This window comes from Streptomyces litmocidini (assembly GCF_014649755.1).
Classification (GTDB): domain Bacteria; phylum Actinomycetota; class Actinomycetes; order Streptomycetales; family Streptomycetaceae; genus Streptomyces; species Streptomyces litmocidini.
In genome coordinates this window covers 1-114092 of sequence record NZ_BMTQ01000017.1, presented here as the reverse complement: position 1 = coordinate 114092, position 114092 = coordinate 1, and the positions used below count along the sequence as shown (strand labels likewise).

At 72.6% G+C, this 114092-nt stretch carries 104 protein-coding genes, 5 tRNA genes and 1 riboswitch (1 of these 110 running past the window's edge); of the genes, 24 read left to right on the top strand and 85 right to left on the bottom strand.

Annotated elements, in window-relative coordinates; all coding sequences use genetic code 11:
- On the bottom strand, positions 1-1105 hold the 5' portion of the coding sequence (locus tag IE180_RS29415) for a C39 family peptidase (protein ID WP_190159988.1). 299 nt of this gene lie to the left of the window's left edge; only the first 1105 of its 1404 coding nucleotides appear in the window; the start codon lies at positions 1103-1105; the stop codon falls past the left edge of the window.
- A 225-nt stretch (positions 1106-1330) separates the two neighbouring features.
- Between IE180_RS29415 and IE180_RS29410 the strand changes: the two genes are divergently transcribed.
- The gene (locus IE180_RS29410) at positions 1331-1960 is read left to right on the top strand and encodes a uridine kinase family protein (RefSeq protein WP_190159987.1); all 630 of its coding nucleotides are present in this window, start codon (positions 1331-1333) and stop codon (positions 1958-1960) included.
- 320 nt (positions 1961-2280) lie between these two features.
- Positions 2281-4188: an AAA family ATPase gene (locus tag IE180_RS29405; RefSeq protein WP_190160033.1), complete on the top strand. Its 1908-nt coding sequence runs from the start codon at positions 2281-2283 to the stop codon at positions 4186-4188.
- 150 nt (positions 4189-4338) lie between these two features.
- Here the strand turns inward: IE180_RS29405 and IE180_RS29400 are convergent, their stop codons facing one another.
- From IE180_RS29400 to ribD, 10 genes are all read right to left on the bottom strand, one after another.
- The gene (locus IE180_RS29400) at positions 4339-5391 is read right to left on the bottom strand and encodes a hemolysin family protein (protein WP_190159986.1); all 1053 of its coding nucleotides are present in this window, start codon (positions 5389-5391) and stop codon (positions 4339-4341) included.
- The gene (locus IE180_RS29395; RefSeq protein ID WP_229861002.1) at positions 5388-6881 is read right to left on the bottom strand and encodes a hemolysin family protein; all 1494 of its coding nucleotides are present in this window, start codon (positions 6879-6881) and stop codon (positions 5388-5390) included. Before IE180_RS29395 ends, IE180_RS29400 begins: the two co-directional genes overlap by 4 nt.
- A gap of 241 nt (positions 6882-7122) precedes the next feature.
- Positions 7123-7575 carry a PH domain-containing protein gene (locus IE180_RS29390; protein ID WP_190159985.1) on the bottom strand — a complete coding sequence of 151 codons (453 nt, stop codon included), beginning with the start codon at positions 7573-7575 and terminating at the stop codon, positions 7123-7125.
- A gap of 55 nt (positions 7576-7630) precedes the next feature.
- Positions 7631-8479 carry an ATP phosphoribosyltransferase gene (hisG, locus tag IE180_RS29385; RefSeq protein WP_190159984.1) on the bottom strand — a complete coding sequence of 283 codons (849 nt, stop codon included), beginning with the start codon at positions 8477-8479 and terminating at the stop codon, positions 7631-7633.
- Positions 8480-8539: 60 nt separating this feature from the next.
- Entirely contained in the window at positions 8540-8812 is a 273-nt protein-coding gene (locus tag IE180_RS29380) for a phosphoribosyl-ATP diphosphatase (RefSeq protein WP_030551960.1), read from the bottom strand.
- Between the two features lie 35 nt (positions 8813-8847).
- Positions 8848-9333, bottom strand: a complete 486-nt coding sequence (gene ribH / locus IE180_RS29375; protein ID WP_024760819.1) for a 6,7-dimethyl-8-ribityllumazine synthase — start codon at positions 9331-9333, stop codon at positions 8848-8850.
- Positions 9334-9364: 31 nt separating this feature from the next.
- Complete coding sequence (locus tag IE180_RS29370; protein ID WP_190159983.1) at positions 9365-10642, bottom strand: bifunctional 3,4-dihydroxy-2-butanone-4-phosphate synthase/GTP cyclohydrolase II; 1278 nt, start codon at positions 10640-10642, stop codon at positions 9365-9367.
- On the bottom strand, positions 10639-11229 hold the full coding sequence (locus IE180_RS29365; RefSeq protein WP_190160032.1) for a nicotinamide mononucleotide transporter family protein: 591 nt from the start codon (positions 11227-11229) through the stop codon (positions 10639-10641). The genes IE180_RS29370 and IE180_RS29365 overlap by 4 nt, the downstream gene beginning before the upstream one ends.
- A gap of 44 nt (positions 11230-11273) precedes the next feature.
- Positions 11274-11882 (bottom strand): riboflavin synthase, encoded by a 609-nt coding sequence (locus tag IE180_RS29360; protein ID WP_190159982.1) that lies wholly within the window; start codon positions 11880-11882, stop codon positions 11274-11276.
- Positions 11883-11884: 2 nt separating this feature from the next.
- The gene (gene ribD, locus IE180_RS29355) at positions 11885-12964 is read right to left on the bottom strand and encodes a bifunctional diaminohydroxyphosphoribosylaminopyrimidine deaminase/5-amino-6-(5-phosphoribosylamino)uracil reductase RibD (RefSeq protein WP_190159981.1); all 1080 of its coding nucleotides are present in this window, start codon (positions 12962-12964) and stop codon (positions 11885-11887) included.
- 172 nt (positions 12965-13136) lie between these two features.
- Positions 13137-13267, bottom strand: a riboswitch (FMN riboswitch).
- A 246-nt stretch (positions 13268-13513) separates the two neighbouring features.
- Between ribD and IE180_RS29350 the strand changes: the two genes are divergently transcribed.
- Positions 13514-15877, top strand: coding sequence for a chitinase C-terminal domain-containing protein (locus IE180_RS29350; RefSeq protein WP_190159980.1), 2364 nt, complete (start codon positions 13514-13516; stop codon positions 15875-15877).
- A gap of 268 nt (positions 15878-16145) precedes the next feature.
- Here the strand turns inward: IE180_RS29350 and IE180_RS29345 are convergent, their stop codons facing one another.
- Positions 16146-17270, bottom strand: a complete 1125-nt coding sequence (locus IE180_RS29345) for an ROK family transcriptional regulator (RefSeq protein WP_190159979.1) — start codon at positions 17268-17270, stop codon at positions 16146-16148.
- A gap of 151 nt (positions 17271-17421) precedes the next feature.
- Here IE180_RS29345 and IE180_RS29340 point away from each other — a divergent pair, with 151 nt between their 5' ends.
- From IE180_RS29340 to IE180_RS29330, 3 genes are all read left to right on the top strand, one after another.
- Positions 17422-18636: an MFS transporter gene (locus IE180_RS29340; RefSeq protein WP_190159978.1), complete on the top strand. Its 1215-nt coding sequence runs from the start codon at positions 17422-17424 to the stop codon at positions 18634-18636.
- 110 nt (positions 18637-18746) lie between these two features.
- The gene (locus IE180_RS29335) at positions 18747-20141 is read left to right on the top strand and encodes a uracil-xanthine permease family protein (RefSeq protein ID WP_190159977.1); all 1395 of its coding nucleotides are present in this window, start codon (positions 18747-18749) and stop codon (positions 20139-20141) included.
- Positions 20142-20214: 73 nt separating this feature from the next.
- A complete protein-coding gene (locus IE180_RS29330) occupies positions 20215-20934 on the top strand; it encodes a DUF5995 family protein (RefSeq protein WP_190159976.1) in 720 nt (239 codons plus the stop codon).
- 21 nt (positions 20935-20955) lie between these two features.
- Here IE180_RS29330 and IE180_RS29325 read toward each other — a convergent pair whose 3' ends face one another.
- Both IE180_RS29325 and IE180_RS29320 read right to left on the bottom strand, forming a co-directional pair.
- Positions 20956-22653 carry a flavin monoamine oxidase family protein gene (locus IE180_RS29325; protein ID WP_190159975.1) on the bottom strand — a complete coding sequence of 566 codons (1698 nt, stop codon included), beginning with the start codon at positions 22651-22653 and terminating at the stop codon, positions 20956-20958.
- A 58-nt stretch (positions 22654-22711) separates the two neighbouring features.
- Complete coding sequence (locus IE180_RS29320) at positions 22712-23518, bottom strand: carbon-nitrogen hydrolase family protein (protein ID WP_190159974.1); 807 nt, start codon at positions 23516-23518, stop codon at positions 22712-22714.
- Between the two features lie 287 nt (positions 23519-23805).
- Here IE180_RS29320 and IE180_RS29315 point away from each other — a divergent pair, with 287 nt between their 5' ends.
- Positions 23806-24363 carry a Repetin gene (locus IE180_RS29315; RefSeq protein WP_190159973.1) on the top strand — a complete coding sequence of 186 codons (558 nt, stop codon included), beginning with the start codon at positions 23806-23808 and terminating at the stop codon, positions 24361-24363.
- Between the two features lie 75 nt (positions 24364-24438).
- On the opposite strand, the gene IE180_RS29310 is transcribed toward IE180_RS29315, so the two are convergent.
- A complete protein-coding gene (locus tag IE180_RS29310; RefSeq protein ID WP_030691274.1) occupies positions 24439-24894 on the bottom strand; it encodes an Lrp/AsnC family transcriptional regulator in 456 nt (151 codons plus the stop codon).
- A gap of 10 nt (positions 24895-24904) precedes the next feature.
- Positions 24905-26392: an amino acid permease gene (locus IE180_RS29305; RefSeq protein ID WP_190159972.1), complete on the bottom strand. Its 1488-nt coding sequence runs from the start codon at positions 26390-26392 to the stop codon at positions 24905-24907.
- Between the two features lie 289 nt (positions 26393-26681).
- Here IE180_RS29305 and IE180_RS29300 point away from each other — a divergent pair, with 289 nt between their 5' ends.
- Entirely contained in the window at positions 26682-27731 is a 1050-nt protein-coding gene (locus IE180_RS29300) for a GDSL-type esterase/lipase family protein (RefSeq protein ID WP_229861001.1), read from the top strand.
- An 893-nt stretch (positions 27732-28624) separates the two neighbouring features.
- Here the strand turns inward: IE180_RS29300 and IE180_RS29295 are convergent.
- The 7 genes from IE180_RS29295 to fmt form a co-directional block, all read right to left on the bottom strand.
- Complete coding sequence (locus IE180_RS29295; protein ID WP_190159971.1) at positions 28625-30067, bottom strand: GuaB1 family IMP dehydrogenase-related protein; 1443 nt, start codon at positions 30065-30067, stop codon at positions 28625-28627.
- Positions 30068-30132: 65 nt separating this feature from the next.
- Positions 30133-30501: a barstar family protein gene (locus IE180_RS29290; protein WP_190159970.1), complete on the bottom strand. Its 369-nt coding sequence runs from the start codon at positions 30499-30501 to the stop codon at positions 30133-30135.
- Positions 30488-30916, bottom strand: coding sequence for a guanyl-specific ribonuclease (locus tag IE180_RS29285; protein ID WP_190159969.1), 429 nt, complete (start codon positions 30914-30916; stop codon positions 30488-30490). Before IE180_RS29285 ends, IE180_RS29290 begins: the two co-directional genes overlap by 14 nt.
- 55 nt (positions 30917-30971) lie before the next feature.
- A complete protein-coding gene (locus IE180_RS29280; RefSeq protein WP_444545786.1) occupies positions 30972-31988 on the bottom strand; it encodes a sugar-binding transcriptional regulator in 1017 nt (338 codons plus the stop codon).
- Positions 31989-32155: 167 nt separating this feature from the next.
- The gene (rpe, locus tag IE180_RS29275) at positions 32156-32839 is read right to left on the bottom strand and encodes a ribulose-phosphate 3-epimerase (protein ID WP_041128223.1); all 684 of its coding nucleotides are present in this window, start codon (positions 32837-32839) and stop codon (positions 32156-32158) included.
- A gap of 150 nt (positions 32840-32989) precedes the next feature.
- Positions 32990-34402, bottom strand: a complete 1413-nt coding sequence (locus IE180_RS29270; protein WP_190159968.1) for an RsmB/NOP family class I SAM-dependent RNA methyltransferase — start codon at positions 34400-34402, stop codon at positions 32990-32992.
- Between the two features lie 78 nt (positions 34403-34480).
- Positions 34481-35413 (bottom strand): methionyl-tRNA formyltransferase, encoded by a 933-nt coding sequence (gene fmt / locus IE180_RS29265; RefSeq protein ID WP_190159967.1) that lies wholly within the window; start codon positions 35411-35413, stop codon positions 34481-34483.
- Between the two features lie 228 nt (positions 35414-35641).
- Between fmt and IE180_RS29260 the strand changes: the two genes are divergently transcribed.
- Positions 35642-36160 carry a hypothetical protein gene (locus IE180_RS29260; protein WP_190159966.1) on the top strand — a complete coding sequence of 173 codons (519 nt, stop codon included), beginning with the start codon at positions 35642-35644 and terminating at the stop codon, positions 36158-36160.
- 65 nt (positions 36161-36225) lie between these two features.
- Here IE180_RS29260 and IE180_RS29255 read toward each other — a convergent pair whose 3' ends face one another.
- The 14 genes from IE180_RS29255 to pyrR form a co-directional block, all read right to left on the bottom strand.
- Positions 36226-38355, bottom strand: coding sequence for a primosomal protein N' (locus IE180_RS29255; RefSeq protein ID WP_190159965.1), 2130 nt, complete (start codon positions 38353-38355; stop codon positions 36226-36228).
- A gap of 92 nt (positions 38356-38447) precedes the next feature.
- Positions 38448-39656 (bottom strand): methionine adenosyltransferase, encoded by a 1209-nt coding sequence (gene metK / locus IE180_RS29250; protein ID WP_190159964.1) that lies wholly within the window; start codon positions 39654-39656, stop codon positions 38448-38450.
- A gap of 288 nt (positions 39657-39944) precedes the next feature.
- A complete protein-coding gene (gene coaBC / locus IE180_RS29245) occupies positions 39945-41156 on the bottom strand; it encodes a bifunctional phosphopantothenoylcysteine decarboxylase/phosphopantothenate--cysteine ligase CoaBC (protein WP_190159963.1) in 1212 nt (403 codons plus the stop codon).
- Positions 41157-41280: 124 nt separating this feature from the next.
- Positions 41281-41553 (bottom strand): DNA-directed RNA polymerase subunit omega, encoded by a 273-nt coding sequence (gene rpoZ, locus IE180_RS29240; RefSeq protein WP_005319902.1) that lies wholly within the window; start codon positions 41551-41553, stop codon positions 41281-41283.
- A 28-nt stretch (positions 41554-41581) separates the two neighbouring features.
- On the bottom strand, positions 41582-42145 hold the full coding sequence (gene gmk, locus IE180_RS29235) for a guanylate kinase (protein ID WP_190159962.1): 564 nt from the start codon (positions 42143-42145) through the stop codon (positions 41582-41584).
- Positions 42146-42218: 73 nt separating this feature from the next.
- The gene (locus IE180_RS29230) at positions 42219-42542 is read right to left on the bottom strand and encodes an integration host factor (protein ID WP_030693098.1); all 324 of its coding nucleotides are present in this window, start codon (positions 42540-42542) and stop codon (positions 42219-42221) included.
- Positions 42543-42839: 297 nt separating this feature from the next.
- Entirely contained in the window at positions 42840-43715 is an 876-nt protein-coding gene (pyrF, locus tag IE180_RS29225; RefSeq protein ID WP_268255497.1) for an orotidine-5'-phosphate decarboxylase, read from the bottom strand.
- A complete protein-coding gene (locus IE180_RS29220; RefSeq protein WP_190159961.1) occupies positions 43712-44821 on the bottom strand; it encodes a quinone-dependent dihydroorotate dehydrogenase in 1110 nt (369 codons plus the stop codon). The genes pyrF and IE180_RS29220 overlap by 4 nt, the downstream gene beginning before the upstream one ends.
- 79 nt (positions 44822-44900) lie before the next feature.
- Positions 44901-48209 (bottom strand): carbamoyl-phosphate synthase large subunit, encoded by a 3309-nt coding sequence (carB, locus tag IE180_RS29215; protein ID WP_190159960.1) that lies wholly within the window; start codon positions 48207-48209, stop codon positions 44901-44903.
- Positions 48202-49344, bottom strand: a complete 1143-nt coding sequence (gene carA, locus IE180_RS29210; RefSeq protein WP_190159959.1) for a glutamine-hydrolyzing carbamoyl-phosphate synthase small subunit — start codon at positions 49342-49344, stop codon at positions 48202-48204. The genes carB and carA overlap by 8 nt, the downstream gene beginning before the upstream one ends.
- On the bottom strand, positions 49341-49922 hold the full coding sequence (locus tag IE180_RS29205) for a PH-like domain-containing protein (RefSeq protein ID WP_190159958.1): 582 nt from the start codon (positions 49920-49922) through the stop codon (positions 49341-49343). The genes carA and IE180_RS29205 overlap by 4 nt, the downstream gene beginning before the upstream one ends.
- Positions 49919-51205 carry a dihydroorotase gene (locus IE180_RS29200; protein ID WP_190159957.1) on the bottom strand — a complete coding sequence of 429 codons (1287 nt, stop codon included), beginning with the start codon at positions 51203-51205 and terminating at the stop codon, positions 49919-49921. The genes IE180_RS29205 and IE180_RS29200 overlap by 4 nt, the downstream gene beginning before the upstream one ends.
- A 2-nt stretch (positions 51206-51207) precedes the next feature.
- Positions 51208-52191, bottom strand: a complete 984-nt coding sequence (locus tag IE180_RS29195; RefSeq protein ID WP_190159956.1) for an aspartate carbamoyltransferase catalytic subunit — start codon at positions 52189-52191, stop codon at positions 51208-51210.
- 83 nt (positions 52192-52274) lie between these two features.
- Entirely contained in the window at positions 52275-52841 is a 567-nt protein-coding gene (gene pyrR, locus IE180_RS29190) for a bifunctional pyr operon transcriptional regulator/uracil phosphoribosyltransferase PyrR (protein WP_190159955.1), read from the bottom strand.
- A 246-nt stretch (positions 52842-53087) separates the two neighbouring features.
- Between pyrR and bldD the strand changes: the two genes are divergently transcribed.
- The gene (bldD, locus tag IE180_RS29185; RefSeq protein ID WP_005319862.1) at positions 53088-53588 is read left to right on the top strand and encodes a transcriptional regulator BldD; all 501 of its coding nucleotides are present in this window, start codon (positions 53088-53090) and stop codon (positions 53586-53588) included.
- Between the two features lie 149 nt (positions 53589-53737).
- On the opposite strand, the gene nusB is transcribed toward bldD, so the two are convergent.
- The 15 genes from nusB to IE180_RS29110 all read right to left on the bottom strand — a co-directional run bounded on the left by nusB (position 53738) and on the right by IE180_RS29110 (position 67486).
- A complete protein-coding gene (gene nusB / locus IE180_RS29180; protein WP_093877087.1) occupies positions 53738-54175 on the bottom strand; it encodes a transcription antitermination factor NusB in 438 nt (145 codons plus the stop codon).
- Between the two features lie 2 nt (positions 54176-54177).
- The gene (gene efp / locus IE180_RS29175) at positions 54178-54744 is read right to left on the bottom strand and encodes an elongation factor P (RefSeq protein ID WP_190159954.1); all 567 of its coding nucleotides are present in this window, start codon (positions 54742-54744) and stop codon (positions 54178-54180) included.
- Between the two features lie 49 nt (positions 54745-54793).
- Entirely contained in the window at positions 54794-55906 is a 1113-nt protein-coding gene (locus IE180_RS29170; RefSeq protein WP_190159953.1) for an aminopeptidase P family protein, read from the bottom strand.
- 61 nt (positions 55907-55967) lie between these two features.
- Positions 55968-57071, bottom strand: coding sequence for an AAA family ATPase (locus IE180_RS29165; RefSeq protein ID WP_190159952.1), 1104 nt, complete (start codon positions 57069-57071; stop codon positions 55968-55970).
- Between the two features lie 131 nt (positions 57072-57202).
- A complete protein-coding gene (locus tag IE180_RS29160; protein WP_190159951.1) occupies positions 57203-57658 on the bottom strand; it encodes a type II 3-dehydroquinate dehydratase in 456 nt (151 codons plus the stop codon).
- Positions 57655-58752 (bottom strand): 3-dehydroquinate synthase, encoded by a 1098-nt coding sequence (gene aroB / locus IE180_RS29155; RefSeq protein WP_190159950.1) that lies wholly within the window; start codon positions 58750-58752, stop codon positions 57655-57657. Before aroB ends, IE180_RS29160 begins: the two co-directional genes overlap by 4 nt.
- A complete protein-coding gene (locus IE180_RS29150) occupies positions 58749-59267 on the bottom strand; it encodes a shikimate kinase (RefSeq protein ID WP_093877082.1) in 519 nt (172 codons plus the stop codon). Before IE180_RS29150 ends, aroB begins: the two co-directional genes overlap by 4 nt.
- The gene (aroC, locus tag IE180_RS29145; RefSeq protein ID WP_229861000.1) at positions 59264-60448 is read right to left on the bottom strand and encodes a chorismate synthase; all 1185 of its coding nucleotides are present in this window, start codon (positions 60446-60448) and stop codon (positions 59264-59266) included. Before aroC ends, IE180_RS29150 begins: the two co-directional genes overlap by 4 nt.
- A gap of 113 nt (positions 60449-60561) precedes the next feature.
- Positions 60562-60816 (bottom strand): hypothetical protein, encoded by a 255-nt coding sequence (locus IE180_RS29140; protein WP_190159949.1) that lies wholly within the window; start codon positions 60814-60816, stop codon positions 60562-60564.
- 38 nt (positions 60817-60854) lie between these two features.
- Positions 60855-61682, bottom strand: coding sequence for a shikimate dehydrogenase (locus IE180_RS29135; protein WP_190159948.1), 828 nt, complete (start codon positions 61680-61682; stop codon positions 60855-60857).
- Positions 61682-63451, bottom strand: a complete 1770-nt coding sequence (gene mltG / locus IE180_RS29130; RefSeq protein ID WP_190159947.1) for an endolytic transglycosylase MltG — start codon at positions 63449-63451, stop codon at positions 61682-61684. The genes IE180_RS29135 and mltG overlap by 1 nt, the downstream gene beginning before the upstream one ends.
- A 101-nt stretch (positions 63452-63552) precedes the next feature.
- A complete protein-coding gene (gene ruvX, locus IE180_RS29125) occupies positions 63553-64017 on the bottom strand; it encodes a Holliday junction resolvase RuvX (protein ID WP_030693079.1) in 465 nt (154 codons plus the stop codon).
- Positions 64018-64019: 2 nt separating this feature from the next.
- Positions 64020-66689, bottom strand: a complete 2670-nt coding sequence (gene alaS / locus IE180_RS29120) for an alanine--tRNA ligase (RefSeq protein WP_190159946.1) — start codon at positions 66687-66689, stop codon at positions 64020-64022.
- Positions 66689-67042, bottom strand: a complete 354-nt coding sequence (locus IE180_RS29115; protein ID WP_190159945.1) for a DUF6167 family protein — start codon at positions 67040-67042, stop codon at positions 66689-66691. The genes alaS and IE180_RS29115 overlap by 1 nt, the downstream gene beginning before the upstream one ends.
- Before the next feature lie 6 nt (positions 67043-67048).
- On the bottom strand, positions 67049-67486 hold the full coding sequence (locus tag IE180_RS29110; RefSeq protein ID WP_190159944.1) for a DUF948 domain-containing protein: 438 nt from the start codon (positions 67484-67486) through the stop codon (positions 67049-67051).
- Between the two features lie 157 nt (positions 67487-67643).
- On the opposite strand from IE180_RS29110, the gene IE180_RS29105 reads away from it, so the two are divergent.
- Positions 67644-69962, top strand: coding sequence for an ATP-binding protein (locus IE180_RS29105; RefSeq protein ID WP_190159943.1), 2319 nt, complete (start codon positions 67644-67646; stop codon positions 69960-69962).
- A gap of 34 nt (positions 69963-69996) precedes the next feature.
- Here the strand turns inward: IE180_RS29105 and rpsD are convergent, their stop codons facing one another.
- The 5 genes from rpsD to IE180_RS29080 all read right to left on the bottom strand — a co-directional run bounded on the left by rpsD (position 69997) and on the right by IE180_RS29080 (position 75127).
- Positions 69997-70611, bottom strand: a complete 615-nt coding sequence (rpsD, locus tag IE180_RS29100) for a 30S ribosomal protein S4 (RefSeq protein ID WP_190159942.1) — start codon at positions 70609-70611, stop codon at positions 69997-69999.
- Positions 70612-70988: 377 nt separating this feature from the next.
- On the bottom strand, positions 70989-72344 hold the full coding sequence (locus tag IE180_RS29095; RefSeq protein ID WP_190159941.1) for a replication-associated recombination protein A: 1356 nt from the start codon (positions 72342-72344) through the stop codon (positions 70989-70991).
- A gap of 43 nt (positions 72345-72387) precedes the next feature.
- Complete coding sequence (locus tag IE180_RS29090; protein WP_190159940.1) at positions 72388-73014, bottom strand: vitamin K epoxide reductase family protein; 627 nt, start codon at positions 73012-73014, stop codon at positions 72388-72390.
- Positions 73015-73146: 132 nt separating this feature from the next.
- A complete protein-coding gene (gene hisS, locus IE180_RS29085) occupies positions 73147-74409 on the bottom strand; it encodes a histidine--tRNA ligase (protein WP_190159939.1) in 1263 nt (420 codons plus the stop codon).
- A 10-nt stretch (positions 74410-74419) separates the two neighbouring features.
- Positions 74420-75127, bottom strand: a complete 708-nt coding sequence (locus IE180_RS29080; RefSeq protein WP_190159938.1) for an MBL fold metallo-hydrolase — start codon at positions 75125-75127, stop codon at positions 74420-74422.
- A gap of 162 nt (positions 75128-75289) precedes the next feature.
- Between IE180_RS29080 and IE180_RS29075 the strand changes: the two genes are divergently transcribed.
- Both IE180_RS29075 and IE180_RS29070 read left to right on the top strand, forming a co-directional pair.
- Positions 75290-76087, top strand: coding sequence for a peptidylprolyl isomerase (locus IE180_RS29075; protein WP_190159937.1), 798 nt, complete (start codon positions 75290-75292; stop codon positions 76085-76087).
- Between the two features lie 224 nt (positions 76088-76311).
- A complete protein-coding gene (locus IE180_RS29070) occupies positions 76312-77541 on the top strand; it encodes a DUF349 domain-containing protein (protein ID WP_190159936.1) in 1230 nt (409 codons plus the stop codon).
- 69 nt (positions 77542-77610) lie between these two features.
- Here the strand turns inward: IE180_RS29070 and IE180_RS29065 are convergent, their stop codons facing one another.
- From IE180_RS29065 to pgsA, 15 genes are all read right to left on the bottom strand, one after another.
- Entirely contained in the window at positions 77611-80073 is a 2463-nt protein-coding gene (locus tag IE180_RS29065) for a RelA/SpoT family protein (protein WP_190159935.1), read from the bottom strand.
- A gap of 226 nt (positions 80074-80299) precedes the next feature.
- Complete coding sequence (locus IE180_RS29060) at positions 80300-80851, bottom strand: adenine phosphoribosyltransferase (RefSeq protein WP_190159934.1); 552 nt, start codon at positions 80849-80851, stop codon at positions 80300-80302.
- Positions 80848-81918, bottom strand: a complete 1071-nt coding sequence (secF, locus tag IE180_RS29055; protein WP_190159933.1) for a protein translocase subunit SecF — start codon at positions 81916-81918, stop codon at positions 80848-80850. The genes IE180_RS29060 and secF overlap by 4 nt, the downstream gene beginning before the upstream one ends.
- Position 81919: 1 nt before the next feature.
- The gene (secD, locus tag IE180_RS29050; RefSeq protein ID WP_190159932.1) at positions 81920-83680 is read right to left on the bottom strand and encodes a protein translocase subunit SecD; all 1761 of its coding nucleotides are present in this window, start codon (positions 83678-83680) and stop codon (positions 81920-81922) included.
- A 145-nt stretch (positions 83681-83825) separates the two neighbouring features.
- Positions 83826-84293, bottom strand: a complete 468-nt coding sequence (gene yajC, locus IE180_RS29045; RefSeq protein WP_190159931.1) for a preprotein translocase subunit YajC — start codon at positions 84291-84293, stop codon at positions 83826-83828.
- Positions 84294-84458: 165 nt separating this feature from the next.
- Positions 84459-85538, bottom strand: coding sequence for a Holliday junction branch migration DNA helicase RuvB (gene ruvB / locus IE180_RS29040; RefSeq protein ID WP_190159930.1), 1080 nt, complete (start codon positions 85536-85538; stop codon positions 84459-84461).
- Between the two features lie 29 nt (positions 85539-85567).
- On the bottom strand, positions 85568-86200 hold the full coding sequence (gene ruvA, locus IE180_RS29035; protein ID WP_190159929.1) for a Holliday junction branch migration protein RuvA: 633 nt from the start codon (positions 86198-86200) through the stop codon (positions 85568-85570).
- On the bottom strand, positions 86197-86760 hold the full coding sequence (ruvC, locus tag IE180_RS29030) for a crossover junction endodeoxyribonuclease RuvC (protein WP_190159928.1): 564 nt from the start codon (positions 86758-86760) through the stop codon (positions 86197-86199). The genes ruvA and ruvC overlap by 4 nt, the downstream gene beginning before the upstream one ends.
- A 109-nt stretch (positions 86761-86869) precedes the next feature.
- Complete coding sequence (locus IE180_RS29025) at positions 86870-87622, bottom strand: YebC/PmpR family DNA-binding transcriptional regulator (RefSeq protein WP_190159927.1); 753 nt, start codon at positions 87620-87622, stop codon at positions 86870-86872.
- Between the two features lie 63 nt (positions 87623-87685).
- On the bottom strand, positions 87686-88273 hold the full coding sequence (gene pdxT / locus IE180_RS29020; RefSeq protein WP_190159926.1) for a pyridoxal 5'-phosphate synthase glutaminase subunit PdxT: 588 nt from the start codon (positions 88271-88273) through the stop codon (positions 87686-87688).
- Positions 88274-88279: 6 nt separating this feature from the next.
- Entirely contained in the window at positions 88280-89194 is a 915-nt protein-coding gene (gene pdxS, locus IE180_RS29015) for a pyridoxal 5'-phosphate synthase lyase subunit PdxS (protein WP_184932491.1), read from the bottom strand.
- Between the two features lie 114 nt (positions 89195-89308).
- Entirely contained in the window at positions 89309-89851 is a 543-nt protein-coding gene (locus IE180_RS29010) for a hypothetical protein (protein WP_190159925.1), read from the bottom strand.
- Between the two features lie 610 nt (positions 89852-90461).
- Positions 90462-91616: a glycosyltransferase family 4 protein gene (locus tag IE180_RS29005; protein ID WP_190159924.1), complete on the bottom strand. Its 1155-nt coding sequence runs from the start codon at positions 91614-91616 to the stop codon at positions 90462-90464.
- Complete coding sequence (locus IE180_RS29000) at positions 91613-92527, bottom strand: phosphatidylinositol mannoside acyltransferase (RefSeq protein WP_190159923.1); 915 nt, start codon at positions 92525-92527, stop codon at positions 91613-91615. The genes IE180_RS29005 and IE180_RS29000 overlap by 4 nt, the downstream gene beginning before the upstream one ends.
- Positions 92524-93186: a phosphatidylinositol phosphate synthase gene (gene pgsA, locus IE180_RS28995; RefSeq protein WP_190159922.1), complete on the bottom strand. Its 663-nt coding sequence runs from the start codon at positions 93184-93186 to the stop codon at positions 92524-92526. The genes IE180_RS29000 and pgsA overlap by 4 nt, the downstream gene beginning before the upstream one ends.
- 281 nt (positions 93187-93467) lie before the next feature.
- On the opposite strand from pgsA, the gene IE180_RS28990 reads away from it, so the two are divergent.
- Together IE180_RS28990 and IE180_RS28985 are read left to right on the top strand one after the other, a co-directional pair.
- Positions 93468-95684, top strand: coding sequence for an elongation factor G-like protein EF-G2 (locus IE180_RS28990; protein ID WP_190159921.1), 2217 nt, complete (start codon positions 93468-93470; stop codon positions 95682-95684).
- 176 nt (positions 95685-95860) lie between these two features.
- Positions 95861-97516, top strand: a complete 1656-nt coding sequence (locus IE180_RS28985; protein WP_190159920.1) for an AbeC-like domain-containing protein — start codon at positions 95861-95863, stop codon at positions 97514-97516.
- Between the two features lie 27 nt (positions 97517-97543).
- Here the strand turns inward: IE180_RS28985 and IE180_RS28980 are convergent, their stop codons facing one another.
- Positions 97544-98107, bottom strand: a complete 564-nt coding sequence (locus tag IE180_RS28980; protein ID WP_190159919.1) for an HIT family protein — start codon at positions 98105-98107, stop codon at positions 97544-97546.
- Between the two features lie 65 nt (positions 98108-98172).
- Between IE180_RS28980 and IE180_RS28975 the strand changes: the two genes are divergently transcribed.
- Positions 98173-98859, top strand: coding sequence for a potassium channel family protein (locus IE180_RS28975; RefSeq protein ID WP_190159918.1), 687 nt, complete (start codon positions 98173-98175; stop codon positions 98857-98859).
- A gap of 29 nt (positions 98860-98888) precedes the next feature.
- On the opposite strand, the gene thrS is transcribed toward IE180_RS28975, so the two are convergent.
- The 3 genes from thrS to IE180_RS28960 form a co-directional block, all read right to left on the bottom strand.
- Complete coding sequence (thrS, locus tag IE180_RS28970; protein WP_190159917.1) at positions 98889-100865, bottom strand: threonine--tRNA ligase; 1977 nt, start codon at positions 100863-100865, stop codon at positions 98889-98891.
- Positions 100866-101039: 174 nt separating this feature from the next.
- Positions 101040-102353 carry a hypothetical protein gene (locus IE180_RS28965; protein WP_190159916.1) on the bottom strand — a complete coding sequence of 438 codons (1314 nt, stop codon included), beginning with the start codon at positions 102351-102353 and terminating at the stop codon, positions 101040-101042.
- On the bottom strand, positions 102353-102919 hold the full coding sequence (locus IE180_RS28960; RefSeq protein ID WP_190159915.1) for a DUF4365 domain-containing protein: 567 nt from the start codon (positions 102917-102919) through the stop codon (positions 102353-102355). Before IE180_RS28960 ends, IE180_RS28965 begins: the two co-directional genes overlap by 1 nt.
- A 121-nt stretch (positions 102920-103040) precedes the next feature.
- Between IE180_RS28960 and IE180_RS28955 the strand changes: the two genes are divergently transcribed.
- Positions 103041-103769: a 3'-5' exonuclease gene (locus IE180_RS28955; protein WP_190159914.1), complete on the top strand. Its 729-nt coding sequence runs from the start codon at positions 103041-103043 to the stop codon at positions 103767-103769.
- Between the two features lie 55 nt (positions 103770-103824).
- On the opposite strand, the gene IE180_RS28950 is transcribed toward IE180_RS28955, so the two are convergent.
- A tRNA-Val gene (locus IE180_RS28950) sits at positions 103825-103896 on the bottom strand.
- Positions 103897-103935: 39 nt separating this feature from the next.
- A complete protein-coding gene (locus IE180_RS28945; RefSeq protein WP_190159913.1) occupies positions 103936-104382 on the bottom strand; it encodes an SRPBCC family protein in 447 nt (148 codons plus the stop codon).
- 83 nt (positions 104383-104465) lie between these two features.
- Here IE180_RS28945 and IE180_RS28940 point away from each other — a divergent pair, with 83 nt between their 5' ends.
- Positions 104466-107153, top strand: coding sequence for an SCO7613 C-terminal domain-containing membrane protein (locus tag IE180_RS28940; protein WP_190159912.1), 2688 nt, complete (start codon positions 104466-104468; stop codon positions 107151-107153).
- Positions 107154-107203: 50 nt separating this feature from the next.
- Here the strand turns inward: IE180_RS28940 and IE180_RS28935 are convergent.
- Positions 107204-107278 (bottom strand) — tRNA-Val (locus tag IE180_RS28935).
- A gap of 54 nt (positions 107279-107332) precedes the next feature.
- On the bottom strand, positions 107333-107755 hold the full coding sequence (locus IE180_RS28930; RefSeq protein ID WP_190159911.1) for a TIGR02611 family protein: 423 nt from the start codon (positions 107753-107755) through the stop codon (positions 107333-107335).
- Positions 107756-107945: 190 nt separating this feature from the next.
- Between IE180_RS28930 and IE180_RS28925 the strand changes: the two genes are divergently transcribed.
- Positions 107946-108359 (top strand): SsgA family sporulation/cell division regulator, encoded by a 414-nt coding sequence (locus tag IE180_RS28925; protein ID WP_015032345.1) that lies wholly within the window; start codon positions 107946-107948, stop codon positions 108357-108359.
- Positions 108360-108550: 191 nt separating this feature from the next.
- Positions 108551-109108 (top strand): CGNR zinc finger domain-containing protein, encoded by a 558-nt coding sequence (locus tag IE180_RS28920; RefSeq protein ID WP_190159910.1) that lies wholly within the window; start codon positions 108551-108553, stop codon positions 109106-109108.
- A gap of 40 nt (positions 109109-109148) precedes the next feature.
- Here the strand turns inward: IE180_RS28920 and IE180_RS28915 are convergent, their stop codons facing one another.
- Positions 109149-109313 carry a hypothetical protein gene (locus tag IE180_RS28915; RefSeq protein ID WP_190159909.1) on the bottom strand — a complete coding sequence of 55 codons (165 nt, stop codon included), beginning with the start codon at positions 109311-109313 and terminating at the stop codon, positions 109149-109151.
- 122 nt (positions 109314-109435) lie between these two features.
- Entirely contained in the window at positions 109436-109849 is a 414-nt protein-coding gene (locus tag IE180_RS28910) for a hypothetical protein (protein WP_190159908.1), read from the bottom strand.
- Positions 109850-110016: 167 nt separating this feature from the next.
- Between IE180_RS28910 and IE180_RS28905 the strand changes: the two genes are divergently transcribed.
- Positions 110017-110532: a DsbA family protein gene (locus IE180_RS28905; RefSeq protein ID WP_190159907.1), complete on the top strand. Its 516-nt coding sequence runs from the start codon at positions 110017-110019 to the stop codon at positions 110530-110532.
- Between the two features lie 158 nt (positions 110533-110690).
- Here IE180_RS28905 and IE180_RS28900 read toward each other — a convergent pair whose 3' ends face one another.
- The 3 genes from IE180_RS28900 to IE180_RS28890 are packed head-to-tail and all read right to left on the bottom strand — an operon-like array spanning position 110691 to position 113467.
- Positions 110691-111530 carry a GNAT family N-acetyltransferase gene (locus IE180_RS28900; RefSeq protein ID WP_190159906.1) on the bottom strand — a complete coding sequence of 280 codons (840 nt, stop codon included), beginning with the start codon at positions 111528-111530 and terminating at the stop codon, positions 110691-110693.
- 42 nt (positions 111531-111572) lie between these two features.
- Complete coding sequence (locus tag IE180_RS28895) at positions 111573-112403, bottom strand: aminotransferase class IV (RefSeq protein WP_190159905.1); 831 nt, start codon at positions 112401-112403, stop codon at positions 111573-111575.
- Complete coding sequence (locus tag IE180_RS28890) at positions 112400-113467, bottom strand: chorismate-binding protein (protein WP_190159904.1); 1068 nt, start codon at positions 113465-113467, stop codon at positions 112400-112402. Before IE180_RS28890 ends, IE180_RS28895 begins: the two co-directional genes overlap by 4 nt.
- Before the next feature lie 276 nt (positions 113468-113743).
- On the opposite strand from IE180_RS28890, the gene IE180_RS28885 reads away from it, so the two are divergent.
- From IE180_RS28885 to IE180_RS28875, 3 genes are all read left to right on the top strand, one after another.
- Positions 113744-113816, top strand: a tRNA-Gly gene (locus IE180_RS28885).
- A 39-nt stretch (positions 113817-113855) separates the two neighbouring features.
- Positions 113856-113929 (top strand) — tRNA-Cys (locus tag IE180_RS28880).
- Between the two features lies 1 nt (position 113930).
- Positions 113931-114002, top strand: a tRNA-Val gene (locus IE180_RS28875).
- The last annotated feature ends 90 nt before the right edge of the window (positions 114003-114092 follow it).

Below are 114092 nucleotides of genomic sequence, written 5' to 3'. Positions count from 1 at the left end.
GGGACGTTATGGCCGGGATGCCGACGCGGACCAGCGATTCCAGTTCCGTGAGCGAGCGCAGCCGGGTGACCACGGCGTTCATGTCGGGGTAGGTGGCCGCGTAGGCGGCGTTGAAGGGCCAGTTGCCGCAGCCCTGGTACTGGTGGTCGTAGGTGAAGCGGGCGGCGTGGCAGACCTGCGGGTCGGCGAAGGCCGGGTTCACCCAGGCCAGCTGTTCGGCGGAGGGGTGGCGGCCCCAGTACTCGACGATCATCTGCGAGGAGGTCGGGCTGCACCAGGCCTCGCCGCCGTTGTCGTACTCGGGGTACTGGCCGACGTGGGTGTTCTGCGAGTAGCGCGGGACGTCCAGCTCGTGGTCGAGGCCCGGTTCGGTGGCCGGGACGGTGAAGCGGTCGGGGACGTCCGAGGCCATGGCGCCGATCCGCCGAACCGTCGGGGTGAGGTCGGTGCCGGGGGCGCGGTGGAGGGTGAGGCGCAGCCGGTACGAGCGCAGCCGCAGGCCGCTCGCGGCGTCGTCGATCGCGAAGGTGTCGGTCCAGACGGTGCTCCTGCCGTCGGTCTGGTCGTCGACCGAGGTGCGGCGGATGTCGCCGTCTCCGGAGGCCCAGCGGCCCATCACGTACCAGGGGGTGGTGGTGGCGTCGGAGTACGTGCCGGACAGTTCGACCTGGAGCCAGGTGCCGGGCGGGGTGGAGGCGTTCCAGGAGGCGATGACCTCGGTGGCGGGCACGGCCGGGGTGTGGACGGGCGAGGTCCAGCTCGCGTACTCCCAGGCGGAGGTGCGGCCGGTGTGCGGGTCGGTGTAGTCGACGAGCCCGGCGGGCGCGGCGAGGACCAGGCCGGGCCGGGGACCGGCGACCGCCTTCGTGCCGGCCGTCGTACCGCACCGCCAGTCCGTGTACGAGGACCAGAAGCGGTTGTCGACGAGCCCGGCGTCGGGGGCGTGGCCCCGCTCGGCGTCGTCGGCCGCGCGGTCGGGGGCGGTGCTGCCGGGGCCGGTGCCGGTCGCGGGGTCCGCGGCGGTGGCGGGAGCGGCGGCGGCCGTTCCCGCGGCGGCCGCGAGCGCCGCGGCGAGGACGGTTCTGCGTGGGGTGGAGCTGGTCATGGGCGGTGACCCCCAGTCGAGAACGGTGGGCGTACGAGCGTGCCGAGGCGTGGACGGACGGGCCTCGGCACCGGTGGAGGGGCGGGCTGCGCGGGCCCACTATCCCGGCTCCCGTGGGGCCTCCGCCAGCACTTCGGCTCGCGTCGCCGCACCAATATTGGTCTTCACCACTGGCGGCGGCGCCTCGCTGACCTGCGGCGGTCCCCGCTCCCCTACGCTGGGACCATGAACGACCTCGACCGCGCGGCCCACGCGCTGCTCCGGCTGCCGCCCTCCTGCGGACCGGTCCGGCTGGTGGCGGTCGACGGCCACGCGGGCTCCGGCAAGTCCACCCTGGCGGCCCGGCTGTCCGCCGCCCTCGGCGACGCCCCGGTCCTCCACCTCGACGACCTCGCCACCCACGAGGAGCTCTTCGCGTGGACCGGCCGGCTGCGGGAGCGGGTCCTGGAGCCGCTCTCCCGGGGCGGGACCGCCTCCTACCGCCCGTACGACTGGGCGCTGCGGCGCTTCGGGGAGGCGCGGGTGCTGCCCGCGGCCCCGGTGGTGCTCGTCGAGGGCGTCGGCGCCGGCCGGCGGGTGGTGCGGCCGTTCCTGGCGCGGCTGCTGTGGATGGAGCGCGCCGCCGAGGACTCCTGGGCGCGCGGGCGTCGGCGGGACGGTCCGGAGCAGGCCTCCTTCTGGGACGGCTGGACCGTGGCGGAGACTCGCCATTTCGCCGAGGACCCCTCCCGGCCCTTCGCCGACGCCCTGGTACGGGAGTGCGGGGAGGGGTACGACTGGCTTCCCGGGCCGGCCGTGACAGCGGGCGCGCACCAGATCATCACGCACGGTGACGGCTTCCCGTCGGTGATCTGAGGGGGTGGAAGTCCGCTTCCGCAAGTCCCCCAACTTCGCTTGACCGAGGGGCCGTACAGGTCTTACGTTCTGAATGTGCGGCTTTTCGGAGCCGCCGCGGATACGAAGCCCCCGGTTGTTCCCCCGTGATCGGGGGCTTCGTTCTGCCCTCGGGAGCCCCCTCCGAGCCCCCTTCCACTCCCTTCACGCCCCTTGACGCTCACCCAGGGTCACCGATTTCGGATCATGCGCTTCTCCTTAATCGCGCACCCCCTGCGCAGGTACGATGCCCCCAGGTGCGGTCAAATCCCGTCCATGCGATGACGGTTGTGGGGGACCCGATGGACATCGGCACGCAGGGCTCACAGGCCCCGGCCGAGCTCGCCTGGCTGCGCGGAGTCGACGCCTACACGATGGGCGCGTATCCGCAGGCGGAGGACGAGTTCCGGACGGCGGTACGGATCGACCCCGGGATGGCGGACGCCTGGCTCGGGCTGCACGCGCTCCGGGTCGACACCACGACCGCGCTGCTGCGCATGTACCGCAACCGCGACCGCTTCGGCGAGCAGCGGAACCGGTACCGCCGCCCCCTCAACTCCTGGTACTGGCTCGGCTGGTGGGTGCAGCCGGTCCTGGAGAGCCCCCGCGACCTGCTGCTCGCGCACGCCTCCCACTGGCTCGACGGCCGCCACGTGCCGGAGCTCGACCGGGCCCTCGCGGGTCTCCCCCCGGTCGACACGGACCCTCAGGTGCGTTTCCTGCACGCCTGCCGCGCCTATCTCGTCAAGGACTGGGACCAGCTCGTCCGGCACACCGAGACCCTCGTCGACGACCCGCTGCTCGGCATCGAGGCCGGGCTCTTCGGCGGCATGGCCCGGGTGCGCCTGGAGATGTACAGCCAGGCCGAGCCGCTCCTGTCGGCCTCGCTGATGCGGTGCCGCAGCGAGCAGCCGCAGCGCAAGGAGCTGCGCTACTGGCTCGCCCGCGCCCACGAGGGCACCGGGCGCAGCGCCGCCGCGCTGCCCCTCTACCGGGCCGTGCACCGGATCGATCCCGCGTTCATGGACACGGCCGCCCGGCTCGCGGCGATCGCCGAGTACGACGGCTTCGAGGGCTACGACGGGGTGGACGACCCGGCCGGGCTCGCGACCGTCGCGATGGGCACCCTCGGCGGGGGCCTCGGGCAGGACGCGGTGGACACCGTGCCGGGCACCGAGCCCGAGGCGGGTGGTCTCGGCGACGGACTGCGGCTCGCGCCCGAACCGGTGCCGCCGGCCGCCCCCGTCACACCGCCGGAGACCGTACGGCAGAAGGCCCCGCTGCCCGGGCAGCGCTTCCCGGCCGGGCCCACCGACCCGGTGCTCCTCGCGGAGGCGCTCGCCGAACTGGAGGGCATGGTCGGGCTCGAACCGGTCAAGCGCCAGGTCAAGGCGCTCTCGGCGCAGCTGGAGATGGCACGGCTCCGGGCCGGGCAGGGCCTTCCGGTCCAGCCTCCCAAGCGGCACTTCGTCTTCTCCGGCCCCTCGGGCACCGGGAAGACCACGGTCGCCCGGATCCTCGGCCGGGTGTTCTACGCACTCGGGCTGCTCGGCGGCGACCACCTCGTGGAGGCCCAACGGGCCGACATGGTCGGCGAGTTCCTGGGTCAGACCGCGGTCAAGGCCAATGAGCTGATCGACTCGGCGGTCGGCGGGGTGCTGTTCGTGGACGAGGCCTACGCGCTCTCCAACACCGGCTACAGCAAGGGCGACGCCTACGGGGACGAGGCCCTCCAGGTGCTCCTGAAGCGGGCCGAGGACAACCGCGACCACCTCGTGGTCATCCTGGCCGGCTACCCCGAGGGCATGGACCGGCTGCTCAGCACCAACCCCGGGCTGTCCTCCCGGTTCACCACCCGCGTCGACTTCCCCTCGTACCGCCCGCTGGAACTCACCGCCATCGGCGAGGTCCTCGCGGCGGCCAACGGGGACTGCTGGGACGGGGAGGCCCTCGACGAACTCCGCTCGATCAGCGGACACGTCGTCGACCAGGGCTGGATCGACGAGCTCGGCAACGGCCGCTTCCTGCGCACCCTGTACGAGAAGTCCTGCGCCTACCGGGACCTGCGGCTCTCCGGATACCCGGGGACCCCGAACCGGGAGGACCTCGCCACCCTCCGGCTCGCCGACCTCATGCAGGCGTACGGCGAGGTCCTGTCGGGCCGCGGTCCGGTCGACCGCGGCCCGCAGCAGGAGCCCCCGGGGTACTAGGGGGCACCGGGCCCCGGGCCCGGGTCGGCGGATCCCCGGCCTCGGGTCCGCCGACCCCCGGAGCGCCGACCCCCGGGGTCGGCGGACCCCGGAGCGCCGGAGCACCGGAGCACCGGAGCACCGGAGCACCGGGTCAGCCGACTCCCCCGGTCACCGGGCCGTGCGCGCCGGGGCCGGCTGGACGCGGTGCGCCGGGTCGCGGACCTCGCCCACCAGCATCTCCAGGACGTCCTCCAGGGCGACCAGGCCGAGGACCCGGCCCGAGCCGTCCGCGACCTGCGCCAGATGGGTGGCGGCGCGGCGCATCACGGTGAGGGCGTCGTCGAGCGGCAGCTCCGCGCGGAGCGTCGCCATCGGGCGCCACAGCCGCTGCGGCACCGCCCGCTCCCGCTCCTCCAGGTCCAGGACGTCCTTCACGTGCACGAAGCCCATGAAGGTCGTCCGGCCCTCGGCGCGGACCGGGAAGCGGGAGTACCCGGTCCGCACGGTCAGCTCCTCGATCTCGCGCGGGGTGACCGACGGCGGGACCGTGACGAGGGAGCCGTGGGCGATGAGGACGTCCGTCACCGGGCGGCTGCCCAGTTCGAGGGCGTCCTCCAGACGCTCCTGCTCGGCCGGGTCGAGCAGCCCCGCCTGGCCCGCGTCCTCCACGAGACGGCCGAGCTGGGCGCTGGTGAAGACCGCCTCCACCTCGTCCTTCGGCTCGACCTTGAACGCCCGCAGGACCAGCCGGGCGCAGGCCCCGAGCGCGGCCGTGACCGGCCGGCAGAGCCGGGCGAAGCCGACGAGGGCGGGGGCGAGCCAGAGGGCGGTGCGCTCGGGGTCCGCCATCGCCAGGTTCTTCGGGACCATCTCGCCGATGACGAGGTGGAGGAAGACGACCGCGGCGAGGGCGATGACGTAGCCGAGCGGATGGATCAGCCCCTCCGGGACGCCGACCGAGTGGAAGACCGGCTCGAGGAGCCGGGCGACGGTCGGCTCGGCGACGGCGCCGAGCGTCAGGGAGCAGACGGTGATGCCGAACTGGGCGGCGGCCATCATCTGCGGCAGGTTCTCCAGGCCGTGCAGGACCTGCTTGGCCCTGGCACCGCCGAGCGGCTCGATCTGACTGCGCCGGACGGAGACGAGGGCGAACTCGGCCCCGACGAAGAAGCCGTTGGCGAGGACCAGGAGGACGGCGAGGAGGAGTTGCAGGGTGCTCATCGGCCCGCCTCCGCGGGAACGGGCACCGGGGCCGCGCCCACCGCGTCCGAGCCCGGCCGGCAGGCCGGGGCCCTGGCCGACTCCGGGCCGGAGACCGACGCCCCCACCCGACTCGTGTCGAGGACCGGTGCCCCCACCGGGTCCGGGCCGGAGGCCGGTGTCCCGGTCGGGTTCGGGTCGGGCGCCGTACGGACGATCCGGACCCGCTCGGCGCGGTAGCGGTCGACCTGGCGGACCGAGAGGCGCCAGCCGGGCAGCTCGGCGCGGTCCCCGGGGGCCGGAATGCGCCCGAGGAGGTCGGCGACCAGTCCGGCGACGGTCTCGTACGGCCCGTCGGGCACGTCGAGGCCTATCCGGCGCAGGGTGTGGACCCGGCAGGAGCCGTCGGCCTCCCAGGCGGGGCGGCCGTCCTCGGCGGGCGCCGCGGCCAGCTCGGGCCGCCCGTCGGCGGCGGTGTCGTGCTCGTCGCGGACCTCGCCGACGAGCTCCTCCACGATGTCCTCCAGGGTGACGACCCCGGCCGTGCCGCCGTACTCGTCGACGACCACCGCGATCGGCTGCTCCCGGCGCAGCCGCTCCAGGAGCGTCTGGGCGGGCAGCGTCTCGGGGACGAGGAGCGGCGGGACCGCGATCCTTCCGACGGGGGTGCGCAGGCGCGCGTGCGGGGCGACGGCGAGCGCGTCCTTGAGGTGGACCATGCCGACGATCTCGTCGATGCGGTCCCGGTAGACCGGGAAGCGCGAGAGGCCGGTGGCCCGGGTGAGGTTGACGACGTCGGCCGCGGTGGCGTCCGACTGGAGGGCGCTCACCTTCACGCGCGGGGTCATGACCTGCTCGGCGGTGAGACCGCCGAGGGTCAGGGTCCGTACGAAGAGGTCGGCGGTGTCCTGTTCGAGCGCGCCGGCCTGGGCGGAGTGCCGGGCCAGCGAGACGAGCTCGCCGGGGGTGCGGACCGAGTCCAGCTCCTCGGTGGGCTCGACGCCCAGGAGCCGTACCAGCCGGTTGGCGACCCGGTTGAGCAGGGAGATCACCGGCCGGAACAGCGCCGAGAAGCGGCGCTGCGGGGTGGCGACGAAACGGGCGACCTGGAGCGGCCGGGAGACCGCCCAGTTCTTCGGGACCAGCTCGCCGACCACCATCTGGACGGCGGAGGCGAGCAGCATGCCGACCACCACCGAGATCCCGGAGACGACCCCTTCGGGCAGTCCGGTCGCGGTGAGGGGCCCGTGCAGCAGCCCGGCGAGCGCGGGCTCGGCGAGCATGCCGACGACCAGCGAGGTGATCGTGATGCCGAGCTGGGTGCCGGAGAGCTGGAAGGACAGCTCGCGTAGCGCGGTGACGACGGTGCGGGCACGCCGGTCGCCGTCGGCCGCCGCCCGCTCGGCCTCGGCGCGCTCGACGGTCACGAGACCGAACTCGGCGGCCACGAAGAAGCCGTTGGCGAGGATCAGGAGGAAGGCCGCGAAGAGCAGCAGAAGAGAGATGATCATGCCGCCGCCTCCGGGGAGGGGGCGGCGCGGGTACTACCGGACGATCCGTCCATTGCTGGAGGGAGTCACTCCTCGGGTCGAAGGGTGGTCTCGCGGGCCGCGGCAGCGGCCCTGCACACGCGAGACGGTGGTGCCGCTCGGCACCACCGTCTCCAGAGTAGTCATGGGAACGCCGCGAGGGGCAGGGGGTCGGCCCCGGATGGGGGACGGACCCGGGTTCGCCCCGGTCCGTCCCGGGGTCTCAGCGGGTTTCCGAGCCCGTCCCGTGACTGTCCGCGAGGGCCCGCAGGGCGCGGGCGTCGCGGATCGCCGCTTCCCTGGCGATGCCGGGCTGGATGCCGAGCGCCGGAAGGCTGGTGCCGTCGCTGAGGTCGAGGAAGACCCAGGGGTCGCCGGGGCGGAGGTTGACCTTGAGGATCTCCGCCCAGGCGAGGCGCCGGGTCCTGACGATGTTGACCACCGTGACGCCCTCGTCGTCGGCGACGACCTTGGGGCGGCTGAGCAGGACGAGGACCCCGGACAGCAGCGCGGCGGTGAAGACGAAGGTGGCGCGCTCCCCCGGCCCCAGCCGCTCCAGCATCATCGCGACGGCGGTGATGACCACGAAGATCGCGACGCTCATGGTCAGCAGGACGGCCCGGGTGCGCCCGGGCCGGAAGGTGACCGGGAGGGCGGGCGGTGCGGTCTGGGACATCGGGGGTTCCTCGGTGCCTGAAGGTGCCTGAAGGTGCGTGCGGGCCTGTCGGCCGTCAGAGGCGGCAGGCGTGGATGGCGGTGGTGAGGATGGCGCGGGCACCGATCTCGTACAGGTCGTCCATGATCCGCTGCGCCTCCTTGGCGGGGACCATCGCGCGGACGGCGACCCAGCCCTCGTTGTGCAGCGGGGAGACGGTCGGCGACTCCAGGCCGGGGGTGAGGGCGACGGCCTGCTCCAGGTGCTCGGCCCGGCAGTCGTAGTCCATCATCACGTACGAGCGGGCGACCAGGACGCCCTGGAGGCGGCGCATGAACTGCTGCACCTGCGAGTGGTCGTCCGAGGCGCCGTGGCGGCGGACGACGACGGCCTCGGAGGTCAGGATCGGCTCGCCGATGACCTCCAGGCCCGCGTTGCGCAGGCTGGTGCCGGTCTCCACGACGTCCGCGATGACCTGGGCGACGCCCAGCTGGATCGCGGTCTCGACGGCGCCGTCGAGGTGGACGACGGAGGCGTCGATGCCCTGGTCGGCGAGGTGCTTGGCGACGATGCCCTCGTAGGAGGTGGCGATCGTCATGCCGCCGAAGTCCTCGGGGCCGTTCGCGGTGCCCGGGCGGGTGGCGTAGCGGAAGGTGGAGCGGCCGAAGTTCAGCGCGAGGATCTCCTCGGCGCTGGCTCCGGAGTCCAGGAGCAGGTCACGGCCGGTGATGCCGATGTCCAGCTTCCCGGAGGCGACGTAGATCGCGATGTCCTTCGGCCGCAGGTAGAAGAACTCGACCTCGTTGTCGGGGTCGATGACCACGAGCTCCTTGGACTCCTTGCGCTGGCGGTAGCCGGCCTCATGGAGCATTGCCGACGCAGGTCCGGAGAGGGAACCCTTGTTGGGGACGGCGATGCGCAGCATGGGGTGGGCTTCCTTTGCCTGGGAGTTCTGGGGAGGGTGTGGAGCTTTTCCGGGTGGTGCTCAGAGGTGGGCGTAGACGTCGTCGAGCGAGATCCCGCGGGCGACCATCATCACCTGGACGTGGTACAGCAGCTGCGAGATCTCCTCGGCGGCCGCTTCCTTGCCCTCGTACTCGGCGGCCATCCAGACCTCTGCGGCCTCCTCGACGACCTTCTTGCCGATGGCATGGACGCCCTTGTCCACCAGTTCCGCGGTGCGGGAGGTGGCCGGGTCGCCGGTCTCTGCCTTGAGCTTGAGCTCCGCGAAGAGCTCTTCGAAGGTTTTGTTCGCCATGATGGTCCTAAGAGTACGGGGTGAGGGTCGCGTGACTAGCGCCAGGGTTCGCTGACCGTGCGCAGCGTGGTGGCGGTGGCGACGGCGGCGGTGACGGCCTCGTGGCCCTTGTCCTCGGAGGATCCTTCGAGGCCGGCCCGGTCGAGCGCCTGCTCCTCGTTGTCGACGGTGAGGACACCGAATCCGACGGGTACGCCGGTGTCGATCGAGACCTGGGTGAGGCCGTGGGTGACGCCCTGGCACACGTACTCGAAGTGCGGCGTTCCGCCGCGGATGACGACGCCGAGCGCCACGATGGCATCGTAGCCGCGTCCCGCGAGGACCTTCGCCACGACCGGGAGCTCGAAGCTGCCGGGGACGCGCAGCAGCGTCGGCTCGTCGATGCCGAGCTCGCTGAGGGCGCGCAGGGCGCCGTCGACGAGACCGTCCATGATCTTCTCGTGCCACTGCGCCGCGATGACCGCGACCCGGAGGTCGCCGCAGTTCTTCACGCTGAGGACGGGTGCGCCCTTGCCGCTCATGTCTCTCCTAGCCGATTTCGTACGTACGTGCTTACTGGTTGCCGCAGGTGGAGGCCGGGGAGCCGTCCAGCCAGGGCAGGTCGTGGCCCATCCGGTCCCGCTTGGTGCGCAGGTAGCGGAGGTTGTGCTCGCCGGCCTGGACCGGCATGGGCTCCCGGCCCTCGACCCGGAGGCCGTGCCGGGTGAGGGCGTCGATCTTGTCGGGGTTGTTGGTCAGCAGGCGGAGGCTGCGGACGCCGAGGTCCCCGAGGATCTGCGCGCCGGCCGCGTAGTCGCGGGCGTCGGCGGGCAGTCCGAGCTCCAGATTGGCGTCGAGGGTGTCGCGACCGCGTTCCTGGAGCTCGTACGCGCGCAGCTTGGACAGCAGGCCGATGCCGCGGCCCTCGTGGCCGCGCAGGTAGACGACGACGCCGCGCCCGGCCTCGGTGATCCGCTCCATGGAGGCCTGCAGCTGGGGGCCGCAGTCGCAGCGCTGCGACTGGAAGATGTCGCCGGTCAGGCACTCGGAGTGGACCCGGACGAGGACGTCCTCGCCGTCGCCGATCTCGCCGTGGACGAGGGCGACGTGCTCGACGCCGTCGACGGTGGAGCGGTAGCCGTACGCGGTGAACTCGCCGTGCGCGGTGGGGAGCTGGACCTCGGCCTCGCGGCGGACGGTCGGCTCGGCGGAGCGGCGGTAGGCGATCAGGTCCTCGATGGAGATGATCGTCAGGCCGTGCTTGCGGGCGAACGGGACGAGCTCGGGCAGCCGGAGCATGACGCCGTCCTCGCCGGCGATCTCGACGATCGCGCCGGCCGGGCGGAGGCCCGCGAGGCGGGCGAGGTCGACGGCGGCCTCGGTGTGTCCGTTGCGGGCGAGGACGCCGCCGGGCTTGGCCCGCAGCGGGAAGATGTGGCCGGGGCGGACGAAGTCGCCGGGCTCGTGGCGGCCGGAGGCCAGCATCCGCAGGGTGGTGGCGCGGTCGGCGGCGGAGATGCCGGTGGTGACGCCGTGGGCGGGGGACGCGTCCACGGAGACGGTGAAGGCCGTGCGCATCGACTCGGTGTTGTGCTCGACCATCTGCGGGAGTTCGAGGCGCCGCAGCTCCTCCTCCTCCATGGGGGCGCAGATCAGGCCGCGGCACTCGCTCATCATGAAGGCGACGATCTCGGGGGTGGCCTTCTCGGCGGCGATGACGAGGTCGCCCTCGTTCTCGCGGTCCTCGTCGTCGACGACGACGACGGGGCGGCCGGCGGCGATGTCGCGGACGGCCTGCTCGACGGGGTCGAGGGCCAGGTCGGTGGTGTCCCAGATCGGAAGCGCGCTCATGCCGTGGCTCCTTCCAGAGCGGAGGTCGTGCGCGTCCGGAGCCACCAGTCGCGCATGCCCCAGATGACGAGGGCGAAGTAGATGACGTAGACGAGGCCGGAGAAGGCGAGGCCGCTGTCGAAGGCGAGCGGGACGCCGACGAGGTCGACGAGGAGCCAGGCGAACCAGAACTCGACGAGGCCGCGGGCCTGGGCGACCATCGCGACGAGGGTGCCGACGAAGATGTACGCGTCGGCCCAGGGGCTCCAGGAGAGCGACGGGTAGAGGGTGAAGAGGCCGCCGACGGCGAGGGTGCCGAGGGCCGCGCCCGCCAGGAGCAGTCCGCGCTCCTTCCAGGTGGCGAAGCGGACGGCGATGGAGCCGTCCTGGGCCTGCTGCTTGCCGCGGTTCCACTGCCACCAGCCCCAGGCGGCGACGCCGATGACGAGGAGCTGCTTGCCGACGCCGCCGGAGAGGTGGGCGGAGGCGTAGGCGCCGACGAGGATGACGCCGGAGAGGAGCTGGGCGGGCCAGGTGAGGATGGAGCGGCGCCAGCCGAGCGCGAGGGCTATGAGGCCGATCGTGTTGCCGATCATGTCGGACCACATGATGTGCTGGCCGAGGACCGCGAACGCCTCGGAGTTGAGCCAGTTCACTTCTCGTTCTCCTTGGCGTCGGTGCCGAGCAGCCGCTCGACGTACTTGGCGATGACGTCCACTTCGAGGTTGACCGGGTCGCCGGACTGCTTGGTGCCGAGCGTGGTCAGGTCGAGGGTGGTCGGGATGAGGCTGATGGTGAACCAGTCGTCGGCGACCTCGACAACGGTGAGGCTGACGCCGTCGACCGTGATCGAGCCCTTCTCGACGACGTACCGGGAGAGGTGGGCGGGCAGCCCGACCTTGACCAGTTCCCAGTGCTCGGACGGGGTCCGCTCCAGGATGGTGCCGGTGCCGTCCACGTGGCCCTGGACGATGTGGCCGCCGAGGCGGCCGCCGACGGCCATGGGCCGCTCCAGGTTGACCCGGGAGCCGACTTCGAGGGCGCCGAGGCTGGACCGCTTGAGGGTCTCGGCCATGACGTCGGCGGTGAACTCGCCGTCGCCGAACTCGACGACCGTGAGACAGACCCCGTTGACGGCGATGGAGTCGCCGTGCTGGGCGCCTTCCGTGACCAGGGGGCCGCGCAGCCGGAAGCGGGAGGCGTCCTCCAGCTGCTCGACGGCGACGACCTCGCCCAGTTCTTCGACGATTCCGGTGAACACGGTCAGGCTCCCTTGAGGGTGGCGGTGATGCGGAGGTCGGATCCGATGCGCGCGGTCTCGGTGACGTCGAGCCGCAACGCCTCGGTGAGGGTGGAGATTCCGGCGTCGGCGAGGGCGGTGGGGCCCGCGCCGAGGAGGACCGGGGCGAGGTAGCCGACGACCTGGTCGACGGCTCCCGCGGCGACGAAGGCGCCCGCGAGGGTGGGGCCGCCTTCGAGGAGGACGGAGCGGACGTCGCGCGCGTGCAGCCGGGCGAGCAGCTCGTGCACGCCGACGCGACCGTCGTGCAGGGGCAGCCGGAGCAGTTCGACGTCGGGCAGGTGCCGGGTGTCGGCGTCCTCGCCGACGACCAGCAGGGTGGGCGCGGCGTCGTCGAGGATCCGGGCGGTGGGCAGGAGCTCGGCGCGGGTGTCGAGGGCGACCCGCAGCGGCTGGGTGGCGTTCTCGACGCCGCGGACGGCGAGGTGCGGGTCGTCCGTGCGCAGCGTCCCGCCGCCGACCAGGACGGCGTCGGCCTCGGCGCGCAGCCGGTGGACGTCGGCGCGGGACTCGGCGGAGCTGATCCAGCGGGAGGTGCCGTCGGCGGCGGCGATCCGGCCGTCGAGGGTGGCGGCGTACTTCCAGCGGACGAAGGGGCGGCCGCGGCGCACGGAGGTGAGCCAGGCGATGTTGCCGGCCTCGGCCTCGGCCTCCAGGAGGCCCTGCTCGACCTCGACCCCGGCGGCGCGGAGGGTGGCGGCGCCGCCCGCGGCCTGCGGGTTCGGGTCGCCGACGGCGTACACGACCCGGCTGATCCCGGCCTCGATCAGGGCCTGGGAGCAGGGGCCGGTGCGGCCGGTGTGGTCGCAGGGTTCGAGGGTGACGTACGCGGTGCCGCCGCGGGCCAGGACACCGGCCGCGCGCAGGGCGTGGACCTCGGCGTGGGGGCCGCCGGCGCCCTGGTGGAAGCCTTCGCCGACCTGGTGGCCGGAGGCGTCGGTGATGACGCACCCGACGACCGGGTTGGGGCTGGTGGCGCCGAGAGCGCGTGCGGCGAGCTCGACGGCGCGTCGCATGGCGGTGGTGTCGGCCTGCTGGGCCACCGGGTCCTCCTGCCTCTTCGGGCACGGACTCCGGGGCCTGTCGATGACGACAGAGAGCGGGTACGACGCTTCGCACGGGGTGCGCCGGTACGGCCGGAGGTCCACGGGTACGCCGACGAACTGCGGCGACCAGCGGACGTACGGCCGGCACACCCCTGGAAGGGGTCGCCCGCCGCGCACTGCCTCCCATCCGGACTTTCACCGTCGGTCCAGGAATCTCACCTGGTCAACCGGCCGCTGGCTTGCGGACGGGTCGCGGACTATACCGCCGGTTCGGAATTACACCGACCCCGGAGTGCGCTGCTGCTGATACAGGGCCAGTGTGCCACGGCCCGCGAGGGGCGAGCGGCCGGAACCCTGTGGGCTGGCTCACAGGCTCCCCTGAAGGGCCCTTGTGGTCCAGACCTATTGACGCACTGGTCTAGTCCTCTTAATCTCCGTGTCACCTCCGAGGTAACGGTCCGTCGGCGTGCGCACTCCCCGGGCCCAACACGTACCACCCCCTTGTTCGTTGCGTGTTTTCTTCCCCTCCCCGAGGAGGACCCGATCGTGCTGTCCCCCACGACCAAGAGAGCCTCGCTGCTCGCGTCCGGTGCCGCCGTCGCCGGGCTGCTGCTCAGCTCGCTCTCCGGCGGCGTCTCGTACGCCGCCGACAACGAGTCCTGTCGCCCCGACGGGCTCTACAAGACGCCCGGCGTCGACGTCCCGTACTGCTCGGTCTACGACACCGAGGGCCGCGAGAAGATGGGCGCGGACCACCAGCGCCGGGTCATCGGCTACTTCACCGGCTGGCGCACCGGCAAGAACGGCCAGCCCGCGTACCTGGCCAAGGACATTCCGTGGGACAAGATCACCCACATCAACTACGCCTTCGGCCACGTCGGCGGCGACAACAGGCTCTCCGTGGGCACGGACGGCCCGGAGAACGCCGCCACCGGAATGACCTGGCCCGGTGTCGCCGGCGCCGAGATGGACCCCGCGTACCCCTACAAGGGCCACTTCAACCTGCTCAACAAGTTCAAGAAGCAGCACCCGAACGTCAAGACGCTGATCTCGGTCGGAGGCTGGGCGGAGACCGGCGGCTACTTCGCCGACAACGGCGACCGGGTGAACTCCGGCGGCTTCTACTCGATGGCGACCAACGCCGACGGTTCGGTCAACCAGGCCGGGATCGACACCTTCGCGACCTCGGCCGTCGACTTCATCCGCAAGTACGGGTTCAACGGCGTCGACATCGACTACGAGTACCCGACCACGATGAAGGACGCCGGCAACCCGCTGGACTGGCAGCTCGCCAACGCGCGCCGCGCCGGACTCGTGCAGGGCTACGCGGCCCTCATGAAGTCCCTGCGCGAGAAGCTGGACACGGCCGGTGCCGCCGACGGCAGGCACTACCTGCTGACCGTCGCCGCCCCCTCCTCCGGCTACCTGCTGCGCGGCATGGAGACGTTCCAGATGCAGAAGTACCTGGACTACGTCAACATCATGTCCTACGACCTGCACGGCGCCTGGAACGAGTACGTCGGCCCCAACGCCTCCCTCTTCGACGACGGCAAGGACGGCGAGCTCGCCGCGGCCAACGTCTACGGCTCCTCGCAGTACGGCTCCCTCGGCTACCTCAACACCGACTGGGCGTACCACTACTTCCGCGGCTCCATGCCGGCCGGCCGCATCAACATCGGCCTGCCCTACTACACCCGCGGCCACAAGAACGTGCAGGGCGGCACCGACGGCCTGTGGGGCAAGGCCTCCGCGACCACCTGCCCGGCCGGGTCCGGCCTGACCAAGTGCGGCGACGGCGCCACCGGCATCGACAACCTCTGGCACGACAAGGACACCAACGGCGCCGAGTCCCCCGCCGGCTCCAACCCGATGTGGCACGCCAAGAACCTCGAGAAGGGGATCGTCGGCGACTACGTCACCCAGTACGGCTTCCCGGCGAACACCACGCTGACCGGCACCTACGCCCGCAAGTACGACGCGACCCTGGTCGCGCCGTGGCTGTGGAACGCCGAGAAGAAGGTCTTCCTCTCCACCGAGGACGAGCAGTCCGTGGCCGCGAAGGCCGACTACGTGGTCGCCCGCGGCATCGGCGGCACCATGGTCTGGGAGATGGCCGGCGACTACGCCTGGAACGCCGCCAAGGGACAGTACGAGATGGGCTCCACGCTCACCTCGCTGATGTACGACAAGTTCAAGGCGGCCACCCCGTACGGCGCGAAGAAGTCGAACAAGGCGCTGCCGACGCAGGCCGTGAAGATCGACACGCAGTTCACCGAGTTCAAGCTGGGCGACTCGAACTACCCGATCACGCCGAAGATCAAGATCACCAACAACACGGCGACGACCCTGCCCGGCGGCACGGAGTTCCAGTTCGACTACGGCACCTCGGCGCCGGGCAACGCCTCCGACCAGTCCGGCTTCGGCACGAAGGTCATCAGCAGCGACCACACGGGCTCCAACGTGGGCGGCCTGAAGGGCGACTTCCACCGCGTCTCCCTGAAGCTCCCCGCCTGGCAGTCGCTGGCCCCGGGCGCGACGATCGACCTGGCCTTCAACTACTACCTGCCGGTGTCCACCCCCTCCAACTGGACGGTGAACGTCAACGGCACGACGTACGCCCTCGCCGGTGACCTGGCGCGCGGCACGACGGTCGTGGAGCCGGGCACCACCGCCCCGCCGACCACGCCCCCGACCACTCCGCCCACGACCACGCCTCCCACCACGCCCCCCACCACCCCGCCGCCCACCACGGGCTGCACCGCCCCGGCGTACGTGGCCGGCCAGGTCTACACCGGCGGCTCGCTCGTCTCCCACAAGGGCCACACCTGGAAGGCCCAGTGGTGGACCCAGAACGAGGAGCCGGGCACGACCGGCGACTGGGGCGTCTGGAAGGACCTCGGCGCCTGCTGAGCCCGGGCGGGCCGACGCCTCGCTGACGCACCCCTCCCACGACCCCCGGCGGCGACGCTCACGGCCCTTGCCGCCGCCGGGCCCACCGCGCCGCGCCCCCCCCTGTCCGGGGCGCGGCGCGGTGGCGTTCCGGCGCCGGGCCCGGGTGCGGCGGCGTCCCGGCTCCCCGCGTTCCGACGCCCGACGTCCCGACGTCCGGCGCTCCGACGCCACGCGCCCTCGCTCCTCGCCCCTCGCCCCTCGCGTTCCCGCTTCCTCGGGCCCCGGCCTACGGGAACAGCTCGTCCTGGGCCGCGTCCCGTGCCCGGAGGAGGGCGCCGCGGAGGACCGCCGCGTCGCCGAGGGCGGTCGGGCGGACCTCCGTGCGGAGGGGGGAGAGTCCCCCCAGTTCCGCCTCCACGCGCGCGGCGAGCTCCGCGCCGCCCGCGTGGCCGGTCTCCCCGGCGAGGACCACGCAGCCGGGGTCCAGGACGGAGACGACGGCGGCGGTGCCGACGGCGAGGCGGCGGGCCAGGGCGTCGAGGAAGGGGCCGTGCCCCGAGGCGAGCGCGTCGGCCGGGTCGAGCCCGTGGGCGGCGGCGAGGGTCCCGACGGCCGCCGCGCAGGCCAGCTCGTGGAAGCCGCCGTCGCAGCCGGTGGCCGAGGGGAGTCCGGAGGTGCCGGGAACCGGCAGGAAGCCGATCTCCCCCGCGCCGCCGGAGGCTCCGCGGCGCAGCCGGCCGTCGAGGACGACGGCGGCGCCGACGCCCTGGCCGAGCCAGAGCAGGACGAAGTCCTCGCGGTCGCGGGCCGCGCCCTCGCGGAGCTCGGCGACGGCGGCGAGGTTGGTCTCGTTCTCGACGAGGACGTGGGCGGGCAGCCGTTCCTGGAGGACGCCGACGAGCCGACGGTGCCAGGCGGGCAGCCCCGAGGAGTCGCGCAGTTCGCCGGTGGCGGGGTCGATGAGCCCGGGGGCGCCGACGGCGACGCTGTGCAGGCGGTCGGCGCCCGCCTCCCCCACGGTCCGCTCCAGGAGCGCGACCGCCTTCTCGACGGCGGGTCCCGTGCCGCTGTCGTCGCCGACGGGGACGGAGGCCTCGGCGAGCGTGGTGCCGAGGAGGTCGGCGACGGTGACGGAGACCGAGCGGGTGCGGACGTCGAGGGCGGCCAGGTGGGCGCGGTCGGCGACGATGCCGTACAGCTTGGCGTTGGGACCGCGGCGGTCGGCTCCGGCCTCGCCGACGACGTGGACGAGACCGGAGTCCCGGAGCCGCTCGACGAGGTCGGCGACGGTCGGGCGGGAGAGTCCGGTGAGCGTCTTGAGCTGAGTGGCCGTCAACGGGCCTTCGTCCTGGAGCAGTCGCAGGGCGAGCCGGTCGTTGATGGCCCGTGCGGTGCTCGGGGATGCGGCCATGCGGTGATCCTCTCAGACGCGCGGGGAGCGGAATCGCCTTCCGCGGTCTATTTATCAGGCAGGGTTCCTGATAGTTTACGCGGCACACCACGGCACGCGCATGCCCCGGCGTGCGCACGCCCCCGGCACACCATGACCCCAGGGAGGGCCCATGGCGGCGGAGACCGTCACCAGCACCGATCGCCTCCGGCGGGCGCGCTTCGCCGTCGCCGGCGTCTTCTGCGTCCACGGCGCGGTCACCGGCAGCTTCGCCACCCGGATCCCCTGGATCCAGGAGCACGCGGGCGTGAGCGCCGGACAACTCGGGCTGGCACTCGCCTTCCCCGCGCTCGGCGCCTCCCTCGCGATGCCGCTCGCCGGGGCCGTCTCCCACCGCTTCGGCGCCCGCACGGCGCTGCGCGGCCTGCTCGCCCTGTGGACCCTCTCGCTCGCGCTGCCCTCGCTGGCCCCGAACGTCTGGGGACTGTGCGGCGCGCTCCTCGTGTACGGGGCGACCGCGGGCATGTCCGACGTGGCGATGAACGCGCTCGGCGTCGAGACCGAGAACCGGCTCGGCAAGTCCATCATGTCGAGCCTGCACGGCATGTGGAGCGCCGGAGCCCTGCTCGGCTCCGCCGCCGGCACGGTCGCCGCCCACCTCGGCGGCGACGCCCGGCTGCACCACCTGATCGCCGCCCTCGCGCTCACCGCGCTCGGCCTGGTCCTCTGCCAGGGCGTGCTCGACGTGCGCGGCGCCCCGGAGGAGGAACCGCCGCCGCGCTTCTCGCTGCCGCCGAGGTCCGCGCTGGTCATCGGCGCCATCGGCTTCTGCGGGGTCTTCGCCGAGGGCGCCAGCCTCGACTGGTCGGCCGTCTACCTCCGGGACGAGCTGGACACCTCGGCGGGGCTCGCGGCCGCCTCCACCACCGCCTTCGCGCTGACGATGGCGGTGGCGCGCCTCGCCGGCGACCGGGTGGTGGACCGCTTCGGGGCGGTCCGTACGGTACGGGTCGGGGGCGCCGTCGCCACCCTCGGCGGGGTCCTGGTGGTCCTCGCCCCGCACGCCGCCGTCGCGATGGCCGGATTCGGGCTGATCGGGCTCGGGATCGCGGTCGTCGTCCCCCTGGCCTTCGCCGCCGCCGGGCGCAGCGGCCCGAACCCGAGCCAGGCCATCGCGGGCGTCGCCACCATCACGTACACCTCGGGCCTCATCGCCCCCTCGGCGATCGGCGGCATCGCCGACGCGACCTCGCTGGTCTTCTCCTTCGGTCTGGTCACCCTGCTGGCCCTGGGGCTGGTGCTCGGCGCGGGCGTGCTCAGGACCGGAGGACGGGAGACGGCCTCGGGGAAGCCCGCGCCCGCGAAGAGCCCCGGGCCGGTGGGGTAGCGCACGGGCCCGGCGTCCCGAAGGCCCGGGTCCGGCGGCGGCACATAGCATGTGGCTGATCTTTTGCGGTCCCGACGCGGCCGCCGGAACCGGAGAACGGGAGCGACCTCATGAACCTCGGCGTGCGCTGGACCCTGCACGGCGACGGGAGAACACCCGCTCCGGGAGCCGTCGTCCGCCCGGACGAGCGGCTCTCCTGGCCCCGCACGGTCGGCCTCGGCGCCCAGCACGTGGTCGCGATGTTCGGGGCGTCGTTCGTCGCCCCGGTGCTCATGGGCCTCGACCCGAACCTCGCGATCATGATGTCCGGCGTCGCCACCGCGATCTTCCTGCTCGCGACCCGCGGCACCGTCCCGTCCTACCTGGGCTGCTCGCTCTCCTTCGTCGGCGTCGCCGCCGCCATCCGGGCCTCGGGCGGCACCAGCGCCACCGTCACCGGCGCGGTCTTCGTCGTCGGCGGGGTGCTCTTCCTGGCCGGCCTCGCCGTCCGGAGGTTCGGCGCACGGATCATCCACGCGGCGATGCCGCCGATCGTGACCGGCGCGGTCGTCATGCTGATCGGCTTCAACCTGGCTCCGGTCACCGCGTCGACGTACTGGCCCCAGGACCAGTGGACGGCCCTGCTGGTGATGCTGTTCACCGGTCTGGCCGTGGTCTGTCTGCGCGGCTTCTGGTCCCGGATCGCGATCTTCCTCGGCCTGATCTTCGGCTACGGCATCTCCTGGATCTTCGACCTCGTCTTCGGCCGGATCCACTCGCAGTCCGCGAGCGGCCAGGTCACCGACCACTGGCGGCTCGACCTCTCCGGCGTCGCCAAGGCCGACTGGGTCGGTCTGCCGTCCCTGCACGGCCCCAGCTTCGAGTGGTCCGCGATCCTGGTCGCGCTGCCCGTCGTCATCGCGCTGATCGCGGAGAACGCCGGACACGTCAAGGCCGTCGGCGAGATGACCGGCGCCTCGCTGGACGACCGGCTCGGCACCGCGATCGCCGCCGACGGCGTCGCGTCCATGCTCTCGACCGGCGTGGGCGGCCCGCCCAACACCACGTACTCCGAGAACATCGGCGTCATGGCCGCGACCCGGGTCTACTCGACCGCCGCCTACTGGGCCGCCGCCGGCTTCGCGCTGCTCTTCGGCCTCTGCCCCAAGTTCGGCGCGGTCGTCGCCGCGATCCCCGGCGGCGTCCTCGGCGGCATCACCGTGATCCTCTACGGCATGATCGGCCTGCTCGGCGCCCAGATCTGGATCAACGCCGGGGTCGACCTGCGCAACCCGCTCAACCTGGTCCCGGCCGCCGCCGGCATCATCATCGGCGTCGGCGGCGTGAAGCTGACCTTCACCGACACCTTCGAACTGGGCGGCATCGCGCTCGGCACGATCGTCGTCATCACCGGCTACCACGTGCTGCGGGCCTTCGCCCCGGCCCACCTCAAGACGCAGGAACCGCTCCTGGACGCCGGCACCAGCTCGTACGAGACGGACGCGGACGACGCGTCGAAGAACTGAGTGATTCGCCCGTTCTGGGGAAGCCGGGCCCGAGGAGACCCCTCCGCGGCCCGGCGGCTGGGAGCCTGCCCCCATGGCGCAGACCCAGCAGATCGAACAGCAGACCGGACCCCACATCGGCCAGTTCGTCGCGGTCGACCCCGTGGTGGACCGGATGCGGGCGCTCCGCTCGGCCTGGCACCCGGCCGACGGGGTCGCCGTCTTCAACCGGGTCTACCTGACCGTCACCGAGGAGATCGGCCACGCCATCGAGGCGGGCACCTTCGCCGACCGGCGGGCCGCCGCGACCCTCGACGTGCGGTTCGCCGAGCGCTATCTCGCGGCGGTCGACGCCGTCGCCGGCGGCCGTCCCGCGCCGGCCTGCTGGCGGCCCCTCTTCCACTACCGGCGCCATCCCGGCGTACGGCCGCTGCAGTTCGCGCTCGCCGGGATCAACGCCCACATCGGCCACGACCTGGCGCTCGCGGTGGTCGACGCCTGCCGGATCCTGGAGTGCGCGCCGGCCGACCTGGAGGACGAGTTCGACCGGGTCGGCGACGTCCTCGTCCTCCTGGAGGAGCGCATCCGGGAGGAACTGATGCCGGGCCCGGACCTCCTGGAGGTCGCGGACCCGCTCACGCACCTGCTCGGCTGCTGGAGCCTGGACCGGGCCCGCGACGGGGCCTGGCTCGCCGCCCGCTCGCTGTGGCAGCTGCGGCGGCTGCCCGACCTGGCCGAGGAGTTCACCGAACGCCTCGACCGGTCGGTGGGCCTGGTGGGGCGGATGCTGCTCACGCCCCTCACCGGGCCCTGACCTCGCGGTCCGTGCCGGGGATCAGTCCTCCGGCAGCTCGACCGGGGCGATCTCGTCGTACACGTCGCCCGGGCCCGGGTTGGTGGCGTCGGTGCCGCCGCCGAAGTGGTGCATCACGCCCCAGACCGCGTTGAGCGCCGTCTGCACCGCGCCCTCGGCCCAGCCGGCCGTCCAGGAGATGTCGTCGCCGGCGAGGAAGATGCCCCGCTTGTCCTCGGGCAGCCGGTCCTGCATGAAGTGCGTGAACAGGCGGCGCTGGTAGCGGTAGTGGCCCGGCAGGTTCGCCTTGAAGGCGCCCATGAAGTAGGGCTCGTTCTCCCAGGAGACCGTCACCGGGTTGCCGATGATGTGCTTCCGGATGTCGACCTTCGGGTAGATCTCGCCGAGCGACTTCAGCATGACCTCCATCCGCTCGTTCGCCGAGAGCGGCAGCCACTTCAGGCTGTCGTCGCACCAGGTGTACGAGAGGCAGATGACGGCCGGCTTGTCCGGGCCCTCGTCGAGGAGGTAGGTGCCGCGGGTCATCCGGTCGGTCAGCGTCATCGACATGACGTCCCGGCCGGTCTCCTCGTCCTTGTCCAGCCAGAAGGGCCGGTCCACGGGGACGAAGAGCTTCGAGGACTCCATGTAGTGGGTGCGCTCGATCGCCGTCCAGTGGTCGATCGGGAAGAGCGAGTCGTCGCAGGCGATCTTGGAGAGCAGCATCCAGGACTGGGCGGTGAAGATCGCCGCCTGGTACGTGCGGATGTCGCCGGAGGCGTCGGTGACCGTGATCCGGTTGCCGGCGGTCCGGTTCAGCCGGGTCACGGCCGGCTTCGGGGTGCCGTCGTGCAGGGAGCTGAGCGAGGTGCCCGGCGCCCAGTGGACGATCTTCTCCGGCTCGCGCTCCCACAGGCGCAGCGGCAGCTGCTGCGAGCCGCCGACGATGCCGCGGTGGTGGTCGTCGGCCTCGGTGTAGACGACGCGGAGGATCTCCAGGATGGAGTTGGGGAAGTCGGTGTCCCAGCCTCCGGTGCCGAAGCCGACCTGGCCGAAGATCTCGCGGTGGCGGAAGGACTTGAAGGCCTCGGAGTCGCAGAGGAAGCCGTAGAAGGTCTGGTTGTCGAGCTTCTCGACGAGCTTCGACCAGATCTCGCGGATGCGCGGGACGTCGCGCTCGCGCATGGCCTGGTTCATGTCGGAGAAGTCGGCGCCCTCGTCGAGGCAGGCGTTCCACGCGTTCATCACGTCGCGGTAGACCTGCGGGAGGTCGTCGACGGTGATGGCGTAGTGCGACTCGCCCTTGAGGTCGACGACGGTCGACGGGGTCGACTCGGCCAGCGGGTTCGGGAAGGGCTTGGTCTCCAGGCCGACCAGGTCGATGTAGTGCTGGAGGGCGGTCGAGGAGGGCGGGAAGCGCATGGCGCCCATCTCGGCGGTGAGGCCCTCGGTGCCGGTGCCCTCGAAGCCGACGGTGCGCAGTCGCCCGCCGATCTGGTCGGCCTCGTAGACGACGGGCTTGAGGCCCATCTTCATCAGCTCGTACGCGGCGATGATGCCGGAGAGACCGCCGCCGATGACGGCGACCTCGGTGCCGTGCTCGGTGGCCGGTATCTGGCCGAGCCCGGCCGGGTGGGCCAGGAAGTCGTCGTAGGCGTACGGGAAGTCCGGACCGAACATGGTGATCGGCGGCTGGCCGTCGCTGTGCGGGACGGCGGTCGTGGGCACCGTGGACGTCATGGGGTACGGACTCCTTGCACGGAAAAAGGTGAGGCGGGGAGGGGGGTGGGGCGGCGGCTCAGACGAGGGAGCCGTAGAGGCCCGGGCGCCGGTCGCGCAGGTAGGGGTTCTCCGCGCGGGAGGCCGCGAGGAAGGCGGGGTCGACGTCGCCGAGGACGAGCTCCTCGCCGCGTCCGGCGCGGGCCCGGGCGGTGCCGTCGGGGCCGGCCAGGGTGGAGAGGCCGACGAACTCGAAGTCGCCCTCGGGGCCGGTCCGGTTGGCGTACGCGAGGTAGAGCTGGTTCTCGAAGGCGCGGACCGGCACCACGGACAGGGGGACGACCTCGGCGGGGTGCATGAGCGCGGTCGGCACGAGGAGGAGGTCCGTGCCGGCCAGCGCGTGCGCCCGGACGTTCTCGGGGAACTCGACGTCGTAGCAGATCATCATGCCGACGGTGAGTCCGCCGAGCTCGGTCTGAACGACGGGGCGGTCACCGGGGGTGAACCACTTCAGCTCGAAGTCCCCGAAGAGGTGGGTCTTGCGGTACCGCAGCAGCGGGGCGCCGTCGGCGCCGATGAGCTGCGCGGAGTTGTACAGGACGCCGTGCCGCTCGGTGTCCCGCTCCGGGTAGCCGTAGCCGACGGCCAGGCCGTGGCGCACGGCGACGGCCGCGACGGCGCGGGCGGAGGGGCCGTCGACCGGCTCGGCCAGGCGCGCGATGTCGGCGCCGATGGCGTAGCCGGTCAGGAAGAGCTCGGGGGCGAGCAGCAGGTCCGCGCCGGCGGCCGCGGCACGGGCGGCGGCCTCGTCGAGGATCTTGAGGTTGGCGGCCACGTCACCGAGCTCACCGGAGCTCTGGAGCAGGGCGGTGCGCAGCGCGGGCATCGGCGATCCTCGGCGGTCGAAAGTACAGGGGGAAGACGTCAAAAACGGTACGGTTTCGCGCTCCACCGGGACAAGGCGGCAGCGTTGCGGACCGACCGTCGAACCGTTGCGCGATCGGCGGCCGACACGTCGATTCGTTGCGTACGGCTCCGCCCGGGGTCGTACGCCTGCCCCGCCGCGCGGCGGAGACGAGGACCCTTCCGCGGCCTGACGCCCGGGCGCACCCCGGGCGGAAGAGTGGTGGTCGTCCGGAAGACCTGCCGGACGACCTGCCGAAAGGGACCACGATGAACCGTCGCACGAAGATCGTCGCCGTAGCCGCCGCCGTGCTGCTCACCCTGGGGGCGGGGGGTGTCGCCGTCGCCTCGGGGAACGGCGCTCCCGCACCGGCCGCGGCCACCGTCAGGGAGGCCGCCGCGCTGACCGGCACCGCCAAGCTGTACCGGCCGGCCGGGGACGACATCACGTTCGGCTTCGACGCGCACCTGGCGGCGAAGGACAACAAGGATCCCGAGTCGGCGACCGGAACCTTCCGGTTCAGCCACTACAAGGACGGCAGGGGCGGCTACGCGGTGGCGAAGGTCGACTGCCTGGTCACCGGAGGGAAGGTCGCGGTGGTGACGGGGGTCGTCACCGAGACCGACGTGGACGGATTCCGGAACAAGCGGGTCGGCGTGTCGGTGCACGACCTCGGCAGGCACGACCGGCTCGGCTACAGCTGGATGACCCGGGGCCAGACCACGGAGCTGCCGCCGTGCCAGAGCATGCCGCCCTTCGAGAAGGTGCGGGCCGGAACGGGCGACTTCCACGTCCTGCCCTGGCAGCTCGAGTACCCGACCGAATAGACCGCCCCACGGGGGTAGGCGGGGCGGAGGGACGGTGCGGGAACCACGACCCGCACCGTCCCGGCCGCGCGGCCCTTACGCCGGCGAGCCCGAGGAGAAGCGCCGCAGCAGCGGCGAGAGCACCAGGACGGACTTGGTGCGCTCCACGAAGGGCTCGCCCGCGATGCGCTCCAGGACGCGCTCGAAGTGGCGCATGTCCGAGGCGAAGACCTGGACGACGGCGTCCGCGTCACCGGTGACGGTCGACGCGGACACCACCTCGGGGTACCGCTCCAGACCCCGCCGGATGTCCTCCGGCGAGGTGTTGTGGCGGCAGTAGATCTCGACGAAGCCCTCGGTCTCCCAGCCGAGCGCCGCCGGGTCCACCCGGACGGTGAAGCCGGTGATGGCGCCCTCGGCCCGGAGCCGGTCCACACGCCGCTTCACGGCGGGCGCGGAGAGGCCGACGAGCGAGCCGATGTCGGCGTAGCTGCGGCGGGCGTCCTCCGCGAGGGCGTGGACGATGCGTTCGTCGAGGTCGTTGAGTCGCACTACGGGTGGATCACTTCTCTGCTGGAGCCTCTGCCAGGGCCGGGGCCGTGGCCAGTCGGGAGCGGCGCATGCCGTACAGGAAGTAGAACACGAGCCCGGCGGCCATCCACGCGCCGAAGACCTTCCAGGTGACGGCGTCGAGGCTGAACATGTTGTAGGCGCAGAAGAGGAAGCCGAGGACCGGGAAGACCGGGCCGAGGGCCACCTTGAAGGTGCGCGGCATGTCGGGGCGGGTGTAGCGGAGCACGATGACCGCGATGTTGACCAGGGCGAAGGCGAAGAGGGTGCCGATGCTGGTCGCGTCCACGAGCTTGCCGAGCGGGATGACCGAGGCGAGCGCGCCGCAGAAGAGCGACACGATGACCGTGTTGACGCGCGGGGTGCCGGTCTTGCCGTTGACCTTGCCGAAGACCTTGGGGACCAGGCCGTCGCGGGCCATCGCGAAGAGGACGCGGGTCTGGCCGTAGAGCACGGTGAGGACGACGCTGGCGATGGAGATGACCGCGCCGGCGGCGAGCATCGTGCCCCAGAAGGTCTGACCGGTGACGTCGTTCATGATCGCGGCCAGCGTGGCCTCGGAGCCCTCGAAGGCCTTCCAGTGCCAGGCGCCGACGGCGACGGCCGCGACGAGGACGTACAGCACGGTGACGATGAGCAGCGAGAGCATGATCGCCCGCGGCAGGTCGCGCTTGGGGTTCTTCGCCTCCTCGCCGGCCGTGGAGGCGGCGTCGAAACCGATGTACGAGAAGAAGAGGGTGGCGCTCGCGGCGCCGACGCCGGTCATGCCGAGCGGCATGAAGTCCCGGTAGTTGCCCGATTTGAAGCCCATGAAGCCGATGGCGCAGAAGATCACGAGGGTGACGATCTTCACCCCGACCATGATCGTGTTGACGACGGCGGACTCGCGGGCGCCGCCGAGCAGGAACACCATGGCGAGCATCACGACGATCAGACCGGGCAGGTTGATGACACCGCCCTCGCCGGGAGCCGAGGAGAGCACCTCGGGGAGGGTGACGCCGATCGTGCCGTCGAGCAGCTCGTTGAGGTACTCGCCCCAGCCGACGGCCACGGCGGCGACGGAGACGCCGTACTCCAGGACCAGACACCAGCCGCAGACCCAGGCGACGAGTTCACCCATCGTTGCGTACGCGTACGAGTACGAGGAGCCGGCGACCGGTATGGAGCCGGCCAGCTCGGCGTACGAGAGCGCCGAGAACAACGCCGTGAGACCGGCGATCACAAAGGCGAGGGTGACGGCGGGGCCGGCCTTCGGAACGGCGTCGCCGAGGACGACGAAGATGCCGGTGCCGAGCGTCGCACCGATGCTGATCATGGTCAGCTGCCACATCGAGAGCGAGCGGCGAAGGCTGCCGCCCTCTCCCTGGCCGCCCTCGTCGACCAGGCGTTCTACCGGCTTGCGGCGGACGAGCGCGCCGAGAGCGGAGGTCTTCGGGATGGTCGTGTCGTCGACCGGTGGGGCTACGCCGTGGTCCAGCACTGCCGAGGCTCCTTATCGCTGCCTGTGGGTAAGGAGGCGACCGCGGCGGTGCACGGGCATGCCTGGGCAGGCCCACGGGGGGACGGAAACCGCCGAGCAGGCGGTCGCCGCCACTCCTGGTACGAGGCACGAGCCTAAGGGGCAAAGGTTCGCAGTCGTAATGCAGGGTTGTTGCGCAGTGCCGAATGATCATTGCGCTCTTCGGGCGCAGACGGGCAAACATTGCGCGCCCCCGCATGAATCGACACATCCGGGTGTGAAGCGGCCCCCGCGCGCGTATGGACTCCTCATGGGGAATGACCGACGCTCCGAGCTCCAGACCACCCCACGACCGGAGGCCCCGGTGCCGTGGCTCGACCCGTCGCCGTTCCTGCGCGGCACGGCCTGGCTGGACGGTGACCGGCCCGTGCGCGCCGACCCCGACGACCTCGCACGGCTGCCGTGGGACATCGCCGAGCGGGCGGCGCTGCCCATCGGCGTACGGATCGAGTTCACGGCCGCGCCCGGCACGCGCGCGGTGGAGCTGCGCTACCGGGCGACCGTCCCCGGGCCCGACGACCCCCTGCACGGGCTGCGCCACTGCTTCGCCCTCTGGCAGGGCACCCGGTTCGTCGGCGAGACGTGCGTCGACCCGGCCCCCGAGGCCGTCGTCAGGCTCCCGCTGCCCCCGGGCGGCGGTGTGTTCGCCGTCCACCTCCCGGAGGGCCAGGCGCCCCTGCCGCTCGCCCTGCGGGCCGTCGGCGGCGCCCTCTCCCCCGCCCCGGTCCGGCCCCGCTGGCTCGTCCACGGCGACTCGATCACCGAGGGCTGGTGGGCGACCCGCCCCGCGCGCTCCTGGCCCGCGACGGCCGGGCGGCTCCTCGACCTCGACCCGGTCAACCTGGGGTACGCGGGCGGGGCCAGGGGCGAGCTGCCCCTCGCCGAGCAGCTGGCGCGGCTCCCCGGCGAGGTCATCACCCTCGCCTTCGGCACCAACTGCTGGTCCCGGGTGCCCGCCACCGCCGACTGGCTGTACGCCACCGTCCGCGCCTTCGTCGCCCTCGTCCGCCGGGGCCACCCCGAGACCCCGCTGCTCGTCGTCTCACCGGTCCTGCGCCCGGAGGCCGAGCACACCCGCAACGCCCTCGGCGCCACCCTCACCGAGCTGCGCAGGGCCATGGAGCGGGCGGGCCGCGACCTGGCCGCCGAGGGCGACCCCCACCTCCACGTCCTCCCCGGCCGCCCCCTCCTCGGCCCGGAGCACCTGGCGGACGGGCTGCATCCGAACGACGCGGGGCACGCGCGGATGGCGGAGGCGGTGGCGGAGGCGCTGCGCGGCATCCTGAACCCCCGCCCCTGACCCCCCGACGGGCTCTACGCCCGCGGGACCGGCCCCCACCCGCCGTACGGGCACGCACCTGCGGGACGGCGCCCCCTGCCACCCCCGTGCGCGCCCGCCCTGCGAGGCGGCACCCCGGCGCGGGCCGCCCCCGCCCTGACACAGCGCCTCCGCCCCGGCACGGCGGCCCGGGCCCCGGCACGGCGGCCCAGGCCCCGGCACGGCGGCCCAGGCCCCGGCACGGCACCCGGCCCCGGCGCGGGCCGCGCCCACCGGGCCGGTGCCCCGCGTGCGGGGCCCGCACCGCGCGGGGCGTTGCCCCTCCCCGCACCCTCCCGTGTGGGCAATCGTCCCGCAGGGCGGGACGGGTGGGCACACGGGACGGCGCCCCTCAGCGGCGCCTCCGCGTTCCGCGCCCCGACCCGCACCACGCGTGCGGCGCACGTTCCGGTGCGGGTCCAGGCACAGCAGCCTCGGGCGCCGGCAAGGGCGCCGTCCGTTGTGCCCACCCTCCCCCAAGCTCTCGGCTTCGCTCGAGCAGGGGGGACCCCCCTCGCCCCAGCGGAACGACCGCCCACAACGGCGGGGGCGGGGGGGCGGGCACCGCCCGGCGGACGCAGCCCGCAACGGAGGGCGTGGGGGCGGGCACCGCACCGGCGAGCGCAGGCCGCAACGGGGGCGGGAGCGAGGGTGGGCACCGCCCCAGCAGGGCGCCCGCAACGGGGCGCGGGGTGGGCACCGCCCCGACGGGTGTGCCCGCGACGGGGGCGGTGGGCACCGTCCGGCGAGCGCAGGCCGCAGCGGGGAGCCGGGCCCGGTGTGGCGGGCGCTCGCCGCGGGGGCGGGGGCCGTGGACGGCCGTGGGCCCCCGGGACGGAAGTCCCGGGGGCCCACGGCCGCGGAAAAGGGGCGCGTCAGCTCCAGCTGGCGTGGAGGGGCTTGCCCTCCGCGTAACCCGCCGCCGACTGGATGCCGACCACCGCCTTCTCCTCGAACTCGGCGAGCGAGGCCGCACCGGCGTAGGTGCAGGAGGAGCGGACGCCCGCGATGATCGAGTCGATCAGGTCCTCGACGCCCGGACGCTGCGGGTCGAGGAACATGCGCGAGGTGGAGATGCCCTCCTCGAACAGCGCCTTGCGGGCACGGTCGTAGGAGGACTCGTCGGAGGTCCGGTTGCGGACGGCGCGGGCCGAGGCCATGCCGAAGGACTCCTTGTAGGCGCGGCCCTTGGCGTCGTGCTGGAGGTCGCCGGGGGACTCGTACGTACTGGCGAACCAGGAGCCGATCATCACGTTGGACGCGCCGGCGGCGAGCGCCATGGCGACGTCGCGCGGGTGACGGACGCCGCCGTCGGCCCAGACGTGCTTGCCGTACTTCTTCGCCTCGGCGGCGCATTCCAGGACGGCGGAGAACTGCGGCCGGCCGACGCCGGTCATCATGCGGGTGGTGCACATGGCGCCGGGGCCGACGCCGACCTTGATGATGTCCGCGCCCGCCTCGATGAGGTCCTTGACGCCTTCGGCGGCGACGATGTTGCCCGCGACGATCGGGACCTGCGGGTCGAGCGCGCGCACGGTGCGGATCGCGCTGATCATCGACTCCTGGTGGCCGTGCGCGGTGTCGATGACGAGCGTGTCGACGCCCGCGTCGAGCAGCTGCTTGGCCTTGCCGGCCACGTCGCCGTTGATGCCGACGGCGGCGGCGACGCGGAGCCGGCCCCGGTCGTCGACGGCCGGGGAGTAGAGGGTCGCGCGCAGGGCGCCCTTGCGGGTGAGGATGCCGACGAGCTTGCCCTCCGCGTCCACGGCCGGGGCGTAGCGGCGGTTGTGGGCGTCGAGGGTGTTGAAGGCCTCGCGCGGGTCGATGTCGGCGTCCAGGAGCAGCAGGTCCTTGGACATGACCTCGGAGAGCTGCGTGAAGCGGTCCACGCCGGAGAGGTCGGCGTCGGTGACGACGCCGACCGGGCGGCGGTTCTCGTCGACGACGACACCGGCGTCGTGGGCGCGCTTGGGGAGCAGGGAGAGGGCGTCGGCGACGGTCTGGTGCGGCGCCAGGACGATCGGGGTGTCCAGCACGTGGTGGCGGCTCTTCACCCACGAGATGACGTCGGTGACGACCTCGATCGGGATGTCCTGCGGGATGACGACCAGGCCGCCGCGGCGGGCGACGGTCTCGGCCATCCGGCGGCCGGCGATGGCGGTCATGTTGGCCACGACGAGCGGGATCGTCGTCCCGGTCCCGTCCGGGGAGGAGAGGTCCACGGCCTGGCGGGAGCCGACGGCCGAGCGGCTCGGCACCATGAACACATCGTCGTACGTCAGGTCGTAGGGCGGCTTGACGTCATTGAGGAAACGCACGTGCTGACATCCCAGTCGTTCGGATCGGCCCCTAGGCATTTCAGCCAGGGGAAAAAGCACGTAGTTCATTGTCCCACGGGGGGTGGCACAGGCGGTGCGGGCGAATCGTCCGAGCCTTGGGCAGGAGGTGCTGTCGGATCCTCCAAATGGCCGAGCGAGAGGAGGACCGCGAGGCCTTCGGAGCTGGTCCGGGTCGCCGCCGAGAAGACCTCCTGGGCGATGGCCCAGTCCTGGGGACTGGCCTCGGCGTAAGCCTGCCAGCCGGTCACGACGACCGCCATGGGTTCGCGCATGTCGGCGAGGGAGTCGGCGAGGGCGTCCCAGTTGCGGCCGAACCAGACGGGCAGCGGCAGCGCGCGCACGCAGCGGTTCATGAAGGCGGTCTTGTCGGTCACGCCGTGCAGGTCGAGGACGACGGCGTCATCGATCCTCATCCGCGACCACCTCCCGGAACGTCTCGTAGTGGTCGTCCGTGTAGTACGTCTCTCCGCTCCGCCCGGTGACGATGCGCCGGGCGCCCCGGTCGCGCTCGCCGGGGGTCCTCACGGTGTACTCGTGGTAGTGGCCGCGTTCGCGCCGGGGCAGGACGCGCTCGAAGTTCGAGAAGACGGCGCCGTCCTTGGCGTACGGGAAGGGGCCGCCGCGCGCGATGAGGTCGAGCGTCCTGCGCGCCTCGGGCGGCAGCTCCGACGTCCGTACGACGGGGAGTCCCGAGGTGCTCGTGGGCGCGGCGGCGGCCGTACGGGCCGGGGCCCGGTCCACGGGGGCGGCGCCGCCCCCCGAGGAGCAGCCGGCCAGGAGGACGGCGAGGACGAGCGCGAGGAGCACGCGCGGGGGCCGGAGCGACATGCCCCGAACATACCGTTGCGGGACGGCTCCGGCCCCTGTCGCCGTGCGGCTTCGCTCAGGTGCCGTCGGGGTCCCTGCGCTCCAGCGCCGGGTGCGTGCCCGGGCTGGACTCGGTGAGCAGGTAGTCCGCGGCGGCGCGGTCGGTGACCAGGCTGGTGACGAGCCCGGAGCGGAGCACCGCCCCGATCGCGGCGGCCTTGCGCTGGCCGCCGGCGATCGCCACGACCTCGGGGATCCGGCGCAGCCGGTCCGCCTCCACGGTGATGCAGCGCTCGCCGAGGTCGCGGCCGACGCGGCGCCCCTCGGTGTCGAAGAGGTGCGCGGACATCTCGGCGGCGACGCCCAGCGAGGCGTAGTGGGCGCGTTCGGCGTCGGAGAGCATGTCGTGGACGGTCGAGATGCCCGGTTCCCAGGAGCCGATGGAGACGCAGGCGACGGTGACCTTGTCGAAGTACTCGAAGGCCCGCGCGATGCCGGTCTGGCTGCGCAGGGCCGCCGCGGTCGCCGGGTCGGGCAGCAGCATGGGCGCGTAGATGGGGTGGGCCTCGCCGCCGGAGACCTGGGCGGCGCGGCGCACGGCCTCGACGGAGCCGCGTTCGGCGGTCCCGGCGTCGTACACCCCGGTGAGCTGGACGACCGTGCAGGGCGGCAGCCGGTCGAGGGCCGCCGCCATGTGGATGGTGGAGCGGCCCCAGGCCAGGCCGAGGACGTCGCCCTCGGTGACGAGTTCGCCGAGCAGGTCGGCCGCGACCTCGCCGAGGTTCTCCGGGTCGGGCGACTCGTCGTCGCCCTCCGCCGGGGACTCGACGACGACGGCGTGGCGGAGCCCGTAGCGGGCGCGGAGCGCGTCGGAGCGCTCGGCGTCCAGCTCGGCCGGTACGCGGATCTCGATCCGCACGAGGTCGCGCTCCAGGGCGGTCTCCAGGACCCGGGCCACCTTGAAGCGGCTCACGCCGAACTCCTCGGCGATCTGGATCTTGGACTTGCCCTCGAGGTAGAAGCGACGGGCCATGGCCGCCGCCTGCACCAGCTCCGCGGGGCCCATCCGCAGGGCTGACCGTCCCGCCGACATACCCGCCACCGCGATCTCCTCACTGCTGTTCACGTACCGCTGTTCACGTACGGAAGTCACATACCGATGTCGTTCACACTCTGGACTCGCCGTTCATCCTGTCAGATCCGGCGGGCCTTGATCAGTCCTGTCGGCGGCCCGACGGGCCGCGTTCATCCACCGGTGGCTCAGTGGCCACACGCCCACGCGGCGGAGGCGGTCGCCGCCTCCGCGCGGGCCCGGAGCGAGGCGACGGCCGCGGCCGGATCCGCCGCTCCGTACACCGCGGAACCCGCGACGAAGACGTCGGCACCGGCCTCGGCGCACCGCTCGATCGTGGACTCGGCCACCCCGCCGTCGACCTGGAGCCACAGCTCCAGACCGTGCTTGGAGATCAGTTCACGGGTGCGGCGGATCTTGGGGAGCATGATGTCGAGGAAGGCCTGACCGCCGAAGCCGGGCTCGACGGTCATGATGAGCAGCATGTCGAGCTCGGGGAGCAGGTCCTCGTACGGCTCGATGGGCGTGGCCGGCTTGAGCGCCATCGAGGCGCGCGCGCCCTTGGCCCGGATCTCCCGGGCGAGCCGGACCGGCGCCGCGGCGGCCTCGACGTGGAAGGTCACCGAGCCGGCGCCCGCCTCCACGTACTGCGGGGCCCAGCGGTCGGGGTCCTCGATCATCAGATGGCAGTCGAGCGGGGTGTCCGTCGCGCGGGCCAGCGACTCCACGATCGGGACGCCCAGCGTCAGGTTGGGGACGAAGTGGTTGTCCATCACGTCGACGTGCAGCCAGTCCGCGCCGCCGACGGCCTTCGCCTCGTCGGCGAGCCGGGCGAAGTCCGCGGACAGGATGCTGGGGTTGATCTGCGCCATGAGCCAAGCCTCCCACGTTCTTGGGCACTTCTTTGCCGCTGAGCGGTTTCGGATCCGGTCCAGACCACTTTCGGTACGAAGCGACGAGTCCGGGACCCGTACAGACCGGGAGATTGCGGTCGGCCGATCGAACGGCCGGACGGCCGGACCTCAGGCGGTCCGGCGCAGCAGCGCCAGGTACATGGCGTCCGTACCGTGCAGATGCGGCCACAGCTGGACGTCCGGGCCGTCGCCGAGCTCCGGGACGCCGGGCAGCAGCGGGCGGGCGTCGATCAGCTCGGCGCCGCCCACCTTCTTGAGGACGTCGTCGACGACCACGCGGGTCTCGGCGAGGTGCGGCGAGCAGGTCGCGTACCCCACCACTCCCCCGACGCGCACGGCGCTCAGCGCCTCGGTGAGCAGGGCGCGCTGGAGCGGGGCGAAACCGTCCAGGTCCTCGGGGCGGCGGCGCCAGCGGGCCTCGGGGCGGCGGCGCAGGGCGCCGAGGCCGGAGCACGGCACGTCCATGAGGACCCGGTCGAAGGAGCCGGGACGCCACGGCGGGCGGGTGCCGTCGGCGGCGATCACCTGGTACGGGCCGGGGTTGCCGGCCAGGGCGCGCTCGACGAGGCGGGCGCGGTGCGGCTGCCGCTCGGAGGCGAGGAGCGCCGCGCCCCGCTCGGAGGCGAGCGCGGCGAGCAGCGCGGCCTTGCCGCCGGGACCCGCGCAGCCGTCGAGCCAGCGGGTGTCGGAGCCCTCCAGGGGGGCGTCGGCGAGGGCGATCGCGACCAGCTGGCTGCCCTCGTCCTGGACGCCGGCCCGGCCCTCCTTGACCGCCTCGATGGCGCCGGGCTCGCCGCCCTCGGCCATCCGCAGGGCGTACGGCGACCAGCGGCCGGGCTCGGTCTCCGCCGTGGCGGCCAGTTCCTCGGTGGTGACCCGGCCGGGCCGGGCGACGAGGGTGACCTCGGGCCGCTCGTTGTCGGCTTCGAGCAGGCTCTCGATCCCGGCGCGGCCACCGCCCAGGGCGTCCCACAGCGCGGAGACGACCCAGCGGGGGTGCGAGTGGACGACGGCGAGGTGGTCCTCGGCGTCCTGGTCGTACGGCGGGGCGACCTGCTCCACCCAGGCGTCCAGGTCCTGCTGCGAGATCTTCCGCAGCACGGCGTTCACGAACTTGGCGCGTCCGTCGCCGAGCACCACCCGGGCCAGCTCGACGCTGGCGGAGACGGCGGCGTGGGTCGGGATCCGGGTGCCCAGGAGCTGGTGGGCGCCGAGCGCGAGGACGTCGAGCACGGGCGGGTCGACCTCGCGCAGCGGCCGGTCGATGCAGGCCGCGATGATCGCGTCGTACGTGCCCTGGCGGCGCAGCGTCCCGTACACGAGCTCGGTCGCGAGCGCCGCGTCCCGCCCGTCGAAGTCGCCCTTCTCCCGGGCCTTCCTGAGGAGCGGCGGCAGCACCAGGTTCGCGTAGGCGTCCCGCTCGTCCACCGCCCTCAGCGCCTCGAAGGCGAGCATCCGGACGGGGTCCTTCTGGGGCCGCCGGTAGGGCTTGGGGGGACGGCGACGTGCCTGCTCGCTCAAAGGTGCTCCGCGTGACGAAATGAGGGGTCGAACGTTCCCCAGCCTACGTCGCCCGCGGAGCAGCCCGTGCCCCGCTTCCTACGCCCCCAGCCGCTCGCCCGGGGCGATCCGGACGCCCCGGGCCCAGTCCGCCGCCTTCATCGGCTTCTTGCCCTGGGGCTGGACCCACAGCAGTTCCACGGCGTACGAGCCGGTGCCCGCGTACACGTTGTTCTTGCCGACCGCGAGCTCGCCCGGGGCGAGGTCGGTGCGGTCCGGGAGGGGGGTGACCTGGATCAGCTTGAGGCGCTCGCCGCGGAAGACGGTCCAGGCGCCGGGGGCCGGGGTGCAGCCGCGGACCACGCGGTCGACCCGGAGCGCGGGGGCGGCGAAGTCGACGTGGGCGTCCTCGACCTGGATCTTCGGGGCGAGGGTGACGCCCTCGACGGGCTGCGGGACGGCCTGGAGCGTGCCGTCCTCGATGCCGTCCATGGTCGCGGCGAGCAGTCCGGCGCCCGCGAAGGCGAGCCGGGTGAGCAGGTCGCCGCTGGTGTCGGTGGGGCGGATGTCCTCGGTGACGACGCCGTAGACCGGCCCGGAGTCCAGGCCCTCCTCGATGAGGAAGGTGGAGGCGCCCGTCACCTGGTCGCCGGCCATCAGGGAGTGCTGGACGGGTGCCGCGCCCCGCCAGGCGGGCAGCAGCGAGAAGTGCAGGTTCACCCAGCCGCGGGCGGGGATGTCGAGCGCGACCTTGGGCAGCAGCGCGCCGTAGGCGACGACCGGGCAGCAGTCCGGCGCGATCTCCCGCAGCCGGGCGAGGAACTCCTCGTCGCGCGGCCTGGCCGGCTTCAGGACCTCGATGCCCGCCTCCTCGGCCCGCTGGGCGACCGGGCTGGCGACGAGCCGCCGGCCGCGCCCCGCCGGGGCGTCCGGCCGGGTGACCACGGCGGCCACCTCGTGCCGCCCGGAGGCGAGCAGGGCGTCCAGGGCGGGAACGGCGACCTCGGGGGTGCCTGCGAAGACGAGCTTCATGGATGGCGACTGCCTGTCTCTCCGGGGGCGTTGTGGGCAGCGCACCAGTCTAGGGCCGATGCCCCCCAGGGGGCGTACGGGGCGGTGAGCGCCCTGCGCATATGCGTGTACGCCCCCGCAGCGTGACCCAACTCCCGGTGGCGCGTTGGTCAAGAGAGATTGACCGAACCGGGTCGCTGTTCCCCTCCGCGGCCCGCCCCCTTAAACGCCGGTTCGAGAGGCTTTCACATGGCCGACCACGCAACCCACGACGCCCAAGCCCGGGCAAGTCTGCATCTGTTGGTGCGGGACATCGAGCGGGTCCGGCGGCAGGTGGACGCACTGCGCACGCTCACGGCCCAGCTGGGCAATGTCTACCGCCCTCGCCGCTCCGGCCCGTCCACGGGCTTCGTCGTCTACGGGCGCGCGCCCGCCCCGACCGTACGTCTCGCCCAGGAGCTGCGGGACAGCGTCGAGACGCTGGTGACCGCGGCGGTCGACTTCGACCGCTCGCTCGGGTTCTCCTGGGACGCGGTGGGTTCCGCGCTCGGGGTCACCAAGCAGGCGGTCCACCGCCGCTACGGCGCCCGGCGCTCGCCCCAGCCGGGCGCGGCCGTGGACCAGGACCACCCGGTGGAGCCGGGCGCGGCCCGCGCGCTCCCCTCGGTCCCCGCCGCCCGTTCGATGCCGCCGCAGCCCACCTCGGGCAGCTCCGCCCTCCGCGAGGACCCGCGCCCGTCGGCCTTCCCCGGCCCGCGCAACGCCTGACCGCCGAGCACCGCACGGCCGCCCGCCCCACCGGGGACGGGCGGCCGTGGTGTGTCCGGGCCCCGTCAGCCGATGTCCGGCGGATCCACGCGGATCCGCACCGGGTCCCCGCCGCCCTTCGCGAGGCGCCCGGCCCGGGCCTGTTTGAGCGAGGTGGCGAGGGCCGCGCCGCTGCCCGGCGGGACCCGGACCAGGGCCCGGTCCCACTGCTCGCCCGGCGGCGGGTCACCGGGCCTGCGGGGGCCGCCGGGGCGGACGACGGGCAGCGGCACGGGCCCGAGGATCTCGGCGTCGGCGGGGAGCCCGGCCGCCGCGAGGAAGTCCTCGACGGCTTCCGGCGCCCCGGTCACGGCGGCCATCCGGGAGACCGGCGGGAAGCCCAGTTCGGCCCGCTCCGCCAGCTCACGCCGGGCGTGCCCGGCGGGGTCCCAGCGGACGAGCGCCTGGACGGGCCGGAGGGTCGGTTCGGCGACCACGACGACGGTGCCGCCCTCGGCCTGGCCGCGGACCAGCGCGGCCGCGTCGATCCAGCGGCGCAGCGCCTCCTCGCCCGCGCGCAGGTCGGGCCGGCCGAGCATGGCCCAGCCGTCGAGGAGCAGCGCGGCCGCGTAGCCGCCCTCGGCGACGGGTTCGGCTCCGGGGGTGGAGACGACGAGCGCGGGGCGTCCGGGCACGCTGTCCAGGACGTGGTCGCGTCCGGAGGTCCGCACGGGGACGGCGGGGAACGCCCGGCCGAGTTCCTCCGCGGTCCGCCGGGCTCCGACCACCTGGGCCCGCAGGCGGGTCGAGCCGCACTCCACGCAGTGCCAGTCGGGGGCGCCGCGGCCGCACCAGCCGCACCGCAGCTCCTGCTGCTCGGGGGCCTCCAGGGGGCCGGCGCAGTGCCGGCAGCGGGCGGGCGTGCGGCAGCGCTCGCAGGACAGCCTCGGCACGTACCCCCGGCGGGGGACCTGGACGAGCACCGGACCGCTCTTGAGGCCCTCCCGGACCACCTGCCAGGCGAGCGTGGGCAGCCGGGCGGCCCGCGCGGCCTCGTCGCGGGCGAGGTCGGTGTCCCCGACGGTCCGCACGAGGGGCGCGGCGGCCCGCACCTGGTCGCGCCCGGCCACGAGGGGCTGGGCCCAGCCGGACTCGACGAGCTGCGCGGCCTCGACGGTGCAGCTGGTGGAGCCGAGCAGGAAGGCGCACCGGTCCTGGGCGGCGCGCAGCAGCAGCACCTCGCGGGCGTGGGGCTGCGGGGCGTGCGGTTCGCTGTGGCTGCCGTCGCCGTCGTCCCAGATGACGGCGAGCCCCAGGTCCCGTACGGGCGCGAACATGGCCGCCCTGGTGCCGACGACGGCCCGCACGGCGCCGCGCCGGACGGCGAGCCACTGCGCGTACCTCTTCTCGGGGCCGGCCTCGGCGGTGAGCAGCGCGTGCCGCCCCTCCCCCAGGACCTCGGTCAGTGCGGCGTCGACCCGGCCGGCGGCCCGCCCGTCGGGGACGACGACGAGCGCGCCCCGCCCGGAGGCGAGGGCGGCGGCGACGGCGCGGGCGATCTCCTGGGCCCAGTGCGGGCCCGGCAGCGCGTTCCACACGGCGCGGGGCGCCCCGCCGCGCGCGAGGGACTCCAGGAACGCCGGGCCGCGCTCGTACCGCGTCCAGCTCGCCGGCTCCGGCGCCCTCGGCGGGGGCAGCGGCGCGGGCGAGGGCCGGCCCTCCGCCTTGGCGCTGCGCGGCGGCACGGCGAGCTGGAGCACGTCGGCGAGGCTGCCCGCGTACCGGTCGGCGACGGCCCGGGCGAGGCCGAGCAGCTCGGGCCCGAGCACCGGCTCGGGCGAGACGACGTCGGCGAGCGCGGCCAGCGGCCCCGAGTAGTCCGAGGTGGCCCGCCGCTCGACGAGGAACCCGTCGATGAGCCGCCCGCCCTCGCGCCGCCCGTTCTTGACCTGATGGGCCCCCGCCCCGAACCGCACCCGCACCCGCACCCCGGGCCGGGCGGCCCCGTCCAGCTCTTCGGGGACCGCGTAGTCGAAGAACTGGTCGAGGTGGAGCGCCCCCTTGTTCACGACGACCCGCGCGACCGGCAGTTCCTTGGCCAGCGCGGCCCCCCGCCATGTCCGCGGCTTGGCCCGCGGCACCTTCGCCTTCCGGACGGTCTCCCGGATGAGCGCGAGCTGCTCGGGCTCGTCGGACTTCTCGTTCTCGCTGCTCACAGCCCCATACCTACCAGACGCCACCGACAGCCGGACACAACGAGGCCCGGCACCCCTCGGGGGTACCGGGCTTCGGTCGCGCAGGTCCGGGCCTAGAGGCCGACGGCCTGCCGCAGGGCGTCCACGCGGTCGGTGCGCTCCCAGGTGAAGTCCGGCAGCTCGCGGCCGAAGTGGCCGTAGGCGGCGGTCTGGGAGTAGATCGGGCGGAGCAGGTCGAGGTCGCGGATGATCGCGGCCGGGCGGAGGTCGAAGACCTCGCCGATGGCGTTCTCGATCTTCTCGGTCTCGACGGTGTGGGTGCCGAAGGTCTCGACGAAGAGGCCGACGGGCTCGGCCTTGCCGATCGCGTAGGCGACCTGGACCTCGCAGCGCGAGGCGAGGCCCGCGGCGACGACGTTCTTGGCGACCCAGCGCATGGCGTAGGCGGCCGAGCGGTCGACCTTGGACGGGTCCTTGCCGGAGAAGGCGCCGCCGCCGTGGCGGGCCATGCCGCCGTAGGTGTCGATGATGATCTTGCGGCCGGTGAGGCCGGCGTCGCCCATCGGGCCGCCGATCTCGAAGCGGCCGGTCGGGTTCACGAGCAGGCGGTAGCCGTCGGTGTCGAGCTTGATGCCGTCCTCGACGAGCTGTCCCAGGACGTGCTCGACGACGAACTCGCGGATGTCGGGCGCGAGCAGCGACTCGAGGTCGATGTCCGAGGCGTGCTGCGAGGAGACGACGACCGTGTCGAGGCGGACGGCCTTGTCGCCGTCGTACTCGATGGTGACCTGGGTCTTGCCGTCGGGACGCAGGTACGGGATGGTCCCGTTCTTGCGGACCTCGGTGAGGCGGCGGGAGAGCCGGTGCGCGATGTGGATCGGCAGCGGCATCAGCTCGGGGGTCTCGTCCGACGCGTAGCCGAACATCAGGCCCTGGTCGCCGGCGCCCTGCTTGTCGAGCTCGTCCTCGTCGCCCTCGACCCGCTTCTCGTACGCGGTGTCCACGCCCTGGGCGATGTCCGGGGACTGGGATCCGATGGACACCGACACGCCGCAGGAGGCGCCGTCGAAGCCCTTCTTCGAGGAGTCGTAACCGATCTCGAGGATCTTGTTCCGGACGAGGGTCGGGATGTCCGCCCACGCCTTGGTGGTCACCTCACCGGCGACGTGCACCAGGCCGGTGGTGATCAGCGTCTCGACGGCGACGCGCGAGGTGGGGTCCTCGCGCAGCAGCGCGTCGAGAATGGTGTCGCTGATCTGGTCAGCGATCTTGTCGGGGTGTCCCTCGGTGACGGACTCCGAGGTGAACAGACGACGGGACACAACGCTCCCTGGGGTTGCAGCGGCTGCTGGCTACTCGTGACGCGGACCGGCAGGGGGCTGCGCCCCGCGACGTTCCACGAACAGTCTATCGGTCGTGGTCGTGCAATGGACCAGGTGTCTCGCCTGGCGAATGCCGGTGGACGGGCGGAACCGGCCTCCGGCAAGGCAGACCTGCCCACCCGGGTGGGGCGCGAATCACTCGTCAGGCGGTGTTTCGCGCCGTCCCGGGGGCCGGTTCGCGCTCCCCGGCACGGCGTGGCGCGGTGCCGCCGGGGCGACGGGGATGCGTCAGGTCGCGGGGCGCAGCCGCGGCAGGACCAGGTCCCAGACCGTCTCGGCGAGCGCTTCCTTCGGCCCGTACGGCACGGGGGTCTCGGCGCCGTCCGACGCGAGGACGACGGCCTCGTTCTCCTCGGAACCGAAGGTCTTCCGCTCCCCGACCTCGTTGACGACGAGGAGGTCGCAGCCCTTCCGGGCGAGCTTGGCGCGTCCGTTGGCGAGGACGTCGTCGGTCTCGGCGGCGAAGCCGACGACCACCTGCCCGGGCAGGGCGCGGTCGGCGGACAGTTCGGCCAGGATGTCGAGGTTGCGGACGAGTTCGATCGTGGGCGCGCCCCCGTCGTCCGTCTTCTTGATCTTCCCCGGCGCGTAGGCGGCCGGGCGGAAGTCGGCGACGGCGGCGGCCATCACGACCGCGTCGGCGTCGGCGGCGGCCTTGAGGACGGCCTCGCGGAGCTGGACGGCGGTGCCGACGTGGACCACGTCGACTCCGGCGGGGTCGGCGATGCCGGTGTTCGCCTCGACGAGGGTGACCCGGGCGCCGCGGGCGGCGGCGGCCTTGGCGAGGGCGTAGCCCTGCTTCCCCGAGGAGCGGTTGCCGAGGTAGCGGACGGGGTCGAGGGGCTCGCGGGTGCCGCCCGCGCTGACCACGACGTGGCGTCCGGCGAGGTCGGGGGCGGTGACGCCGCGGGCGAGGACCCGACGGCAGACCTCGAAGATCTCTCCCGGATCGGGGAGCCGGCCCTTGCCGGTGTCGACGCCGGTGAGACGGCCGACGGCCGGCTCGATGACGACGGCGCCGCGGCGGCGCAGGGTGGCCACGTTCTCCTGGGTCGCCGGGTGCTCCCACATCTCGGTGTGCATGGCGGGGGCGAAGACGACCGGGCAGCGCGCGGTGAGCAGCGTGTTGGTGAGCAGGTCGTCCGCGAGGCCGTGGGCGGCCTTGGCGAGCATGTCGGCGGTGGCGGGGGCGACGACGACGAGGTCGGCGGCCTGTCCGATCCGCACGTGCGGGACCTCGTGGACGGTCTCCCACACCTCGGTGGAGACCGGGTTGCCGGAGAGCGCGGACCAGGTGGCGGCGCCGACGAAGTGGAGGGCGGAGTCGGTGGGCACGACGCGCACGTCGTGGCCCGACTCGGTCAGTCGGCGCAGCAGCTCGCACGCCTTGTAGGCGGCGATGCCGCCGCTCACGCCCAGGACGACCTTCGGCTCGGCCACGACTGTCACTGCTCCCCTGAAGGCTCGGATGCGTGCTCGGATGCGTACGACTCCATGAGACACCACAGGCCCGGCGGGTGGTCCGCCGGGCCTGTGGTGACAAGCGTTACAAAGCGCTGTGTGCTTACTGCGCGGGGCCCTCGATGGCCTCGGACGTCAGCAGACCCGCGTTGATCTCGCGCAGGGCGATCGAGAGCGGCTTCTCGTGGACGTGGGTGTCGACGAGCGGACCCACGTACTCCAGCAGGCCCTCGCCGAGCTGGGAGTAGTACGCGTTGATCTGACGCGCGCGCTTGGCCGCGTAGATCACGAGGCTGTACTTCGAGTCGGTGGCCTCGAGCAGCTCGTCGATCGGCGGGTTGATGATGCCCTCGGGCGCGGTGATGGAAGAGGACACGCTCTACCTTCCGAAGATGGAAAAAAGATCAGACAACGTGCATCAACGTTAGCAGCTCGCGTGCGACGTCCTCGACGGAGGTGTTGACGAGGGTGGTGTCGAACTCCGACTCGGCGGCCAGTTCGACCTTCGCGGCCTCCAGCCGGCGCTCGATGACCTCGGGCGACTCGGTGCCGCGGCCGGTGAGCCGGCGGACCAGCTCCTCCCAGCTCGGCGGGGCCAGGAAGACCAGCTGGGACTCCTCCATGGAGTCCTTCACCTGCCGGGCGCCCTGGAGGTCGATCTCCAGGAGCACGGGCTCGCCGGCGTCGAGACGCTCCAGGACGGCGCCGCGGGGGGTGCCGTAGCGGTTGCCCGCGAACTCGGCCCACTCGAGGAGCTCACCGTTGGCGATCAGCTTGTCGAACTCGTCGTCCGTGACGAAGAAGTAGTGGACGCCGTGCTTCTCGCCGGGGCGGGGCTTCCGGGTCGTCGCCGACACCGAGAGCCAGACCTCGGGGTGGACCTTGCGCATATGAGCGACGACCGTGCTCTTGCCGACCCCAGAGGGGCCGGAGAGCACGGTCAACCGCGGACGTGCCTCTGCTGCCATGCAGCGATTATTCCAGCTTCACCGGCATGCCCGGGACGCGTGCCCCGGATCGGAGGCCGGGCCGGCCGCCGGATCAGGCGCCGGTGCTGCCGAACTCGCGCTCCAGGGAGGCGATCTGGTTGGAGCCGAGACCACGGACGCGACGGCTCTCGGAGATGCCGAGGCGCTCCATGATCTGCTTGGCGCGGACCTTGCCGACGCCGGGCAGCGACTCGAGCAGCGCGGAGACCTTCATCTTGCCGATGACGTCGTTCTCCTGGCCGCTCTTGATGACCTCGTGGAGGGAGGCGCCGGAGTGCTTGAGTCGATTCTTGACCTCGGCCCGCTCCCGGCGAGCCGCGGCGGCCTTTTCGAGCGCGGCTGCGCGCTGTTCAGGGGTAAGGGGCGGAAGAGCCACGCCTACGTCACCTCGGATGTCGATCTGTCGGATACGGACCGGTGAGGAACCTGGACGCCCCACACCAGTGGAGCAACGATCAACGGAGTGGCCGTTGAACGCCTGCTCTGCCCCGGAGACTAGCGGCCGAGACCGCTCCAGTCAGCGAGAACAGCGGAAAAGTCCTGGTCAGCATCGACCGACCAGGACTTTTCCGGCATATTGACCCGGTTTTGAGCCAAGTTTTCGTCAAGGAGTGAGACGGCTCACCATCGGGCGCCCCGTCCGCTCCGACCTGCGGATTGTCCGGGAGACGCGTCAGCCGGCGACGGCCGCGCGGATCTCGTCCGCGTAGCGGTGCGCCGCGTCCCGCAGGGCGGCCACGTCCGGACCGTCGCGCAGGACCCCGCGGCTGACGTTCGGGACGACGTTGCCGACCGCCGCGCCGAAGACGGCCGGGAGGTCGGCGGGGGTCGCGCCCTGGGCGCCGATGCCGGGGGCGAGGAGCGGCCCGTTGATGTCCAGGTCGAAGGAGGACAGGTCGCCGAGGGTGGCGCCGACGACCGCGCCGAAGGAGCCCATCGGGCTCTCCCCCGCGTTCTCCTCGGCGAGGTGGGCGAGCATGGTCGCGCCGATGGTGCGGCCGTCCTCGCGGACCGCCCGCTGGACCTCGGCGCCCTCCGGGTTGGAGGTGAGGGCCAGCACGAAGAGGCCGGCGCCGGACTCCCGGGCCAGGTCGACGGCGGGCTTCAGGGCGCCGTAGCCGAGGTACGGGGAGACCGTGAGCGCGTCCGAGAAGAGCGGGGAGTCCTTGCGCAGGAAGGCCTCCGCGTACGCGGCCATGGTGGAGCCGATGTCGCCGCGCTTGGCGTCCATGACGACCAGGCCCCCGGCCGCGCGCAGATCGGCGGTGGCGCGCTCCAGGACGGCGATGCCGCGCGAGCCGAAGCGCTCGAAGAAGGCGGACTGCGGCTTGAAGACGGCCACGGTCTCGGCGAGGGCCTCGACGACGGTGAAGGTGAAGCGCTCCAGGCCGGCGATGTCGTCGGCCAGGCCCCAGGAGTCGAGCAGGGCGGCGTGCGGGTCGATGCCGACGCAGAGCGGGCCGCGCTCGTCCATGGCCGAGCGCAGGCGGGCGCCGAACGTCGGGGGCCGCCCGGAGGTCGTCGATGAGGGGCGGTGGTCGGGCGTCACTTGGTGGCCTTTCGGTTGTCCGCGCCGACGGCCTCGGCGAGGGTGGCGTACGGGGAGGCCGCGAGGCGCGCCGCGAGGCCCTTGTGGATCGCGCGGGCGTAGAACGGGCCCTCGTAGATGAAGGCGCTGTAGCCCTGGACGAGGGTGGCGCCGGCGAGGATGCGCTGCCAGGCGTCCTCGGCGTTCTCGATGCCGCCGACGCCCACCAGGACCAGGCGGTCGCCCACGCGCGCGTGGAGGCGGCGCAGGACGGCCAGGGAGCGCTCCTTGACGGGCGCGCCGGACAGGCCGCCGGTCTCCTTGACCAGCGCGGGGTCGGACTTCAGGCCGAGGCCCTCGCGCGCGATGGTGGTGTTGGTGGCGATGATGCCGTCGAGGCCGAGCTCCAGGGCGAGGTCGGCGACCGCGTCGACGTCCTCGTCGGCCAGGTCGGGGGCGATCTTGACCAGGAGGGGGACCCGGCGCTCGGTGACGGTGCGGTCGGCGGCCTCGCGGACGGCCGTGAGCAGCGGGCGCAGGGACTCGGTGGCCTGGAGGTTGCGCAGTCCGGGGGTGTTCGGGGAGGAGACGTTGACGACGAGGTAGTCGGCGTGGGCGGCGAGGCGCTCGGTGGACTTCACGTAGTCGGCGGCGGCCTCGGCCTCGGGGACGACCTTGGTCTTGCCGATGTTGACGCCGACGACCGTCCTGAAGACGGGGTTGCGGGCGGCGAGGCGGGCGGCGACGGCGGCGGAGCCCTCGTTGTTGAAGCCCATGCGGTTGATCAGGGCGCGGTCCGGGACGAGCCGGAAGAGGCGCTTCTTGGGGTTGCCGGGCTGGGCCTCGCCGGTGACGGTGCCGATCTCGACGTGGTCGAAGCCGAGCATCGACATGCCGTCGATGGCGACGGCGTTCTTGTCGAAGCCGGCGGCGAGCCCGAAGGGACCGTGCATGCGGAGGCCGAGGGCCTCGGTCCGCAGCTCCTTGTAGCGGGGTGCGAGGACGGCGGCCACGAAGGTGCGCAGGACCGGGGTGCCGGCGGCGAGCCGGATCCAGCGGAAGGCCAGGTAGTGGGCCTTCTCTGGGTCCATCCGCTTGAAGAACAGGTTGAAGAAGAGCTGGTACATCGTCCGAAATATCCCTCGTGCGCTCATGAAGAGGGGGACACCGCAGGTCCTGCCGGTGTCCCCCTCCTGGTACGGGCTGCTAGTCGCGGGCCGCGGTCAGGTGTTCCGCGTGCTCCTGGAGCGAGCGGACGCCGACGTCGCCGTGGCCCAGCGCCTCGATGCCCTGGACGGCCGCGGCGAGCGCCTGGACCGTGGTGAGGCAGGGGACGCTGCGCGCCACCGCGGCCGTACGGATCTCGTAGCCGTCGAGGCGGCCGCCGGTGCCGTACGGGGTGTTGACGATCAGGTCGACCTGGCCGTCGTGGATGAGCTGGACGATGGTCTTCTCGCCGTTCGGGCCCTCGCCCTCGCTGAGCTTGCGGACGACCGTGGCGTTGATGCCGTTCCGCTTGAGGACCTCGGCGGTGCCGGAGGTGGCGAGGAGTTCGAAGCCGTGGGCGACGAGCTCGCGGGCCGGGAAGATCATCGAGCGCTTGTCGCGGTTGGCGACCGAGATGAACGCGCGGCCCTTGGTGGGCAGCGGGCCGTAGGCGCCGGCCTGCGACTTGGCGTAGGCCGTGCCGAAGACCGCGTCGATGCCCATGACCTCGCCGGTGGAGCGCATCTCCGGGCCGAGGACGGTGTCCACGCCGCGGCCGTGCACGTCGCGGAAGCGCGACCACGGCATCACGGCCTCCTTGACGGAGATCGGCGCGTCGAGCGGCAGGGTGCCGCCGTCGCCGTTCTTCGGCAGCAGGCCCTCGGCGCGCAGCTCGGCGATGGTGGCGCCGAGGGAGATGCGGGCGGCGGCCTTCGCGAGCGGCACGGCGGTCGCCTTCGAGGTGAAGGGGACGGTCCGGGAGGCGCGCGGGTTGGCCTCCAGGACGTAGAGGATGTCGCCGGCCATGGCGAACTGGATGTTGATCAGGCCGCGGACGCCGACGCCCTTGGCGATGGCCTCGGTGGAGGCGCGCAGGCGCTTGATGTCGAAGCCGCCGAGGGTGATCGGGGGCAGGGCGCAGGCCGAGTCGCCGGAGTGGATGCCGGCCTCCTCGATGTGCTCCATGACGCCGCCGAGGTAGAGCTCCTCGCCGTCGTAGAGCGCGTCGACGTCGATCTCGATGGCGTCGTCGAGGAAGCGGTCGACCAGGACCGGCCGGGTGGGGCTGATCTCGGTGGACTCGGCGATGTACGACTCCAGACGGGCCTCGTCGTACACGATCTCCATGCCGCGGCCGCCGAGCACGTACGAGGGACGCACGAGGACGGGGTAGCCGATCTCGTCGGCGATGGCCTTGGCGCCGGCGAAGGTGGTCGCGGTGCCGTGCTTCGGCGCGGGAAGCCCGGCCTCGGCGAGGACGCGGCCGAAGGCGCCGCGGTCCTCGGCGGCGTGGATGGCCTCCGGGGAGGTGCCGACGACCGGCACGCCGTTGTCCTTGAGCGCCTGCGACAGGCCCAGCGGGGTCTGGCCGCCGAGCTGGACGACGACACCGGCGACGGGGCCGGCGAGGGTCTCGGCGTGGACGATCTCCAGCACGTCTTCCAGCGTCAGCGGCTCGAAGTACAGGCGGTCGGAGGTGTCGTAGTCCGTCGAGACGGTCTCCGGGTTGCAGTTGACCATCACGGTCTCGTAGCCGGCGTCGCTCAGGGCGAAGGAGGCGTGGACGCAGGAGTAGTCGAACTCGATGCCCTGGCCGATGCGGTTCGGGCCGGAGCCCAGGATGATCACCGCGGGCTTCTCGCGCGGGGCGACCTCGGTCTCCTCGTCGTAGGACGAGTAGAAGTACGGGGTCTTGGCGGCGAACTCGGCGGCGCAGGTGTCGACCGTCTTGTAGACCGGGCGGACGCCGAGGGCGTGCCGGACCTCGCGGACCACGTCTTCGCGCAGGCCGCGGATCTCGGCGATCTGGGCGTCGGAGAAGCCGTGGCGCTTGGCCTCGGCGAGCAGCTCGGGGTCGAGCTTCTCGGCGGCGGCCAGGTCGTCGGCGATCTCCTTGATCAGGAAGAGCTGGTCGACGAACCAGGGGTCGATCTTCGTGGCGTCGAAGACCTCCTGGGGGGTGGCGCCGGCGCGGATGGCCTGCATGACCGTGTTGATGCGGCCGTCGGTCGGACGGACCGACTCGCGGAGCAGTTCGGCCTTGTCGCCGGGCTCGCCGGTGAAGGCGAACTGCGAGCCCTTCTTCTCCAGGGAGCGCAGGGCCTTCTGGAGGGCCTCGGTGAAGTTGCGGCCGATGGCCATGGCCTCGCCGACGGACTTCATGGTGGTGGTGAGGGTGGAGTCGGCCTGCGGGAACTTCTCGAAGGCGAAGCGCGGGGCCTTGACGACGACGTAGTCGAGCGTGGGCTCGAAGGACGCCGGGGTCTTCTCCGTGATGTCGTTCGGGATCTCGTCCAGCGTGTAGCCGACGGCGAGGCGGGCCGCGATCTTGGCGATCGGGAAGCCGGTCGCCTTGGAGGCGAGCGCCGAGGAGCGGGAGACGCGCGGGTTCATCTCGATGACGATGATCCGGCCGTCGTCCGGGTTGACCGCGAACTGGATGTTGCAGCCGCCGGTGTCGACGCCGACCTCGCGGATGATCGCGATGCCGATGTCGCGCAGGCGCTGGTACTCGCGGTCGGTGAGCGTCATCGCCGGGGCGACGGTGATCGAGTCGCCGGTGTGGACGCCCATCGGGTCGAAGTTCTCGATGGAGCAGACGACCACGACGTTGTCGTTCTTGTCGCGCATGAGCTCCAGCTCGTACTCCTTCCAGCCGAGGATGGACTCCTCCAGGAGCACCTCGGTGGTCGGGGAGAGCGTCAGGCCCTGGCCGGCGATGCGGCGCAGCTCCTCCTCGTCGTGGGCGAAGCCGGAGCCGGCGCCGCCCATGGTGAAGGAGGGGCGGACGACGACGGGGTAGCCGCCGAGCGTCTCGACGCCCTTGAGGACGTCGTCCATGGAGTGGCAGATGACGGAGCGGGCGGACTCGCCGTATCCGATCTTGGCCTTGACGGCCTCGACGACGCCCTTGAAGAGGTCGCGGTCCTCGCCCTTGTGGATGGCCTCGACGTTGGCGCCGATGAGCTCGACGCCGTACTTCTCGAGGACGCCCTGCTCGTGCATGGAGATCGCGGTGTTGAGCGCGGTCTGGCCGCCGAGGGTGGGCAGGAGGGCGTCGGGGCGCTCCTTGGCGATGATCTTCTCGACGAACTCGGGGGTGATCGGCTCGACGTAGGTGGCGTCGGCGATCTCCGGGTCGGTCATGATCGTGGCCGGGTTGGAGTTGACCAGGATCACCCGCAGGCCCTCGGCCTTGAGGATGCGGCAGGCCTGGGTGCCGGAGTAGTCGAACTCCGCGGCCTGGCCGATGACGATCGGGCCGGAGCCGATGACCAGGACGGACTGGATATCGGTGCGCTTAGGCACGCTCGGCCTCCATCAGGGATACGAAACGGTCGAAGAGGTACGCGGCGTCGTGCGGGCCGGCGGCCGCCTCGGGGTGGTACTGGACGGAGAAGGCCGGCTGGTCGAGCAGCTGGAGGCCTTCGACGACGTCGTCGTTCAGACAGACGTGGGAGACCTCGACCCGCCCGAAGGGGGTCTCGGAGACCTTGTCGAGGGGCGCGTCGACGGCGAAGCCGTGGTTGTGCGCGGTGACCTCGACCTTGCCGGTGGTGCGGTCCTGGACCGGCTGGTTGATGCCGCGGTGGCCGTACTTCAGCTTGTAGGTGCCGAAGCCGAGGGCGCGGCCGAGGATCTGGTTGCCGAAGCAGATGCCGAACAGGGGCGTCTTGCGCTCCAGGACGGCCTGCATGACGGAGACGGGTCCGTCGGCGGTGGCCGGGTCGCCGGGGCCGTTGGAGAAGAACACGCCGTCGGGCCGGACGGCGTAGATGTCCTCGGCGGTGGCGGTGGCGGGCAGGACGTGGACCTCGATGCCGCGTTCGGCCATCCGGTGCGGGGTCATGCCCTTGATGCCGAGGTCGACGGCGGCGACGGTGAACTTCTTCTCGCCGATCGCGGGGACGACGTACGTCTCCTGGGTGGCGACCTCCGCGGAGAGGTTCGCGCCCTTCATCTCGGGCTGCCGGCGGACCTCGGCGAGCATGGTGCCCTCGTCGGGAAGCGCGTTGCCGGAGAAGATGCCGACGCGCATGGCGCCGCTCTCGCGCAGGTGGCGGGTGAGGGCGCGGGTGTCGATGCCCTGGATGCCGACGACGCCCTGGTCGCGCAGCTCCTCGTCCAGGGAGCGGCGGGAGCGCCAGTTGGACGAGACGCGGGCGGGGTCGCGGACGACGTAGCCGGAGACCCAGATGCGGCCGGACTCGGGGTCCTCGTCGTTGACGCCGGTGTTGCCGACGTGGGGGGCGGTCATGACCACGACCTGCCGGTGGTACGACGGGTCGGTGAGGGTCTCCTGGTAGCCGGTCATGCCGGTGGAGAACACGGCCTCGCCGAAGGTCTCCCCCACGGCCCCGTAGGCGCGGCCGCGGAAGATGCGGCCGTCCTCCAGGACGAGTACGGCGGGAGTCTTGGCGGCTCCCCTGGTGGAGGTCGTCATCGTGCGATGCCTTCCGTCGTGGTGGATACGGCGTTCATGGAGTTGAGGGCCTCGACCCAGGCGGTGTGCTCGGCCGCCCGGTCGGAGCGGAAACCGGAGTCGAGCGGCTTGCCGCCGTGCTCCCAGGTGATGATCAGGAGCCCGCCCTCGGGGAGGACCTTGCCGGCGATGCCCTTGTCGAGGCGGGCGCCGCGCACGGCCGCGGCCGGTACGAAGAAGTCGTTCGCCCCGGGGCGGACGACCTCGATCCCGGCGTCGGTGAGCGTGAGCTCGACGCGGCTGCGGGCGCCGAGGCCGTGGGCGACGATCCGGTCGAGCCACTGCCCGGCGGTCGTGGACCCGTGGTAGCGCCCGCTGAGGGTCAGTGTCGCCTCACCGGCCTGCTCCGGCGCGGCGGGGAGGTCGGGGAGGTCGGACTGGAGGCTGCCGCGCCACTTCCATCCCTGGCGCATGAGCCAGTACACGAAGGCGACGAAGAGGAGCAGTCCGACGACCCAGCCGAGCCGCCCGGCCCAGTCGGTCACCTCCGCCGATTTCCGCTCGGCAGCCTCTGCGGCGATTGCGATGAGTGGTGTCACGCCAGCTTCCCGTCCACGACCGTTGCCCGGCCCCGCAGGAAGGTGTGGGTGACGCGTCCCGGCAGCTCGCGGCCCTCGTAGGGGGTGTTGCGGCTGCGGGAGGCGAAGTCCGCGGGGTCCACGACACCACGGTAAGCCGGATCGACCAGCGTCAGGTTCGCGGGCTCACCTGCCGAGACGGGGCGTCCGTGGCCCTGGGCCCGTCCGATGCGGGCGGGCGCGAAGGACATCCGGTCGGCGACGCCGGCCCAGTCGAGGAGGCCGGTCTCGACCATCGTCCGCTGGACGACGGAGAGGGCGGTCTCCAGGCCGACCATGCCCATGGCGGCCGCGGCCCACTCGCAGTCCTTGTCCTCGTGGGGGTGCGGGGCGTGGTCGGTGGCGACGATGTCGATCGTGCCGTCGGCCAGCGCCTCGCGCAGGGCGAGGACGTCCTTCTCGGTGCGCAGCGGCGGGTTGACCTTGTAGACCGGGTTGTACGAGCGGACCAGCTCGTCCGTGAGGAGGAGGTGGTGCGGGGTGACCTCGGCGGTGACGTCGATGCCGCGGGACTTGGCCCAGCGGACGATCTCGACGGAGCCGGCGGTGGAGAGGTGGCAGATGTGGACGCGGGAGCCGACGTGCTCGGCGAGGAGGACGTCGCGGGCGATGATCGACTCCTCGGCGACGGCGGGCCAGCCGCCGAGGCCGAGCTCGGCGGAGACGACGCCCTCGTTCATCTGGGCGCCCTCGGTGAGGCGGGGCTCCTGGGCGTGCTGGGCGACGACGCCGCCGAAGGCCTTCACGTACTCCAGGGCACGGCGCATGATCACGGCGTCGTCGACGCACTTGCCGTCGTCGGAGAAGACGGTGACGCCGGCGGCGGAGTCGTGCATGGCGCCGAGCTCGGCGAGCTTCTTGCCCTCCAGGCCGACGGTGACGGCGCCGATGGGCTGGACGTCGCAGTAGCCGGACTCCTTGCCGAGGCGGTAGACCTGCTCGACGACGCCGGCGGTGTCGGCGACCGGGTGGGTGTTGGCCATGGCGAAGACGGCGGTGTAGCCGCCGGAGGCGGCGGCGCGGGTGCCGGTGAGGACGGTCTCGGAGTCCTCGCGGCCGGGCTCGCGCAGGTGGGTGTGGAGGTCGACCAGGCCGGGCAGCAGGATCTGGCCGTCGGCCTCGATCACGGTCGCGCCCTCGGCGGAGAGGCCGGTGCCGACCTCGGCGATGGTCCCGCCGTCGATGAGGACGTCCTGGACGTCGCCGCCGAGGACCTTCGCACCGCGGATCAGGGTCTTGCTCATGGTCACTTGCTCTCCTCGGTACGGGCGGGGGTGGCGGAGTCGGAGTCGTTGCCGCCGAGCAGCAGGTAGAGGACGGCCATCCGGATCGAGACGCCGTTGGCGACCTGCTCGACGACCGTGCAGCGGTCGGAGTCGGCGACCTCCGCGGTGATCTCCATGCCGCGGACCATGGGGCCGGGGTGCATGACGATGGCGTGTTCGGGCATCTTCGCCATCCGCTCGCCGTCGAGCCCGTAGCGGCGCGAGTACTCGCGTTCGGTCGGGAAGAAGGCGGCGTTCATCCGCTCGCGCTGCACACGCAGCATCATCACCGCGTCGGACTTCGGCAGCACGCCGTCCAGGTCGTACGAGACGTCGCAGGGCCAGGTCTCGACGCCGACGGGGACCAGGGTGGGCGGGGCCACCAGGGTGACCTCGGCGCCGAGGGTGTGGAGCAGGTCGACGTTGGAGCGGGCGACCCGGCTGTGCAGGACGTCGCCCACGAGGGTGATGCGCTTGCCGGCGAGGTCCTGGCCGAGGCCGGCGTCGCGGCCGACGAGGCGGCGGCGCATGGTGAAGGCGTCGAGGAGGGCCTGGGTGGGGTGCTGGTGGGTGCCGTCGCCGGCGTTGATGACGGGGGCGTCGATCCAGCCGGAGGTGGCGAGCCGGTACGGGGCGCCGGAGGCGCTGTGCCGGATGACGACCGCGTCGACGCCCATGGCCTCCAGGGTCTGCGCGGTGTCCTTGAGGGACTCGCCCTTGGAGACGCTGGAGCCCTTGGCCGCGAAGTTGATCACGTCGGCGGAGAGGCGCTTCTCGGCGGCCTCGAAGGAGATCCGGGTGCGGGTGGAGTCCTCGAAGAAGAGGTTGCAGATGGTCCGGCCGCGCAGGGTCGGCAGCTTCTTGATGGGCCGGTCGGCCACCCGGGCCATCTCCTCGGCGGTGTCGAGGATCTGGACGGCGTCGTCGCGGGTGAGGTCGGCGGCCGAGATGAGGTGACGCATCATCGGGGTTTCGCTCCGTGGTGGGAGGGTGAGGGCATGCGGGTGCGCAGGGCTGTGCCCCGGCCCCGTCGGGGGTGCCGGTCCGGTCAGGAGGCGGGCTTGCTGCCGAGCAGGACGGTGTCGCGACCGTCTTCCTCGGCGAGCTGGACCTTGACCGTCTCCCGCAGCGACGTGGGGAGGTTCTTTCCGACGTAGTCGGCGCGGATCGGAAGTTCGCGGTGGCCCCGGTCGACGAGGACCGCGAGCTGGACGGCGCGCGGGCGGCCGATGTCGCCGAGGGCGTCGAGGGCGGCGCGGATGGTGCGGCCGGAGAAGAGGACGTCGTCGACGAGGACGACGAGGCGGCCGTCGATGCCGTCACCGGGGATCTCGGTGCGGCCGATGGCGCGGGCGGGCTTCATCCGCAGGTCGTCCCGGTACATGGTGATGTCGAGGGAGCCGACCGGGATCTTGGTGCCGGTGATCGATTCGAGCTTCTCGGCGAGCCGGCGGGCGAGGAAGACGCCGCGGGTGGGAATGCCGAGGAGGACCACGTCGTCGGCGCCCTTGGCGCGCTCGACGATCTCGTGGGCGATGCGGGTCAGGACCCGCGCGATGTCCGGGCCTTCGAGAACGGGCCGCGCGTCGTCGCCGTACTGCTGCTGGGTGTCCATGGAGAACGGACCTCCTTCTCCGCCTCACGGGACGGCTCTTAAAGGACGTCGGATTTGCGCCGTTCACTCTACCAGGGGTAGGCGGCGCGTTTCTCATGCACCCCCGCCGCCCCTCCGGGCGCCGTCCCCCGGGAGGGGGCGGTACGGACCATTCGGCTTGACGGGTGGGTGTAACGCTGCGTAACCTCACAGTGAGTTACCAGCCGCGCGGCGCAGCCGCATGTCGTCACAGCGTCCGGGAGCGTTATGTCCAGCGAATACGCAAAGCAGCTCGGGGCCAAACTCCGCGCCATCCGCACCCAGCAGGGTCTCTCCCTCCACGGGGTGGAGGAGAAGTCCCAGGGCCGCTGGAAGGCGGTCGTGGTCGGCTCGTACGAGCGCGGGGACCGCGCGGTGACCGTGCAGCGCCTTGCCGAGCTGGCGGACTTCTACGGGGTGCCGGTGCAGGAGCTCCTGCCGGGCACGACCCCCGGCGGCGCCGCCGAGCCGCCGCCGAAGCTGGTCCTCGACCTGGAGCGCCTGGCCCACGTCCCGCAGGAGAAGGCGGGCCCGCTCCAGCGCTACGCGGCGACGATCCAGTCGCAGCGCGGCGACTACAACGGCAAGGTGCTGTCGATCCGCCAGGACGACCTGCGCACCCTCGCCGTCATCTACGACCAGTCCCCCTCGGTCCTCACCGAGCAGCTGATCAGCTGGGGCGTCCTGGACGCGGACGCGCGCCGCGCGGTCGCCCACGAGGAGAGCTGAGGCCTTACCGGGGCACAGCAGAAACGTACCGCCGGGCCCGTGGACGTCATCCGACGTCCACGGGCCCGGTGCTTCACCGCCTCCCGCGGGAGACCACGAAGGGGCCCGCAGCACCGAGTGCTGCGGGCCCCTTCGCGTGCCGTACGGGACTAGACGTCCGCGTCCCGGCGAAGGCGCGGCTTCAGGTCCTTGAAGCGTCCAAGGAGACCGTTGACGAAGGTCGGGGACTCGTCGGTGGAGAACTCCTTGGCGAGCTGCACCGCCTCGTCGATCGCGACCGCGTCGGGCGTCTCGTCCTCCCAGATCAGCTCGTAGGCGCCGAGGCGCACGATGTTCCGGTCGGCGACGGGCATCCGGTCGAGGTCCCAGTCCACCGCGTAGGTCGCGATGAGCTCGTCGATCCGCGCCACGTGGGCCGCGTACCCCTCGACGAGCTGCATGGTGAAGTCGTTGACCGGCGGCTGGCGGTCGTCCGACCGCGCGTGCCGGATCTGGTCCGCGAGGACCTCCTGGACGGAGGCACCGCGCTGGTCCGCCTCGAAGAGGATCTGGAAGGCGCGCTTGCGGGCCTTGCTCCGAGCGGCCACGGTTACTTGTTCACCCGGCCGAGGTAGCTGCTGTCGCGGGTGTCGACCTTGACCTTCTCACCGGTGGTGACGAAGAGCGGGACCTGGATCTCGTGGCCGGTCTCCAGGGTGGCCGGCTTGGTGCCGCCGGTGGAGCGGTCGCCCTGGACGCCCGGGTCGGTGTGCTGGATGGTCAGCTCGACGGCGGCCGGGAGCTCGACGTAGAGCACCTCGCCCGCGTGCTGCGCGACCGAGGCGGTGAAGCCCTCGATGAGGAAGTTGGCGGCGTCGCCGACGGCCTTGCGGTCGACGTGCAGCTGGTCGTAGGTCTCCATGTCCATGAAGACGAAGTAGTCGCCGTCCATGTAGGAGAACTGCATGTCGCGGCGGTCGATGTTGGCCGTGTCGACCTTCACCCCGGCGTTGAAGGTCTTGTCGACGACCTTGCCGGACAGCACGTTCTTGAGCTTGGTGCGCACGAAGGCCGGGCCCTTGCCGGGCTTGACGTGCTGGAACTCGACGACGGACCAGAGCTGGCCGCCTTCGAGCTTGAGCACCATGCCGTTCTTGAGGTCGTTCGTGGAAGCCACGGTTGCGGAATCTCCTGGACTGACGTGGGACCGAGGAGGCGTACGCGCCTCACAGCGCGAGCAGCTCCTTGGTCGTGATGGTGAGTAGCTCGGGTCCGCCGTCCGCCTCCTGGCGCACGACGAGCGTGTCATCGATCCGGACTCCGCCCCGGCCCGGGAGGTGGACCCCCGGTTCGACGGTGACCGGCACACAAGCGTCCAGTTTACCCATGGCCGAGGGCGAGATCTGCGGGTCCTCGTCGATTTCGAGCCCCACTCCGTGCCCGGTCAGGGGCACGGCGGCCTCCGTGTGCCCCGCGGCGTCCAGGATCTGGCGGGCCGCCCGGTCCACGTCCCGGTACTCGGCGCCGGGTGCGAGGGACTCGCGTCCGGCGCGCTGAGCGGCGAAGACGAGCTCGTACAGCTCGATCTGCCAGTCGGCGGGGGTGGTGCCGATGACGAAGGTGCGGCCGATCTCGCACCGGTAGCCGCGGTAGTCGGCGCCCAGGCAGACGGAGAGGAAGTCGCCCTCCTCGACCCGGCGGTCGGTGGGCCGGTGGCCGCGGCGCCCGGAGTGCGGCCCGGTCCCCACCGAGGTGGGGAAGGCGGCCCCGTCGGCACCGTGGTCGACGAGCCGACGCTCCAGCTCCAGGGCGAGGTGGCGCTCGGTCCGCCCCACGAGGATCGACTCCAGGAGCTCGCCGAGGGCCTGGTCGGCGATCTCCGCCGCGATCCGCAGGCAGGCGATCTCGTCCTCGTCCTTGACGATCCTGAGCTGCTCGACGGCGCAGGCGAGGTCGGAGAGGTGCAGCGCGGGGGCGGCGGAGCCCATGGCCCGGTGCCGGGCCACGGTCAGGTGGTGTTCCTCGACCGCGAGCGCGTCGGCTCCGGCCCGGCGGGCGAGGTCGACGGCGGTGACCGCCGGATCGCCTCCTCCGGCGGGCAGCACCTGCTGCCGGAGCAGCTCGTCGAGCCGCCCGTCGGCCGGTTCGCCACCGGGCGCGACGGGGCAGAGCAGGACGTCCGTCTCCGGCTCCGGCCCGACGAGCAGGACGGCGCCGGGCGGTGAACCACCCGCGAGATAGCGGACGTTGGCGGGGCGGGAGACCAGGGCCGCCGGGCTGCCCGCGGCCGCGCACCGGTCGCGCAGCCGTACACGGCGGTCCGCATACACCTCTGACATGCTTCCGAGCCTACGAGCGTGGCGGCGGGGCGTCCTGTTCAGAAGAGCCGACCGGGCGGGGTCACCAGGTGGGCGGGCTGGCGATCGCGCGGGCGAGGACGTCGTCGAGGACGCGCGCGGTGGTCTCGACGTCGTACGTGGAGTTGTCGATGATCGGCAGGCCGGAGCCGTACCAGCCGGCCATCCGGCCGTGGATGGCGGCGACCTCCTCGTCCGAGAGGCGCCGGTTGCCGCTGCGCTCGGCGTTGCGCTCCAGGACGACCTCCAGGCCGGGCAGCAGGACGACGGGCAGCAGACCGGGGCCGACGTGCCGCTTCCAGCCGCCGAGTCCGACGACGGGCCGGTCCGGGAAGACGGCGTCGTCGACGATGCAGGAGATGCCGTTGGCGAGGAAGTTGCGCGCGGCGAAGCCGCAGGTGCGGCGGGCCAGCCGGTACTGCGCCTCGGAGTGCTCGTTCCAGCCGGACTGCGGGTCGGCGAAGCCGGAGCAGACCCACTCGCGGACGTCGTCGAGGCTGATGTGCGCGGTGGGCACGCGGCGGCGCTGCGCCCAGTGCCGGGCGACGGTCGTCTTGCCCGCGCCCGCGGGGCCGATGAGCAGGACGGCGAGGGTGGCCGCGCCGGTCCCCGCGCCGTGCTCGGCGGGCGGCGCGAGGGGCGCGCTCACGGGCGGCAGCGGCACGTGCCCGGTCAGGTCCGCGCGCGGCGGGGCGGAGGAGGGGTACTGCGGGCCCCCTTGGCGCTGCGGGGCTCCCGGGTGCTGCGGGGCCCCCGGGTGCTGCGGTCCCGCGGCGGGGCGCTGCGGAGTCCCCGGGTGCTGCGGGGCACCAGGACGCGGCGCGCCGGCCGGGTGGGGTGCCGCGGGGTGCTGGGGGGCCGCCGGGTGCTGCGGTATGCCCCCGGGGCCGCTCCAGCCCGCTCCGGGCGACGGGGGCGGCGGGGCGTGCGGGGGCCGGGGGGCGCCGGCCCGGGCCGGCGGGTGCGCACCGGGCCGGGGCCCGGACGTCGGGCCCGGGTACGGGGCGCCCGGCGGGACCGGCGGAGGAACGGGCGGCTGCCCGCCGAGGTCCCCGCCACCGGCGCCGGGCGCGGGTCCCGGTCCGGTGCCGGTCGTCCGGCCCGACCGCTCGGGCGGTGGCAGCGGGCCCCCCACTGCGTGCTGCATCCGGTGCCACTCCGTCTCGTACGCCTGTCGGATCCCCGGACCGGTGTGTCCGTGGACGGCGGAACGTTACCGCCCCCGGCCCCCACGGGGGGAACGGCCGGGGACTCCCCCTGGTGCCCTGTCGGGCCCCGTCAGTCGGTGAGCTCCTCGGCGAGCGCCCGCAGCGCCAGCCGGTAGGAGCCGATCCCGAACCCGGCGACCGTGCCGGTCGCCACGGCCGCCACGACCGAGGTGTGCCGGAACTCCTCGCGGGCGTACGGGTTCGAGATGTGCACCTCGATCAGCGGGGCGGTCCGCTGGGCGGCGGCGTCCCGCATCCCGTACGCGTAGTGCGTGAAGGCGCCGGGGTTGATCACCACGGGGATCGAGCCGTCCGCGGCCTCGTGGAGCCAGCGGATCATCTCGCCCTCGTCGTTGGTCTCCCGCACCTCGACGTCGAAGCCGAGCTCCGCGCCGAGGCTCCGGCAGGACTCGACGAGACCCTTGTAGGAGGTCGCGCCGTAGATGTCGGGCTCGCGGGAGCCGAGACGGCCCAGGTTCGGGCCGTTCAGCACGAGGACCGGGCGGCCCGGACGCGCCTCGCTCACGCCGACACCTCGCCGTAGGCCGCGATCAGGACGGCCGGGTCGGGGCCCTCCAGGACGGTCGGCTTGCCGATCCCGTCGAGGACGATGAAGCGGAGCAGGTCGCCGCGGGACTTCTTGTCGACCCGCATCGTCTCCAGGAGCTTCGGCCACTGGTCGCCGCGGTAGGTGAGCGGCAGGCCGACGGACTCCAGGATCGTCCGGTGCCGGTCGGCGGTGGCGTCGTCGAGCCGCCCCGCGAGGCGGCCGAGCTCGGCGGCGAAGACCATGCCGACGGAGACGGCGGCACCGTGGCGCCACTTGTACCGCTCGTTCTTCTCGATGGCGTGGGCGAGGGTGTGGCCGTAGTTGAGGATCTCCCGGCGGCCGGACTCCTTGAGGTCGCCGGAGACGACCTCGGCCTTGACCTTGATCGAGCGGACGAGCAGCTCGGCGGTGTGCGGGCCGGCCGGGGTGCGGGCGGCCTGCGGGTCCTCCTCGATGAGGTCGAGGATCACCGGGTCGACGATGAAGCCGGCCTTGATGATCTCCGCGAGACCGCTGACGTAGTCGTGCACCGGCAGCGAGTCGAGCGCCGCGAGGTCGCACAGGACCCCGGCGGGCGGGTGGAAGGCGCCGACGAGGTTCTTGCCCTCGGCGGTGTTGATGCCCGTCTTGCCGCCGACGGCCGCGTCCACCATGGCCAGGACCGTGGTCGGCACGGCGATCCACCGCACGCCGCGCAGCCAGGTGGCGGCCACGAACCCGGCGAGGTCCGTGGTGGCCCCGCCGCCGACGCCGACGACGACGTCGCTGCGGGTGAAGCCGGTCTGGCCCAGCGCCTTCCAGCAGTAGGCGGCGACCTCGGCGGTCTTCGCCTCCTCGGCGTTCGGCACCTGGATGGCGACGGCCTCGTAGCCCTGGTCGGCGAGGTCGGCGCGGAGCGCCTCGCCGGTGTCGGCGAGCGCCTCCGGGTGGATCACGGCGACCCGCTTGGCCTGGGCGCCGATCAGGCCGGGGAGCTCGCCGAGGAGCTGCCGCCCGACCAGTACCTCGTACGGGTCGGTGCCCGCGGAACCGCCGACCTGGATGCGGGTCACCTGGTCCTGGTCCGTCATACGTCCTTCAACTCCAGTGCGTCGAGGACCGCCTGGGCGACCTCTTCGGGGGTGCGGTCGTCCGTGGCGACGACGACCCGTGCGACTTCGGTGTACAGATGGCGGCGCGCCTCCATCAGCTCGCGCCACTGGCGGCGCGGGTTGACGGCGAGCAGGGGCCGCGCGGTGTTCAGGCCGACGCGACGGACCGCCTCCTCGACGTCCATCGAGAGGTACGCGACGGGCAGCCCGGCGAGCAGGGCGCGGGTCCCGGCGTCCAGGATCGCGCCGCCGCCGAGGGCGAGGACGCCCTCGTGCTCGGCGACGGCCGTGGCGACGGCGGCCCGCTCCAGGGCGCGGAAGTGCTCCTCGCCGTCCTCGACGAAGATGTCGGAGATCTCGCGTCCTTCGGCGGCGACGATGTCGGCGTCGGTGTCCCGGTAGGGCGCGCCGAGCCGTTCGGCCAGGAGCGCGCCCACCGTGGACTTGCCGGAGCCCATGGGCCCGACGAGGACGACCAGGGGTCCGGCGGTCACCGGATGTTCAGGTTGTCGAGGTACGACCGCACGTTGCGGCGGGTCTCGGGGACGCTGTCGCCGCCGAACTTCTCGACGACCGCGTCCGCCAGGACCAGCGCGACCATCGCCTCGGCGACGATCCCGGCGGCCGGGACGGCGCACACGTCGGAGCGCTGGTGGTGGGCGGCCGCGGCCTCGCCGGTGGCGACGTCGATCGTGGCCAGGGCGCGCGGCACGGTCGCGATCGGCTTCATCGCGGCGCGGACGCGCAGCAGTTCGCCGGTGGTCAGACCGCCCTCGGTGCCGCCGGAGCGGCCGGAGGTGCGCTTGATGCCGTCCTCGGTGCGGACGATCTCGTCGTGCGCCTTCGAACCGGGCACGCGGGCGAGGTCGAAGCCGTCGCCGACCTCGACGCCCTTGATGGCCTGGATGCCCATGAGGGCGGCGGCGAGCCGGGCGTCGAGGCGCCGGTCCCAGTGGACGTGCGAACCGAGCCCGACGGGCACCCCGTAGGCGAGGACCTCGACGACGCCGCCGAGGGTGTCGCCGTCCTTGTGGGCCTGGTCGATCTCCGCGACCATCGCCTTCGACGCGTCGGCGTCGAGGCAGCGGACCGGGTCGGCGTCGAGCTTCTCGACGTCGGCGGGGGTCGGGTAGACGCCGTACGGCGCCTTGGCGGCGGCCAGCTCCACCACGTGCGAGACGATCTCGATGCCGGCGGCCTCCTTGAGGAAGGACCGGGCGACGGCGCCGAGGGCGACACGGGCGGCGGTCTCCCGGGCGCTGGCGCGCTCCAGGATCGGCCGGGCCTCGTCGAAGCCGTACTTCTGCATGCCGGCGAGGTCGGCGTGGCCGGGCCGGGGCCGGGTCAGGGGCGCGTTGCGGCCCGTCTCCTTCAGCTCCGTGGGGTCGACCGGGTCGGCCGACATGACCTTCTCCCACTTGGGCCACTCGGTGTTGCCGACCATGACGGCGATCGGGGAGCCGAGGGAGAGGCCGTGCCGGACGCCGCCGAGGAAGGTGACCTCGTCCTGCTCGAACTTCATGCGGGCGCCGCGCCCGTAGCCGAGGCGTCGCCGCGCGAGGTGGTCCGCCACCAGCTCAGTGGTGACCGGGACTCCGGCGGGCAGACCCTCAAGGGTCGCGACCAGCGCGGGTCCGTGGGATTCCCCAGCGGTCAGCCAACGCAACCTGCTCAACGATGCTCCTCATGCTCGCGCCTGGCACTGCGACGGCACGACCGGGTGCGCGGCCCTGGCCCGCCACCCCCGATCCTCCCACGTCCGGGGGGTGAACCCGCGCTCCGGTCCAGCTATCGGACGTCGGCCCCGCTCTCCCGGACGGCCTCGCCGCCCTCGCCGTCGGCCCCGCCCTCCTCCAGGGGCGCGCCGAACCGCTCGCGCAGCCGGTCGAGGCCGAGGTGAACGACCACGGTGCAGCCCAGCGCGAGCAGCGGATACCTCACCCATTCGGGGAGGGAGTGGTGGAACGCCGCGAAGACCAGGCGCGCGACGTCCCAGGACACGCTCCACCGCGACGCCAGTACGAGTTCCCCGCCCGTGTCCACTACCGCTCCCCCGTGATCCGCTCGGTGCGAAGGGGAGCCTACCGAGCCGCCAGCGCCTGCTCCCCCGCCGCCCGCATGGCCGCGAGCGGGCCCTTCGGGACGCCCGTCATCTGCTCGACCTGGAGGACCGCCTGGTGGACCAGGAGGTCGAGGCCGCCGACGACCTTCCCGCCGCGCTCCGACCAGGCGGCGGCGAGCGGGGTCGGCCAGGGGTCGTACAGCACGTCGAAGAGGGTGCCGACGTCGTCGGGGACGGCGGTCGCGAGGGCGTTCGTGGTGCCGGCGGGGGTGGTCGCGATGACCAGCGGCGCGTCGAAGGCCTCCGCCGCCCGCTCCCAGTCGGCGGTGCGGACGTCCACGCCGAGCCGCTCGCCCCAGCCGCGCATCTCCTCGGCCCGCGCCTCGCTCCGTACGTACGCGGTGACGGGGCCCGCGCAGATCCGGGCGAGGGCGGCGAGCGCGGAGGAGGCGGTGGCGCCGGCGCCGAGGACGGCCGCCGACTCCACCTTCTCGACGCCGCGCTCGCCGAGCGCGGCGATCATGCCGGGGATGTCGGTGTTGTCGCCGATCCGGCGCCCGTCCCCGCGGAGGACGACGGTGTTGACGGCCTCCACGGAGGCGGCCGTGTCGCTGACCTCGTCGAGCAGCGGGATGATCGCCCGCTTGAGCGGCATGGTCAGCGAGAGTCCGGCCCAGGTCTCGTCCAGCTCCGTCACGAATCCGGGCAGCGCCGCCTCGTCGACCTCGAAGCGGTCGTACGACCAGTCGTCGAGCCCGAGCGCGGCGTACGCGGCCCGGTGCAGGACCGGGGAGAGGGAGTGGGCGATGGGCGAGCCCAGAACGGCCGCCCGGTGTGCTGTCGCCATCAGTTCTTCCTCGACTCGTTGAACTTGTCGACCAGCTTCTGGTGCTCGGCCAGGGTCTTCGCGAACTCGGTCTTGTTCATGCCGTCGGTGGCGACGAAGTAGAGCCAGCCGTCGTTCGTGGGGTTGAGCATGGCGGCCAGCGCGTCGTCGCCCGGGTTGCCGATCGGTCCCGGCGGCAGCCCCTTGTGCTTGTACGTGTTGTACGGGTCGGTGTTCGTGTTCGCCTCTTGCTCCGAGATCTCGATCTCGCTCTGGCCCTTCAGGTAGTTGAGGGTCGAGTCGAACTGGAGCAGCTGGAAGGTCTCCCGGTTCTCCGGCTTCAGGCGGTTGTAGACGACCTCCGCCATCTTGCGGAAGTCGTCGTGGGTCTTGCCCTCCGCCTGGACCAGGCTCGCGACCGTGAGGAGCTCCCACGGGTCCTTGACGCCGAGTCCCTTCGCCTTCGCCGCCAGGTCCAGCTTGGTGTACTCCTGGTTGGCGCGGGACACCATCTTGCGCAGCGCGTCCTCGGGCTTGCTGCCCTTGGCGACCGGGTAGCTCGCGGGGAAGAGGAATCCTTCCAGCGGGTCCTTGAGTTCCTCGTGGTTCTTCGCCCAGTCGGGCAGCCCGAGGGAGTCCGCCTTTGCGAACGCGATCTCCTTGGTGGTGCCCGGCTTGAGGTCGAGGCGCTCGTCGAGCTTCTCGTAGACCCAGGCGTTCCGCTTGCCCTCGGGGATGATCAGGTTGGCCTGGCTGGCCGGGTTCAGCATCAGCGTGACCGCGCTGTCCGCCGACATCCCCTTCTTCAGCGTGTAGGCGCCCGCCTGGATCGAGAGGCCCCGGGGGTTCTTCTGCTGCGCCGAGACGAAGGCGTCGACGCTCTTGACGACACCGGCCTTCTTGAGGATGTTGCCGATCTCGTAGCCGCCCGCGGACTTCGGGATCTCGACCTGGACCTCGCCGCTGCCGCTGCCCGTGTAGTCGGGCGCCGCACCGAACTCTCCCTGCCAGAACTGGTAGCCGAAGTAGCCGATGCCGCCGACGCCGCCGACCAGGACGAGGGCGACGACCAGGCAGGCCACGCCGTTCTTGCCTTTGCGTTTCTTCGCTTTGCTCCGGCGCTCCCGGTCGTCGTCACGGGGGCCGCGGCCGCGTCCCGGCTCCTCGTCGCGGTCGTCGTCCGCGTCGTCGTCGCCGGTGAAGAAGGGGTGCTTCTCCTCCTCCGGCTCCGGGTGCGCCTCTTCCTCCGGCGCCCAGTCGACGACCGGCTCCGGCGGGTGCTGCCGGCGGCCGGGCGGCTGGGGCGGCGGGTAGGCCTCGGGCGTGCCGTAGAGGTCCGGGTTCTGGCCGCCGTACGGATCGGCCGGGGGCGCGCCGTAGGCCATCGCCGCCTGGCCGCTCTCCCAGTTGCCGTCGTACTGCTGTCCGAGGTGCCCGGGCGTGTCGTAGCCTCCGCCCGCGTACCCCGTCTCGTACTGCTGCGGGTACTGGGGGTCGGCGTACTGCTGCGGGGGCTGCTCGTACTGCGGCTGCTGCTCGTACTGCGGCTGCTGCTCGTACTGCGGCTGCTGGTACTGCTGCCCCTGCTGGTGGTACGGGTCGCCCCCGTAGCCCTGGTCGGCGTGACCGCCCTGGCCGTACGGGTCCGCGTAGCCCTGGCCGTCGTGGCCGTACTGGCTCGCCTGCTGCGGGTGCGGGTACTGCTGCTGGCCCTCCCACCCCTGGTCCCCGTAGAGCGGGTCCCCAGGGTGCCACGGTTCGGAGCCCGGGCCCCGGCCATACTCAGTCATCGATCCCCAAACAGCCGCGAGGCTTCCGGACGATCCGCCTCTACGTAGCGCGGCAGCTGTTCGAACACCGCCGCATCGCGCGGAACGTTACCGTATCGCGATCAGATGACCACTTCGACGCCCTCGCCGGGCGGATTACCTGATACCCGTTCGGACTCAAGAGCGTTCTGAAGGATGATCACGGCGGCGGCCTGGTCGATGACGGACCGCCCCTTCTTCGCCTTCACGCCCGAGGCCCGCAGGCCCTGGGTCGCGGTGACGGTGGTCATCCGCTCGTCGACCAGCCGGACCGGCACCGGGGCGATGCCCTTCGCCATCTCCCGCGCGAAGGCCCGGACCTTGGTCGCGGCGGGACCCTCGCGCCCGCTGAGCGAGCGGGGCAGGCCCACGACGACCTCGATCGGCTCGTACTCCTCGACGATCTGGCGGAGCCGCCGGTGGGCGGCCGGGACGTCACGTCCCGGCACGGTCTCCACCGGCGTCGCGAGGACCCCGTCGGGGTCGCACGAGGCGACCCCGATCCGGGCGTCCCCGACGTCGACCGCGAGACGGCGGCCGCGGCGCATCGTCACGCCGTCTCCACCACGAGGCGCTCGACGGCGGCGATGGCCTCGCCGACGGCCTCCGGGTTCTGGCCGCCGCCCTGGGCGACGTCCGGCTTGCCGCCGCCACCGCCGCCGAGGGTCTTGGCGGCCGTGCGGACCAGCTCGCCGGCCTTGAGACCGCGCTCGCGGGCGGCCTCGTTGGTGGCGATGACCGTCAGCGGCTTGCCGTTGACCGTGGTGAACAGGGCCACGACGACCGGGCGGCCGCCGGAGATGCGTCCGCGCACGTCCAGGACGAGCTTGCGGAGGTCGTCGGCGCCGGTGCCGTCCGGGACCTGCCCGGTGACGAGGGCGACGCCGCGGATGTCGCGGGCGGAGTCGACGAGGCCGGCGGCGGCCTGGAGGACCTTCTCCGCGCGGAACTTCTCGATCTCCTTCTCGGCGTCCTTCAGCTTGCCGAGCATGGTGGAGATCTTCTCCGGCAGCTCCTCCGGGCGGCCCTTGACGAGCTCCTGGAGCTGGGCGACGACCGTGTGCTCCTTGGCGAGGAAGTTGTACGCGTCGACGCCGACGAGGGCCTCGATGCGGCGCACGCCGGAACCGATGGACGACTCGCCGAGCAGCTTCACCAGGCCCAGCTGGGCGGTGTTGCCGACGTGCGTGCCGCCGCACAGCTCCTTGGAGAAGTCGCCGATGGTGACGACGCGCACCTGCTCGCCGTACTTCTCGCCGAACTCGGCGATGGCGCCCTGGCGCTTGGCCTCGTTGATCGGCATGACCTCGGCGTGGACGTCCAGCTCGCGCGCGAGGACCTCGTTGATCTTCTGCTCGACGTCGGTGAGGACCGCGCCGGGAACGGCGTTCGGCGAGCCGAAGTCGAAGCGGAAGCGGCCGGGCTGGTTCTCGGAACCGGCCTGGGCGGCCGTCGGGCCGAGCGCGTCGCGCAGGGCCTGGTGCGTCAGGTGCGTGGCCGAGTGGGCGCGGGCGATGGCCCGGCGGCGCTTGACGTCGATGGCGGCGTAGGCGGTGGCGCCCACGGTCACCTCGCCGACCTGCACGGAGCCCTTGTGGACCGAGACGCCCGGAACCGGCTGCTGGACGTCGCGGACCTCGATGACGGCACCGCTGTGCAGCTTGATGCGGCCCTGGTCGGCGATCTGGCCGCCGCCCTCGGCGTAGAACGGGGTGCGGTCGAGGACGACCTCGACCTCGTCGCCCTCGGAGGCGGCCGGCGAGGAAACGCCGTTCACGAGGAGGCCGACGACCGTGGTCTCGCCCTCGGTGTTGGTGTAGCCCGTGAACTGGGTGGCGCCGTTGCTGTCGGCGATCTCCCGGTACGCGGTCATGTCGGCGTGGCCGGTCTTCTTGGCCTTGGCGTCGGCCTTGGCGCGGTCCCGCTGTTCCTTCATCAGGCGGCGGAAGCCGTCCTCGTCCACGGAGAGGCCCTGCTCGGCGGCCATCTCCAGGGTGAGGTCGATCGGGAAGCCCCAGGTGTCGTGGAGCAGGAAGGCCTTCTCGCCGGCGAGGACCGTGCCGCCGGCGGCCTTGGTCTCGGTGACGGCGGTGTCGAGGATGTTGGTGCCGCCCTTGAGGGCCTTCAGGAAGGCGGCCTCCTCGGCGAGGGCGACGGTCTCGATGCGCTTGCGGTCGGTGATCAGCTCCGGGTACTGCTCGCCCATGGTGTCGATCACGGTGGTGACGAGGTCCTGGACGACCGGGCCGGTGGCGCCCAGCAGGCGCATGTTGCGGACGGCGCGGCGCATGATGCGGCGCAGCACGTAGCCGCGGCCCTCGTTGCCCGGGGTGACGCCGTCGCCGATGAGCATCACGGAGGTGCGCATGTGGTCGGCGACCACGCGGAGCGAGACGTCGCTGTCGTGGGCCTTGCCGTAGTCGACGCCGGTGAGCTCGGTGGCCTTGTCGATGACGACCTTGAGGGTGTCCGTCTCGTACATGTTCTGGACGCCCTGGAGGATCATCGCCAGGCGCTCCAGGCCGAGGCCCGTGTCGATGTTCTTCGACGGCAGCTCGCCCAGGATCGGGAAGTCCTCCTTGCCGGAGCCCTCACCGCGCTCGTACTGCATGAAGACCAGGTTCCAGATCTCCACGTACCGCTCGTCGTTGACGGCCGGGCCGCCCTCGACGCCGAACTCGGGGCCGCGGTCGTAGTTGATCTCGGAGCACGGGCCGCAGGGGCCGGGGACGCCCATCGACCAGTAGTTGTCCTTCTTGCCGAGGCGCTGGATGCGCTCGGCCGGGACGCCGACGACGTCGCGCCAGATGCGCTCGGCCTCGTCGTCCTCCAGGTAGACGGTGATCCAGAGCTTCTCCGGCTCCAGCCCGTAGCCGCCGTGCTCCACCGGGGTGGTCAGCAGCTCCCAGGCGAGCTTGATGGCGCCTTCCTTGAAGTAGTCGCCGAAGGAGAAGTTGCCGCACATCTGGAAGAACGTGCCGTGCCGGGTGGTCTTGCCGACCTCCTCGATGTCCGGCGTGCGCACGCACTTCTGCACGCTGGAGGCGCGCGTGAAGGGCGGCTTGACCTCGCCCAGGAAGTAGGGCTTGAACGGCACCATGCCGGCGGGGACGAGCAGCAGAGTCGGGTCGTCCGCGATGAGCGACGCCGAAGGGACGACGGTGTGCCCGCGCTCCTCGAAGAAGCTCAGCCAGCGGCGGCGGATTTCAGCCGACTCCATCAGTGGTCCTCATTCCGGTTGTACGAACTCGTAGGCATCTTGGAAAACGAATGGGGGGCCGGGCGCGCGGCCGGGCCGAGCGCGGTCCTCCGGCGCGGCTCCGGGAGCTCCCGGTCCGGCTCGACGGGTGCGGCCAGGCCGAGGGCCTCGTCCAGCTCGGCCTCGCGCTGGAGCATGCCCGCCCTCACGTCGAGGGCGAAGTCCTTGAGCCGGTGCCCGGTCTCGACGGCCTTGTTCGCCGCCTGGGCGGCGAGGCTCTCGGGGGTCAGCTGCTTCAGTTTCCGGTTGACCTTGGCGGTGGCCCACACGCCGGCGGCTGCGCCGGCCGTGAACCAGAACGTGCGGCGGAACATCGCGGCTCAGCCCTTCTGCTTCCGGCGTCGCGAGGACGGCACGGTACGGCCGACGATCACAGCACGGCGGTCGCCGGACCGCGGCGCGTCCTGCGCCTCGCGGCCCCGGCCCAGCGCCTTGCGGACGCCGTAGCCGAAGGCGGCCACCTTGACGAGCGGGCCGCCGAAGGTGGAGGCGACGGTCGTGGAGAGCGCGGAGGCGTTGGAGGTGACCTCCTGGACGTCCGAGGCGATGGCGTCGACCCGGTCGAGCTGGGTCTGCGCCGAGCGCACGGTCGCGGACGCTTCGGCCAGCAGGGGAACGGCCTGTTCGGTCACGTCCGCCACCAGCTTGGTGGTCGCCCTGAGCGTCTGCGCCAGCCTCACCAGTGCCACGGCGAGGAAGGAGACGAGGATCGCCCAGAACACGGCCACCAGGATCCCGGCAACCTCTCCACCGGTCACTGTGCACCGCTCTCTGCTGTCGTTGGTCCTTGTGGAAGTCGTCCCCCGACCCTATCGCGCCCGGGCTGTCCCGCCGTACCGCATTACCGCCCGTGGGGCGGGAGTTACGGGATCTCGATTGTACGGAGCGCGCGGGGATGAGTACGCTCCGTGTCCCATGCGACGGAGCAATCTCCCGGCGGAGCTGAACCGGTTCGTCGGACGGGCCGCCGAGCAGGCCGCGCTGACGGCGCTCCTGGAGACGTCCCGCCTGGTCACGGTCGTGGGTGTGGGAGGGGTCGGCAAGACGCGGCTGGCGCTGCGGGCTGCCGCGGGGGCGCAGAAACGCTACGGCGAGGAGGTCCGGCTCGCCGGGCTCGCGCCGCTGCGCGACTCCGATCTGGTCGCGCACGCCCTGGTGGAGGCCCTCGGCCTGACCGACCACACGCCGAAGGCCCCGCGCGAGGTGCTGATCGAGCACCTCGCGGAGCGGCGGATGCTGCTCGTGGTGGACGGCTTCGAGCACCTGGTGGAGAGCTGCGCGCCGCTGCTGCGGGACCTCCTCGCCCACGCGCCCGGGCTCAGCGTGCTCGCGGCCGGCCGGCGGCCCCTGCGCGTGGCGGGCGAGACGGTGTTCCCGCTGGCCCCGATGGGCGAGGCGGACGCGGTGGCGCTCCTCGCCGAGCGGGCGGCGGAGGCGGGCGCGCCGGTGCCGGTGGAGCCCTGCACGGCTCCGGGCGCGCCGGGGGCCGGGGGTCTCCCCGGGACTCCGGGCGCACCGGGCTTCGCCGCGGCCGGACCGCGGGCGGGTTCGGGAACGGGGCCGCGGGCGGGTTCGGAGGCCGGCCCGCGGACGGCCTCGGGGAGCGGGCCGGAGGCCGTGCGCGAGCTGTGCCGGCGGCTCGACGGGATCCCGCTCGCCCTCGAACTGGCGGCCGGCCGTCTCCCCCTCCTCTCGGTCGAGCAGGTGCTGCACCGCCTCGACGACCGCTTCCGGCTCCTGACGGGCGGCGGGCGCGGGGCGCTCCCCCGCCACCAGACGCTGCGCACCGCGATCGGCTGGAGCCACGAGCTGTGCACCCCGGAGGAGCGGCTGCTCTGGGCGCGGCTCTCCGTCTTCGCCGGCCCCTTCGACCTGGAGGCGGTGGAGTACGTGTGCGGGAGCCGGGAACTGCCCCCGGAGCGGGTCCTGGACCTCCTCGGGAGCCTGCTCGCGCAGTCGCTGGTGTCACGGGAGGACACGCCCGCGGGCCCCGCCTACCGGCTCCTGGACACGGTCGCGGCGTACGGGGCGGAGTGGCTGGCGGCGCTCGGCGACACCGAGCGGCTGCGGCGACGGCACCGCGACTGGTACATGGGCCTGGCCACCTGGTGCGAGCTGGAGTGGTTCAGTCCGCGCCAGGCGGAGGTGGCGGCCCGCACGGACGCGGCGCTGCCCAATCTGCGGGCGGCGCTCGACCTGTGCCTCGAACTCCCCGAGGACGCGCACCTCGCCCAGCACCTGGCGGGCACGCTCTGGTTCGCCTGGGTGGGCTGCGGGCGCCTGTCGGAGGGCCGGCACTGGCTGGAGCGGGCGCTCGCACTCGAGTCGGGGCACGAGGAGGCCCGGCTCAAGGCGCTGTGGGTGCTCGGGTACGTGACGGTCCTGCAGGGGGACGGCACGGCGGCGGTGGCGGCGCTCCACGAGTGCGGGGAACGGGCCCGCTCCTCGCGGAACGCGCTGGCGGAGGCGTACGCGACGCACCGGATGGGCTGCCTCGCGCTGCTCTCGGACGAGCTGCCGCGGGCCGAGACGCTGATCGGGCGGGCGCTCGACTCCTACCGGGAGCTCGGCGAGCTGAACAGCAACGTGCTGATGGGGCAGGTCGAGGTGGCGATGGCGCGGGCCTTCCGGGGCGACCTGGAGGGGGCGGTCGCGATCTGCCGGGAGGTCCGGGAGGTCTGCGAGGAGCGCGGGGAGCTCTGGACCCGGGCCTACGCCCTGTACGTCCTCGCCTTCTCGGCGTGGACCCGGGGCGCGTACGGGGAGGCGCGGGAGCTGCTCACCGAGTGCGTCTCGATCAATCATGCCTTCCGCGACCTGGTCGGTCTCGTCCTGGCGATCGAACTGCTCGCGCTCGTGACGGTGAGCGAGGGCGATCCGGTGGAGGCCGCGGTCCTCCAGGGGGCGGCGGAGCCGGTGTGGGACACGGTGGGCGTCCGCCTCTTCGGCTCGGAGGCCTTCGACGGCCCGCGGGCACTGTGCGAGCAGCGGGCCACGGAGGCCCTGGGCGCGGAGGCGTTCGGCGCCGCGGTCCGGACGGGCCGGGGTCTCCCGCTCGACGAGGTCGTGGAGCGCGCGCTCGCCGGGGACCGGGAGCCGGTGGCGCCCGGCGGCCCGGCGGACGCGGCGGCTCCGCGCCCGTTCCGCACGGCCCGGTCCCGGTCGGCGGCGGTCCCGGGAAAGCGGAAGCCCGCCGGCTCCCCCACCGGAAAGGGCGGGGAAGCGGCGGGCTGAACACCGCGGGGGTGGTACTGCGCCGGTACTGGGATCAGCGGGCGTAGTACTCGACGACCAGCTGCTCGTCGCAGATGACCGGGATTTCCTTGCGGTTCGGGTCGCGGTCGAGGCGGAAGGCCAGGGCCTTCAGGTTGACCTGCAGGTAGCGCGGGGTCTCGCCGTCGGCGGCGAAGCCACCCTCACGGGCCATCTCGAACAGCGGCTTGGTGCGGCTGCGCTCGCGGACCATGACGACGTCGTCCGGACGGACGCGGAAGGACGGCTTGTCGACCTTCTGGCCGTTGACCTGGATGTGGCCGTGGACGACCATCTGGCGGGCCTGGTAGATGGTGCGGGCGATGCCCGAACGCAGGACCAGGGCGTCGAGGCGACGCTCGAGCTCGACGACCAGCGCCTCGCCCGTCTTGCCCTCGGCCTTCTTGGCGCGGTCGTAGGCGCGCGCCATCTGGCGCTCGCTGATGTCGTACTGGGCGCGCAGACGCTGCTTCTCGAGCAGACGGACCTTGTAGTCCGAGTTCTGCTTGCGGCCACGGCCGTGCTCGCCCGGCGGGTAGGGGCGGGCCTCGAAGTACTTGACGGCCTTGGGGGTCAGCGCGATGCCGAGGGCACGCGACTTCTTGACCTTGGGACGGGACTGGTTCGGCATGAACCAACCTCTCTATCTGAACGAATACGGCTTCACCAGGGTTAGGGAGGTCGCATCCGCAGCCCGGAAAACCCGTCCGGTCCGTCGGGACGGACCTGTCGGGCAGCCGCTCCCGGGTCTGGGCACATACGTGCAGCACGCGAACGACCCATCGCCGTTCCCGGGAATCCGGGTGGTGATGGGTGGCACGCGACACCTTCGAAGGTGCGCGACGCTCCTGGAAACCCCGCCCGAGGGCCGGGTCTCCTGCTGACTGTCCCGTTCTGGTGGTGCCGACCGGGGTCGGACACGGGACGCAGCGATCCGGACCAGTGTACCGGCTCCGGAGGGCGCGCTCGCACCGCCGGCTCTCCGGGGCCTGAGCGGCAAGACGCCCGCTAGCCCCCCTCGCCCCTCAGCCGTTCCCTCACCCGCTCCACCACGTCCGCGTATCTCGCCTCCGCGCCGTAGCGGGTGGGCTCGTAGTACCGGCGGCCGTGGATCGTGTCCGGCGCGTACTGCTGGGCCGCGATGCCGCCCGGCACGTCGTGGGGGTACACATAGCCCTGTGCGTGGCCGAGCTTGGCCGCGCCCTTGTAGTGGCCGTCGCGCAGGTGCGGCGGGACCGCGCCCGCCAGGCCGCCCCGCACGTCGGCGAGGGCGGCACCGATCGCGGTCGTCGCCGCGTTCGACTTCGGGGCCAGCGCCAGGGCGATGGTGGCGTGGCTCAGGGTGAGGGCCGCCTCGGGGAAGCCGATCATGGCGACGGCCTGGGCGGCGGCGACGGCGATCGGCAGGGCGTTGGGGTCGGCGAGGCCGATGTCCTCGCTCGCGGAGATCATGAGCCGGCGGGCGATGAAGCGCGGGTCCTCCCCCGCCTCGATCATCCGCGCCAGATAGTGCAGGGCCGCGTCCACGTCCGAGCCGCGGATCGACTTGATGAGCGCGCTGGCCACGTCGTAGTGCTGGTCGCCGTCCCGGTCGTACTTCACGGCCGCGCGGTCGACGGTCTCCTCGACGGTCTGCAGGGTGATCTCCGCCTCGCCCTTGGCGATCGCCGCGCCGGCCGCCGCCTCCAGGGCGGTCAGGGCCCGCCGGGCGTCGCCGCCCGCGACGCGCAGGAGGTGCGCCTCGGCGTCCTCCGGCAGGGTCACGGCCCCGCCGAGCCCCCGCTCGTCGGTGAGGGCCCGGGCCATCAGGCCCTTCAGGTCCTCGTCGGTCAACGGCTCCAGGGTGAGGAGCAGGGAGCGGGAGAGGAGCGGGGAGATCACGGAGAAGTACGGGTTCTCCGTGGTGGCGGCGATCAGCGTGACCCAGCGGTTCTCGACGGCCGGCAGGAGCGAGTCCTGCTGGGCCTTGGAGAAGCGGTGGATCTCGTCGAGGAAGAGGACGGTCTCCTTGCCGAAGCCGCCGACCGCGCGCCGGGCGCCGTCGATGACGGCCCGGACCTCCTTGACGCCGGCGGTGATCGCGGAGAGCTCCACGAAGCGCTTGTTCGTGGCCTTCGAGACGACGTACGCGAGGGTGGTCTTCCCGATGCCCGGCGGGCCCCAGAGGATCACCGAGGAGGCGCCGGCGGGACCGCCGTCACCGTCGCCGACGAGCCGGCGCAGCGGCGACCCGGGCTTGAGCAGGTGCTGCTGGCCCACCACCTCGTCGAGGGTGCGGGGGCGCATCCGGACGGCCAGGGGGCTGCTGGACGGGTCCTTCTCCTGGCGGTCTTCGGCTGCTGCGGTAAAGAGGTCGGGCTCCACAGTGACGAAGCCTAAGTCAGGACACCGACAGAGCCGTCACGGCTCAGCCCGTCCAGAAGTCCCACCAGCGGGTCAGGATCAGCATGCCGATGATCCCGATGTGCAGGACGGGCAGGATCCAGGTGAACTCGTCGAAGAAGGTCTTCAGGCCGGCGGGGGCGGGGATGACGCCGCGGCGCACGTTGTGCGAGGTCACGTACCAGAACATGACGATGGTGGCGGTCCAGGCCAGGCAGCACCACAGGCAGAGCGAGTTGATCTCGTACAGCGACTGGTACATCAGCCAGGTGCAGAAGCCGACGCCGAAGAGCGTCCCGGCGTTGAGGCCGAGCCAGTACCAGCCGCGGTAGCGGGCTCCGGCGAGCAGGCCCACGCCGATCGCGACCACCATGCCGTACGTGACGAGGCCGAGCATCGGGTTCGGGAAGCCGAAGACCGAGGCCTGCTCGCTCTTCATGATGTTGCCGCAGGAGACGATCGGGTTGAGGCTGCAGCCCGGGGTGAAGTTCGGGTCCTCCAGGAGCTTGAACTTGTCGATGGTGATGACCCAGGCGGCGAGCAGCCCGGCCGCTCCGGTGATCACGAGGAGCCAGGAGAGGGCCCGGCTCGCCCCGATCGTGCCGTCGCCGTCCCGGCCGGACGCGATCTCGTCCTCCGCTGCCTTCGCCATGTCACCTTTTCCCTCGCTCGACCGGCCTTGTGGGCACGGTCATTCTGCAACACGGACCTGTCGTCGGGCCGTTCGCGGAGGATAAGGAAGGGCCCGGACCACGGTGTGGTCCGGGCCCTTCCCCGCGTCGGATCAGGCCAGCCTGGCCCGGACGGCCTCGACGAGACCGTCCAGGGCGACGGCCTGCTGCTCGCCGGACTCCATGTCCTTGAGCTGCACGACGCCCTCGGCCAGGTCGCGCTCACCGGCGACGACGGCGAGGCGGGCGCCCGAGCGGTTGGCGTCCTTCATGGCGCCCTTGAGGCCCTTGCCGCCGAAGGAGAAGTCGGCGGCGACGCCGGCCCTGCGGAGCTCGGTGACCTTGCCGAAGAGGAGCCGGCGGGCCTCCTCGCCGAGGGCGACGGCGAAGACGCTGGTGGCCGCGGGGAGGTCGAGCTCGACGCCCTCCGCCTCCAGGGCGAGGACCGTGCGGTCCACGCCGAGCGCCCAGCCCACCGACGGCAGCGCGGGGCCGCCGATCATCTCGGAGAGGCCGTCGTAGCGGCCGCCGCCGCCGACCGCGGACTGCGAGCCGAGACCGCCGTGCACGAACTCGAAGGTGGTCCGGGTGTAGTAGTCCAGGCCGCGCACCAGCTTCGGGTCGTCCTCGAAGACGACGCCCGCCGCGGTGATCAGGGCGCGCACCTCCTCGTGGTACGCCTTGCACGCGTCGCACAGGTAGTCGCGCAGGAGCGGCGCGTCGACCAGCTGCTTCTGGACGTCGGCCCGCTTGTCGTCGAGGACGCGCAGCGGGTTGATCTCGGCGCGGCGCAGGGTCTCCTCGTCGAGGTCGAGGCCGCGCAGGAAGGTCTGCAGGGCCTCGCGGTAGACGGGGCGGCATTCCTTGTCGCCGAGGGAGTTCAGCAGGATGCGGTAGTCGCGCAGGCCGAGGGTGCGGTACGCCTGGTCGGCCAGGATGATCAGCTCGGCGTCGAGCGCCGGGTCCTCCGTGCCGATGGCCTCGGCGCCGACCTGCGAGAAGTGCCTGTAGCGGCCCGCCTGCTGGCGCTCGTAGCGGTAGTACGAGCCCGAGTACCAGAGCTTGACCGGGAGGTTGCCCTGCTTGTGCAGGTTGGCCTCCAGGGCCGCGCGCAGCACGGAGGCGGTGCCCTCGGGACGCAGGGCGAGCTGGTCGCCGCCCTTCGTCGTGAGGGTGTACATCTCCTTGCTGACGATGTCGGTGGACTCGCCGACACCGCGGGAGAAGAGGCTGACGTCCTCGAAGCCGGGCGTCTCGACGTAGCCGTAGCCGGCGTTCTTCACCTGGGCGGCGATCGTGTCGCGCACGGCCAGGAACTTCGCCGAGCGCGGCGGGATCAGGTCGTACGTGCCCTTGGGGGCCTTGAAGGTGCTCACGAAATTCTCGTCACATTCCTCGTCGGGGAGCGTCCGCGCTCCCGAGGCCGGCGGCCACGTCCCTCAGATAGGGGTTCGTGGCGCGCTCCTGGCCGATGGTCGTCTGGGGACCGTGTCCCGACAGGACCACGGTCGAGTTGTCGAGCGGCAGGCACACGCGGGCCAGCGACGCGAGCATCTCGTCCATGTCACCGCCGGGAAGGTCGGTGCGTCCGATGGAGCCGGCGAACAGCAGATCCCCGGAGAAGAACACGGAGGGGATCTCCGCGGTCTCGGGCATCCGGAAGGTCACCGACCCCTTGGTATGACCGGGCGCGTGGGCGACGGAGAACTCCAGACCGGCGAGCTTCAGCCGGGCGCCGTCGGTGAGCTCGCGCACGTCGTCGGGCTCTCCCACGGTCAGCTCGCCCATGAGGGGCATCCCGATGGAGCGGCCGAGGGCCTTCTCCGGGTCGCTCATCATGTAGCGGTCGGACGGGTGGATCCACGCGGGGACGTCATGGGCGCCGCACACCGGAACGACGGAGGCGACGTGGTCGATGTGTCCATGGGTGAGGACGACGGCGACGGGCTTGAGCCGATGCTTCTTCAGCGTCTCCTCGACACCCTGAGCGGCCTGGTGGCCGGGGTCGATGATCACGCACTCCTCGCCTGCGGCGGGGGCGACCAGATAGCAGTTGGTCCCCCAGGCCCCGGCGGGGAACCCGGCAATCAGCACGTTCGTCCTTAGGGTCGTCCGGCACGGAGGCGCGGAACTCGTGGAAACACGGAATGCGGCAGATCAGAGCCTACCGGCGGTGCCGCTTCCACAGCCAACCCGTATACGGTACGGGCACATCCGGCCAGGACAGGAACAGACGAGCGACAAGGAGCGGACCCGGTGGTCACCAGCGATCAGCGGCGGCGGCAGCTTGCCAGGGAGAAGTACGCGCGGCAGCAGCAGCGGCGGGAGGAGAACCGGCGCAAGGCGAAGCGCCGCAACACCGTCATCGCGGCCGCCCTCGCGGTGGTGCTGGCCGCGGGCGGCGCCGTGTACGCCTCCGTGGCGCTGACGGACGACTCCTCGAAGGGATCGGACGGCGCGGCGGCCGAGAACCCGACCGGCACCCCGACGCCCACGGAGAGCGAGTCGAAGAGCCCGGAGCCGAAGCTGACCGTGGACACGAAGGCCACGTACGCGATGGCCCTGAAGACGAACGAGGGCGACATCACGATCACCATGGAGGCGGCGAAGACCCCGCACACGGTGAACTCGTTCAAGCACCTCGCGGACAAGAAGTACTTCGACGGGACCAAGTGCCACCGCCTCACGACCCAGGGCATCTACGTGCTCCAGTGCGGCGACCCCAAGGGCGACGGCACCGGCGGCCCCGGCTACACGATCCCCGACGAGAACCTGGGCGCCCTCGGCAAGGCGGGCGCGGACGGCACCGTGACCTTCCCGGCCGGCACCGTCGCGATGGCCAACACCGGGCAGCCGGGATCCGGCGGCTCGCAGTTCTTCCTCGTCTACAAGGACACCAAGCTGCCGCCGACCTACACCCCCTTCGGGAAGATCGACGCGGCCGGCCTCGAGGCGGTCCAGGACGTGGCGAAGGCGGGCGTCGAGGGCGGTGCGACGGACGGTGCTCCGAAGAAGCCCGTCACCATCGAGAAGGCGACCGTCGCGAAGAAGTGAGCCCGCTCGTCCGCACGCGCGCCTGACCTTTCGTGAGCACGCGCGCGCGGCCGCCGAATCTCGGTCGCGCTGAGTGCGGACAGCCGGGCCGCCGTTCGCCTAGATTGGCGTTGTGCAGCGTGGGCCGTCGGCCGCGCTGCGGAAGGCGGGCGAGGCCCGCCGGGAAACTGTGGACGATGCCCGGGGGGTACGACCCCGCGACGGCATCATGGTGAGGAGGCGCTGTGAGCAGCGACCCGTGGGGCCGCGTCGACGAGACGGGCACCGTGTACGTGCGGACGGCCGAGGGCGAGAAGGTCGTCGGATCGTGGCAGGCCGGCACCCCTGAGGAGGCCCTGGCCTACTTCGAGCGCAAGTACGAGGGCTTGGTTGTCGAGATCGGCCTCCTCGAGAAGCGGGTGAGGACCACCGACCTCTCGGCGAAGGACGCCACCGCGGCGATCGAGCACATCCGGCACCAGGTCGACGAGCACCACGCCGTCGGCGACCTGGCCGCGCTCTCGGCCCGCCTCGACAAGCTCGTCGAGACGGTCGACTCGCGCCGCGAGGAGCGCAGGGCCCAGAAGGCCAAGCAGACCGACGAGGCGCGTGCCGCCAAGGAGAAGCTGGTCTCCGAGGCCGAGGAGCTGGCCCAGAGCGAGCAGTGGCGTTCCGCGGGCGAGCGGCTGCGGGCGCTCGTGGACACCTGGAAGGGCCTTCCCCGGCTCGACCGCAAGTCCGACGACGAGCTGTGGCACCGCTTCTCGCACGCCCGTTCGGCGTTCTCGAAGCGCCGCAAGGCCCACTTCGCGTCCCTGGACGCCCAGCGCGAGGACGCCCGCAAGGCGAAGGAGCGTCTGGTCGCCGAGGCGGAGTCGCTGTCGAACTCCACGGACTGGGGCAACACGGCGGCCCGCTACCGCGAACTGATGGCGGACTGGAAGGCGGCCGGCCGCGCCCAGCGCGAGCACGAGGACGACCTGTGGAACCGCTTCCGCGGCGCCCAGGACGTCTTCTTCGCGGCGCGCGGCGAGGTCTTCGCCGAGCGGGACGCGGAGCAGACCGAGAACCTCAAGCTGAAGGAGGACCTCGCGGCCGAGGCCGAGAAGCTGGTGCCGGTGACGGACCTGAAGGCGGCGCGCGCGGCCTTCCGTTCCCTCAACGAGCGCTGGGAGGCCATCGGCCACGTCCCGCGTGACGCCCGTCCCAAGGTCGAGGGCCGGATGCACGCGGTGGAGCGGGCGATCCAGGAGGCCGAGGAGGCCGAGTGGCGCCGGACGAACCCGGAGGCGCGTGCGCGTGCCGCGGGTCTGACCGGCCAGCTCCAGGACGCCGTCGAGAAGCTGCGCAAGCAGATCGACGCCGCCCGCGCGGCCGGCAACGACGCCAAGGCCGACAAGCTGTCGCGCGAGCTGGAGGGCCGTCAGGCCCTGCTCGACCAGGCGCTGAAGGGCCTGGAGGAGTTCGGCGGCTGACGCCCCGGCCCCCGTGGTACGAGGAAGGCCCCCCGGCATAGCGCCGGGGGGCCTTCCTCGTGCGTGCCGCTACGGGCGCCGGGCGCTGGTCACGCGGTAGACGTCGTAGACGCCCTCCACGCCCCGCACGGCCTTCAGGACGTGACCGAGGTGCTTCGGGTCGCCCATCTCGAAGGTGAAGCGGGAGGTGGCCACCCGGTCGCGGGAGGTCTGGACGGCCGCCGAGAGGATGTTGACGTGCTGGTCCGAGAGGACGCGGGTGACGTCCGAGAGGAGCCGGGAGCGGTCCAGGGCCTCGACCTGGATGGCGACGAGGAAGACCGAGGACTGGGTGGGCGCCCATTCGACGTCCAGGATCCGCTCGGGCTCCCGGGACAGCGACTCGACGTTGACGCAGTCGCTGCGGTGCACGGACACGCCGCTGCCGCGGGTGACGAAGCCGATGATCGGGTCGCCGGGCACCGGGGTGCAGCAGCGGGCCAGTTTCACCCAGACGTCCTCGACGCCCTTGACGACGACGCCGGGGTCGGCGCTGGAGCGGCGCTTGGAGCGGCCCCGGGCCGGCGGGGCGGTCTCGTCGATGTCCTCGGTGGCGGCCTCCTCGCCGCCGAGCGCCTGCACCAGCTTCTGCACGATGGACTGGGCGGTGACGTGGCCCTCGCCGATCGCCGCGTACAGCGAGGAGATGTCGCTGTAGCGCATCTCGTGGGCGAGGGTGACGAGGGAGTCCCCGGTCAGGATCCGCTGGATCGGCAGGTTCTGCTTGCGCATGGCCCGCGCGATGGCGTCCTTGCCCTGCTCGATGGCCTCGTCGCGGCGCTCCTTGGAGAACCAGGCGCGGATCTTGTTCCGGGCGCGCGGGGACTTGACGAAGCCGAGCCAGTCGCGGGAGGGGCCGGCGCCGGCGGCCTTGGAGGTGAAGACCTCGACCAGGTCACCGTTGTCGAGGGTCGATTCGAGCGGCACGAGCCGCCCGTTGACCCGCGCCCCTATGGTGCGGTGGCCGACCTCGGTGTGGACCGCGTACGAGAAGTCGACGGGGGTGGCACCGGCGGGCAGCGCGATGACGTCGCCCTTCGGCGTGAAGACGAAGACCTCGTTGCGGGAGAGGTCGAAGCGCAGGGACTCCAGGAACTCGCCGGGGTCCTCGGTCTCCTTCTGCCAGTCGAGGAGCTGGCGCAGCCACGCCATGTCGTTGAGGTGGTCGTCCTTGCCGGTCTTCTTCGGCACGTCGGTGCGCACCTTGGAGGCGCCGGCGACGGCCTCCTGCTTGTACTTCCAGTGCGCGGCGATGCCGTACTCGGCGCGCCGGTGCATGTCGAAGGTGCGGATCTGGAGCTCGACCGGCTTGCCGTTGGGTCCGATGACCGTCGTGTGCAGCGACTGGTACATGTTGAACTTCGGCATCGCGATGTAGTCCTTGAACCGGCCGGGGACCGGGTTCCATCGCGCGTGGACGGTGCCGAGGGCCGCGTAGCAGTCGCGGACGGTGTCCACGAGCACGCGGATGCCGACCAGGTCGTAGATCTCCGCGAAGTCACGGCCGCGGACGATCATCTTCTGGTAGACGCTGTAGTAGTGCTTGGGGCGGCCGGTGACGGTGGCCTTGATCCGGGCGGCCCGCAGGTCGGCCTGGACCTCGTCGGTCACTATGGCGAGGTACTCGTCCCGCTTGGGGGCGCGCTCGGCGACGAGCCGGACGATCTCGTCGTACATCTTGGGGTAGAGGATCGCGAAGGCGAGGTCCTCCAGTTCCCACTTGATGGTGTTCATGCCCAGGCGGTGGGCCAGGGGCGCGTAGATCTCGAGGGTCTCGCGGGCCTTCTTCTCCTGCTTCTCCCGCTTGAGGTAGCGCATGGTGCGCATGTTGTGCAGGCGGTCGGCGAGCTTGATGACCAGGACGCGCGGGTCCTTGGCCATGGCGACGACCATCTTGCGGACGGTCTCGGCCTGCGCGGCCTCGCCGAACCTGACCTTGTCGAGCTTGGTGACGCCGTCGACGAGGAGCGTGACCTGGTCGCCGAAGTCGCGGCGCAGGTCCTCCAGGCCGTACTCGGTGTCCTCGACGGTGTCGTGGAGCAGCCCGGCCATCAGGGTCGCGGGGTCCATGCCGAGCTCGGCGAGGATGGTGGTGACGGCGAGCGGGTGCGTGATGTACGGGTCGCCGCTCTTGCGCTTCTGGCCGCGGTGCCAGCGCTCGGCGACCTGGTAGGCCCGCTCGATCTGGCGGAGGGTCGCCGTCTCGATCTTGGGGTCGTTGGAGCGGACGATCCGCAGCAGCGGTTCGAGGACCGGGTTGTACGGGGAGGAGCGCTGGACGCCGAGCCGGGCGAGGCGGGCGCGGACGCGGTTGGACGAGCCGCCGGAGCGGGCGGACGCGGGCCGCTCGGGGGCGGCGGGCGCGGGGGCGGGCGCAGCAGGCGTGGGCCTGGTCTCCACTGGCTTGTTCTGGGACGTGCCGGTCCCCGGCGCGGCCTTCTCGGCCTTCGGGTCGGGCTGCGCGGCGGAGAGTGACTGGGCCTCGTCTGGCAAGAGCGCTCCTCTGGGGTCCCCCCGGACGGGGTCTGGGGGAGGTTCCGGGTCCCCCGGTCAGGCCCGGAAAACCCATGGTATCGAGCCAGGACCGACCGTGCTCACGCACCCGGGTTTCGGACGGCCTCCGACCGGGCAGCGCCTCGGGAACCGGGGTCGTCCAGGAGAACGCGGAGGGGCGCCCCGGGGATTCCCCGGAGCGCCCCGATCGGGGTGGTCCCCGATGTCAGACCGTGATCAGCGCCGTGAGCGGCGCGCCGTTCAGGGCGGGTTCCAGCCGGGCCCGGCCCGGGAGGAAGCCGAGTTCCATGAGGACGGCGACGCCCGCGACCTCGGCGCCCGCGCGGCGGATCAGCTCGATGGACGCCTCGGCCGTGCCGCCGGTGGCGAGGACGTCGTCGATGACCATGACGCGGTCGCCCGCCTCCAGGTCCTCGGCGTGCACCTCGATCTCGGCGGTGCCGTACTCCAGCTCGTACGCCTGGCGGAGCGTGGCCCCGGGGAGCTTGCCGGCCTTGCGGACCGGGATGAAGCCCAGGCCCGCGCGGACGGCCACCGGGGCGGCCAGGATGAAGCCGCGGGCCTCCAGGCCGACGATCTTCGTCGCGCCGTGCACGGTGCACAGCCCGGCGAGGGCGTCGGTGAGGGCCGTGAACGCCGCCGGGTCCGCGAGCAGCGGCGTGATGTCCTTGAACAGCACGCCCGGCTTCGGGTAGTCGGGGACGTCGCGGATGCGGCTGAGCAGGAGTTCGGTGACGTCCTGGGCCTGCGCGGTCATCCTCGGTGCTCCCGGGTGCTGCGGCGGCTCGCCCGGGGGCCCACGACGGCGGCCTCGGCGGACGGGTCGTCCGCCGCGTCCAGCGGCTCGCCCTTGGCGGCGGCGCTGGCGCGCTTGGCCAGGATCCGCTTCCTGAGCGCCTTGATCGACGGCTCGCGCTCCTTGAGGTCCGCCACGAGCGGGGTGGCGATGAAGATCGAGGAGTACGCACCGGCGGCGAGACCCACGAACAGCGACAGCGAGATGTCGTTGAGCATGCCGGCGCCGAGGACGCCGCCACCGATGAAGAGCAGGCCGGCGACCGGCAGCAGCGCGACGACGGTGGTGTTGATCGAACGGACCAGGGTGCCGTTGATCGAGCGGTTGGCCAGCTCGCTGTAGGTGAAGCGGGTCTGCTTCGTGATGTCCTTCGTCTGCTCCTTGAGGGAGTCGAAGACGACGACGGTGTCGTACAGCGAGTAACCGAGGATCGTCAGCAGACCGATGACCGTGCCGACGGTGACCTCGAAGCCGACCAGCGAGTAGATGCCCACCGTGATCGTGAGGTCGTGGATGAGGGCGACGAGCGCCGCGACCGCCATCCTCCACTCGAAGGCGATGGCCAGGTAGATCACCACGAGGATCATGAAGACCCCGAGGCCGGTCCAGGCCTTGTTCGCGATCTGCTCGCCCCAGCTGGGGCCGACGAGCTCGGCCGCGATCTTGGCCTCGGGGACGTTCAGGTCCTTGGCGAGCTCCTCGCGGACCTGGTCGGACTTGGCGGTGTCGAGGCCGCCGACCTGGATGCGCAGGGAGCCGCTGCCGAGCTCCTGGACGATCGCGTCGTGGCCGGAGGCCTTCTCCGCGTACTCCTGGGCCTGGCTGACGGAGACGGCGGTCTTCGGGGTGGTGAAGACGGCGCCGCCCTGGAACTCGATGCCCATGTTGAGGCCGCGGACGGCCAGGGCGACGATGGCGGTGATGGTGATCAGGATGGACAGGCCATACCAGATCTTGCGGTTGCCGATGAAGTCGTAACCGACCTCACCGCGGTGGAGTCGGGCGCCGAGATCGCCGAGCTTCGACATCTCACGCCTCCTTCGTGTCGACGGGGGCGTGGGTACGGCGGGCGCGGCGCAGCGGCGGCTTGGCGCCGAGCCGCTTCGGGTCCAGGCCGGACCACTTGTGGCCGTTGCCGAAGAACTTGGTCCGGGCGAGCAGCGTCATGACCGGCTTGGTGAAGAGGAACACCACGACGATGTCGAGCAGGGTGGTCAGGCCGAGCGTGAACGCGAAGCCCTGGACCTTGCCGACGGTGACGATGAACAGCACGGCCGCGGCCAGGAACGACACGAAGTCGGAGACCAGGATCGTGCGGCGGGCGCGCGGCCAGGCGCGCTCGACGGCCGGCCGGAGCGTGCGGCCCTCGCGGAGCTCGTCGCGGATGCGCTCGAAGTAGACGATGAACGAGTCCGCGGTGATGCCGATGGCGACGATGGCGCCGCAGACGGCCGGCAGGTTCAGCGCGAAGCCGATGGCCGGGCCGAGCAGGGCCATGAGCACGTAGGTGAGGAGCGCCGAGACGCCGAGGCTGAGGATGGCGATCAGCGACAGGCCGCGGTAGTAGGCGACCAGGTAGATGATGACCAGGCCGAGGCCGATGGCGCCGGCGAGGAGGCCCGCCTGCAGCTGGTCCCCGCCGAGCGCGGCGGTGACGGTGTCGACGCTCTGGGTCTGGAACGTGAGGGGCAGGGCACCGTAGGACAGGATGTTGCCGAGGTCCTGGGCGGTCTGCTGGTTGAAGCTGCCGGAGATCTCCGCGCTGGCGCTGAGGGTCTGGCGCACGGAGGGCGCCGAGACGACGTCGCCGTCCAGGACGATCGCGAAGCGGTTCTGCGGGTCGGTCTGCTGGGAGAGCTTGCTGGTGATCGACTGGAACTTCTTGGAGCCGCTGTCCGTGAAGTCCATGGTGACGATCCACATGCCGCGCTGCTGGTCGAAGACGCCCTTGGCGTCATCGACGTCCTTGCCGCTGACCTCGGCCGGGCCGAGGAGGTACTTCGACCAGACGCCCGGGTCGTCCTCGCCGCAGGCCACGGTGGGCTCGGAGGACTTGACGCCCTGGCCGGCGGCGGCGCGGGCCTTGGGGTCGAGGCAGTTCAGCGCGGTGAACTTCTGCTCCAGCGCCGCGGTCGCGGGGTCGGGCTTCGGGGTCGCCTGCGGGGTCCCGGTGGCCTTCGGCTTCCCGGAGGAGCTCGCGGTGGGCGTCGGGCTCGGGGCCTTGAGGGCCTCGGTGAGCGCGCGGCCCTGCGTGGAGGCGGTGGCCGTCGGCGTGGGCGACTTCTCACCCACCGTCGCACCGGAGGAGGCGGAGGCGGTCGGCTTCGGCGAGCCCGAGGGCTTGCCCGAAGGCGTGGCGCTCGGTGCCGTCTGCGGCGCGGCGGGCGCGACGGCGAGGACGGGCCGGAAGTAGAGCTGGGCGGTGGTGCCGACCTGCTCGCGGGCCTGCTTCTCGTTCGTCCCGCGAGGGATGTTGACGATGATGTTCTCGGCGCCCTGCGTCTGGACCTCGGCCTCGGAGACACCCAGACCGTTGACGCGGCGCTCGATGATGCCGACCGCCGTGTTCATGTTGGTCTCGTTGACCGCCGACTCCTGGCCGGGCTCGGCCTTCGCCTTGAGCGTGATCGACGTTCCGCCGGCGAGGTCGATGCCGAGGCGCGGGGTGGTGTGCCCCGACCAGAACATCCCGCCGGTGAGCGCGACCATGGCGATCAGGATGAGTGCCAGGGCGCGGCCCGGACGGCTCTGTCCCCCCGCCGGCCTTCGGCCCTTCTTCGGTGCTGCCACCTTGTCGTATCTCCCTGTCCAACCGCCTCACGCCGGGTATGCGCGAGACGGCCACGAAGTGTGTGTGGGGACCTGCCCCCGCAGACGTGGAACCGTTCCGGGGACCGTGCACGCCGGTGGGCGTGCGCGCGGCCCCCGGCCGCGACTACTTCGCGTCGGTCTCGCCGTCGGCCTTGCCGTCCTTCTGACCCTCGGCGTCGGTCTCGGCCGCGTCCGACTTCTTCGTGAGGTCGGCCTTCGGCGCGTCCTCGACGGTCTGGGTGTCCTCGGCGGTCTCGGTCAGCGAGGAGGCGTCGTCCGGGACGACGGTGCCGGCGTCCGACTCCTCGTCGTCGCCGTGGACGATCCGGTTGTACTCGGAGTCCTCGAGGACCGCGCCGATCGCGTTCTTGGCGTAGACCGCGTGCACGCCCGGCGCGACCTCCAGGAGAACGGTCTCGTCGCCGATCTCCTTGACGGTGGCGTACATCCCCCCGATCGTCCGTACGCCGGTGCCGGGCTGCATCTCGTTGCGCATCTGCGCCGCCGCCTGCTGCTTCTTCTTGGCAGAGCGGGTCATCAGGAACATGGCCCCGATGAGGACGATGAAGGGGAGGAGGGTCACGATGCTCACGGGACGGGTTTCCTTCGCACGGTCGCGGAGAACCCGCGGCCTGATCTTCGGGGGTGGGCGCGCCGACCAGAATGGGCGGCATCGGCGGAGTCTAGGCGAGTCCGCATCGATGGAACAACGTCCAGCATCGCACCGCGGTTCCGGTCCGGGCGAGTGTCCGCACCGTCACGCCCCGAAGAGCCCCTGTTGTCCCGTTCCCGTACCGCCCGGGCCCGCTGCCTGCGGCGGAACGAGCCCGAGGTGTGTCCACGCCGCCGGTGTGGCGACCCGGCCGCGGGGCGTCCGGGCCAGCAGCCCCTCCCGTACGAGGAAGGGTTCGGCGACCTCCTCGACGGTCTCGCGCTCCTCCCCCACGGCGACCGCGAGGGTGGACAGGCCGACCGGACCGCCGCCGAAGAGCTTGAGCAGGGCCTCCAGGACCGCCCGGTCGAGCCGGTCGAGGCCGCGGCTGTCCACCTCGTACACGCTGAGGGCCGCCTCCGAGACCTCCCGGGTGATCACTCCGTCGGCCCTGACCTGGGCGTAGTCGCGGACCCGGCGCAGCAGGCGGTTGGCGATGCGGGGCGTGCCGCGGGAGCGGCCGGCGATCTCGGCGGCGCCGTCGGGGTCGATCTCGACGTCGAGGAGTCCGGCGGAGCGGTGGATCACGCGTTCCAGTTCGGCGGGGTCGTAGAACTCCATGTGGGCGGTGAAGCCGAAGCGGTCGCGCAGCGGGGGCGGCAGGAGTCCGGCCCGGGTGGTGGCGCCGACCAGGGTGAAGGGCGGGAGTTCGAGCGGGATGGCGGTGGCGCCGGGGCCCTTGCCGACGATGACGTCGACCCGGAAGTCCTCCATCGCCATGTAGAGCATCTCCTCGGCGGGCCGGGACATGCGGTGGATCTCGTCGAGGAAGAGGATCTCGCCCTCCTGGAGGGAGGAGAGGATCGCGGCGAGGTCACCGGCGTGCTGGATGGCGGGGCCGGAGGTGATGCGGATCGGCGCGTTCATCTCGGCGGCGATGATCATCGAGAGGGTGGTCTTGCCGAGACCGGGGGCGCCGGAGAGCAGCACGTGGTCGGCGGTGGCGCCGCGCTGGCGGGCGGCCTTGAGGACCAGGTCGAGCTGCTGGCGGACCTTCTCCTGGCCGACGAACTCGCTGAGGTCCTTGGGGCGCAGGGCCGCCTCGACGGCCTGGTCGTCGCCCTCCGCGGAGGCGCCGACGATGCGCGCGTCCGGCTCGGCGGTGCTGTCGTCGTCCCAGTTCACGGTGATGGTCTTCCTTCGTACGGGGGAGGTCAGCGGGCCCGGTTGAGGGTCTGCAGGGCGGCGCGGAGCAGCTGCGGCACGGGGGCGGTGCCGGTCTCGGCGAGGGCGGCCTCGGCCTGCGGGGCGACGGCGCTGACGGCCTCCTCGGCCTCGCGGCTCGCGTAGCCGAGTCCGATCAGGGCGGCGGACAGCTGCTCGGTCCACGGCGCGGGGCCGGAGGCGGCGGCGCGCTGGGCGCCGACCGGTCCGCTGCCGCCCAGGGGGGCGCCGAGCTTGTCCTTCAGTTCGAGGAGGAGCTTCTGGGCGCCCTTCTTGCCGATGCCGGGGACGGCGGTGAGGGCCTTCTCGTCGCCGGTGGCGAAGGCGAGGCGCAGCGCGTCGGGGCTGTGCACCCCGAGCATGGCCTGGGCGAGGCGGGGGCCGACGCCGCTGGCGGTCTGGAGGAGCTCGAAGACCTGCCGCTCGTCGTCGTCGGCGAAGCCGTACAGGGTGAGGGAGTCCTCGCGGACGACGAGGGAGGTGGCGAGCCGGGCGTGCTCACCGAGGCGCAGACCGGCGACGGTGTTCGGGGTGCACTGGACGGCCATGCCCACTCCGCCGACCTCGACGACGACGGTCGTGGGGGCGAGGGCGGCCACGGGGCCGCTGACGAAGGCGATCATCGGGTTCGGCCTTTCACTGCGGAGGCGTGCCGGGCGGCGGCCTGCTGGAGACGGTTCTGGGCGGCGGCCTGCTGCAGGCGGTTCTGGGCGGGGGCCCGCCAGATGTGGCAGATGGCGAGGGCGAGGGCGTCGGCGGCGTCGGCCGGCTTGGGCGGGGCGGAGAGCCGGAGCAGTCGGGTCACCATGGCTCCGACCTGGGCCTTGTCGGCGCGGCCGCTGCCGGTGACGGCGGCCTTGACCTCGCTGGGGGTGTGCAGGGCGACGGGGATGCCGCGCCGGGAGGCACAGAGCATGGCGACCGCGCTGGCCTGGGCCGTGCCCATCACCGTACGCACGTTGTGCTGGCTGAACACCCGCTCCACGGCGACGAGTTCGGGCGAGAAGCGGTCGAGCCACTCCTCGATGCCGCGCTCGATGCCGACCAGGCGCATGCCGATGTCGTCGTCCGCCGCCGTGCGGACGACTCCGACGCCGAGCATGGTCAGGGGCCGGCCGGCGACGCCCTCGACGACGCCGACGCCGCAACGGGTCAGGCCGGGGTCCACCCCGAGTACGCGCACGCCGCTCCTCCCTGATCGCAAGTCTGTTTGTGCAGGCTATCGGCTGCCACTGACAACGCAGCGGGCCGACGGGGGTGTCCCGTCGGCCCGCTGCTCGAAAAGGTCGCGATCAGGCGTCGACCTTCTCCATGACCTCGTCGCTGACGTCGAAGTTGGCGAAGACGTTCTGCACGTCGTCGCTGTCCTCCAGGGCGTCGATCAGCTTGAACATCTTGCGCGCGCCCTCCTCGTCGAGCTCGACCTGCATGGTCGGGACGAAGCTGGACTCGGCCGAGTCGTAGTCGATGCCGGCCTCCTGGAGGGCGGTGCGGACCGCGACCAGGTCGGTGGCCTCGCTGACGACCTCGAAGGACTCGCCGAGGTCGTTGACCTCCTCGGCGCCCGCGTCGAGGACGACCTCGAGGACGTCGTCCTCGGACCGCTCGCCCTTGGGGAGCACGACGACGCCCTTGCGGTTGAACAGGTACGAGACGGAGCCCGGGTCGGCCATGGAGCCGCCGTTGCGGGTCATGGCGACGCGCACGTCCGAGGCGGCGCGGTTGCGGTTGTCGGTGAGGCACTCGATGAGCACCGCGACGCCGTTCGGGCCGTAGCCCTCGTACATGATCGTCTGGTAGTCGACGCCGCCGGCCTCCAGGCCGCCGCCGCGCTTGACCGCGGAGTCGATGTTCTTGTTCGGGACCGAGCTCTTCTTCGCCTTCTGGATGGCGTCGTAGAGCGTCGGGTTGCCGTCCGGGTCGGCGCCGCCGGTCCGGGCCGCGACCTCGATGTTCTTGATCAGCTTCGCGAAGAGCTTGCCGCGCTTGGCGTCGATCACGGCCTTCTTGTGCTTCGTCGTAGCCCATTTAGAGTGGCCGGACATCTGCCTGTCTCCTTCGCGTAACCAACTTCTTTAACGAACCCCAGAGATCCTACCGGGATCGTGTCACCGTTCGGCGCGCACCATGTCCACGAACAGCTCGTGGATGCGGTGGTCGCCGGTGAGCTCGGGGTGGAAGGAGGTGGCGAGGACACGGCCCTGGCGGACGGCGACGATGTGGCCGTCGTGCTCGGCGAGCACCTCGACCTGGGCGCCGACCGACTCCACCCACGGGGCGCGGATGAAGACGCCCTCGACGGGGGTGTCGATGCCCGCCACGGTGACGCCGGCCTCGAAGGACTCGTTCTGGCGACCGAAGGCGTTGCGGCGGACGATCATGTCGATGCCGCCGAAGGTCTCCTGGCCCGAGCGCGGGTCGAGGATCTTGTCGGCGAGCATGATCAGGCCGGCGCAGGTGCCGTAGACGGGCATGCCGCCCGCGATCCGCTCGCGCAGCGGCTCCATCAGGCCGAAGAGGGCGGCCAGCTTGGAGATGGTGGTGGACTCGCCGCCGGGGACGACCAGACCGTCGACCTCGGCGAGTTCCTCGGGGCGCCGGACCGGCCTGGCCACGGCGTCCGCCGCGGCCAGGGCGATCAGGTGCTCCCGTACGTCGCCCTGGAGGGCCAGGACACCGATCACGGGCGTGCTCATGGGTGCTTACCAGCCCCGGTTCGCGTAGCGCTCGGACTCGGGGAGGGTGTCGCAGTTGATGCCGACCATGGCCTCGCCCAGGTTGCGGGAGGCGTCCGCGATGACCTTCGGGTCGTCGTAGAAGGTGGTGGCCTTCACGATGGCGGCGGCGCGCTTGGCCGGGTCGCCCGACTTGAAGATGCCGGAGCCGACGAAGACGCCCTCGGCGCCGAGCTGGCGCATGAGCGCGGCGTCGGCGGGGGTGGCGACGCCACCGGCGGAGAACAGCACGACCGGCAGCTTGCCGAGCTCGGCGACCTCCTTGACGAGCTCGTACGGGGCGCGCAGCTCCTTGGCGGCGGCGAACAGCTCGTTGTTGTCGAAGCCGCGCAGCTTGGCGATCTCGTTCTTGATCTGGCGCAGGTGGCGGACGGCCTCGACGACGTTGCCGGTGCCGGCCTCGCCCTTGGAACGGATCATGGCCGCGCCCTCGGCGATGCGGCGCAGGGCCTCGCCCAGGTTGGTGGCACCACAGACGAAGGGGGTCGTGAAGGCCCACTTGTCGGAGTGGTTGATCTCGTCGGCCGGGGTCAGGACCTCGGACTCGTCGATGTAGTCGACACCGAGGGACTGCAGGACCTGGGCCTCGACGAAGTGGCCGATGCGGGACTTGGCCATGACCGGGATGGAGACCGCGCCGATGATCTCTTCGATCATGTTCGGGTCGGACATGCGGGCGACGCCGCCGTCCTTGCGGATGTCCGCGGGGACCCGCTCCAGGGCCATGACGGCCACGGCGCCGGCGTCCTCGGCGATCTTCGCCTGCTCGGCGTTGACCACGTCCATGATCACGCCGCCCTTGAGCTGCTCGGCCATGCCGCGCTTGACGCGCGCGGTGCCGGTCTCGGGGGACTGGAAGGTGGTGGAAGGCGTGGTGGACACGGATACCTCACTCGTGACAACGGGGGTTGACGACAAGACGAGGAAACAGTCCACCTGCGGTCCACATCAAGGGCCAATGTGGACCCGGTGGATCGTTTTCCCAGGCTACGAGCGTCAGGCCGGACGATCAGCAAGGGCCGCGGGCGGCTCATCGTCCATTTCGAAGGCCAAAGGGAAGGGCGCGTGGCCCGCGAGCCGGAACCAGCGGACCTTGCGGTGGCGACGCAGGGCGCGGGCCGCCCGGACGGCGTCGTTGTGGAAGCGGCGGGCCATCGGCACCCGGCGGACGGCCGCGGCCAGCTCCCCCGCGGCCTCCTCGCCACCGGGCGCCTCCCGTACGAGCTCCACCTGCTCGGGCTCGCCGAACACGGCCCGCAGCGCCTGGCTCAGCTCGCTCTCGGCGACCTCCCGCTGGTCCTCCTCCGCCTGCCGGGCCGCGTGCGCGGCCTCGTACAGCACGATCGAGGCGGCCGGGTCGAGGATGCCGGAGGTGGCGAGCTCCTGGGTGACCGAGGCCCGGCGCAGGAGCTGCGCGTCCAGGGCCGCGCGGGCGGCGTCGATGCGCGCGTGCAGGCGGTCGAGCCGTCCGGCGGTCCAGCTCAGATAGACGCCGATGAGGATCAGCGCGACGACGGTCCAGATCAGGGTTTCGGTCACGGGCGCACAGGCTACCGGGGCGGCGGCGGGGCACTTTCCCGAAGGTCGCGATCGGGGGCGAAGAGGACACGCGGGGGGTGGGGACGGCATCCGCCCCACGCGCCCCCGTTGCGGGCCGCGCCCGCCGGGCGGTGCCCGCCCCCCGTTGTGGGCAGTCGTTCCGCTGGGGCGAGGGGGGTCCCCCCTGCTCGAGCGAAGCCGAGAGCTCGGGGGAGGGTGGGCACAACGGACGGCGCCCTTGCCGGCGCCCGAGGCTCCCGCGCCCGGACCCGCACCGACGGGCACGGCGCACACGGGGTGCGGGTCCAGGCCCGGAACGCGGAGGCGCCACTGAGGGCGCCGTCCCGTGTGCCCACCCGTCCCGCCCCAGCGGGACGATTGCCCACACGGAGGTGCGGGAGGGACACCGCCCCGCAGGGCGCGGGCCCGCACGGGCAGGGGGAGCCGCCCGGCCGGTGCCCGCACGCCGAGGGCCTACGGGCCCGGCCGGTGCCCGCACGCCGAGGGCCTACGGGTCCAATCGGTGCCTGCACGCCGAGGGCCTACAGGTCCAATCGGTGTCCGCACGCCGAGGGCCTACAGGTACGGCCGGTGCCCGCACGCCGAGGGGCTACAGGCGCAGGCGCGCCCGCAGGCCCGGGGGGCGTTCGTCCGTGTCGACCGCCGCCGCCCCGTCCGTCACCGTCTCGTACACGGCGAGGATGTCCGCCCCCACCGTCGACCAGTCGAAGCGGCGCACGTGCGCCGACCCCCGGGCGCTCAGTTCCGCGCGCCGCCCCCGGTCCCCGAGGAGCGCGATCGCCGCGTCCGCGAGCGCGTCGGCGTCCTCGTTGGCGAAGAGCTCGCCCGCCGCCCCCTGGTCGAGGACCTGCGCGAAGGCGTCGAGGTCGGAGGCGAGGACGGGCGCGCCGGCGGACAGCGCCTCGACGAGGATGATGCCGAAGCTCTCGCCGCCGGTGTTGGGCGCCACGTACACGTCGACGCTGCGCAGCAACCGCGCCTTGTCCTCGTCGCTGACCATGCCGAGGAACTCCACCCGGGAGCGCATCTCGGCGGGCAGCGAGGCCACGGCCTCCTCCTCGTCGCCGCGTCCGGCGACCAGGAGCCGGGCGCCGGGGCGCTCGGTGAGGATCCGGGGCAGCGCCTTCATCAGGACCGGCAGGCCCTTGCGCGGCTCGTCGATGCGGCCGATGAAGCCGAGGGTCTCGCCCTGCCACTCCTTCTTCGGTTCGGCGCGGGCGAAGAAGTCGACGTCGACGCCGTTGGGGATGACGACCGCGTCGCCGCCGAGGTGCTCGACGAGCGTGCGCCGCGCGTACTCGCTGACCGCGATGCGGGCGCTGATCTTCTCCAGGGCGGGCTGGAGGATCGGATACGCGGCGATCATGGCCCGCGAGCGCGGGTTCGAGGTGTGGAAGGTGGCCACGATCGGCCCCTGCGCCGCCCAGCAGGTGAGCAGTCCGAGCGAGGGCGAGGTCGGCTCGTGGATGTGGACGACGTCGAAGGTGCCGTCGTGCAGCCAGCGGCGGGCCCGCGCGGCGGAGAGGAAGCCGAAGCTGAGCCGGGCCACCGAGCCGTTGTAGGACACGGGTACGGCGCGGCCCGCGGAGACGACGTACGGCGGCAGCGGGGTGTCGTCGTCGGCGGGGGCGAGGACGGAGACCTCGTGGCCGAGGCGGACGAGGTGCTCGGCGAGGTCCCGGATGTGGAACTGGACGCCGCCGGGCACGTCCCAGGAGTACGGGCAGACGATCCCGATCTTCACGCGCCCGGTCCCTCCCGCTCGTCCAGGTCCGAGAGCCACAGTCGTTGCAGCATGTGCCAGTCCTCCGGGTGGTCCGCGATGCCGTCGGCGAACGCGTCGGCGAGCGCCTGTGTCATGACGGAGGTCTTCTCGGCCCGCGTACCCGAATCGGGTACGTCGACGGGCGGGTGGATGCGCCCCTTCATGACGGTCGTGTCGTCGTACCAGAGCGTCACGGGCAGCAGCAGCGCGCCCGTCTGCTGGGCGAGGATCGCCGGGCCGGCCGGCATCCGCGCCCTGTCCCCGAAGAACGTGACCTCGGTGCCGGAGGCCGACAGGTCGCGGTCGGCGACCAGGCAGACCAGGCCGCCGGCCCGCAGCCGGCGCGCGAGCGTGCCGAAGGCGGAGCCGCCGGTGTGCGGCAGGACCTCCATGCCGAGGGACTCGCGGTAGGCGACGAACCGGTCGTACAGCGACTCGGGCTTGAGCCGCTCGGCGACCGTCGTGAACGGCACGCCGAGCGAGCGGGTCACCCAGACGCCCGCGAGGTCCCAGTTGGCCAGGTGCGGCAGGGCGAGGACGACGCCCCGCCCGGAGGCGAGGCCGTCCTCCAGGTGGTGGCGGTCCTTGATGTCGATGGACCGCTCGACCCGCTCCTTGCTCCAGGTCGGCAGCCGGAAGGACTCCATCCAGTACCGCATGTACGAGCGCATGCCGGCCTTCGACAGCTCGGCGAGCCGCTCGGGCGTGGCGTCCGGCACCACGCGCGCGAGGTTGGACTCCAGGCGCAGGACGCTCTTGCCGCGCCGCTTCCACGCGAGGTCGGCGATCCGTCGGCCGAGGCCCGTCGCCACCGGCTCCGGCAGCTTCTTCACGGTCGCCCATCCGGCGCCGTACAGCCCGTCGCTCAGGCGTTCCTTCAGGGTGCTCACGAGGCCGCCCCGCCGCCCCCGGCCGCGGCGGCGTCCGCCTCGGCCGATTCCCGGCGCACGGTCACGACGCGCTGGCCCAGGGTGACGGCGCTGCCGGCGGCCACGATCCACAGGGCGATCGGGAGCAGGACCTCGACGCCGGGCACGCCGAACGCGTGGAGTCCGGCGAGGCCCGCGGCGACCAGCGAGATCACCAGGCGCTCGGCGCGCTCGACGAGGCCGTTCACGGCGACGGGCAGGCCGATCGATTCTCCTCGGGCCTTGGTGTACGAGACGACCTGGCCGCTCGCCAGGCAGAAGATCGCCACCGCGCACAGGACGTCGTCGTCGCCCTTGCCCGCGTACCAGAGCGCGAAGCCGCCGAAGATCGCGCTGTCGGCGACCCGGTCGAGCGTCGAGTCGAGGAAGGCGCCCCAGCGGCTGGAGATCCCCGCCTGCCGGGCCATGTTGCCGTCGACGAGGTCGGAGAAGACGAACAGGGTGATGACGATCGTGCCCCAGAAGAACTCTCCGCGGGGGAAGAAGACCAGCGCACCGGCCACCACCCCCGCCGTGCCGATGAGCGTGACCGCGTCGGGGCTGACGCCCCGCCGGAGCAGAAACGCGGCGAACGGTGTGAGGACACGCGTGAAAAAGGCACGCGCGTACTTGTTCAGCATGGCCTTCCCGAGGTTCGGTGGGCCGCGCGGCCCCTACGACCACCGGCTCGCCCATCGTAGCCACGCGCGTCCCGGCGCACCGGCGGGCACCCGCCCCGTCGCGTCGGCGTCCCGCCGACGTCCCTCCGGGGGGTCGCCGGCGTGTACGACGTATGGACGCTTCCCGACGTCGGTGCAAAGCTCGAAGGACCACCGCGGGCACCGCAGGAGCCGTACCGCGACACACCACTCCCCCGCGCCCGCGTCCCGCCGCATCGTGCGAGCAGTCGGGAGGAAACATCATGGGCGACAAGGCGAAGACCCCCACCGGAGCCGCCGGCAGGGCTCCTACGGCCGACCGGCCCTCGGCCGTGCGGAACGTGGTGCTGGTCGGCCACAGCGGATCGGGCAAGACGACCCTCGTCGAGGCCCTGGCACAGACCGCCGGAGCGGTCAACCGGGCCGGGCGGGTCGAGGACGGCGGCACCGTCTCGGACTACGACGAGATCGAGCACCGCCAGCAGCGGTCCGTGCAGCTCTCCCTCGTCCCGGTCGGCTGGGACGGATACAAGATCAATCTCCTCGACACCCCCGGATACGCCGACTTCGTCGGGGAGCTGCGGGCCGGTCTGCGCGCGGCGGACGCGGCCCTCTTCGTCGTCTCGGCGGCCCAGGAGGCCGACGCCGTCGCCGCCTCCACCCGCATGATCTGGGAGGAGTGCGCCGCCGTCGGGATGCCCCGCGCCATCGTCGTCACCCACCTCGACACCGCGCGCACCGACTTCACCGAGCTCACCGCGGTCTGCGCCGAACTCTTCGGCCGGGACGACCCCGACGCCGTCCTCCCCCTCTACCTGCCGGTGCGCGGCGCCGAGGGAGCCGACGGGCACGCGCCGGTCACCGGCCTGGTCGGTCTGCTCTCGGAGCGGATCTTCGACTACTCCTCGGGAGAACGCCGGGAGGCCCCGCCCGACGAGGCGCAGCGGGAACTCATCGCGGAGGCCCGCGCCCGGCTCATCGAGGGGATCATCGCCGAGAGCGAGGACGAGACCCTCATGGACCGCTACCTCGGCGGCGAGGAGATCGACCTGAAGACCCTCGTCGACGACCTGGAGAAGGCCGTCGCCCGGGGCGCCTTCCACCCGGTGCTCGCCGCCGCCCCCGCCGCCGGCGGCGGGACGCAGGGCCTCGGCACCCTCGAACTCCTGGAGCTGATCACGGGCGGCTTCCCCTCCCCCCTGGAGCACGAGGCGCCCACCGTCACCACCCCCGACGGCCGCCCCCGTCCCCCGCTCACCTGCGACCCCGAGGGGCCGCTGGTCGCCGAGGTCGTCAAGACGGCCGCCGACCCCTACGTGGGCCGGATCTCCCTGGTCCGGGTCTTCTCCGGCACCCTGCGCCCCGACGAGACCGTGCACGTCTCCGGTCACGGCCTCGCGGACCGGTCCCACGACGGCCACGACCTCCACGAGGCGGACGAGCGGATCGGCGGGCTCACCTCCCCCTTCGGCAGGCAGCAGCGCCCGCTCGCGGAGTGCATCGCCGGCGACCTCGCCTGTGTCGCCCGGCTCGGCCACGCCGAGACCGGTGACACCGTCTCCGCCAAGGACGATCCGCTCCTGATGGAGCCGTGGACCATGCCGGAGCCGCTGCTGCCGCTGGCCGTCCAGGCCCACGGCAAGGCCGACGAGGACCGGCTCTCGCAGGGGCTCGCCCGGCTCGTCGCCGAGGACCCGACCCTGCGGCTCGAACAGAACCAGGACACCCGGCAGGTGGTGCTGTGGTGCCTGGGCGAGGCCCATCAGGACGTCGCCCTGGAGCGTCTGCGCGGACGGTACGGCGTGCAGGTCGACGCCGTGCCGTACAAGGTGGCGCTGCGCGAGACCTTCGGGAGCGCCGCCTCGGGCCGGGGCCGGCACGTCAAGCAGTCCGGCGGCCACGGCCAGTACGCCATCTGCGAGATCGACGTGGAGCCGCTGCCGCCGGGCAGCGGCATCGAGTTCGTCGACAAGGTGGTCGGCGGGGCCGTCCCGCGCCAGTTCGTCCCCTCCGTCGAGAAGGGGATACGGGCGCAGGCGGCGCGCGGGCTCGCCACCGGTCATCCGCTCGTCGACATCCGGGTCACCCTGCGGGACGGGAAGGCCCACTCGGTGGACTCCTCGGACGCCGCCTTCCAGACCGCCGGGGCGCTCGCGCTGCGCGAGGCGGCCGCCGACGTGCCCGTCCAGCTCCTCGAACCGGTCGCCCAGGTCGACGTCCTCGTCCCGGACGAGTACGTCGGGCCGGTCATGAGCGACCTGTCGGGGCGGCGCGGCCGGGTGGTCGGAACCGACCAGGCCGGTCCCGGGCGGACCGTGGTCAGGGCCGAGGTGCCGGAGATCGAGATCGGGCGGTACGCGATCGACCTGCGTTCGATCGCGCACGGCACCGGCCGGTTCGACCGCGTCTACGCCCGGCACGAGCCGATGCCGCCGCAGCTGGCGGCAAAAGTTCGCGAACGGGCTGAAAACGTCTCTTAGTTGACGGAACGCCAGAGAAGCACGTCCGCCCGGCGGCTGCCGGGCGGACGTCATTCGGCCGACGACATCCACAGGCCGTGACGCATCCGGCCGTCCCCGGTTACGCTGTGGTGCCCAGCTCAGAAGGTGTGCGGGGGGCGGCAGTTGGGAACAGCCCGCACAGGTACTCGCTCGCGATGGGGGCGGCAGTGGCGATCAACGCTTTCGGACCGGGGGCCCAGATCCCCCTCCAGAACTCGGGGGGCGGCACGGGCGCGACGAACGCGCTCGCGTCCGCCGCGTACCGGGACAGCCCCCTCAAGACGATCAAGGAAGCCGACAACGAGCTCTACAAGACCACGGTCAAGGAAGGGAAGTGGGGGCTCTTCAGCCCCGACCTCGGCGAGGCCTTCTGCCGGGCGGTCCAGGTCCGCATGCTCGGCGGCGCCCGCAAGGCCCTGATCCAGTCCTTCGGGGCCGAGCCGCAGCCGGTGGTCGAACACTGCCTCGCCGCCTCCCACCTGCGCAGGCAGCGGGACGTCAAGCTGACCCTGGTCACCTTCTTCTGCGGCGTCCTCTTCCTGCCCGGACTCCTGCTCTGGCTCGGCGTCATCCAGCTCCGCCGCCTCGTCGCCGGCTCCGAGAACAAGCGGAACAGCGCCCTCGGCACCGCCCTCCTGTGGGCCGCCGGGCTCTTCGCGGCGCTCGTCCTGGTCAAGCTGCCCTTCGACGGGATCCTGCCGAACTACCTGCGCGCGATGGTCGTCGCCCCGGTCGTCGGCTGGTACCTCGCGAGCCGGATCTGTCTGAACGCCGCGATCGACCTGCGCGAGCGCTGGTCCGGTCTGCTCGGCGGCGGTGGAATCGGCCCGTACGTCCCCAAGTCCGTCCCCCAGGACCCGAGCGAGAAGGAGGCGGAGACCCTCCGGCTCAACCTGGAGAAGCTCTCCGCGGAGCAGCAGTCGAACATCGTCTTCTACGCCGGCACCAAGGGGATCCTCGGTCTGGGCACCCGATGGGGCAGCTGGACGCTCGCCGAGGAGCTGGCCCCCCAGCCCGGCCGGGAGATCCACGCCTTCCGCGCCTGGGACGTCATCCGCAAGATCCACGACGAGCTGACGCTCCTGGAGCGCGGCTCCCTGAAGACCGGCTTCCCCAAGCCGACCGTCAAGCACTGGATCGTCTCCCCGGTCGGCGAGGGCGCCGACGAGGTCACCCGCCCCGAGGGCGACGACATCGTCCACTACCAGGTCAAGCCGCACGAGATACAGCGCATCTGCAACGACCAGCAGTTCGGCGCGGGCAACCGTCACTACCTCGGCGTGCAGTTCACGCTCTGGGACGGGAACCTCGTCCTCACCATGATGGTCACCGTCACCTCGCTCCACCACACCCTCCGGATCGAGGTCACCGGCCACGCCCTCGGCCCCGTCCACGGCCTCTTCACCACGAAGCCGAAGACGAAGACGAGGGAGGTCTCCAAGACCGTCCGCTTCTGGGAGACGAAGGAGATCCAGCAGCCGCTGCTCACGACCAACGACATCGTGCGGCTCGCGGTGCGCGCCCCGCTCACCTGGTACCCGCCGGTCCTGGAGTTCCTCGGCGGCAAGATGACCCTGCCCGAGCCGTTCGGCCTGCGGCACGTCTGGGCCGGGCCGCTCTGGAAGAACCGCTTCATGGCCGACGACGCCATCCGCATGGCCACGCCCGTGCTCCGGGCCGTCCACGCCGCCGCGCTCAAGGTGCTCGACGAGCACAACGTGGACACGGAGCGCTTCGCCGCCCGCTCGCTGTTCCTCAGCGGCAACGTCCAGGACCCGGGTCCGAAGAAGGCCGACGTCTACGAAGCCTGACCCGGGTCCTCCACGGCGCTCAGCGCCTCACAGGGCGGCCGGCCAGGAGTCGGCCAGCATCTTCCGGGTGTCGGCGAGCAGCTGGGGCAGCACCTTGGTGTGGCCGACGACCGGCATGAAGTTGGTGTCCCCGCCCCAGCGGGGCACCACGTGCTGGTGCAGGTGCGCGGCGATGCCGGCGCCGGCGACGGCACCCTGGTTCATGCCGATGTTGAAGCCGTGCGCACCGGACGCCGCCCGCAGCGCGACCATCGCGCGCTTGGTGAAGGCGGCGAGCTCGACCGTCTCCGCCTCGTCGAGGTCGGTGTAGTCGGCGACGTGGCGGTACGGGACGACCATCAGGTGACCGCCGTTGTACGGGTAGAGGTTGAGCACCGCGTACACGCTCTGACCGCGCGCGATCACCAGACCGTCCTCGTCCGACTTCGACGGGATCACGCAGAACGGGCAACCGTCCTCGGACCCCGGCCCGGTCGGCTTGTTCTCGCCCTGGATGTACGCCATCCGGTGAGGCGTCCACAGGCGCTGGAACGCGTCCTGCGTCCCCACTCCGATCTGCTGCTCCGGCTCAGTCGTCATGCTGAGCAGCATATTGCGTCGTCCGTTCGGAACGTGTCGCCGGGGCGGAAGATCCATCCGGCGGCCATGCTGATCCGATGAGAGACAGGCCGCCGATCCCGCCCGCGCAGGAGCGCTGGGACCGTGGGATGGAGACCCCGCTGACGGTGACGTCCCTGGTCTACCTCGCCGCCTACGCGGTACGGATCCTGGGCCACGGTCTGTCCGGGGCCGTGCTCGACCTGTGTCTCGCGCTGACGTACGCCTCCTGGGCGGTCTTCATCGTCGACTATGTCGTACGGGTCAGGCTGAGCGGTCTCGGACTGTTCCGCTTCGTACGCCACCACTTCCTCGACACGGCGGCGGTGATCCTGCCGCTGCTGCGCCCGCTGCGGGTGGTGAGCGTCTACGACCGGGTGCAGCGGCGCCGCGACAAGCCCAGGCTCACGCTCTACGCCCGGGTCATGGCGTACGCGGGAATGACGGCGGGCCTGCTCGGCTTCGCGGGAGCGCTGACCGTCTACCAGTTCGAGTACGACGCTCCCGGCGCGACGATCCGCACCTTCGGGGACGCGGCGTGGTGGGCGTGCGCGACCCTGGCGACGGTGGGATACGGCGACGTGACTCCGGTGACGCCGATGGGGCGTCTCACGGCGGTGGGCATGATGGGCGTCGGCCTGGCCCTGCTCGGCGCGGTGACGGGTTCCTTCTCGTCCTGGCTGATCCAGGCCTTCACGCGGGAGGACGAGAAGAGGCCCCCGGGGGATTTCCCGGGGGCCTCCTGAGCGGCTCAGGTCATCGGACGCCCAGGTCGTCAGACCTGGACGCGGTCCTCGACGACCTTGGCGAGCTTGGCGATCGCCTCGTCGACGGGGATGCCGTTCTCCTGCGAACCGTCGCGGTAGCGGAAGGAGACGGCACCGGCGGCCATGTCCTCGTCGCCCGCGATGATCATGAACGGGACCTTCTGCTTCTGGGCGTTCCGGATCTTCTTCTGCATCCGGTCCGAGGAGGAGTCGACCTCCACCCGCAGGCCCTGCTTCTTCGCCTTGGCGGCGAACTCGTGCAGGTAGTCGACGTGCGCGTCACCGATCGGGATGCCGGTCGCCTGCACCGGGGCCAGCCACGGCGGCATCGCGCCCGCGTAGTGCTCCAGGAGCACGGCGAAGAAGCGCTCGATCGAGCCGAACAGCGCGCGGTGGATCATGACCGGGCGCTGCTTGGTGCCGTCCGGCGCGGTGTACTCCAGGTCGAAGCGCTCCGGCAGGTTGAAGTCGAGCTGCACGGTCGACATCTGCCAGGTGCGGCCGATGGCGTCCCGCGCCTGCACCGAGATCTTCGGGCCGTAGAAGGCGGCGCCGCCCGGGTCGGGGGTCAGCGGGAGGCCCTGCTTCTCGGCGACCTGCTGGAGGACCGCGGTGGCCTCCTCCCACACCTCGTCGGAGCCGACGAACTTCTCCGGGTCCTTGGTCGACAGCTCCAGGTAGAAGTCGGTCAGACCGTAGTCGCGGAGCAGGTTGAGGACGAAGGTCAGGGTGCGGTCGAGCTCGTCCGCCATCTGCTCGCGGGTGCAGTAGATGTGCGCGTCGTCCTGGGTGAAGCCACGGGCCCGGGTGAGGCCGTGGACGACGCCGGACTTCTCGTACCGGTACACGGTGCCGAACTCGAACAGGCGCAGCGGCAGCTCACGGTAGGAGCGCCCGCGCGCGTCGAAGATCAGGTTGTGCATCGGGCAGTTCATGGGCTTGAGGTAGTAGTCCACGCCCTCGTCGAGCTGCATGGGGGGGTACATGCCCTCGGCGTACCAGTCCAGGTGGCCGGACTTCTCGAACAGCTTGCCCTTGGTGGCGTGCGGCGAGTAGACGAACTCGTAGCCCTCCTCCTCGTGGCGCTTGCGCGAGTAGTCCTCCATGACCCGGCGGATGATGCCGCCCTTGGGGTGGAAGACCGCGAGGCCGGAGCCGATCTCGTCCGGGACGGAGAAGAGGTCGAGCTCGTTGCCCAGCTTGCGGTGGTCGCGCTTCTCCGCCTCGGCCAGGAAGTCGAGGTGCGCCTTCAGCTCGTCCTTCGACGGCCAGGCGGTGCCGTAGATGCGCTGGAGCATCGGGTTCTTCTCGCTGCCGCGCCAGTAGGCGGCCGCATTGCGCATCAGCTTGAACGCCGGGATGTTCCGGGTGGTCGGCAGGTGCGGACCGCGGCAGAGGTCCTTCCAGCACAGCTCGCCGGTCTTGGCGTCGAGGTTGTCGTAGATGGTCAGCTCGCCGCCGCCCACCTCGACGTTCGCGCCGTCGTCGGTCGACGCGGAGCCCTTGATGCCGATGAGCTCCAGCTTGTACGGCTCGTCCGCCAGCTCCTCGCGGGCGGCCTCGTCGGTCACCACGCGGCGGGCGAAGCGCTGGCCGCGCTTCTGGATCTCCTGCATCTTCTTCTCGATGACCTTGAGGTCCTCGGGGGTGAAGGGCTTCTCGACGTCGAAGTCGTAGTAGAAGCCGTCCCGGACCGGCGGGCCGATGCCCAGCTTGGCCTCGGGGAAGAGCTCCTGCACGGCCTGGGCCATGACGTGCGCGGTCGAGTGGCGCAGGATGTCGAGACCGTCCGGGGAGGAGATCTCGACGCCCTCGACGACATCGCCGTCGCGGAGCTCGTACGACAGGTCCTTCAGCTCGCCGCCCACGCGGGCGGCGATGACGGTGCGGTCGTCGGCGAACAGGGCGCCGGCGGTGGTGCCCGCGCTCACCGCCCTCTCCTCCGGTTCCGAGGCGGACTGGACGGTCACACGGACATCAGACACGGGTGCTCCATACATAAGGGCGCGGACAGACACGAGGTGCCGGCGCCGGCGACGCGCGGCAGAGACGAGGTGCCGCGTCGTCACCGATCCTACCGAGCGGTCCGCACCGCCCGCGAAACGGTTTCCCGGCCCGGCCCGGCCCGTCCCGTTCCGGCCCCGGTCGGGACCCCGCCCTCACTCCCCGTCCGGCCCGCACGCCTCCTCGAAGAGGTCGAGGTGCTCGTGCAGGCCCTTCAGCAGCCGGTCCCGCTCCGTCTCGTCGACCTGGACGGGGACGACCCCGGTGGCGTCGGTGAGGCGGCGGAAGCCGCCCCGGCTCTCCAGTCGGCCCGCGACCCGGATCGGGAGACCGACGAGGTGGGCGTGGCCGGCCGTGCGGTACGCCTCCTCGTCGAGGGCGACCCGGACGTGCGGCACCTCCGCGCCGCCGAGCACCCGCAGCCGCACGATCCCCTCGCCGCGCGGCCCGGAGCGGCGCATGCGGACGACGACGCCGGTGAGCCGGACCGGCACGGACGGCTCGTCGGTCAGATAGCGGGCGCTCGCCTCCCGCAGGGCGGGCAGGTCGCCAGGCGAGAACTCGACCGGTTCGGGCCGGACCGCGCACCCCTCGGGCGCGCCGGCGGCCGGCGCCCACTCCAGGGCGACGCGGGCGCCCTCGGTGCCGCGGACGAGCGCGACGAGGGCCTCGGTGAGCTCGCGGCTGACGCCCGCCTCGACGGCGGCGTCGAAGGCCTCCATGCCGCCGGTGGCCCGCTGGTAGTCGGTGGCCTCGCGGGCCGCGTGGAGCGCGTGGTAGAGCCGGACGGCGATCGGGCGGCCCGGTTCGACCGGCAGGAAGGCGGTGAGGCCTCGGCCGCCGGGCGCCGCGCCGACGACGACGGTCTCCAGGGAGGCTCGGGCGGCCCGGCGGTGGCGTGCGCCGTGGTAGCCGGCCCGACCGCGCACGGCGAGGGCGCCGGCGAGGAGGAGCTGCCGGGCGGCGGACCTGAGCTGCTCCTGCACGGGCCAGGGGACGGTGCCGGCCGGGCCCGGGGGCACGTCGCGCCACCAGCGGATCTCGTCGCTGGGCACGGAGAGGCCGGTGAGGACCTCGCGGGCGGAGGGCGTGGCGCTGCGGGCGAGGGCGGTGAGCGCCTCGCCGAGCAGGTCCTCGCAGTCCGGGAAGGCGCGGCTCTCCGGGACGAGGAGGCTGGTGCCCGTACCGCTGCCGGGCGGGGTCCAGCGGCTGTAGCGGCCCGCGGCACCGCCGCGCCGCCGCCAGCCGTGCCGGGCGAGCAGCGCGCCGAGGACGCGCGGGTCGACCCTGCCCGGGTCGGGCGCGCCCTGGGTGTCGGCCCAGGGTCCGACGGGCGGGGCGGGGACGCCGGTCCAGGGTCCGGGGATCTCGCCGGGTGCCGGGTGGGGCCGGCAGGGCGGGGGGACGGGGCCGCGCCCGGCCCCGTCCCCCTCGTCCCCGGATCCGGGTTCGTCGATCGGTCGGTGCATCAAGGTCTCCCTCCCACGCCGACCCGGGTCATGATCTCGCAGAGCGCCCGGTCGTCGAAGATCCGCGTCGTCGGGATGCGCACGGTGGTCCGGCGCCGTCCCGTGACCGGGTGCCCGGCCAGGTTGATCCAGTAGCAGCAGTGCCGCAGGTCGAGCCGGTCGTGGCTCGCCCTCAGCCAGTCGTCCTGCGACCTCGGGACGAGCATCACGACCAGGATCTTGTGCACGGACACCGGTGTCCGTGCGAGTTTCACCAGGTGGTCGTTGTCGAGGGTGAACGAGAACGTGCTGCCCGGCGGGCGCGGCGGTATCTGATAGGTGCACTTGAGCTGCACCTTGATGGTCACTTCGTCGTCGACGGTGTGCCCGGGAGCGCTGTGGCTCACGTGCCAGTCGATGCCGTTGTCCGGAAAGGGCTGGGACAGCGAGCAGCCGGCCGCGGCGGCGACGGCGTGCAGGTATCCCACCTGAAGGGTCTCCATGCAGGCGGTGGTGGCGAGTGAGCCGCGCGTCGGTGCCACCCGCTGGGGCGGCAGCCCTCCCGACTCGGGCTGGGCGAGCGCCATGTCGTCTTCCTTCCCCGTCCCTTGTGTTGTGACCGGTCCGCGTACGACGCAAACAGTCCGGGTATCACCGTTTCGGGGCAGGGGGTTGGCCACCTGCCGCACGTGCGCAGGGAGTTCGGGGATGTCGATGCACTGGTACGAAGGGCCCCTGGCCGCTTTCGACACGGAGACCACGGGAGTTGACGTCGAGGAGGACCGGATCGTCTCGGCCGCCCTCGTCGTCCAGGACACGGAGGGGGCGCGTCCGCGGGTGACGCGCTGGCTGGTCAACCCCGGCATACCGGTGCCGGAGGGGGCGACGGCCGTCCACGGCCTGACGGACGATCACCTCCAGCGGTACGGCCGGTGGCCGGCGCCGGTGATGGAGGAGGTGGCGCGCGCGCTGGCCGAGCAGTCGGCGGCGGGCCGGCCGCTGGTGGTGATGAACGCGCCGTTCGACCTGACGATCCTGGACCGCGAGCTGCGCCGGCACCGGGCGTCGACGCTGGGCGACTACACGGCGGGAAGCCCCCTGTGCGTGCTCGATCCGCGGGTCCTGGACAAGCACCTGGACCGCTACCGGAAGGGCCGCAGGACACTGACGGACCTGTGCGCGCACTACGAGGTCGAGCTGTCGGGCGCGCACGACGCGGCGGCGGACGCGACGGCGGCGATGGACGTCGTACGGGCGGTGGCGCGGCGCTTCTCGTCCCGTCTCGAACGGCTGACGCCGACGGAGCTCCACACGCTCCAGGCGGTGTGGCACGCGGCGCAGGCGCGGGGGCTCCAGGCCTGGTTCACCCGGCAGGGCACCCCGGAGACGGTGGACCCGGCGTGGCCGCTGCGGCCGGAACTGCGCACGGCGGCGTGACGGGGCCGGGAATGCGGAAGGCCGGTCCGTCTTTCGACGGACCGGCCTCTCCCGGTGGGCGATACTGGGATCGAACCAGTGACCCCTTCGGTGTGAACGAAGTGCTCTCCCGCTGAGCTAATCGCCCGGGAACGGGTTGAACCATACAGGCCCGTGCGCCCTTCGTTCAAACCGCGCGGAGCAGGGCGGCGAGTCCGCGCCGTCCGCCGCGCATCATCAGGGCGTGGTTGGCGCGGAAGACCGGCCGTCCCGGGACGGCGAGGACCCGCAGGAGGCGGGCGCGGACCTCCACCTCCTGCTCGTACAGGGCGTGGGTGCCGGCCCCGTCCGCCGTGAGCGTCCAGCGCGACCAGCCCTCCAGGTCCCCGCCGAGGCCGATCTCCAGGACGCCGGCGGCCGGGTCGCGGCGCAGGGCCCGGACGGTGACGACGAGGTCGTACGGGAGGAGGGAGCGGAAGCGGACCGTGCCGGTGGTGTCGTCGAGGGGGGCGACCTCGCGGACCTGGGGCCACCAGCGGGGGTAGTCCCCGGCGCGTTCGAGGACCGCGTAGACGGCGTCGGGCGGGGCGTCGAGCCGCCAGACGCAGCGGAAGCGGTACCGGTACCGGTCCATGCCCCCAGTGTGGACGTACTCAGGCGGGAATCTGAGTACCGGGACGCATCCCCGTCGCCCGTGCCGGGAACCACACTCCGGGTATGGACAACTCCCTGCCGCCCGCGGACGAGCTGGTGCTCGTCGACCGCGAGCTGGCACAACTCGACGCGCGCCGGTCCCAGTTGCTGGCCCGCCGCGCCTGGCTGGTCCAGGTGCTGTACCCGCCGGTCCCGGCGACCCCGTTCCGTCCGCGACCGCCGGTCGCGGACTCGACGCCCCGCAGCGCGCAGAACGTGCTGCTGACGCTCGGCGGCACGCTGCTGACGATCGCGGCGGTCGCCTTCACCCTGGTGAGCTGGGGCTCCATGGGGATCGGCGCCCGTGCGTCGGTGCTGGCCGCGGTGACGGGCGCGGCGCTCGCGGCGCCGGTGGCGCTGCTGCGCAGGGGCCTGGTGTCGACGGCCGAGTCGGTGGCGGCGCTGGGGCTCGCCCTGATGGTGCTCGACGCGTACGCGCTGCACCGGGTGGCGCCGGCGGAGACGGACGGCCCGGGGTACGCAGCTGTGGCGTCGGCGGTCCTCGCGGCCGCGTGGGCGGCGTACGGCTCGGCGCTGTCCCGGCTGCGGATCCCGCTGCCGGCCGCCGTGGTCGCGGCGCAGCTGCCGCTGCCGCTGGGCGTGCTCGCGGCCGGGGGCGGGTCGACGGCCTTCGCCTGGGCGGCCCTCCTGACGGCGACGGCGGACGCGGCGGTCGTGCTGTGGACCCGGCCGGCGTCCGTCCGGATCACGGCGGGCACGGCCGCGGCCGTCCTGGGCGGCTGGGCCCTGCTGACGGGCGGCCGGCTCTCCCTCGTCGCCCCGTGGAGCGGCGCCCCGCTCCTCCTCGCGGGCGCGGTGGCCGTCCTGTACGCGGCCCGGCGCGTCCCCGCCTTCGCGGCGGCGGGCTCGGCGGTCGCGGGCCTGGCGACCCTGGCGGCCGCGGGCGGTCTCCTGCGCGCGGCCCTCCCCACGGACTGGGCGGTACCGGGTTACGTCCTCTGCGCCCTGGCCCTGACCTCGGTGTGGCGCCCGGGCGACGCGCCGACGGGCCCGACGGGCCCGGGGCCCGCCCCGGCGGCCGCGGGCTCCGGCACGGTAGCCCCGGCCGGCACGGGCGTCGGGCCGGTCGCCCCCGCTGGCACGGGTTCCACCCCGGCAGCCCCCGCCGGCGGGAAGTCCGGCGCGGTCGGCTCCGGCGGGCGGGTGCCGCACGGGACACGGGCCGGTCTGGCCGGCGCGGGGGCCGGTGTCATGGTGCTCGGAGTCGTGTGGGCGCTGCCGCCGGTGGTGGCGGGGCTCCTCGGGCCGGTGGCCCGGACGACCGACGTCTGGTCGGGCGAGCACGCCGCGCGTGCCCTCGCCTCCTACCCGGCGACCGCCCTCCTCGTCCTCGCGGCGGCCGTGGCCGCCCTCGCGGCCCTTCCCCGCCTCTGGGCCCGCTGCGGAGCCCTCGCCCTCGCCTGGGCGCTGCTCACGGCCCTGCCGGTCCTCCTCGGCCTGCCGTACGCGGCGACGCTCGCCCTCCAGCTGCTGACCTCGGCGGCGGCCCTGTGGATCGCGGTCCGTCCGGGCCCGCTGACGCGCGGCCTGCCCGTGGCCGCCGCGCCGACGGGGCGCCCGGCTGTTCCCGGAACGGGCGCGCACGGCGCCCGCACCACGCCGGAGGCCGACGGCCCGGCCCCCCGCCGGGAAACCGGACCGGCCGCGCCGCCCCCCGCCGCCGGCGGCCCCGCCCGGTCCGCATGGGCGCCCTCGCCGACCCGGACGAAGGCCCCCGCGGCAGAGCCCGCCTCCGTCCTCGGGTGGACCGCGTACGCCGTCGGGGCCGCGTCCGCCGTGAGCGCGGTGGCGCTCGCCCTGGACGCGCGGGGCGCCACCTTCGCCGTGCTCGGCGCGGTCCTCGCGCTCCTCACGGGCGTCGCGGTGCTCGGCGCGGACGCCCGCCGGGTGGTCTCCGCCGTCGGCGCGGTGCTCGCGGCGACGGGGCTCGTGTGCGCGGTGGCGGCCGCCGGCGGGTTCGAGGACCGGTGGACGGCGCTCGCGCTGCTGCTCGTCCCGGCGGCGACCGCCGCCCTCGGCTCCCGGGCGCCGCGCCCGGTGGCCCTGGCGGTCGAGGTCACGGGCGGGGCCGTGGGGCTGCTCGCCCTCGGGACCGCCGCGCCCCGGCCCGCGTTCCTCGCGCTCGCGCTGGCCCTCGGCGGGGTGATCGCGGCGGCCACGGCCCTGCGGCCCGAGCGGCGGCGGTTCGCCTCGTGGACGGCGGCGGTGCTGTTCCTGCTCGCCACGTGGGTGCGGCTCGCGGTCTGGGACGTGACGGCCCCGGAGGCGTACGCGCTGCCGGTGTCGGTGCCCGCGCTGGTCGTCGGGTACCTGCGGCGGCGCCGGGACCCGGAGGCCTCGTCCTGGGCGGCGTACGGCCCCGGCCTGGCGGTGACGCTGCTGCCGAGCCTGCCGGCGGCCTGGGCGGACCAGGGGTGGGCGCGCCCGCTGGCCCTGGGGGTCGCGGCGCTCGCGGTGACGCTCCTCGGCGCCCGCTTCCGGCTCCAGGCGCTCCTGGTGCTGGGCGGTGGGGTGCTCGCCCTGGACGGGCTGCACGAGCTGACGCCGTACGTGGTGCAGGTGGTGGGCGCGCTGCCGCGCTGGCTGCCGCCGGCCCTGGCGGGGCTGCTGCTGCTCGCGGTGGGTGCCACGTACGAGCAGCGGCTGCGGGACGCCCGGAGGCTGCGGGCGCGGCTCGGGCGGATGCGGTGAGACGCCGAAGGCCCGGAGACGGTGTTCCGTCTCCGGGCCTTCGGGCCGGGTGGTGGGCGATACTGGGATCGAACCAGTGACCCCTTCGGTGTGAACGAAGTGCTCTCCCGCTGAGCTAATCGCCCCGGCGCACCGCAAACATTACCGCATGTCAGCGGTGCTTCCGAACCACCGGAAGGTCACTCGTCGATCTTCCACGGCATGACGAAGCCGAACTTCCAGACGTAGACGCCCAGCAGGACGGCGACGATCACCAGGCCGATGGTGGTGAGGATGATGTTCCGGCGGCGGACCTTGGGGTCGAGCGCTCGCTGTGCGGCCTCCGTGACCTTGCGCTTGGTCCAGCGGAGCACGAGCTGGGCCCAGACGAACTCGGTCGCCCAGATCGCCATGCCGCCGAAGATGACCAGCCAGCCGGGTCCCGGGAGCGGCAGCATCACCACTCCGGCGCCGACCACGGCGAGTCCCACGATGAAGACGCCGACCTGCCAGCTCAGGTGCAGGCCCCGCCGGGACTTGATGAACTCCGGCGCCCGGGATCCCAGTTCGGCTTCCTGGCCGTCCGCGGACTCCCCGGTGCGCTCGTCACTCTCCGCATTCATACCCCCCAACCTACCGGACCGCGAGCCCGTACCGGAATGGCGGTATTACCGCAGGTCACACGCCCCCATACGAGCTACCTGAACACGCACAAAAACGACAGAGGGGTTTACAACGCCACCGGAGGTGGCATGTCGATTTCGCCGACGTGCGAATCCCCGAGCGCACACTGAGCGAAAGGCCCTGGCGCTTATGAACACCACGGTCAGCTGCGAGCTGCACCTGCGCCTCGTTGTGTCGAGCGAGTCCTCACTGCCTGTACCCGCGGGCCTGCGGTATGACACGGCCGATCCGTATGCCGTGCACGCCACCTTCCACACCGGAGCCGAGGAGACGGTCGAGTGGGTCTTCGCCCGCGACCTTCTCGCCGAGGGGCTGCACCGGCCCACCGGCACGGGCGACGTCCGCGTCTGGCCGTCCCGCAGCCACGGTCAGGGAGTCGTCTGCATCGCGTTGAGCTCCCCCGAGGGAGAAGCCCTGCTCGAGGCCCCGGCGAGGGCCCTGGAGTCGTTCCTGAAGAGGACCGACGCCGCCGTGCCACCGGGCACCGAGCACCGGCACTTCGACCTGGATACGGAGCTCTCCCACATCCTGGCCGACAGCTGAGCCAGGCCGAGAGCCGCACGGCGCCGTCCGACTCGGGGAGACGGCGCCGCGCGGACAGTCACATAGGCACGAGATCCGGCGCTCCCACCGCGCAGCCGGCGCGGTGGCGGGCGCCGGTGTCGTCTTCCGGAGCGCGCTAAAGTCAGCGCCATTCCGCGGGCGCCCGCCCGCGGCCGGCCAGGGAGCGAATCGTGCTGATCCCCCACGACACCCGGATCGCCCTCGACACCGTCGTCGATCTGATGAACACCGCGCCCCAGGGCGACCGCGCCGACGAGCTGGCGAGCGTCCCGGAGCTCCACGACTTCCTGCGCGCGCACAAGGTCAGCGGTGTGGGCGAGCTCGGCCCCGGCGACCTGCGCGCCGTGCGCGAGGTGCGCGAGAAGTTCGCGGCGGTCTTCTCCGCCCCCGAGGCCCGGATCGCGGCCCCCCTGATCAACCAGCTGGTGGCGGGCGCGGGCACCACTCCCCAGCTCACCGACCACGACGGCTACGACTGGCACGTGCACTACTTCGCGCCGGGCGCCTCCGTGGCGGACCACCTGGCGGCCGACTGCGGCATGGCCCTGGCGTTCATCGTCGTGGCGGGCGAGCAGGAGCGGCTGCGTCGCTGCGAGGCGCCGGACTGCGGCCGGGCCTTCGTGGACCTCTCGCGCAACCGGTCGCGCCGGTACTGCGACAGCCGCACCTGCGGCAACCGTCTGCACGTGGCCGCCTACCGGGCGCGCCGCAAGGAGGCGGCCGGCTGAGCCCCGCAGGGGAGGGCCGCCGATCGCCCGCTCCGGAGGGTCAGAGGACGAAGAGGTCGTGCACGGCGGCCATCAGCAGCAGACAGCCGATCACCCCGAGGAAGATCATCAGCGGTGGCTGGGAGAGCGCGAACAGGCAGCCGCGCGGCTCTTCGGCGGGGGCGTCGGGGGCGGCGGGTACGGGCTCCCGCGAGGTATCCAGCATCTCGGGGGGATGATGGCGCACCCCGCACCCGGCACATCCCGCAACACGCCCCACCGCGGGGGCAGTTCACCCCTTCCCGTGGTTCACGGAAAGGGGACGGACACCGGAACCGCCAGAAGTGATCAGATTCCGTGCTTCTTCAGAATCGCCTCGATGTCGCTGAAGTCCTCACCGTCGGCCCGGCCCGTTTGCGGCTTCGCCGTCGCGCCCCGGGAGGGCGCCGACGCGGCCGGGGCCACGGCTCTCGGCCCTGCTCCCCCGGCGGTCACCCCACGGCCGGCCCGGCGCCGCTCCACGGCCCGGGTGGACATGAAGAGCAGCAGGGCGACGCCCAGCACGCCGAAGCCGGCCCAGGCCACCGGACTGAAGGCCGTGTCGGCGATCCACTCGACCGCGCCCGTCATCACCAGGCCGAGCGGCACCAGGGCGTAGGCCGCGATCCGGGCGGCGGCCAGGAACCGCTTCCGGTACGCCGAAATCGCGGCGATGCCCAGGCCCGCCGCGGACACCGCGGAACAGATGGTCTCGGCGAGCATGCGGTCCTCCAGATGCCGGGCGGTACGTCCCTTCCATCCTGCACCGCGGGGACGGCCCGCGGCCATGTCCCGGGCCCGGTCTCAGGGAGATCTCCGGGTCGTCCCGGCCGGGTCCCCCTCCCCGGGTGCCGGTGGGTCCCCGGGTGCCGGTGAGGGAGACTGCTGTCATGAACGACTCCACCACCGCACCCGCCTCCCCCGTCGTCCTGGAGGCGTGGTTCGACCTCCAGTGCCCCGACTGCTTCCAGGCCCTCGACGACGTCCGCGCGCTCCGCGAGAAGTACGGCGACCGGCTCGACGTACAGCTGCGCCACTTCCCGCTGGCCAAGCACAAGCACGCGTACGCCGCCGCCCAGGCCGCCGAGGAGGCCGTGGAGCAGGGCAAGGGCTGGCCGTACGCGGAGGCGCTGCTCGCCAGGACCGCCGAGCTCGGCGAGCGGGGCGAGCCCGTCCTCCTGGAGGTGGCGGACGAGCTCGGCCTGGACGCCGAGGAGTTCGACACCGCGCTGATCGACGGCCGGCACCTGCTGACCGTGGACGCCGACGAGGCGGAGGGCAAGGCGATCAAGGTCACCGGCACCCCGACCTACGTGGTCGGCGGCGAGCGCCTGGACGGCGGGCAGAGCCAGGAGGGCCTGCGGGAGCGGATCGAGACGATCGTCGACCGCCTGCTGACCGCCTGACCGCCCCGGCCGCCGGCCGCCGGAATCCCTGATCGTCCGGCCCGGTCGTCGGGTCTCCTGATCGTCCGGCCCGGTCCTCGGGTCCCCCGGCCGTCCGGCCCGGTCGTCGGAGCTCCTGACCGCCTCGGCCGCCTGCCGCCGGAGTTCCCGAGCGCCCGCTAGAGCAGGGGCTTCGCGCTGTTGACGTACGTCGTGCGGTAGCCCAGCGACTCGTAGAGCCGGATCGCCGGGGTGTTGCCCGCGAAGACGTGCAGTCCGAGCAGGTCCTCCCCGGCCTCCCGCGCGACGCGCTCGGCGAGCAGCATGAGCGCCCGGCCGTAGCCGCGTCCGCGCTGCTCCGCGTCGACCACGACGTCGTACACGAAGGCGGCCCGGCGTCCCGGTTCGAGCTCGATCCGGCCGGTCCACAGGAAGCCGGCGGACCGCCCGTCCCGGACGACCACGTGAATCGCGGTGCCGGGGGTGGCGAGGCCCTCCGGGAGGTACTTGCGGTGGCTGTCCTCGGCCTTGGCGCGGGCCCGGTCCTCGGGGACGCCCCGGTCGATCCAGCTCCGCGCGAAGGCCTCCTTGGCCCCCGCCTCCCACGCCACGTACTCGTCCCCGGTCATCGGGCGGACCTCGACGCCCTCCGGCAGCGCGGGCGGCTCGGCGGGCAGTTGCTTGACCATGTTCCGGCTGCGCTCGGCGTATCCGAGCGAGCGGGCCATCCGCAGCGCCGGGCCGGCGTCGGCGGGCACCGACACCAGCACCTCGGCGCAGCCCCAGCCCCGCAGCACCTCCTCGGAGGCGAGCGCGGCGACCGTGCCCCTGCCGCGCCCCCGGTCCGGCTCGTCGATCCGGAGTTCCCCGATCACGCCCGTGGCGGCACCGAAGCCGGGATCGGTCGAAAGGCGCACGGAACCGACACGGCGGCTGTTCACGCACACGTCGTAGGTGCGCGAACGGCCGCCGTCGGGCGTCTGCTGAAGCGGCTCGGTCGGCCGCAGGGTGGTGGTCATCATGGGTGTTCTACCCATCCGCCCGGCGCCCGTCATCCGGATTTATCCGAGCCGCGGATCCCGGTTCCCGGCCGCCCGCTCGTCGAAGGCCCGCATCGCCTTGGCGGTGACGGGGCCGGGCGCGCCCGCGAGCTCGCGGCCGTCGACGCGGTGCACGGCCTGGACGTCGCGCAGGGTCGAGGTCAGGAAGATCTCGTCGGCGCTCTCCAGCACCTCCAGCGGCAGGTCGGTCTCCTCGGCGCCGGTCCACTCCACGGCGAGGGCCCGGGTGATGCCCGCGAGGCAGCCGGAGGAGACGGGCGGGGTGAGGATCCGGCCGTCGACCACGACGAAGACGTTGGAGCCGGTGCCCTCGCAGAGCTGCCCCACGGTGTTGGCGAAGAGCGCCTCGGAGGCCCCCTGCTCGCGCGCCCTGGCCAGGGCGACGACGTTCTCGGCGTACGAGGTGGTCTTGAGACCGGTGAGGGCGCCGCGTTCGTTGCGCGTCCAGGGGACGGTGATCACGGCGGTGGAGTCGGGGCGGCGGCCGGTCTCGCCGAGGGCGACGACCAGGCTCGTCCCGGCGTCGCCGCGCTCCGAGCCGAGCGGGGAGAGTCCGCCGGTGTACGTGATGCGGAGCCGGCCGAGCTCCATGGGGTTGGCCTCCAGGACGGCCGCGCAGGCGCGGCGGACCTCGTCGAGGTCGGGGTCGGGCAGACCGAGGCCGCGGGCGGAGCGGGTGAGCCGCTCCAGGTGGAGCGTGAGAGCAAACGTTTCGCCACGCTCCGCCTTGACCGTCTCGAAGATGCCGTCGCCGACGGTCAGTCCGTGGTCCAGTACGGAGACCCGAGCGGTCTCCGCGTCGTGCAGCCCGCCGTTGACCCAGAGTTTCATCGAGAAGTGGCCTTTCCGCTCGCCTCACAGGCGCCTGACTCGTAGGCGCCCGACGCTATCGCGACCAGCCGGGACGCCTTCAGCTCGGTCTCCTCCCACTCGCGCTCCGGGTCGGAGCCCCAGGTGATCCCGGCGCCCGTGCCGAAGCGGAGCACGCCCTCGGGGCGGTCGATCCAGAAGGTGCGTATGCCCACGGCCAGCTCCGCGGTGCCCGCGTCGGCGTCGACCCAGCCGATGCCCCCGCAGTACGGCCCCCGGGGCGCGGTCTCCAGCGCCTCGATGATCCGCAGCGCGCTGGACTTGGGGGCGCCGGTGACGGAGCCGGGCGGGAAGGTGGCGGCGAGCAGCTCGGGCCAGCCGGCGTCCTCGCGCAGCAGTCCGGTGACCGTGGACACGAGGTGGACGAGGCCGGGGTGCTCCTCGACGGCGCAGAGCTCGGGGACCGCGACGGTGCCGGTCTCGCTGACGCGGCCCAGGTCGTTGCGGACCAGGTCGACGATCATCACGTTCTCCGCGTGGTCCTTGGGCAGGAGGTCGGCGGCGGTGCGGCCGGTCCCCTTGATGGGGCCCGAGGAGATCAGGGCCCCGTCCCTGCGCAGGTACAGCTCGGGGGAGGCGGTGGCGATCTCCACGCCGTGGGCGGGCAGCCGGATCGTTCCGGCGTAGGGGGCGGGGTTGCCCCGGGCCAGGAGCGCGGTGAGGGCGTCGACGTCGGCGCCGGCCGGGTCCGGCAGGGGCGCGGTCAGCACCCGGCAGAGGTTCGCCTGATAGACCTCGCCGCGCGCGATGTGCTCGCGCACGCGCCGTACGCCCGCGGTGTACGCGGCGCGGTCGAGCGAGGACGTCCAGGCACCGGCGGCGGGTCCGCGCCAGGCGCCCGGGACGGGCAGGGGGACCGGGTCGGGCCGGACGTCCCCGAAGCGCGCGCAGGTGAGGCGCCCTTCGAAGTCCGCGCAGACGGCCCAGAAGCCCGCGGAGTCCAGCGCCTCGGGATCATGGGTGACGTCCCGGAGGTCGGTCGCGACGAGGCCGCCGAAGCGGGCCAGGGGAGCAAGGTCGTGCACGCATCGAGTCTAGGTCCGGCGGGGCGGGGGCACGGGGTCGCGTGCGCCGGGGCACACGGGGCGCGCGGGGCGGGGGGCGGGAGACGTGGCCGAGGCGGCTCCCCGCCACCTCGGGGACACGGCGGGTGAACGCCGTGGGAACCCTCCGTGAGGCCCGGCGGGCACGGGGAAGGGCCCGCAGGTCAGCACGCTGCGGAAACGCGTTTTTGTACTGGCCCGGGAATCCGCTAGAGTTCAACACGTCGCCGGGACGCGCAAGCGGAACGGAAACGACAAGCGGACGTGGCTCAGTTGGTAGAGCATCACCTTGCCAAGGTGAGGGTCGCGAGTTCGAATCTCGTCGTCCGCTCGATGTGGGGGATCTTCCCGAACCCCTGTATTCACTCCTGGTGGAGTGGCCGAGAGGCGAGGCAACGGCCTGCAAAGCCGTCTACACGGGTTCAAATCCCGTCTCCACCTCCAAGGACGATTAGCTCAGCGGGAGAGCGCTTCCCTGACACGGAAGAGGTCACTGGTTCAATCCCAGTATCGTCCACTGGACCCTCGGGTCCTGGATCTCCGGATCCCCCGCGCGATTAGCTCAGCGGGAGAGCGCTTCCCTGACACGGAAGAGGTCACTGGTTCA

Bases quoted from the DNA above. Each gene is read 5' to 3' on its own strand.
- fmt (WP_190159967.1), bottom strand. From the start codon at position 35,413: ATGAAGCTCGTCTTCGCAGGCACCCCCGAGGTCGCCGTTCCCGCCCTG.
- IE180_RS28940 (WP_190159912.1), top strand. From the start codon at position 104,466: ATGGACAACTCCCTGCCGCCCGCGGACGAGCTGGTGCTCGTCGACCGC.
- IE180_RS28910 (WP_190159908.1), bottom strand. From the start codon at position 109,849: ATGCTCGCCGAGACCATCTGTTCCGCGGTGTCCGCGGCGGGCCTGGGC.
- IE180_RS29135 (WP_190159948.1), bottom strand. From the start codon at position 61,682: ATGGCGACAGCACACCGGGCGGCCGTTCTGGGCTCGCCCATCGCCCAC.
- IE180_RS29115 (WP_190159945.1), bottom strand. From the start codon at position 67,042: ATGTTCCGCCGCACGTTCTGGTTCACGGCCGGCGCAGCCGCCGGCGTG.
- IE180_RS28930 (WP_190159911.1), bottom strand. From the start codon at position 107,755: ATGAATGCGGAGAGTGACGAGCGCACCGGGGAGTCCGCGGACGGCCAG.
- ribH (WP_024760819.1), bottom strand. From the start codon at position 9,333: ATGAGCGGCAAGGGCGCACCCGTCCTCAGCGTGAAGAACTGCGGCGAC.
- IE180_RS29220 (WP_190159961.1), bottom strand. From the start codon at position 44,821: ATGTACCAGCTCTTCTTCAACCTGTTCTTCAAGCGGATGGACCCAGAG.
- IE180_RS28915 (WP_190159909.1), bottom strand. From the start codon at position 109,313: ATGCTGGATACCTCGCGGGAGCCCGTACCCGCCGCCCCCGACGCCCCC.
- IE180_RS29335 (WP_190159977.1), top strand. From the start codon at position 18,747: ATGAACCTCGGCGTGCGCTGGACCCTGCACGGCGACGGGAGAACACCC.
- IE180_RS28925 (WP_015032345.1), top strand. From the start codon at position 107,946: ATGAACACCACGGTCAGCTGCGAGCTGCACCTGCGCCTCGTTGTGTCG.
- IE180_RS29370 (WP_190159983.1), bottom strand. From the start codon at position 10,642: ATGAGCGCGCTTCCGATCTGGGACACCACCGACCTGGCCCTCGACCCC.
- aroB (WP_190159950.1), bottom strand. From the start codon at position 58,752: ATGACGGACCAGGACCAGGTGACCCGCATCCAGGTCGGCGGTTCCGCG.
- IE180_RS29390 (WP_190159985.1), bottom strand. From the start codon at position 7,575: ATGTCCCAGACCGCACCGCCCGCCCTCCCGGTCACCTTCCGGCCCGGG.
- IE180_RS29400 (WP_190159986.1), bottom strand. From the start codon at position 5,391: ATGAGCACCCTGCAACTCCTCCTCGCCGTCCTCCTGGTCCTCGCCAAC.
- IE180_RS28960 (WP_190159915.1), bottom strand. From the start codon at position 102,919: ATGGCGCTCGCCCAGCCCGAGTCGGGAGGGCTGCCGCCCCAGCGGGTG.
- IE180_RS29195 (WP_190159956.1), bottom strand. From the start codon at position 52,191: ATGATGCGTCACCTCATCTCGGCCGCCGACCTCACCCGCGACGACGCC.
- alaS (WP_190159946.1), bottom strand. From the start codon at position 66,689: ATGGAGTCGGCTGAAATCCGCCGCCGCTGGCTGAGCTTCTTCGAGGAG.
- IE180_RS28895 (WP_190159905.1), bottom strand. From the start codon at position 112,403: ATGAAACTCTGGGTCAACGGCGGGCTGCACGACGCGGAGACCGCTCGG.
- IE180_RS29315 (WP_190159973.1), top strand. From the start codon at position 23,806: ATGAACCGTCGCACGAAGATCGTCGCCGTAGCCGCCGCCGTGCTGCTC.
- ruvX (WP_030693079.1), bottom strand. From the start codon at position 64,017: ATGCGCCGCGGCCGCCGTCTCGCGGTCGACGTCGGGGACGCCCGGATC.
- IE180_RS29290 (WP_190159970.1), bottom strand. From the start codon at position 30,501: ATGAGGATCGATGACGCCGTCGTCCTCGACCTGCACGGCGTGACCGAC.
- IE180_RS29380 (WP_030551960.1), bottom strand. From the start codon at position 8,812: ATGGCGAACAAAACCTTCGAAGAGCTCTTCGCGGAGCTCAAGCTCAAG.
- IE180_RS29025 (WP_190159927.1), bottom strand. From the start codon at position 87,622: ATGTCCGGCCACTCTAAATGGGCTACGACGAAGCACAAGAAGGCCGTG.
- IE180_RS29330 (WP_190159976.1), top strand. From the start codon at position 20,215: ATGGCGCAGACCCAGCAGATCGAACAGCAGACCGGACCCCACATCGGC.
- IE180_RS29260 (WP_190159966.1), top strand. From the start codon at position 35,642: ATGGCCGACCACGCAACCCACGACGCCCAAGCCCGGGCAAGTCTGCAT.
- IE180_RS29170 (WP_190159953.1), bottom strand. From the start codon at position 55,906: ATGTCAGAGGTGTATGCGGACCGCCGTGTACGGCTGCGCGACCGGTGC.
- IE180_RS28980 (WP_190159919.1), bottom strand. From the start codon at position 98,107: ATGCTGCTCAGCATGACGACTGAGCCGGAGCAGCAGATCGGAGTGGGG.
- IE180_RS29365 (WP_190160032.1), bottom strand. From the start codon at position 11,229: ATGTGGTCCGACATGATCGGCAACACGATCGGCCTCATAGCCCTCGCG.
- pyrR (WP_190159955.1), bottom strand. From the start codon at position 52,841: ATGGACACCCAGCAGCAGTACGGCGACGACGCGCGGCCCGTTCTCGAA.
- rpsD (WP_190159942.1), bottom strand. From the start codon at position 70,611: ATGCCGAACCAGTCCCGTCCCAAGGTCAAGAAGTCGCGTGCCCTCGGC.
- carA (WP_190159959.1), bottom strand. From the start codon at position 49,344: ATGACGACCTCCACCAGGGGAGCCGCCAAGACTCCCGCCGTACTCGTC.
- IE180_RS29340 (WP_190159978.1), top strand. From the start codon at position 17,422: ATGGCGGCGGAGACCGTCACCAGCACCGATCGCCTCCGGCGGGCGCGC.
- hisG (WP_190159984.1), bottom strand. From the start codon at position 8,479: ATGCTGCGCATCGCCGTCCCCAACAAGGGTTCCCTCTCCGGACCTGCG.
- IE180_RS29060 (WP_190159934.1), bottom strand. From the start codon at position 80,851: ATGACCGCGCAGGCCCAGGACGTCACCGAACTCCTGCTCAGCCGCATC.
- IE180_RS29325 (WP_190159975.1), bottom strand. From the start codon at position 22,653: ATGACGTCCACGGTGCCCACGACCGCCGTCCCGCACAGCGACGGCCAG.
- IE180_RS29285 (WP_190159969.1), bottom strand. From the start codon at position 30,916: ATGTCGCTCCGGCCCCCGCGCGTGCTCCTCGCGCTCGTCCTCGCCGTC.
- IE180_RS28945 (WP_190159913.1), bottom strand. From the start codon at position 104,382: ATGGACCGGTACCGGTACCGCTTCCGCTGCGTCTGGCGGCTCGACGCC.
- IE180_RS29105 (WP_190159943.1), top strand. From the start codon at position 67,644: ATGCGACGGAGCAATCTCCCGGCGGAGCTGAACCGGTTCGTCGGACGG.
- rpe (WP_041128223.1), bottom strand. From the start codon at position 32,839: ATGGCGCAGATCAACCCCAGCATCCTGTCCGCGGACTTCGCCCGGCTC.
- IE180_RS28900 (WP_190159906.1), bottom strand. From the start codon at position 111,530: ATGACCACCACCCTGCGGCCGACCGAGCCGCTTCAGCAGACGCCCGAC.
- gmk (WP_190159962.1), bottom strand. From the start codon at position 42,145: ATGGCAGCAGAGGCACGTCCGCGGTTGACCGTGCTCTCCGGCCCCTCT.
- IE180_RS29345 (WP_190159979.1), bottom strand. From the start codon at position 17,270: ATGGCCGCATCCCCGAGCACCGCACGGGCCATCAACGACCGGCTCGCC.
- IE180_RS28975 (WP_190159918.1), top strand. From the start codon at position 98,173: ATGAGAGACAGGCCGCCGATCCCGCCCGCGCAGGAGCGCTGGGACCGT.
- IE180_RS29300 (WP_229861001.1), top strand. From the start codon at position 26,682: ATGGGGAATGACCGACGCTCCGAGCTCCAGACCACCCCACGACCGGAG.
- pgsA (WP_190159922.1), bottom strand. From the start codon at position 93,186: ATGCTGAACAAGTACGCGCGTGCCTTTTTCACGCGTGTCCTCACACCG.
- secF (WP_190159933.1), bottom strand. From the start codon at position 81,918: ATGTCGAAGCTCGGCGATCTCGGCGCCCGACTCCACCGCGGTGAGGTC.
- mltG (WP_190159947.1), bottom strand. From the start codon at position 63,451: ATGACTGAGTATGGCCGGGGCCCGGGCTCCGAACCGTGGCACCCTGGG.
- IE180_RS28985 (WP_190159920.1), top strand. From the start codon at position 95,861: ATGGGGGCGGCAGTGGCGATCAACGCTTTCGGACCGGGGGCCCAGATC.
- IE180_RS29280 (WP_444545786.1), bottom strand. From the start codon at position 31,988: ATGTCGGCGGGACGGTCAGCCCTGCGGATGGGCCCCGCGGAGCTGGTG.
- IE180_RS28990 (WP_190159921.1), top strand. From the start codon at position 93,468: ATGGGCGACAAGGCGAAGACCCCCACCGGAGCCGCCGGCAGGGCTCCT.
- IE180_RS28965 (WP_190159916.1), bottom strand. From the start codon at position 102,353: ATGCACCGACCGATCGACGAACCCGGATCCGGGGACGAGGGGGACGGG.
- IE180_RS28905 (WP_190159907.1), top strand. From the start codon at position 110,017: ATGAACGACTCCACCACCGCACCCGCCTCCCCCGTCGTCCTGGAGGCG.
- IE180_RS29405 (WP_190160033.1), top strand. From the start codon at position 2,281: ATGGACATCGGCACGCAGGGCTCACAGGCCCCGGCCGAGCTCGCCTGG.
- IE180_RS29165 (WP_190159952.1), bottom strand. From the start codon at position 57,071: ATGCAGCACGCAGTGGGGGGCCCGCTGCCACCGCCCGAGCGGTCGGGC.
- IE180_RS29320 (WP_190159974.1), bottom strand. From the start codon at position 23,518: ATGCCCGCGCTGCGCACCGCCCTGCTCCAGAGCTCCGGTGAGCTCGGT.
- bldD (WP_005319862.1), top strand. From the start codon at position 53,088: ATGTCCAGCGAATACGCAAAGCAGCTCGGGGCCAAACTCCGCGCCATC.
- ruvA (WP_190159929.1), bottom strand. From the start codon at position 86,200: ATGATCGCCTTCGTCAGCGGCCCCGTGGCCGCCCTCGCCCCCACGACC.
- IE180_RS29200 (WP_190159957.1), bottom strand. From the start codon at position 51,205: ATGAGCAAGACCCTGATCCGCGGTGCGAAGGTCCTCGGCGGCGACGTC.
- IE180_RS29410 (WP_190159987.1), top strand. From the start codon at position 1,331: ATGAACGACCTCGACCGCGCGGCCCACGCGCTGCTCCGGCTGCCGCCC.
- IE180_RS29090 (WP_190159940.1), bottom strand. From the start codon at position 73,014: ATGGCGAAGGCAGCGGAGGACGAGATCGCGTCCGGCCGGGACGGCGAC.
- IE180_RS28955 (WP_190159914.1), top strand. From the start codon at position 103,041: ATGTCGATGCACTGGTACGAAGGGCCCCTGGCCGCTTTCGACACGGAG.
- IE180_RS29395 (WP_229861002.1), bottom strand. From the start codon at position 6,881: ATGATCATCTCTCTTCTGCTGCTCTTCGCGGCCTTCCTCCTGATCCTC.
- pdxT (WP_190159926.1), bottom strand. From the start codon at position 88,273: ATGAGCACGCCCGTGATCGGTGTCCTGGCCCTCCAGGGCGACGTACGG.